Source organism: Mechercharimyces sp. CAU 1602, from assembly GCF_024753565.1.
Lineage (GTDB): Bacteria > Bacillota > Bacilli > Thermoactinomycetales > JANTPT01 > Mechercharimyces.
The window spans coordinates 1842904-1958246 of the sequence record NZ_JANTPT010000001.1 but is presented as its reverse complement, the minus strand read 5'-3'; the positions used below and the strand labels follow the sequence as shown (position 1 = coordinate 1958246).

101 protein-coding genes (2 of these 101 only partly in view) are annotated in these 115343 nt (G+C 43.4%); 73 read left to right on the top strand and 28 right to left on the bottom strand.

Annotated features, from left to right (window positions below):
* The 6 genes from NXZ84_RS10030 to NXZ84_RS10005 form a co-directional block, all read left to right on the top strand.
* On the top strand, positions 1-154 hold the 3' portion of the coding sequence (locus NXZ84_RS10030) for an enoyl-CoA hydratase-related protein (RefSeq protein ID WP_258840114.1). The gene continues 620 nt to the left of window position 1, outside the view; only the last 154 of its 774 coding nucleotides appear in the window; the start codon falls outside the window, past its left edge; its stop codon occupies positions 152-154.
* Positions 155-181: 27 nt separating this feature from the next.
* Positions 182-967 carry an enoyl-CoA hydratase-related protein gene (locus NXZ84_RS10025; RefSeq protein ID WP_258840113.1) on the top strand — a complete coding sequence of 262 codons (786 nt, stop codon included), beginning with the start codon at positions 182-184 and terminating at the stop codon, positions 965-967.
* Positions 968-1038: 71 nt separating this feature from the next.
* Entirely contained in the window at positions 1039-2211 is a 1173-nt protein-coding gene (locus tag NXZ84_RS10020; protein ID WP_258840112.1) for a Leu/Phe/Val dehydrogenase, read from the top strand.
* Positions 2212-2386: 175 nt separating this feature from the next.
* Positions 2387-2719: a hypothetical protein gene (locus tag NXZ84_RS10015; protein WP_258840111.1), complete on the top strand. Its 333-nt coding sequence runs from the start codon at positions 2387-2389 to the stop codon at positions 2717-2719.
* Positions 2720-2913: 194 nt separating this feature from the next.
* Positions 2914-3729: an MBL fold metallo-hydrolase gene (locus tag NXZ84_RS10010; protein ID WP_258840110.1), complete on the top strand. Its 816-nt coding sequence runs from the start codon at positions 2914-2916 to the stop codon at positions 3727-3729.
* Entirely contained in the window at positions 3726-4139 is a 414-nt protein-coding gene (locus NXZ84_RS10005) for a VOC family protein (protein WP_258840109.1), read from the top strand. The genes NXZ84_RS10010 and NXZ84_RS10005 overlap by 4 nt, the downstream gene beginning before the upstream one ends.
* Position 4140: 1 nt before the next feature.
* Here NXZ84_RS10005 and NXZ84_RS10000 read toward each other — a convergent pair whose 3' ends face one another.
* On the bottom strand, positions 4141-4926 hold the full coding sequence (locus NXZ84_RS10000) for an undecaprenyl-diphosphate phosphatase (RefSeq protein WP_258840108.1): 786 nt from the start codon (positions 4924-4926) through the stop codon (positions 4141-4143).
* 23 nt (positions 4927-4949) lie between these two features.
* Positions 4950-5381, bottom strand: coding sequence for a TlpA family protein disulfide reductase (locus tag NXZ84_RS09995; protein ID WP_258840107.1), 432 nt, complete (start codon positions 5379-5381; stop codon positions 4950-4952).
* 244 nt (positions 5382-5625) lie between these two features.
* On the opposite strand from NXZ84_RS09995, the gene NXZ84_RS09990 reads away from it, so the two are divergent.
* From NXZ84_RS09990 to NXZ84_RS09970, 5 genes are all read left to right on the top strand, one after another.
* Entirely contained in the window at positions 5626-6312 is a 687-nt protein-coding gene (locus tag NXZ84_RS09990) for a tetratricopeptide repeat protein (RefSeq protein WP_258840106.1), read from the top strand.
* 109 nt (positions 6313-6421) lie between these two features.
* The gene (locus NXZ84_RS09985; RefSeq protein ID WP_309495755.1) at positions 6422-6784 is read left to right on the top strand and encodes a carboxymuconolactone decarboxylase family protein; all 363 of its coding nucleotides are present in this window, start codon (positions 6422-6424) and stop codon (positions 6782-6784) included.
* 41 nt (positions 6785-6825) lie between these two features.
* Positions 6826-7050 (top strand): YuzK family famiily protein, encoded by a 225-nt coding sequence (locus tag NXZ84_RS09980; RefSeq protein WP_483869638.1) that lies wholly within the window; start codon positions 6826-6828, stop codon positions 7048-7050.
* Positions 7051-7198: 148 nt separating this feature from the next.
* Positions 7199-8992 carry a M3 family oligoendopeptidase gene (locus NXZ84_RS09975; RefSeq protein ID WP_258840103.1) on the top strand — a complete coding sequence of 598 codons (1794 nt, stop codon included), beginning with the start codon at positions 7199-7201 and terminating at the stop codon, positions 8990-8992.
* A gap of 130 nt (positions 8993-9122) precedes the next feature.
* A complete protein-coding gene (locus NXZ84_RS09970) occupies positions 9123-10634 on the top strand; it encodes a glycine betaine uptake BCCT transporter (protein WP_258840102.1) in 1512 nt (503 codons plus the stop codon).
* Between the two features lie 86 nt (positions 10635-10720).
* On the opposite strand, the gene NXZ84_RS09965 is transcribed toward NXZ84_RS09970, so the two are convergent.
* On the bottom strand, positions 10721-10915 hold the full coding sequence (locus NXZ84_RS09965; protein WP_258840101.1) for a hypothetical protein: 195 nt from the start codon (positions 10913-10915) through the stop codon (positions 10721-10723).
* A 244-nt stretch (positions 10916-11159) separates the two neighbouring features.
* Between NXZ84_RS09965 and sufC the strand changes: the two genes are divergently transcribed.
* The 6 genes from sufC to NXZ84_RS09935 all read left to right on the top strand — a co-directional run bounded on the left by sufC (position 11160) and on the right by NXZ84_RS09935 (position 17007).
* Positions 11160-11948 carry a Fe-S cluster assembly ATPase SufC gene (gene sufC, locus NXZ84_RS09960; RefSeq protein ID WP_258840100.1) on the top strand — a complete coding sequence of 263 codons (789 nt, stop codon included), beginning with the start codon at positions 11160-11162 and terminating at the stop codon, positions 11946-11948.
* Positions 11863-13263, top strand: a complete 1401-nt coding sequence (gene sufD, locus NXZ84_RS09955; protein ID WP_258840099.1) for a Fe-S cluster assembly protein SufD — start codon at positions 11863-11865, stop codon at positions 13261-13263. The genes sufC and sufD overlap by 86 nt, the downstream gene beginning before the upstream one ends.
* Entirely contained in the window at positions 13260-14480 is a 1221-nt protein-coding gene (locus NXZ84_RS09950) for a cysteine desulfurase (RefSeq protein ID WP_258840098.1), read from the top strand. The genes sufD and NXZ84_RS09950 overlap by 4 nt, the downstream gene beginning before the upstream one ends.
* The gene (sufU, locus tag NXZ84_RS09945; RefSeq protein ID WP_258840097.1) at positions 14467-14904 is read left to right on the top strand and encodes a Fe-S cluster assembly sulfur transfer protein SufU; all 438 of its coding nucleotides are present in this window, start codon (positions 14467-14469) and stop codon (positions 14902-14904) included. The genes NXZ84_RS09950 and sufU overlap by 14 nt, the downstream gene beginning before the upstream one ends.
* 24 nt (positions 14905-14928) lie before the next feature.
* Entirely contained in the window at positions 14929-16353 is a 1425-nt protein-coding gene (gene sufB / locus NXZ84_RS09940; protein WP_258840096.1) for a Fe-S cluster assembly protein SufB, read from the top strand.
* Positions 16354-16425: 72 nt separating this feature from the next.
* On the top strand, positions 16426-17007 hold the full coding sequence (locus NXZ84_RS09935) for a YdeI/OmpD-associated family protein (RefSeq protein WP_258840095.1): 582 nt from the start codon (positions 16426-16428) through the stop codon (positions 17005-17007).
* A 125-nt stretch (positions 17008-17132) separates the two neighbouring features.
* Here the strand turns inward: NXZ84_RS09935 and NXZ84_RS09930 are convergent, their stop codons facing one another.
* From NXZ84_RS09930 to dapD, 5 genes are all read right to left on the bottom strand, one after another.
* Entirely contained in the window at positions 17133-19370 is a 2238-nt protein-coding gene (locus NXZ84_RS09930) for an immune inhibitor A domain-containing protein (RefSeq protein ID WP_258840094.1), read from the bottom strand.
* 247 nt (positions 19371-19617) lie between these two features.
* A complete protein-coding gene (locus tag NXZ84_RS09925; protein WP_258840093.1) occupies positions 19618-21870 on the bottom strand; it encodes an immune inhibitor A in 2253 nt (750 codons plus the stop codon).
* 577 nt (positions 21871-22447) lie between these two features.
* Positions 22448-23578 carry an N-acetyldiaminopimelate deacetylase gene (locus NXZ84_RS09920; protein WP_258840092.1) on the bottom strand — a complete coding sequence of 377 codons (1131 nt, stop codon included), beginning with the start codon at positions 23576-23578 and terminating at the stop codon, positions 22448-22450.
* 15 nt (positions 23579-23593) lie between these two features.
* A complete protein-coding gene (locus NXZ84_RS09915; RefSeq protein WP_258840091.1) occupies positions 23594-24805 on the bottom strand; it encodes an aspartate aminotransferase family protein in 1212 nt (403 codons plus the stop codon).
* Positions 24806-24874: 69 nt separating this feature from the next.
* Complete coding sequence (gene dapD / locus NXZ84_RS09910; RefSeq protein ID WP_258840090.1) at positions 24875-25585, bottom strand: 2,3,4,5-tetrahydropyridine-2,6-dicarboxylate N-acetyltransferase; 711 nt, start codon at positions 25583-25585, stop codon at positions 24875-24877.
* 207 nt (positions 25586-25792) lie between these two features.
* Here dapD and NXZ84_RS09905 point away from each other — a divergent pair, with 207 nt between their 5' ends.
* From NXZ84_RS09905 to NXZ84_RS09885, 5 genes are all read left to right on the top strand, one after another.
* Complete coding sequence (locus tag NXZ84_RS09905) at positions 25793-26380, top strand: SDR family NAD(P)-dependent oxidoreductase (RefSeq protein ID WP_258840089.1); 588 nt, start codon at positions 25793-25795, stop codon at positions 26378-26380.
* Positions 26362-26529 carry a hypothetical protein gene (locus NXZ84_RS09900; RefSeq protein WP_258840087.1) on the top strand — a complete coding sequence of 56 codons (168 nt, stop codon included), beginning with the start codon at positions 26362-26364 and terminating at the stop codon, positions 26527-26529. The genes NXZ84_RS09905 and NXZ84_RS09900 overlap by 19 nt, the downstream gene beginning before the upstream one ends.
* 59 nt (positions 26530-26588) lie before the next feature.
* A complete protein-coding gene (locus tag NXZ84_RS09895; RefSeq protein ID WP_258840085.1) occupies positions 26589-27803 on the top strand; it encodes an MFS transporter in 1215 nt (404 codons plus the stop codon).
* Positions 27804-27896: 93 nt separating this feature from the next.
* Positions 27897-28247 (top strand): deaminase domain-containing protein, encoded by a 351-nt coding sequence (locus tag NXZ84_RS09890; protein WP_258840084.1) that lies wholly within the window; start codon positions 27897-27899, stop codon positions 28245-28247.
* Positions 28248-28249: 2 nt separating this feature from the next.
* Positions 28250-28675, top strand: coding sequence for a hypothetical protein (locus tag NXZ84_RS09885; RefSeq protein WP_258840083.1), 426 nt, complete (start codon positions 28250-28252; stop codon positions 28673-28675).
* Positions 28676-28727: 52 nt separating this feature from the next.
* On the opposite strand, the gene NXZ84_RS09880 is transcribed toward NXZ84_RS09885, so the two are convergent.
* Entirely contained in the window at positions 28728-29201 is a 474-nt protein-coding gene (locus NXZ84_RS09880) for a hypothetical protein (protein WP_258840082.1), read from the bottom strand.
* 178 nt (positions 29202-29379) lie between these two features.
* On the opposite strand from NXZ84_RS09880, the gene NXZ84_RS09875 reads away from it, so the two are divergent.
* The 3 genes from NXZ84_RS09875 (at position 29380) to NXZ84_RS09865 (ending at position 38628) form a co-directional block, all read left to right on the top strand.
* Positions 29380-37497 carry a DNRLRE domain-containing protein gene (locus NXZ84_RS09875; RefSeq protein ID WP_258840081.1) on the top strand — a complete coding sequence of 2706 codons (8118 nt, stop codon included), beginning with the start codon at positions 29380-29382 and terminating at the stop codon, positions 37495-37497.
* An 86-nt stretch (positions 37498-37583) separates the two neighbouring features.
* The gene (locus NXZ84_RS09870) at positions 37584-38063 is read left to right on the top strand and encodes a hypothetical protein (protein ID WP_258840080.1); all 480 of its coding nucleotides are present in this window, start codon (positions 37584-37586) and stop codon (positions 38061-38063) included.
* A gap of 64 nt (positions 38064-38127) precedes the next feature.
* Positions 38128-38628, top strand: a complete 501-nt coding sequence (locus NXZ84_RS09865; RefSeq protein WP_258840079.1) for a hypothetical protein — start codon at positions 38128-38130, stop codon at positions 38626-38628.
* 281 nt (positions 38629-38909) lie between these two features.
* Here the strand turns inward: NXZ84_RS09865 and NXZ84_RS09860 are convergent, their stop codons facing one another.
* A complete protein-coding gene (locus NXZ84_RS09860) occupies positions 38910-40214 on the bottom strand; it encodes a DUF2254 domain-containing protein (protein ID WP_258840078.1) in 1305 nt (434 codons plus the stop codon).
* Positions 40215-40386: 172 nt separating this feature from the next.
* Between NXZ84_RS09860 and NXZ84_RS09855 the strand changes: the two genes are divergently transcribed.
* The 3 genes from NXZ84_RS09855 (at position 40387) to NXZ84_RS09845 (ending at position 44886) form a co-directional block, all read left to right on the top strand.
* Complete coding sequence (locus NXZ84_RS09855) at positions 40387-40716, top strand: antibiotic biosynthesis monooxygenase family protein (RefSeq protein ID WP_258840077.1); 330 nt, start codon at positions 40387-40389, stop codon at positions 40714-40716.
* Positions 40717-40935: 219 nt separating this feature from the next.
* Positions 40936-41778 (top strand): MBL fold metallo-hydrolase, encoded by an 843-nt coding sequence (locus NXZ84_RS09850; protein WP_258840076.1) that lies wholly within the window; start codon positions 40936-40938, stop codon positions 41776-41778.
* 90 nt (positions 41779-41868) lie between these two features.
* Positions 41869-44886, top strand: coding sequence for an efflux RND transporter permease subunit (locus NXZ84_RS09845; RefSeq protein WP_258840075.1), 3018 nt, complete (start codon positions 41869-41871; stop codon positions 44884-44886).
* 105 nt (positions 44887-44991) lie between these two features.
* On the opposite strand, the gene NXZ84_RS09840 is transcribed toward NXZ84_RS09845, so the two are convergent.
* Together NXZ84_RS09840 and cshA are read right to left on the bottom strand one after the other, a co-directional pair.
* Positions 44992-45315: a hypothetical protein gene (locus tag NXZ84_RS09840; RefSeq protein WP_258840074.1), complete on the bottom strand. Its 324-nt coding sequence runs from the start codon at positions 45313-45315 to the stop codon at positions 44992-44994.
* A 148-nt stretch (positions 45316-45463) separates the two neighbouring features.
* Entirely contained in the window at positions 45464-46939 is a 1476-nt protein-coding gene (gene cshA / locus NXZ84_RS09835; RefSeq protein ID WP_258840073.1) for a degradosome RNA helicase CshA, read from the bottom strand.
* Between the two features lie 551 nt (positions 46940-47490).
* On the opposite strand from cshA, the gene NXZ84_RS09830 reads away from it, so the two are divergent.
* The 4 genes from NXZ84_RS09830 to NXZ84_RS09815 all read left to right on the top strand — a co-directional run bounded on the left by NXZ84_RS09830 (position 47491) and on the right by NXZ84_RS09815 (position 52118).
* Positions 47491-48486 carry a DUF4349 domain-containing protein gene (locus NXZ84_RS09830; RefSeq protein WP_258840072.1) on the top strand — a complete coding sequence of 332 codons (996 nt, stop codon included), beginning with the start codon at positions 47491-47493 and terminating at the stop codon, positions 48484-48486.
* A 194-nt stretch (positions 48487-48680) separates the two neighbouring features.
* Positions 48681-49727 (top strand): flavin-containing monooxygenase, encoded by a 1047-nt coding sequence (locus tag NXZ84_RS09825; protein ID WP_258840071.1) that lies wholly within the window; start codon positions 48681-48683, stop codon positions 49725-49727.
* Positions 49728-49780: 53 nt separating this feature from the next.
* On the top strand, positions 49781-51421 hold the full coding sequence (locus NXZ84_RS09820; protein WP_258840070.1) for a GAF domain-containing sensor histidine kinase: 1641 nt from the start codon (positions 49781-49783) through the stop codon (positions 51419-51421).
* 58 nt (positions 51422-51479) lie between these two features.
* Complete coding sequence (locus NXZ84_RS09815; protein ID WP_258840069.1) at positions 51480-52118, top strand: response regulator; 639 nt, start codon at positions 51480-51482, stop codon at positions 52116-52118.
* Positions 52119-52332: 214 nt separating this feature from the next.
* Here the strand turns inward: NXZ84_RS09815 and NXZ84_RS09810 are convergent, their stop codons facing one another.
* Positions 52333-52659, bottom strand: a complete 327-nt coding sequence (locus tag NXZ84_RS09810) for a four-helix bundle copper-binding protein (RefSeq protein WP_258840068.1) — start codon at positions 52657-52659, stop codon at positions 52333-52335.
* 125 nt (positions 52660-52784) lie between these two features.
* Here NXZ84_RS09810 and NXZ84_RS09805 point away from each other — a divergent pair, with 125 nt between their 5' ends.
* Positions 52785-53321, top strand: coding sequence for an NADPH-dependent FMN reductase (locus NXZ84_RS09805; protein ID WP_258840067.1), 537 nt, complete (start codon positions 52785-52787; stop codon positions 53319-53321).
* An 82-nt stretch (positions 53322-53403) separates the two neighbouring features.
* Here the strand turns inward: NXZ84_RS09805 and NXZ84_RS09800 are convergent, their stop codons facing one another.
* Entirely contained in the window at positions 53404-54969 is a 1566-nt protein-coding gene (locus NXZ84_RS09800; RefSeq protein ID WP_258840066.1) for a Na+/H+ antiporter NhaC family protein, read from the bottom strand.
* Positions 54970-55149: 180 nt separating this feature from the next.
* On the opposite strand from NXZ84_RS09800, the gene NXZ84_RS09795 reads away from it, so the two are divergent.
* The 4 genes from NXZ84_RS09795 to NXZ84_RS09780 all read left to right on the top strand — a co-directional run bounded on the left by NXZ84_RS09795 (position 55150) and on the right by NXZ84_RS09780 (position 60451).
* Positions 55150-56265, top strand: coding sequence for a M24 family metallopeptidase (locus NXZ84_RS09795; protein ID WP_258840388.1), 1116 nt, complete (start codon positions 55150-55152; stop codon positions 56263-56265).
* A gap of 410 nt (positions 56266-56675) precedes the next feature.
* Entirely contained in the window at positions 56676-58235 is a 1560-nt protein-coding gene (gene aceB, locus NXZ84_RS09790; RefSeq protein ID WP_258840387.1) for a malate synthase A, read from the top strand.
* A 42-nt stretch (positions 58236-58277) separates the two neighbouring features.
* Positions 58278-59567: an isocitrate lyase gene (gene aceA / locus NXZ84_RS09785; RefSeq protein ID WP_258840064.1), complete on the top strand. Its 1290-nt coding sequence runs from the start codon at positions 58278-58280 to the stop codon at positions 59565-59567.
* Positions 59568-59689: 122 nt separating this feature from the next.
* Positions 59690-60451 (top strand): MerR family transcriptional regulator, encoded by a 762-nt coding sequence (locus NXZ84_RS09780; protein WP_258840063.1) that lies wholly within the window; start codon positions 59690-59692, stop codon positions 60449-60451.
* 105 nt (positions 60452-60556) lie between these two features.
* Here the strand turns inward: NXZ84_RS09780 and NXZ84_RS09775 are convergent, their stop codons facing one another.
* The 3 genes from NXZ84_RS09775 to NXZ84_RS09765 form a co-directional block, all read right to left on the bottom strand.
* Entirely contained in the window at positions 60557-61330 is a 774-nt protein-coding gene (locus NXZ84_RS09775; RefSeq protein WP_258840062.1) for a YheC/YheD family protein, read from the bottom strand.
* Positions 61331-61454: 124 nt separating this feature from the next.
* Entirely contained in the window at positions 61455-62153 is a 699-nt protein-coding gene (locus tag NXZ84_RS09770; RefSeq protein WP_258840061.1) for a YheC/YheD family protein, read from the bottom strand.
* 176 nt (positions 62154-62329) lie between these two features.
* Positions 62330-63076 (bottom strand): YheC/YheD family protein, encoded by a 747-nt coding sequence (locus NXZ84_RS09765; protein WP_258840060.1) that lies wholly within the window; start codon positions 63074-63076, stop codon positions 62330-62332.
* A 154-nt stretch (positions 63077-63230) separates the two neighbouring features.
* Here NXZ84_RS09765 and cobT point away from each other — a divergent pair, with 154 nt between their 5' ends.
* The 6 genes from cobT to cbiB are packed head-to-tail and all read left to right on the top strand — an operon-like array spanning position 63231 to position 69033.
* A complete protein-coding gene (cobT, locus tag NXZ84_RS09760; protein ID WP_258840059.1) occupies positions 63231-64301 on the top strand; it encodes a nicotinate-nucleotide--dimethylbenzimidazole phosphoribosyltransferase in 1071 nt (356 codons plus the stop codon).
* Complete coding sequence (gene cobD, locus NXZ84_RS09755) at positions 64302-65387, top strand: threonine-phosphate decarboxylase CobD (RefSeq protein WP_258840058.1); 1086 nt, start codon at positions 64302-64304, stop codon at positions 65385-65387.
* Positions 65388-65414: 27 nt separating this feature from the next.
* Complete coding sequence (gene cobU / locus NXZ84_RS09750; RefSeq protein ID WP_258840057.1) at positions 65415-66725, top strand: bifunctional adenosylcobinamide kinase/adenosylcobinamide-phosphate guanylyltransferase; 1311 nt, start codon at positions 65415-65417, stop codon at positions 66723-66725.
* A gap of 3 nt (positions 66726-66728) precedes the next feature.
* Positions 66729-67358 (top strand): histidine phosphatase family protein, encoded by a 630-nt coding sequence (locus tag NXZ84_RS09745; RefSeq protein ID WP_258840056.1) that lies wholly within the window; start codon positions 66729-66731, stop codon positions 67356-67358.
* A gap of 2 nt (positions 67359-67360) precedes the next feature.
* Positions 67361-68062: an adenosylcobinamide amidohydrolase gene (locus NXZ84_RS09740; protein WP_258840386.1), complete on the top strand. Its 702-nt coding sequence runs from the start codon at positions 67361-67363 to the stop codon at positions 68060-68062.
* Complete coding sequence (cbiB, locus tag NXZ84_RS09735; protein WP_258840055.1) at positions 68059-69033, top strand: adenosylcobinamide-phosphate synthase CbiB; 975 nt, start codon at positions 68059-68061, stop codon at positions 69031-69033. The genes NXZ84_RS09740 and cbiB overlap by 4 nt, the downstream gene beginning before the upstream one ends.
* Before the next feature lie 45 nt (positions 69034-69078).
* On the opposite strand, the gene NXZ84_RS09730 is transcribed toward cbiB, so the two are convergent.
* Together NXZ84_RS09730 and NXZ84_RS09725 are read right to left on the bottom strand one after the other, a co-directional pair.
* On the bottom strand, positions 69079-69285 hold the full coding sequence (locus NXZ84_RS09730) for a cold-shock protein (protein ID WP_258840054.1): 207 nt from the start codon (positions 69283-69285) through the stop codon (positions 69079-69081).
* Between the two features lie 402 nt (positions 69286-69687).
* On the bottom strand, positions 69688-70257 hold the full coding sequence (locus NXZ84_RS09725; RefSeq protein WP_258840053.1) for a PadR family transcriptional regulator: 570 nt from the start codon (positions 70255-70257) through the stop codon (positions 69688-69690).
* A gap of 161 nt (positions 70258-70418) precedes the next feature.
* On the opposite strand from NXZ84_RS09725, the gene NXZ84_RS09720 reads away from it, so the two are divergent.
* Together NXZ84_RS09720 and NXZ84_RS09715 are read left to right on the top strand one after the other, a co-directional pair.
* Positions 70419-73478, top strand: a complete 3060-nt coding sequence (locus NXZ84_RS09720) for an efflux RND transporter permease subunit (RefSeq protein WP_258840052.1) — start codon at positions 70419-70421, stop codon at positions 73476-73478.
* Positions 73479-73732: 254 nt separating this feature from the next.
* Positions 73733-74644 carry an endonuclease/exonuclease/phosphatase family protein gene (locus tag NXZ84_RS09715; protein WP_258840051.1) on the top strand — a complete coding sequence of 304 codons (912 nt, stop codon included), beginning with the start codon at positions 73733-73735 and terminating at the stop codon, positions 74642-74644.
* Between the two features lie 132 nt (positions 74645-74776).
* Here the strand turns inward: NXZ84_RS09715 and NXZ84_RS09710 are convergent, their stop codons facing one another.
* On the bottom strand, positions 74777-75691 hold the full coding sequence (locus NXZ84_RS09710) for an NAD(P)/FAD-dependent oxidoreductase (RefSeq protein WP_258840385.1): 915 nt from the start codon (positions 75689-75691) through the stop codon (positions 74777-74779).
* 259 nt (positions 75692-75950) lie between these two features.
* Here NXZ84_RS09710 and NXZ84_RS09705 point away from each other — a divergent pair, with 259 nt between their 5' ends.
* The 6 genes from NXZ84_RS09705 (at position 75951) to NXZ84_RS09680 (ending at position 82922) form a co-directional block, all read left to right on the top strand.
* On the top strand, positions 75951-76778 hold the full coding sequence (locus NXZ84_RS09705) for a sulfurtransferase (RefSeq protein WP_258840050.1): 828 nt from the start codon (positions 75951-75953) through the stop codon (positions 76776-76778).
* An 87-nt stretch (positions 76779-76865) separates the two neighbouring features.
* Complete coding sequence (locus tag NXZ84_RS09700) at positions 76866-78746, top strand: terpene cyclase/mutase family protein (protein WP_258840049.1); 1881 nt, start codon at positions 76866-76868, stop codon at positions 78744-78746.
* Entirely contained in the window at positions 78746-79219 is a 474-nt protein-coding gene (gene rraA / locus NXZ84_RS09695; protein WP_258840384.1) for a ribonuclease E activity regulator RraA, read from the top strand. The genes NXZ84_RS09700 and rraA overlap by 1 nt, the downstream gene beginning before the upstream one ends.
* 369 nt (positions 79220-79588) lie before the next feature.
* Positions 79589-81349, top strand: a complete 1761-nt coding sequence (locus NXZ84_RS09690) for an aromatic amino acid hydroxylase (protein ID WP_258840048.1) — start codon at positions 79589-79591, stop codon at positions 81347-81349.
* A gap of 128 nt (positions 81350-81477) precedes the next feature.
* A complete protein-coding gene (locus tag NXZ84_RS09685; protein WP_258840047.1) occupies positions 81478-82365 on the top strand; it encodes a GNAT family N-acetyltransferase in 888 nt (295 codons plus the stop codon).
* 11 nt (positions 82366-82376) lie between these two features.
* Complete coding sequence (locus NXZ84_RS09680; RefSeq protein ID WP_258840046.1) at positions 82377-82922, top strand: histidine phosphatase family protein; 546 nt, start codon at positions 82377-82379, stop codon at positions 82920-82922.
* A gap of 58 nt (positions 82923-82980) precedes the next feature.
* Here the strand turns inward: NXZ84_RS09680 and NXZ84_RS09675 are convergent, their stop codons facing one another.
* The 3 genes from NXZ84_RS09675 to NXZ84_RS09665 are packed head-to-tail and all read right to left on the bottom strand — an operon-like array spanning position 82981 to position 85439.
* Positions 82981-83706, bottom strand: coding sequence for a type 1 glutamine amidotransferase (locus NXZ84_RS09675; RefSeq protein ID WP_258840045.1), 726 nt, complete (start codon positions 83704-83706; stop codon positions 82981-82983).
* The gene (locus NXZ84_RS09670; RefSeq protein ID WP_258840044.1) at positions 83703-84455 is read right to left on the bottom strand and encodes a YggS family pyridoxal phosphate-dependent enzyme; all 753 of its coding nucleotides are present in this window, start codon (positions 84453-84455) and stop codon (positions 83703-83705) included. The genes NXZ84_RS09675 and NXZ84_RS09670 overlap by 4 nt, the downstream gene beginning before the upstream one ends.
* 39 nt (positions 84456-84494) lie before the next feature.
* On the bottom strand, positions 84495-85439 hold the full coding sequence (locus NXZ84_RS09665) for a diiron oxygenase (RefSeq protein WP_258840043.1): 945 nt from the start codon (positions 85437-85439) through the stop codon (positions 84495-84497).
* 345 nt (positions 85440-85784) lie between these two features.
* Here NXZ84_RS09665 and NXZ84_RS09660 point away from each other — a divergent pair, with 345 nt between their 5' ends.
* The 10 genes from NXZ84_RS09660 to NXZ84_RS09615 all read left to right on the top strand — a co-directional run bounded on the left by NXZ84_RS09660 (position 85785) and on the right by NXZ84_RS09615 (position 97696).
* Positions 85785-86471 carry a sulfotransferase family protein gene (locus NXZ84_RS09660; protein ID WP_258840042.1) on the top strand — a complete coding sequence of 229 codons (687 nt, stop codon included), beginning with the start codon at positions 85785-85787 and terminating at the stop codon, positions 86469-86471.
* A gap of 142 nt (positions 86472-86613) precedes the next feature.
* The gene (locus NXZ84_RS09655; protein ID WP_258840383.1) at positions 86614-87471 is read left to right on the top strand and encodes a DUF72 domain-containing protein; all 858 of its coding nucleotides are present in this window, start codon (positions 86614-86616) and stop codon (positions 87469-87471) included.
* 93 nt (positions 87472-87564) lie between these two features.
* A complete protein-coding gene (locus tag NXZ84_RS09650) occupies positions 87565-88386 on the top strand; it encodes a sulfite exporter TauE/SafE family protein (RefSeq protein ID WP_258840041.1) in 822 nt (273 codons plus the stop codon).
* A gap of 22 nt (positions 88387-88408) precedes the next feature.
* Complete coding sequence (locus tag NXZ84_RS09645) at positions 88409-89851, top strand: bifunctional metallophosphatase/5'-nucleotidase (RefSeq protein WP_258840040.1); 1443 nt, start codon at positions 88409-88411, stop codon at positions 89849-89851.
* Positions 89852-89869: 18 nt separating this feature from the next.
* Complete coding sequence (locus NXZ84_RS09640; RefSeq protein WP_258840039.1) at positions 89870-90124, top strand: DUF6154 family protein; 255 nt, start codon at positions 89870-89872, stop codon at positions 90122-90124.
* Positions 90125-90208: 84 nt separating this feature from the next.
* Complete coding sequence (locus NXZ84_RS09635) at positions 90209-91030, top strand: undecaprenyl-diphosphate phosphatase (RefSeq protein WP_258840038.1); 822 nt, start codon at positions 90209-90211, stop codon at positions 91028-91030.
* Positions 91031-91099: 69 nt separating this feature from the next.
* Positions 91100-91405, top strand: coding sequence for a YunC family protein (locus tag NXZ84_RS09630; protein ID WP_258840037.1), 306 nt, complete (start codon positions 91100-91102; stop codon positions 91403-91405).
* A gap of 405 nt (positions 91406-91810) precedes the next feature.
* Complete coding sequence (locus NXZ84_RS09625; protein WP_258840036.1) at positions 91811-94372, top strand: transglycosylase domain-containing protein; 2562 nt, start codon at positions 91811-91813, stop codon at positions 94370-94372.
* A gap of 149 nt (positions 94373-94521) precedes the next feature.
* Positions 94522-96108: a cation:proton antiporter gene (locus NXZ84_RS09620; protein WP_258840035.1), complete on the top strand. Its 1587-nt coding sequence runs from the start codon at positions 94522-94524 to the stop codon at positions 96106-96108.
* A 292-nt stretch (positions 96109-96400) separates the two neighbouring features.
* Positions 96401-97696, top strand: a complete 1296-nt coding sequence (locus NXZ84_RS09615; RefSeq protein WP_258840034.1) for a CDP-glycerol glycerophosphotransferase family protein — start codon at positions 96401-96403, stop codon at positions 97694-97696.
* A gap of 47 nt (positions 97697-97743) precedes the next feature.
* On the opposite strand, the gene NXZ84_RS09610 is transcribed toward NXZ84_RS09615, so the two are convergent.
* The 4 genes from NXZ84_RS09610 to pdaA form a co-directional block, all read right to left on the bottom strand.
* Positions 97744-98763: an alcohol dehydrogenase catalytic domain-containing protein gene (locus tag NXZ84_RS09610; protein ID WP_258840033.1), complete on the bottom strand. Its 1020-nt coding sequence runs from the start codon at positions 98761-98763 to the stop codon at positions 97744-97746.
* Complete coding sequence (locus NXZ84_RS09605) at positions 98760-99473, bottom strand: IspD/TarI family cytidylyltransferase (RefSeq protein WP_258840032.1); 714 nt, start codon at positions 99471-99473, stop codon at positions 98760-98762. Before NXZ84_RS09605 ends, NXZ84_RS09610 begins: the two co-directional genes overlap by 4 nt.
* Positions 99474-99686: 213 nt before the next feature.
* Positions 99687-100142, bottom strand: a complete 456-nt coding sequence (locus tag NXZ84_RS09600) for a DUF2621 domain-containing protein (RefSeq protein WP_258840031.1) — start codon at positions 100140-100142, stop codon at positions 99687-99689.
* Between the two features lie 52 nt (positions 100143-100194).
* A complete protein-coding gene (pdaA, locus tag NXZ84_RS09595) occupies positions 100195-101019 on the bottom strand; it encodes a delta-lactam-biosynthetic de-N-acetylase (RefSeq protein ID WP_258840030.1) in 825 nt (274 codons plus the stop codon).
* A gap of 242 nt (positions 101020-101261) precedes the next feature.
* Between pdaA and fumC the strand changes: the two genes are divergently transcribed.
* Both fumC and yfkAB read left to right on the top strand, forming a co-directional pair.
* The gene (gene fumC / locus NXZ84_RS09590; protein WP_258840029.1) at positions 101262-102650 is read left to right on the top strand and encodes a class II fumarate hydratase; all 1389 of its coding nucleotides are present in this window, start codon (positions 101262-101264) and stop codon (positions 102648-102650) included.
* Positions 102651-102773: 123 nt separating this feature from the next.
* On the top strand, positions 102774-103898 hold the full coding sequence (gene yfkAB / locus NXZ84_RS09585; RefSeq protein ID WP_258840028.1) for a radical SAM/CxCxxxxC motif protein YfkAB: 1125 nt from the start codon (positions 102774-102776) through the stop codon (positions 103896-103898).
* A 65-nt stretch (positions 103899-103963) separates the two neighbouring features.
* Here yfkAB and NXZ84_RS09580 read toward each other — a convergent pair whose 3' ends face one another.
* Positions 103964-105043 (bottom strand): AI-2E family transporter, encoded by a 1080-nt coding sequence (locus NXZ84_RS09580; RefSeq protein ID WP_258840027.1) that lies wholly within the window; start codon positions 105041-105043, stop codon positions 103964-103966.
* 262 nt (positions 105044-105305) lie between these two features.
* Between NXZ84_RS09580 and NXZ84_RS09575 the strand changes: the two genes are divergently transcribed.
* From NXZ84_RS09575 to NXZ84_RS09530, 10 genes are all read left to right on the top strand, one after another.
* Positions 105306-107591, top strand: a complete 2286-nt coding sequence (locus tag NXZ84_RS09575; protein WP_258840026.1) for a DUF7408 domain-containing protein — start codon at positions 105306-105308, stop codon at positions 107589-107591.
* On the top strand, positions 107588-108523 hold the full coding sequence (locus tag NXZ84_RS09570; protein WP_258840025.1) for an ABC transporter ATP-binding protein: 936 nt from the start codon (positions 107588-107590) through the stop codon (positions 108521-108523). Before NXZ84_RS09575 ends, NXZ84_RS09570 begins: the two co-directional genes overlap by 4 nt.
* Entirely contained in the window at positions 108520-109389 is an 870-nt protein-coding gene (locus NXZ84_RS09565; RefSeq protein WP_258840024.1) for an ABC transporter permease, read from the top strand. Before NXZ84_RS09570 ends, NXZ84_RS09565 begins: the two co-directional genes overlap by 4 nt.
* A gap of 163 nt (positions 109390-109552) precedes the next feature.
* A complete protein-coding gene (locus NXZ84_RS09560) occupies positions 109553-110260 on the top strand; it encodes a DUF3891 family protein (RefSeq protein ID WP_258840023.1) in 708 nt (235 codons plus the stop codon).
* A 125-nt stretch (positions 110261-110385) separates the two neighbouring features.
* On the top strand, positions 110386-110772 hold the full coding sequence (locus NXZ84_RS09555) for a VOC family protein (protein ID WP_258840382.1): 387 nt from the start codon (positions 110386-110388) through the stop codon (positions 110770-110772).
* An 80-nt stretch (positions 110773-110852) separates the two neighbouring features.
* On the top strand, positions 110853-111758 hold the full coding sequence (locus NXZ84_RS09550) for a TIGR01777 family oxidoreductase (protein ID WP_258840022.1): 906 nt from the start codon (positions 110853-110855) through the stop codon (positions 111756-111758).
* A 43-nt stretch (positions 111759-111801) separates the two neighbouring features.
* A complete protein-coding gene (locus NXZ84_RS09545) occupies positions 111802-112782 on the top strand; it encodes a YbgA family protein (RefSeq protein WP_258840021.1) in 981 nt (326 codons plus the stop codon).
* A gap of 58 nt (positions 112783-112840) precedes the next feature.
* Positions 112841-113656, top strand: coding sequence for an inositol monophosphatase family protein (locus NXZ84_RS09540; protein WP_258840020.1), 816 nt, complete (start codon positions 112841-112843; stop codon positions 113654-113656).
* 263 nt (positions 113657-113919) lie between these two features.
* A complete protein-coding gene (locus tag NXZ84_RS09535) occupies positions 113920-114768 on the top strand; it encodes a hypothetical protein (RefSeq protein ID WP_258840019.1) in 849 nt (282 codons plus the stop codon).
* A 154-nt stretch (positions 114769-114922) separates the two neighbouring features.
* Positions 114923-115343: the 5' portion of a GNAT family N-acetyltransferase gene (locus tag NXZ84_RS09530; RefSeq protein ID WP_258840018.1), read on the top strand. 143 nt of this gene lie beyond the right edge of the window; the window shows 421 of its 564 coding nt (coding positions 1-421); it begins with the start codon at positions 114923-114925; its stop codon lies off the right edge, out of view.

The following is a 115343-nucleotide window of genomic DNA, read 5'->3' as shown; positions in this document are numbered from 1 at the left end:
GAAAGAATCTATTCTAAAATCGATGGAAAGCACATTGGCAGAGGGATTGGATTTTGAACAAAAATGCTTTTACTTATTATTTGCTACAGAGGATCAGAAAGAGGGAATGCGGGCGTTTGTAGAAAAGAGGCGACCACATTTTCACGGGAAATAAAGTATAGAGATAAAAGGGGAGTTCGATATGGGAAGTGCAGTTCTTTTTAAAAAAGAAGAAGGTGTAGGTATTGTCACACTTAATCGTCCAGAGAAATATAATGCCCTTAACTTAGAGCTGAAAAAAGAATTGTTGCAAGTTTTACAATCAGCAGGCCAAGATCCCGAAGTGCGCGCAGTGATGTTGACGGGTGTTGGGAAGGCATTTTGTTCTGGACAAGATTTAACGGATCATACTGATCCCAATATTGCTGAATTGGCTTTTGGCAAAAGCGTGCGTGAGCAATATAATCCGATTGTGATGGCGATTGCACAGATGGAAAAACCGGTAATTGCAGTTGTTAATGGTGTTGCTGCAGGAGCTGGTGCCAGTTTGGCGCTCGCATGTGATATGCGAATCATTTCGGATCAATCTCGTTTTGTCATAGCCTTTAATCGGATTGGTTTAGTACCGGACACAGGTGCGAGCTACTTTTTGCCACGTTTAGTAGGAATGGGACGGGCAATGGAGTTGGCTATGACTGCACGTGATGTCGAAGCCGAGGAGGCAATTCAGATTGGTTTGGCTAATAAAATCGTGCCACAAGAACAGCTAGAGACGGAAGCATTCGCATGGTTAAAGAAATTGGCGGCTGGACCGACCAAGAGTACGGGGATGACAAAGAAAGCCCTCTACAAAGCGATGGAGCAGTCATTAGAGGAAGCGTTGGAGTTAGAGGCACAACTACAGCAACAAGCAGGGTGTTCGCAAGATTTTCTGGAGGGTGTCTCCTCTTTTGTAGAAAAACGAGCCCCCAAATTTAAAGGGAATTAAGAAGAGATTAAGCTAGACCTGTTGTTCGACACTAGTACAAAACATCGACAAAGAAACGGATGGATGCTTAGATGAAGATGTTACAGGATCAAGAGGCTGAACATTTGAAGGAGCATGCGGAACAAAGTCCTGATTTCTTACAGTCTGAAATGATGAAAGATGTTTTTGCTGAAATGGAGCGAATGGGTCATGAACAAGTGATATTCTGCCGACATCAATCCTCAGGGTTAAAAGCGATTATAGCAATTCACAATACTACTATGGGTCCTGCTCTAGGGGGATGTCGTATGCTCCCTTACGCCAACACGGATGAAGCTCTCGATGATGTTTTGCGCCTTTCGCGCGGAATGACGTATAAAAATGGGCTGGCGGACGTTGATTTTGGTGGTGGTAAAGCTGTGATTATCGCTGATCCCGAAACGGAAAAAACGCCTGAGCTGTTTCGTTCACTTGGGCGTTTTGTCGGTGGGTTAAATGGACGATTTTTTACGGGTACGGATATGGGAACCAACCCAGAGGATTTTGTGCATGCTGCTCGGGAAAGTGAATCATTTGTTGGATTACCCCAAAGTCATGGTGGGAGTGGAGATACTTCCGTGCCAACGGCTATAGGAGTATTGCAGAGCTTGCGAGCAACAGCAACTCATCTATGGGGTGATGCAAGCCTTGCCGGACGCACGGTTGCTGTTCAAGGAATAGGAAAAGTTGGTTATAAGTTGGTTGAGTTTCTGCTGGAAGAAGGAGCGAAGGTTATTATTGCAGATGTAAAACAGGATCATGTACACACCTTGAGTCATCGTTATCACGACCAGGTGGAATCAATCGGTGTAGAAGAGATTCATGCGGTTGCATGTGATATTTTTTCACCTTGTGCTCGCGGAGGTGTGATTAATGATCAGACCATGGATGAGCTAAAGTGTTCAGCTATCGTTGGCGCAGCTAATAACCAGCTGGCGGAGGAACGACATGGAGAAGAGCTCCATCGGAGGGGCATTGTATATGGACCCGATTATTTGGTTAACGCAGGCGGCCTAATTCAGGTTGCAGATGAGCTACAAGGATATCACGAGGAACGAGTAAAGGAGAAAACGGATTCCATCTATGACATGTTATTAAAAATTTATGAATTATCAAAGGAAAAAGATATTCCCACATGTCTAGCAGCAGACCAGCTGGTGTTGCAGCGTTTGCAACAGGTGGCAGATTTACGAAGAGTGTTGCTAGGTTTTTCTGACCGTCGTTAGGATGATAACCAAGTAATTCTCAGAGCGTTCCTTACTCATAGGAAACGCTCTTATTTTATAGGTTTTGGCTCAATTTCAACTTATAGTGAGATCAGACTATAACCGCTGGAGCTTATTCTGTATAAAATAGCAGGAGTGAATAGCGAGTAATAAGATGAGCGGGTGGGGGATGAGAATGAACAAAGGGAATACTATTCCTATCACAAGAAAGGTACAGGCGGTACGAAAAGCATTGGCAGAAAAGGATATAGCTAAAGTAGCGCGTGAGTTTCAAATTGCACCTGATGTATTAAGTGTATGGATTCGTCAATATATGCAAGGTGCGTTTACAGATGGAAAGCCCATTCATACACCCAAGAAAAATACGGGAAAAGAAAACAAAATTTCTGCAGGCGCTCCTATACAAACGAAGACAAATGCGGCATTTGCTGCTGAAAACCGGGTGTTAAAGCAGATTATTGGTGAAAAAGAGTTGTTGATCGCACGCCTGAAAAGACAAATACCATAAGCAATAAATACAGTTAAATGAGCGTTTAGCCCCCCTGCGATGCGTATGGGGGTATTACCATGGAGGCAGGAAGTTATTCTTTAGAGAGGTAAGCAAGAGATGGAGTGGTTTAAGAAACATCTTCCTGTAGAAAAGAGGACGTGATAAAATTAAACTGAACAGTCATTCATATTGATATTGGAAGGTGAGAACTCATGAGTGATTATATCATTCGGATGGATCATCGAGATGATGTAGTTTCGATGCGTTGTAGCTATCGATCTTTAGGCAGCTACATGAATTTTTGTACATACATGGTAGATGGATTGATGATAGATACCGGTCCTCCTCGTGGGAAGAAAGCGGTGGAAGAGTTTGTGCGTCAGGTTACACCTAAGCAAATAATGATCACACACCATCACGAGGATCACGTGGGCAATGCATCATGGTTGGTTAAGCGATTTGACGTGCCTCTATATATGACTAAGAGAACGATTGATACCATTCATGCGATGGATGTGATTCCATACTATCGTCGTACAGCGTGGGGGTCGCCACAGTGGATAACAGGGGAAGAAACCACAGGAGAGGTTGTAACTCCTCGTTATAGATTCCAAATCCTTCATACTCCTGGGCATTGTGATGATCATCACTGCTTATATGAAGAGAGTACCGGATGGCTATTTGCAGGTGATCTCTTTTTGGGCACAAGGCTGGCGACAGGAATTCGAGGAGAATCTGTGATAGAGATGATTGCTTCCATTGAAAAAATATTGGCGTATCGGATTACTACCGTTTTTTGTGGTCATGCGGGTAGAGTAGAAAACGGAGCGGAGGCTTTAAAAAAGAAGCTAGATTTTCTCTACTGGTTAGTAGATGAAACCCTAGCTCTACAAAAGAATGGATTGAGCAAAGCAGAGATGACATCGAAGTTGTTTAAGCGAAATCGGATGCTAGAGTGGTTTTCACTCGGTGATATGTCTCCTGTTCACTTGGTAGATTCAATTATTAAAGAGAGGGCGATTTCATGAAAGTTTCGTTCTCTCATTTGGATTATCAAGTTGTAGATTTAGCAAAGGCGAAACGCTTTTATGATCCCCTGATGGAGATGCTAGGGTTTCATCTTCGCCATGACGAAGAGACATGGATCTCATACGGGAACGGAGATATGAAATGGTGCCTCGTACAAGTTGAACAGCAATATAGTGAGGTTTCATTCCATCGCAAGCATCCTGGTCTCAACCATGTCGCATTTCAAGTGGAAAATCGTGAAGAGGTGGAAGAGATAGCGAATTTCTTGATGGAGCGCGGTGTTAATCTACTATACGATAGCCCCGGTCATTTTCATGATGAGTTTGATTACTATGCCCTTTATTTTGAGGATCCGTTCCGTTTGAAAATAGAGGTTGTTTTCAGTCATAAATATCAATCTATACCATAAATTAGAAATTATCACTATATTGAAGGATCAGGACAATGGCGCCTAGTGCCCACACGTAGACGGCAAAGCCTTTGAGCGACCCTTGACATAGTATGCGGATCATCCATTTTACAGCGAAATATCCACAGAGTGCAGCCGTCACGGTAGCCAACAATAAAGAGGAGAGTGGTAGGGAAAACTGAGTAGATGCGTCCGCAAGTTCCCTGCTTTGCAGGACAACGGCTCCCGTAATAGCAGGAATAGATAGGAGAAAAGAGAAGGAGGCTGCGCTCTTCTTCTCTATCTGACGTAACAAGGCAGCAGCTATCGTCAATCCTGAACGTGAGATCGCAGGCAGGATGGCCACCCCTTGAAAGGTTCCAATTATCAGCGCATCTCTTACACTAATCTGTTCCATTTCTTTGTACCCGGTTTCCTTCCACCGATCGGCAATCCAAAGTATACAGCCAGTAGCAAGAAACTCCCACCCGATCGTCTCCCCGGTCTGTGAAATGTTAGTGAAGAAGTCATTGAAAGTAAGTCCGATAAGAGCCGTGGGGATGGTTCCGATAAAGAGTAAACGAGCGAGTCGACCGAGGGGATTTTTGACGACGACCAAAAGCTCTTCCCTAAATACAATGATGACTGCTAACAAAGTTCCGAAGTGGAGCAGGGTATCTAAAAATAACCCTGCTTCATCCAAACCAAACATATGGCGACCCAAATAGAGATGTCCTGTACTACTGATGGGTAAAAATTCTGTTAAGCCTTGAATTATACCTAGTATCATCGCTTCAAACCATCCCATACATATTACACCTCACAAACATATTAAGTAGAACTTAAAAGCGTACCCAAGTCTGCGATGATATCAGAGAAAGGGACATGTTCATCATAACGACCTTGGATGATCCCTTGCCGATCGATTAAGATCGTGGTAGGAACAGAGGTTATACCATACTGATCATATACCTGCCTTCCACGATCTAAGAGGACAGGAAACGTGAAGCCGTGCTCTTCTATATAACTGGGAACTTCTGTGGGTTGGGGTTCGCGCCCACTTACATTGATTGAAAAAAACTGAATGTGCTCGGATTGCATTGAGCGATAAAAGACCTCTTTTTTGGGAAGGTCAGATTGGCAGGCAGGACACCAAGTAACCCAAAAAGTGAGTAGAATTAGCTTTCCATGGTATTCATTTAGGCAAAAGTGCTTGCCATCTTGTAGGCTGGGTAAACAAAAATTAGTGTCAGAAGTGGACATAGTAAATCCTCCCCTATGGTTTGTAAAGGTAAATAGTATAGTGGGTGTGTTAAATTATTGGTATTGTACCACGACTACAGGTGAGGAGAACTTGTCCCTGAGACAATCATATGTATCTTTTTCTCCAATGATGAACGTAAGTTATTTCCTTCTTGGTCGAGTTCACTAAACTGGAATGTTGCCCTTTATGTGCTCATGGTAAACTAGAAAACAAATGATCAATAGGTAGTGGAGGATGAGAGTCATGGATTCGTTAACTAATTTAAAAAATGAAGCAGAGTCATGGGTAGCCCATCAATTACCAAAAGGGTTCTTCGCCGACTTTCATGATATGAATAACCGGATGTTAGTGGCAGTGACCTGTATGCAACAAGGAAAACGCGAGTTAGCTTATCGGATTTTTGCTTCGCTGGCAGCAGAAGGGGCGCAGGAAAATCCAAATCGTCACTTTGCTTATGTACGCAGTTTAGTGGAGTTGGCAGAAATGGATGCAGATAAGGGCGACTATCCGTTAGCTGCACAAAGAATGGAGGAAGCATTGCCAGCTTATCCTATCTCAATGGGATATATGATGAGCCGTGTTCATCTGGAAGTATATTTGTGCTATTACTGGTTTCAAGCAGGAGAGAAAGAGAAGGCCCATCAAGAATTAAAAAAGATTATTGCGCGTGAAAAAGAGCGGTTTGATGCTCTAGCCCTAGAAGATGGCATAAATTTAGTTACCCCAGGTTTAGGGTATGCAGTGCATCAACTTGCCCTCCTTTATGCGGAAGAGAAGGATTGGAGAATGGCAGTAAACACGTTCCTCACTCTCCATCCATACGCTAAAGAAGTAGTGAAAGATGAATGGGATTTAGCGGAAGCGTTAGCGGAAAAGAATGAGTGGGAGGTCGCTTTTCAGCATTATGCGTCGGCACTTGTATACGAATAAAAATGTGAATGAAATAGGGTGAAGTCGTGCAGGATAACGTTGAATAAGAGCATTCCACATTTTCCGATGTTTTTTGGGTTTGGGGAATGGGTAAAAGGAGGTGTGTGGGTTGGAAGCTTCAATTATTCAGCAATCCTTGCACGATTATAAAGAAGGTCTGGGTCAATTTGAAAGGGAGTTACCCGAAGTAGCACGGGAGTACAGTCAGTTTACGCAAGCCTGTTTTGCTGATGGGGAAGTGTCTAAGCAAACGAAGCACCTCATTGCGCTTGCCCTAGGTGTTATGACCAATGATGAATACTGTATCATCTACCATACTAAGGGTGCGGTGGATCAAGGTGCGAGTGCTAAAATGGTGTTAGAAGCCTCAGCCGTAGCAGGAGCTTTTGGTGGTGGAGCAGCCATGGCGCAGGCGGTTACCCTAGTACAGGAAGCGTATCAAGAGTTTTCTCAGCAATCGCTGCAACATTGACCAGCATTTGATTTTTTTATTCATTTTTGTTAGTATTGATAGTGAATTCTGAAGGGAGATGCTTATTTATTTTATCCAACGAAGTCACGCAGTCGATCTCTGATGCAATGTATCGCCATCATGATGTTCCTTATGCACGGTATGTGGAGAATTTTGATGTGCGTTTGAAAGTAGAAGCGAAGCGTGAGCAAGAACATCGCATGGTTAGGAGTATGACACGTGAGGCACTGCAAGGAGCAGACCGCTTAATAGCCTCCGGAAAGTAATCCCGCAAACCGGCGATGCATCCGTTGGTAGCGTCGAATCGGGTGAGAAGACCCCCTATCTTTTGGGGGTCTTCTTTTTCAATTTCTGGTATGATGGATAATGAAGAGAGTATTTATACATACAATTTAAAAATGAGGGGATGAAATGATGGGTATGAACTACAGCTTAACGTGGGACTTGGATCGTTTCTTTGCAGGAGGAAGCACATCGCCTGAATTAAAAGCGTTTATAACAGAAATGAATGAGGTGTTGAAAGAAGTAGAAGAAAAAGTAAATGATCTCATTCCAGCAGAAACAGTGACAGCTCATACCTTATGGATTGAGATTGCTGAGGGAGTGCAGGAGGTTGGAGCACGCCTGGTTCATGGGCTCTCTTTCGTAGAATGTCTCGCTTCAGCAGATACGCGTGATGAGCAGGCTCAATTGGTACGCAGTCAACTAATGCAATTGGACGCGGCTTATCAATCCGTGTTGGTGGTATGGGAACAAAAAATGGTAGCTGTCTCAGAGGAAGATTGGAAGCATTTATTGGCAGATGCGAAGCTGGCACCTATCTCCTTTAACTTAGAGGAGATGCGCAGACAAGCGAAAGAGAAGATGCCTGCCGAACAAGAAAAAGTGGCAAACGACCTCGCTGTAGATGGATATCATGGTTGGGGAGAGCTTTATAGTAGTATTATTGGGCGTATCACGATCCCCTATGAGGAGAATGGTGAGACCACAATAATGTCAGTAGGTCAATTGGCAAATAAAGTAGAAGCGGGCGATCGCGAGGTGCGGAAACGAGCATTTACTGCTTTAAACAAGGCTTTTGAAGAGAATGCTGATCTGGCGGCAATGGCACTAAACCGATTAGGTGGATTCCGCTTGCAGCTGTATAAGCACCGTGGATGGGAATCTGCTTTGAAAGAGCCACTCTCTATAAATCGTATGCAGGAAAAAACACTTCAGACGATGTGGGAGACGATTGCGAAGAACAAGGGCATCGTGGTGAAATATTTAGAGCGGAAGAAAGAGCTGCTAGGTATTGAAAAGATGGAGTTTTACGATGTTTTTGCGCCTCTTAGTGTGGAAGAGAACAAAGTTTCTTATGATGAAGGAGCAAACTTCATCATGGAGCATTTTGAGCGTTTTGATCCTCACATGGCAGAGTTTTCTAGATTAGCGTTTAGTGACCGTTGGATTGAAGTCGAAGATCGTTCCCATAAACGCCCAGGCGGGTTTTGTATTGACTTTCCGATGGCGAAGGAATCGCGAATTTTTATGACATACTCTGGAACTGCTTCTAACGTATCTACTTTAGCGCATGAACTGGGACACGCTTATCATCAATATGTGATGAAAGAGCTTCCTTATTTTTCACAAGGCTATGCGATGAATGTGGCGGAAACAGCTTCTACCTTTGCAGAGATGATCGTGGCAGATGCTTCAGTGAAACAGGCGCAAACGGAAAAGGAGAAGTTGGCACTTCTAGAGGAAAAGCTGCAGCGCGGGGCTGCGTTCTTTATGGATATTCATGCTCGGTTCTTGTTTGAGACTCGCTTTTATGAAGAGCGTAAAGCTGGTCCAGTTAGTATTGAGCGTTTGAAGGAGCTAATGGTTGGAGCCCAAAAAGAGGGGTATAGTGGGGTGTTGGATAACGAATTTGATAACTTCTGGATTTCAAAACTTCATTTCTATATTACAGAAGTTCCTTTTTACAACTTCCCTTATACTTTTGGATATCTGTTCAGTATGGGCATTTATGCGCGTGCTTTGGAAGATGGTGAAGGGTTCGCAGAAAAGTATGTGGATCTGCTGCGCGACACCGGGCGTATGCAAGTGGAAGAGTTAGCAGAAAAGCATTTGCAGACCGACTTGACTCAACCAGATTTCTGGCAACGAGCGATTGATGTATATGCAGAAGATGTGGAGTTGTTTTTGCAGATGACAAAAAAATAAAGGTAAAAACGACGGGCTCTAGGATTATCTGGGGCTCGTCTGAGTCTCAACAAGATTTAAGTTTTATTTTGGGTCAAACAGGGAAACTAACGTTGATGTGAAGAAAACCTAAATTTCAAGGAGGGGAACGATGCAACAGCAAAAGTGGACAACGGTGTTTCTTGTGTCTGTCAGTGTTACGCTACTCCTGATCATCTGGGGCGTAGTAAATCCAGACAGCTTAAATTCCGTTACTTCTGATGTACAAGGATTTTTGCAAGTGAAGTTTGGATGGTTCTACTTACTGTCTGTCACTTCTTTTCTCGTGTTTGTTATCATTTTAATCTTTACTCGTGCGGGTAATATTCGATTAGGTAAAGATGATGAGGAACCAGAGTATAGTTATCTTTCATGGTTTGCGATGTTATTTAGTGCCGGTATGGGGATTGGCTTAGTTTTTTGGGGCGTAGCTGAGCCGATGTATCACTTTATAAGTCCCCCTGTAGGAGAGGGTGGTACCACTGAGGCTGCGCGAGTGGCGATGAAATACTCTTTCTTTCATTGGGGACTTCACCCTTGGGGCATTTACACTTTAACAGCATTAGCATTAGCTTACTTTAAATTTCGCAAGGGTGCACCGGGACTGATCAGTGCAACGTTTACACCGCTTTTGGGTGACCGGGTTAATGGTCCCATAGGGAAAACGATCGATGTGTTGGCCGTGTACGCAACTGTAATAGGGGTGGCTACTTCGCTCGGGTTGGGCGCGATGCAGATTTCCAGTGGACTCAACTTTTTAACAGGAATCCCTAATGATAGAATGACTCAGTTAATGATTATTGCTGTCGTTACTGTTCTATTTATGATCTCGGCAGGAACAGGATTGAACAAAGGAATCAAGTACTTGAGTAATACCAATATGGTATTGGCGTTAGCGTTGATGGTATTCATTTTATTCGTGGGGCCGACTAACTTTATTATCAATTTCTTCACTACAACCATAGGAACATATATACAGGAATTGCCTACGATGAGTTTGCGTGTAACCCCCTTTACTGAATCAGATTTGGCTGGCTGGATTCAGGATTGGACGATCTTTTATTGGGCATGGTGGATCTCTTGGGCGCCTTTTGTAGGTATGTTTATCGCTCGTGTTTCCCGTGGCCGTACCGTTCGAGAATTTGTTATCGGTGTATTGGCTGTACCAACATTGTTGAGTGGGATTTGGTTTGCTACCCTGGGTGGAGCAGGGATTTACTCGGAGTTATTTGGTAAAGGCGGCATCAATAATGCGATGACTGATTCAGGGACAGAGGTGGCTCTCTTTACGCTCCTGTCTCAGCTTCCTTTAAGTGGTATCACTTCAACGCTGGCTGTCTTATTGATTACTACGTTTTTTATTACCTCCGCTGACTCTGCTACTTTTGTGTTAGGTATGCAGACAACGAATGGACAGCTTAATCCTCCAAACCGAATTAAGTTTACCTGGGGGATTATTCAAGCGGCATCAGCTGCCGTGTTACTTTATGCCGGCGGACTTACTGCATTGCAGATGGCAGCCATCATCGCTGCGTTCCCATTTGCTTTTATTTTGATCGGGATGTGTATTTCTCTTGCTAAGTCATTTAAAGCTGATATAGCAGCAGAGAAAAAAAAGAAGTAGAAAGATGATATTAATAAAAACCAGGGTCTGATTACAAGATCCTGGTTTTTTTATTATGTTTAAGGGAAAAGATGATGAAGTGCACTCTATCTACTTTCTTCGTCACTTTGGGTTATCCCCTTTTTTAATGTGGGCTTAGAGGAGCGGGGCAAATACCATCCTTCACCAATATGATGATATAGAGCACGATTCTTTTTATGCAAAGGACAAAAGTTGCAACGACCACCTGGACGCTGTTTATAACACTGAATACAGCGAATAGGCTTATCTGGTTCACTCATGGTGAATCGTCCACCCTTCTTCTTGGGGAGTGGCTTATGGATCTAATTGAAAACTGTTTGCTTTCACCTTGATATACCTGTGCACATGAGATAGAATGAAATGAGAATCAGATGATAATCAATCTAAAAAGAGAAGAGGCTGTAACGCTCTTATCGTATCAAAATGTTTGCGTATAGCAAAGGATTGATCTAAGGGCGACAATCACTGTTGGGGGAAGCCCGTAGCTAAATGGAGGAATGCCAAATGTCAACTACACCAAATTTAAAAATAGAAAATTTGCATGCGACAATCGAGGAGAAGGAGATTCTCAAAGGAGTAAACCTTGAGGTAAAAGGTGGAGAGATTCATGCCATCATGGGTCCGAACGGAACAGGGAAAAGTACTCTTGCTTCCGCACTGATGGGTCATCCCAAATATGAAATCACCTCAGGTACAGTCTCTCTAGATGGAGAAGACGTTTTAGAGATGGAAGTGGATGAACGTGCTCGCAAAGGACTCTTTCTCGCTATGCAATATCCAAGCGAAGTAAGCGGCGTAACCAATTCTGACTTCTTGCGGAGCGCGATCAATGCAAAGCGTGAAGAAGGCGATGAGATTTCTATTATGAAGTTCATTAAGAAGTTGGATAAAACGATGGAAAGCCTCAATATGGATGAGTCCTTCGCATCTCGCTACCTGAATGAAGGTTTCTCCGGTGGAGAGAAAAAACGGAACGAAATTATGCAGATGATGATGTTGGATCCGCGTATCGCGGTCTTGGACGAAATTGATTCCGGTTTAGATATTGATGCCTTAAAAGTAGTGGCAGATGGGGTAAATGCGATGCGCAAACCGGAGTTAGGTGTCTTGATCATTACGCACTATCAGCGTCTGCTTAACTATATTAAACCAGACTTTGTCCATGTGATGATGCAAGGTCGCATTGTCCGCTCCGGTGGACCTGAGCTTGCAGAGAAGTTGGAAGCAGAAGGTTACGATTGGATTAAAGAAGAACTGGGTATCGAAGACGAGACTGTTGGACAACAGGCGTAAGGCGGTGGCAAAAATGACAACAGAACTAGAAAAACAAATTAACCCAGAAATCGTAACCCAACTCTCCCAAAGTCAACAAGAACCGGAATGGATGTTACAATTCCGGTTGCAGGCTTTGGAATCGGCGAAACAACTTTCACTCCCACGAGTGGAAAAGACCAATATCAACAAGTGGAACTTTAGTCAGTTTTCCTTAAAGAGTGAGCAGGAAGTAGCGGACACGAGTGCATTACCCCAAGAAGTACTCTCTTTGATGAGTGATGAAGAGAATGCAAGCCTTGTTGTTCAGAAGAACTCCAGTGTTATCTGGAAAAATGCTAGCAGAGCATTAGAGGAACAAGGAGTTATTTTTACTGACTTAGGAACGGCGGTTCGAGAGCATTCCGAGTTGGTAAAGAAGTACTTTGGCCAGGCAGTGGCGAAAGATGAACACCAACTGAGTGCGATGCACGGGGCACTTTGGAGCGGAGGGTTGTTCCTCTATGTGCCTAAAAATGTAGATGTGCAACAATCGCTACAAGCTATTTTTTATAACGAAGGAAACGGTGTGGGCATTATGCCGCATGTGCTCGTCGTTACGGAAGAGAATAGTCGCGTCAACCTGGTATGTAACTACACAGGTGACAGCGAAGCGAGTGCTGTGGTGCAAAATAGCGTAGTAGAAGTATTTGTTGGTGCAGGCAGTCATGTGAGCGTCGCTACCCTTCACAATCTAGGGGAAGATTCTGTTGATGTTGCTTATCGTCGCGCTATGGTAGGCCGTGATGGTTACATGGAATGGATCGTAGGTGAATTAAACCACGGGCGTACTCTTTCAGACAATACGACCCATCTAACTGAACCAGGTGGTCACACCGATGTACGCACTATCGCCGTAGGTTCAGGTAGTCAACGCTCTAATCTCACTTCTGCTGTCTATCATGTAGGGACGGATACCGAGAGTGACATGAACGTGCGCGGTGTGATGAAAGATAAAGCGCAGACAATCATGAACGGGATCACCAAGATTGAGAAAGGTGCCAAACGGGCAAATGGGGTGCAAGCAGAAAAAGTGCTAATGCTGGATCGCGGTGCACGTGGTGATGCTAACCCGATTTTGCTTATCGATGAGAATGATGTAAAGGCGGGACATGCTGCTAGTGTAGGACAGATTGATCCGATGCAGTTGTTTTATCTAATGTCGCGTGGGATCCCCAAGCGTGAGGCAGAAAAGCTCGTAATTTATGGGTTTTTAGGGCCAGTACTAGATGCAATTCCCTTCGAAGCGATCCGTAAACAAATGGTGAGTGTGATCGAGAGGAAGCTTAGCCAATGAGCTCGCATAAAAAAGATTTTCCCATTCTCGACCAAGAAGTGAATAGCCACCCTCTAGTATATTTAGATAGTGCGGCTACATCGCAAAAGCCACAGGTAGTGATTGATGCACTTAATTCCTATTATCAGTTGATAAATTCAAATGTGCATCGCGGTGTCCATACCTTGGGTACGAGGGCGACTGATGGATATGAAGGGGCGCGTGCCAAAGTGCGCCGCTTCATCCATGCTAACTCGAGTAAAGAGATTATCTTTACGCGTGGGACAACGACCGCACTTAATCTGGTTGCAGCGAGCTATGCACGGGCAAACTTATCGGCAGGGGATGAAATACTCTTGTCGCTAGCCGAACATCACAGTAATCTAATTCCCTGGCAGCAAGTGGCGAAGGCTACAGGTGCAAAGCTAACCTTCTTCCCACTAACGGAAGATGGCTGTATCGATATGGAAAAAGCGAAGGAGAAAATTACGACTCGGACCAAGTTGATCGCTGTTGCACATGTGTCCAATGTATTGGGGTCAGTTAACCCGATTAAGGAATTAGCACAATGGGTGCATGCCCAGGGCGGTGTCATCGTAGTGGATGGTGCACAAAGCGCTCCTCACATGAAAATTGATGTTCAGGAGTTAGACTGTGACTTTTTTGCCTTTTCTAGCCATAAGATGTTAGGCCCGACAGGGATAGGGGTATTATACGGCAAAGAGTCGCTACTGAATAATATGGAACCGATCGAATTTGGCGGTGAAATGATTGATCACGTGGACTTAACTACCTCGACATGGAAAGAGTTACCGTGGAAGTTTGAAGGTGGTACCCCGATTATCGCTGGAGCGATTGGTTTGGGAGCAGCGATTGATTATCTCGAATCCATCGGAATGGATCAGATCGAAGCACACGATCGCAGGTTGACAGCGTATGCTCTTCAGGCATTGGAAGAGATCCCGGGATTAACTGTCTATGGTCCGCGTAAGAACCGTATGGGTTCGGTTACGTTTAATGTCGATCAGTTGCATCCTCATGACTTGGCGACGATCTTGGATGCGAGCGGAATTGCTGTTCGTGCTGGTCATCATTGTGCGCAACCTCTTATGCGATGGTTAGAAGTTTCGGCAACGGCCCGAGCTAGCTTTTATATCTACAACTCAGAAGAAGATGTCGATCAGTTAGTGCTAGGTATACGCAAAGCGAAGGAGTTTTTTAGCAATGTCCTTGGATGATTTATACCGTCGCGTCATAATGGATCATTATCAAAACCCGCGTAATCGGGGACGGATCGAAGAGGGCGCGGTCACCGTCGACTTAAATAACCCAACATGCGGGGATCGTATATCTGTGCAAATGCAGATTGAAGATGGTACAATTAAGGATGTGAAGTTCGAAGGAGAAGGTTGCTCAATCAGTCTCGCTTCAGCTTCGATGATGACACAAGCTGTTAAAGGGTTAACTTTAGACGATGCCTTGGCATTGGTTGATATATTTTCGCGAATGATGCAAGGGGAAGAAATTGATGTAGAACAGTTTCCAATCGAAGATATTGAGGCTTTGAGCGGAGTATCTCGTTTCCCCGCCCGGATCAAATGTGCTACGTTAGCATGGAAGGCATTGGAGCAAGCATCAGCGGATAAGAAGAAAGAATCGTAAAGATCCTTTAAGGAGGGATTGAGCATGGCAAAACAAATGCCGGATATTTCCGATTATCAATATGGTTTTCGTGATAAAGACGTGTCGGTGTTTCGTTCGAAGCGCGGTTTGAATCGCCAGATCGTAGAAGAGATTTCACGCATGAAAGAAGAACCTGAGTGGATGTTAGATATTCGTCTCAAAGCATTGGAGCAGTTTTATAAAATGCCAATGCCGAGTGCGGAGAACAGTAAATGGTTTTCCTTGTTACCAGGAGACTTAAGCGAGCTTGATTTCGATAACATCACCTACTATGTAAAACCTTCGGAGCGTCAAGGAAAAACATGGGAAGAAGTACCAGAGGAAATCAAGTATACGTTTGATCGTTTAGGTATTCCAGAAGCAGAACAGAAATTTTTGGCAGGTGTTTCGGCTCAGTATGAGTCTGAAGTGGTATATCACAGTATGCAGAAAGAGCTTGAAGAGCAGGGTGTTATCTTCTGTGACACTGATACCGCAGTGAAAGAGTACCCTGAACTTGTAAAAGAATACTTTGGTAAAGTGATTCCGACTACCGATAATAAATTTGCCGCCTTAAATACGGCTGTGTGGAGCGGTGGTAGTTTCATCTATGTACCAAAAGGTGTAAAGTGTGAAGTGCCATTGCAAGCGTACTTCCGTATTAACTCCGAAAACATGGGGCAATTTGAGCGTACCTTAATCATTGCGGATGAGGAAAGTTTTGTTCACTATGTGGAAGGTTGTACCGCACCGATCTACAGCACCGATTCACTTCATAGTGCGGTGGTAGAAATTGTGGTAAAAGATCATGCTCGTTGTCGATACACGACCATTCAAAACTGGGCACCTAATATTTACAATCTCGTAACCAAACGAGCGGTGGCTGAAAAAGGTGCTCATATGGAATGGGTGGACGGTAATATTGGAAGTAAGTTGACGATGAAATATCCGGCTGTTGTGATGAAGGGTGAAGGAGCAAAGGCAGACGTTCTTTCCATCGCAGTTGCAGGTAAAGGGCAGCATCAAGATGCAGGTGCTAAAGTAACCGCATTAGCGCCTAACTGTACTTCTACCATTGTCTCAAAGTCGATTAGTAAGCATGGTGGGAAGGTAACGTATCGAGGTCTGTCTAGCTTTGGACCTAACTCACAAGGCTCCAAATCGAAGGTAGAGTGCGATACCTTGATTCTAGATGATATCTCCACCTCGGACACGATCCCGTACAATGAGATCAAAAACGAAGATATCACCCTTGAACACGAAGCGACTGTAAGTAAGGTGAGTGAAGAACAACTTTTCTATCTTATGAGCCGTGGTCTCAGCGAAGAAGAAGCAACTCAGATGATCGTGATGGGCTTTATTGAACCCTTCACGAAAGAGCTCCCGATGGAGTACGCAGTGGAAATGAACCGCCTCATCAAGCTAGAGATGGAAGGTTCGATTGGATAAATGTAAAATGCAATCACCCTTGGTATAGCACATATGCCAAGGGTGATTTTTTGGATGAGAGGATGATCTTTGATGACAAATAAGAATCGTAAGGTTGATGGATTTTTAAGACAAGTTAAAGAGTGGAATGAAGAATATGTGGAGTTACGAAATATCGTTCTTGCCTGTGGGCTTACTGAAGAATTTAAGTGGATGCATCCGTGTTATACGTTTGGCGGAAAAAACATAGTCTTAATACATGGATTTAAAGAATATTGTGCGCTACTCTTTCATAAAGGTGTCTTGTTACAAGATACTCACGAGATTCTCATTCAGCAAACGGAGAATGTACAGGCTGCGCGTCAGATTAGATTTTCGAATGTTCAAGAAATATTTGAAATGGAACACGTATTGAAATCCTATATTTATGAAGCGATTGAAGTTGAAAAAACCGGTTTGAAAGTGAAAAGAGATACAGAAATCACAATTTCAGAAGAGCTTCAGAATAAATTCGATGAAATTCCTGCCTTGAAAACTGCTTTCGAAGCCTTGACTCCTGGACGGCAAAGAGCATATATTCTTTATTTTTCTCAAGCAAAACAAATGAAGACTCGCCAGTTAAGGGTTGAAAAATATGTAGAGCACATCCTAAATGGAAAGGGAATGAATGATTAGTTACATAATTTAGGATGATAAGGGGGTGGCTCGTAGGAGCTATTCCCCTATTATTTTGACGGGAAGTGGTAAGAATTAAAACAAATAAAGAACAGCCCTGCTCATGAGCAGGGCTGCTTGTACAGTTACTTATCGCGAGATACTTTGATTATTACCGATTTATTGAAGTCCTCTAAGACTTTGATCTTTACGCCATGACGAGGGAGGATTTTGCCCACCTCTTCTGCACCTGGTAGGGTGTAATCACGATAGTCATAGAAGCTGGAGACTCCTCTTAAACCTTCATAATTGAGATCCCCAAAGGTTCGGAAGTTTTCAAGATGAATACCGCTGGTTTTGTTTTTACCGAAGGCGGCATCTACTAATTGGTATCGCTCTCCTGCGGGGGTACTGGTATCATCGTTCCAGTAGTGTACACGCTGGTGAGCGTCAACAACTCCGATGAAGCCTTCACCAGGGTGATTACTGGTTCTATTATCTTCTCCAAAACGTCCATCATAGTACCAGACCAAAAGTCCAGGGTCATAACTCATGAAGTTATCCCCACGGCGGATTTTACCTAAGCCTTGATCCATACCGTGATGGGTGCGGTATTCGACTAGATAGTAGTTGGGCTGTGGAACGCCGGCGCCATCAAATTTCTCAAAGCCGTTTAGTGTAAATACAGTTTTGTCATCAGCGTTGTCTTCCAGAAGTGTTTCTCCATCGGCAGTTAACTTGATGTTATCGATGTAAAAAGCTTCGAGAGCTAAGCCACCATCAGTAACATAGTTAAACTGAATTTGAACTTTTTTATTAGTAAATGCAGATAAATCTAGTTCTTCTGTGACCCAGTTACCTTCTGTGGTGTCATCGTAAACTTTTACTTGGGTGACTTCATTTGATGCTTGATCAATAACATTTACATACAGATAATCATAGGCAGTTTCGATTTCGCGCCAGTTGTCGAAGCTAAGTTTCACGTCTGTTTTCCCACTTAGATCGATAACGGGAGAGGTCAACTTGGTATTGAGGTTATCTCCTTTAGTGGAGAAATACGATTCGCCCTCTTTAGGCTGGGTAGGCGGATCGAGATAGAGATCAGGCAAATTGATTTTTAAAAGCTTGTTGTTTGCTTTGGTCGAATTAGCTTCACGTAGCCAGTAATATTTGCTATTAAATATACCACGACCAAGATCATTCAGATTAATTTCTGTTGGTTCTACCCAGTTGCCCCCAAAGGTAACTTGCATGTAGAGACGAGACCAGGCATCCATACCAGAAGGTTGTCCACCACCAATTTCACCAGCCCAGCTACCAGCAGACATAAGAGACCAGTATCCGACCGGGGAACCCAGTCCACTGGTATCATATAAATCGGGTAGTCCAAGGTTGTGAGCATATTCGTGTGCAAAGACCCCAGGAGCCCCATCTTCTGGCTGGATCATGTAGTCGAAAGCGAGCAAGGAAGTTCCAGGAATCGCCGTAGGTTGCTGTAACCCCCAGCGATGTGACCAGATCGCATCTTCACCTAGTTCACCACCGCCTGCTTCTTCCCCTACACCAGAGTGAACGATCATCAAGTTATCGAGCATGCCATCTGGTTCCATGATATTGCCATCCCCATCGATGTCATAAGGATCTCGCTGATCGTATTTTGCTTCGTTACCTTTAATCATTTGCCCTACAGATTCAAGGGTTTCTACGACGAGCTCACGAGGATTCTTATCGCCGTATTCGTTATTGCCACCATAATATTCAGCATTATGATTGGCTTCCACCCATTCAGTCGCTTCTCCATCAATCTTCCAAGATCCGCCCGATTGCTCTTGGTAAAATTGATTGACCGAGAAGACCCCAGTACCTTCCGGAGTGGTGTAACCGTCTTTGTTAAACATCATTTTCTCATAGTGACTAGAGTTGAAATCCTTAGTGTACATATAGCCAGGATCTTCTTGCAAGCGGTTGTGCTTATAGTCTGGAAATTCAATCAATGCGAGCACGATATTATCCGTGTAGGCGGATTGATTGTTCTTACCACCATCAAACAAATTTTTGTCTATCTTTTCTTTCCCTTTTTCTTGTATTCGCTGTAAGCCAGCAGCAGCTTTTTGTCCTGCTTTCGTAGAGGTGTCAATCCCTTGAGGGATTTTACGGTCTCCCACGTATTCTTTAATCGCTTTTTCAATCTCTTTTTGCGATGCATTTTTCTTTAACAAGCCTCGTTCTTGTAATGAATCGGCTAGTCGCTCTTCGTTTACAATACCCCAGTCAATTTTGGGCATTGCATTACTGGTGGCTTCCGCGGAGGCAGGTGCCGCAGGTGCACCCATGGCAGTGAGTACAAGTGCAGATGATACTAAGGCCGTTAATGTTTTCTTCAAAGCTAGCGTCATCCTCTCTTTAGTAGTAAGTAGGTTGGGAGAATAGATCGTGGACAAAAATTAAGAATGTCCTGAATAAATCCCACTAATGTATTTCGACTCTTAGGAAAAGGATTCCTGCTTCATTGTATAGAAGGGTCATTTCGTGATTTTTATACTAAATATAACAATCTCTTTTTACGCTATCGATACAAGAACAAGAAAAACCCCGTTCAACACGAACGGGGTTTTTCTATCTTATTTACTCTTACTTTTCGCGCGAGATCTTGATCATCGCGGATGAATCGAAGTCTGCGAGGACTTTGATTTTAAGACCATGACGTGGGAGGATTTTCCCAGCGTCTTCTGCACCTTTGAGGCTGTAATCACGGTAGTCATAGAAGGATGACGTTCCTTTAAGACCATCGTATTTTAGATCGCCCAAGGTACCGAAGTTGGTTAGGTCAACACCTTTGGTCTTCTCTTTACCGAATGCAGCATCGATCATTTGGTAACGGCTATCGGCTGGTGTGCTTTTATCATTGTTCCAGTAGTGAACGCGTTGATGAGCGTCAACCACTCCGATAAAGCCTTCACCTGGGTGATCGCTGGTACGGTTATCTTCACCGTAACGGCCATCATAGTACCAGACAAGTAGACCTGGGTCATAGCTCATCAGGTTATCACCACGACGGATTTCACCAAGACCTTGGTCGGTACCATTGTGGGTGCGGTATTCAATGAGGTAGTAGTTTGGATATGGGATACCATCACCATTAAACTTTTCAAACCCATCTAATGTGAATACTGCTTTGTCATCTGCGTTATCTTCAAGGACGGTGCTACCATCAGCAGTTACTACGATGTTATCTAGATAGAATGCTTCAAGAGCGAGCCCACCATCAGTAACGTAGTTAAACTCGATTTGAACACTCTTACCAGCGAAGGCAGACAGATCGATTTCTTCTTTTACCCATTTTCCTTCGGTGCTATCATCGTATACTTTGACTTCGGTTTTTTCACCGGTTGCTTTGTCGATCACGTTGATGTAGAGATAGTCATAATCTGTTTCAATTTCGCGCCAGCTGTCAAAGCTGAGTTTTACTTCCGTCTTACCGGAGAGATCGATTACCGGAGAGGTCAACTTGGTGTTGAGGTTATCTCCTTTGGTGGAGAAATACGATTCTCCTTCTTTCGGTTGGGTTGGCGGAGCCAACGTACGGTCAGGCAAGTTTACTTTGACCATCTTGTTTGTTGCGTTGGTGGAAGAAGCTTCACGCAGCCAGTAGTACTTGCTGTCAAATACTCCCCGACCTAGATCTTCAAGATCTATTTCGATTGGATCTACCCAGTCACCACCAAAGGTAACTTGCATGTATAGACGGGACCAAGCATCCATACCTGTCGGACGTGCGCCAGCAATTTCACCAGCCCAGCTACCGCCAGACATGAGAGACCAGTATCCTACTGGAGAACCAAGACCACCATAAGCGGTATCGTACATATCTGGAAGACCGAGGTTATGTGCATATTCATGAGCGAATACACCTGGAGCTCCATCTTCAGGTTGAATCATGTAGTCAAAAGCTTTAAGGGAGGTACCTGGAATATCAGTAGGTTGCTTTAGGGACCAACGGTGGGACCAGATTGCATCGTCGCCCAAATCGCCACCACCTGCTTCTTCACCCACACCGGAGTGAACGAGCATCAAGTTATCCAGTAAACCGTCTGCTTCCATGATTTCGCCATCGCCATCGATATCATACGGATCGCGCTGATCGTACTTGGCTTCATTACCTTTGATCATGTTCCCTACAGATTCAAGGGTTTCTGTAACAAGAGCACGAGGGTCTTTATCGTTGTCGGACTCGTTGTTACCACCATAGTAATCGGCGTTATTTTTTGCTTTGATCCAATCCGTTGCTTCACCGTCGATTGCCCAGGTTCCACCGGATTGCTCATCATAAAATTGGCTTACAGTGGTCATTTCAAGACCTTCTGGGGTGGAGTAACCTTCATTTGCAAACATCATTTTCTCATAGTGCTCGGGAGTGAAGTCCTTCGTATACATGGAACCTTCTTCTTGCTTCAAGGTGTTGTGAGCATAGTCAGGAAATTCTACCAAAGCGAGAGCGATGTTATCGGTATAAACATCTTTCTTCTTTGTTTTACCCCAGTCGAAGAGGTTGCTATTGATCAGCTTTTCAGCTCGATCTTGCACCTTCTTCAGCCCATCTGCAGCTTTGCGACCTGCTTTGGTCGAAGTATCAACGCCATCTGGAATTTTGCGGTCACCCACATATTCCGTGATCGCTTTTTCTACTTGTGCTTGCGAAGCGTCCTTTTTTACTAGGCCGCGTTCTTTCAATACATTTGCCAAACGATCATCGTTTACGATCGACCAATCGATCTTTGGCTGAGAGTCTCCATTTAATTTTCCTTCGGCAGATACCGACGGAACGCTCAGGGCTGTAGTTAGCACGAGAGCAGAAGACAATAAGGCAGTTAGGGTCTTCTTCAAAAATGTTCATCCTTTCCTTAATAAGAGATAACGGGGTATAAGACCGGGTAACGATACAATTAGCCCGAATAACATTCCCACTCTTATTCATTCGTCGTATCTCTTAGATTTCCTCCCTCTTTTTAAGAGATTATATAAAAAAATCTATGAAATTAGTAGTTCTTCTACCAGATTATATGTAATTTTATACGAATGTGCGATAAATCATGTATATTGAAGCTATTATTTATAAGGTAAACTTATTATTTGGAAGTAGATGAAAAGAAGAGAAATCGATGTAATTACTATAATGGGGTAGGAATTATTTGATGATAGTTTTAACGATGTTGATAGATTGTGCTTATATCTGACTGTTAGGGTGAAGTGATTTGTATAAAGAGAGAGAATAACATCAGATGATACAATATATAGAATATTAATACTATAATTTAATAGTGATACTCTTGTTGTGTAATATAATTAGATGGTAAATGAGGAGCGAGCCAATATGAAAGGCGAGATTGTAACAAAAGCAAAATAGGAAAAAGCATGGGGAGTGGGTCAGCCCATGCTTTTTTGCCCCGAGTGGATAGGATATTTACTCGCCCAGTGAAGTGAGATAGCTAGTCATGAGATGGATTGCGATACCGATCGCATCCTCATCAGGTTGAAGCTTGGCGTGATGTAAGCCGTATGGGGTGTCAACGCCAAGCCAAAACATGAATCCAGGAATCTCACGTACAAAGTAACCAAAGTCCTCCCCAGTCATCGCAGGGGGAGAGTGAACTACATGGACAAGCTGGGATGCTTGGGCCCACTCCATAAAGGAACGGGTGAGGTGTTCGTCATTATATACTTGACAGTAGTTAGAGCCCCAATCGATAGTCGCTTCACATTGATAGGCGAGCTCTATTCCACTTACAAGCTCACGGATACGACTCTTTACTCTTTTCATGGTATCCATCTGGAGGGCGCGAATGGTGCCTTCTAGTCTAGCGCTACCAGCAATAATATTTTGCTTTGTGCCTGCTTCCATTTTCCCGATGGTAAGAACGGCTGCCTCTTGTGGATCTACATTACGAGAAATAATACTTTGCAGTTGGAGAGCTAGTTGGGAGCTAGCTATGACCATATCATTGGCTTGGTGAGGGCGAGCAGCATGACCGCTCGTTCCAACGAGATCGATAAAGAGCTCTGATGTATTGGCGAAAAACGTACCGGGACAAGTAGCGATACTTCCCACGGGAAGTTCAGGTGCAATATGGAGGGCGAAAATGAGATCAGGTTTCCATGTTTGCCATTCTTTGCTGGCGAGCATTGGTTCTGCGCCACCCGGTCCTTCTTCCGCTGGCTGAAAGATAAAAAGTAGGTCATCTGCGATGGGATGATGGGTGAAGTAAGTTAAAATCCCGAGACTAATCGCCATATGCATATCGTGTCCACAAGCATGCATATAACCAGGGTGCTGCGAAGTGAATGAGTAATCTGTTTCCTCTGCGATCGGGAGCCCATCCATATCAGCGCGATAAGCGAGACAACGAGTAGGTGCCGTGCCGTGTACGCGTACTAATATCCCTGTGCGCCAGGTTTTTACTTCGATTCGTTCCTGTGGAAGTGTAGCCAGATAGCGCAGGAGATACGTTTGTGTTTTTACCTCTTTGAAACCACCTTCTGGGATTTGATGGAGATCCCGTCGAATTTGAATAAAAGGATCGGGTGAGAGATTCATATATTTCCCCTCCTATCATGAGTCACTTACTCGATGGTTTATATAATGATCCAGTGTAAAGATGAAGTGATCGATCTCATCGTGTTGCAAGGTGAGAGGAGGAAGCAAGCGAATCACTGTTTGTGCGGCTACATTAACCAATATTCCTGCATGATAGAGGTCGCGTTGGAGCTGTTGGGCTTGCTCAGGGGTACACGATGTGCGAATGCCGAGCATCATTCCGAGACCACGCACCTCTTTGATGATGTGAGGATGCTTTCTCTGCAGTTCTATTAGCTTTTGCCATAGATATGCTGCGGCTTTTTTTCCCATCTCCAACTGTTCTTGCTCCAACAATATATCAAGTACTGCATTTCCTAAAGCGGAGCTTAATGGAGAAGGGGCAAAAGTGGTTCCATGATCCCCAGGTTGGAAGAGATCACATGTGTTTGCGTTTGCGATGATCCCTCCCAGTGGAAGGCCGCCACCAACTCCTTTAGCAAACAAAATCACGTCGGGTGAAATATCGCTGTGTTGATAGGCAAACAGTTTGCCGGTGCGGCCCATGCCGGTCTGAATTTCATCTATGCAAAGAAGCATGGAGTGTTGATCTGCAATTCTTCGGGCGCCTTGTAGGTAAGAAGGCGATAAGGGATATACGCCGCCTGCCCCTAAAACGGGTTCTAGTAAAATGGCTGCAGGCTGATGTTGATGACAGATCGCTTCTAAAGAGGATAAATCTTCACCCTCTACCTCATATACAGGTAGATCGATTTCTGGATAATCTTGATATACTCCGGGTTGACGGGTGAGGCGAATAGCTCCCATCGTGCGACCATGGAAGCTATTCTTCATGACTACAACCCCTCGCTTTTCATTTTGCTCACGGGTGCACCACTTATGAATCAGTTTGATTGTTGCTTCGGTCGCTTCTGCTCCGGAGTTGGCAAAGTAAACCTTGCCCCTGACGAGGGAATGGGAGAGCAACCGTTTGGCAAGCCGAATCGCGGGTGGATTTAAAAAGAGATTAGAGATATGTAAAAAACGATTTCCTTGCTCTGTAAGCGCTTTGAGTACGGTTGGATGCGAATGACCAACGACATTGACCCCTAATCCCGTTACCAAATCGAGGTAAGCTTTTCCTTCGGTATCGTATAAATAGTTGCCCGTCGCTTTTTCGATCGCGATCGGTAGGCGATTGACGGTAGACATGATATAGGCTTGATCTTGATGTGACCACGATTCCATCTTTTTCCCTCCTTTTTTAGAAAAATCAGGGCCTGTGTGTAGACAGGCCCTGACCGTGGTAAAAGTGATTTACAGCTGACGCAATTCTTGTTTAATCTCTGTTTTGGAACGAGTCTGCTCGTCAATTTCTTTAATTACGCGAGCAGGTGTACCTGCCACAACGGTGTTAGCTGGTACATCTTCAATTACGACCGCACCTGCGGCTACAACAGCACCTTTTCCGACGCGCACACCTTCTAAGATAACAGCATTTGCGCCGATGACTACATCATCTTCAATGATGACTGGGGTAGCTGAGGGGGGTTCGATCACCCCGGCAATGACACTGCCTGCTCCAATGTGGCAGTTTTTCCCGATTGTCCCCCGTCCGCCGATAACCACATTCATATCGATCATGGTACCTTCTCCGACTACGGCGCCAATATTGATAGCAGCCCCCATCATGATAACGGCACCCTTGCCGATTGTTACTTGCTCACGGATGATCGCACCAGGTTCAATGCGTGCCTCAATTCCTTTCATATCGAGGAGAGGAATGGCAGAATTGCGACGATCTTGTTCCAACACATAGTCCTCAATCAGCTCTTGATGTTGAGTGAGGATCGGCTCAATCTGCTTCCAGTCACCAAACAAAACACCAACATTTTCATTAATAAAGGAGTGTATTTCAGTGCCGAAGTTGATTCCGGCTAACTTTCCTTTAATATGTACTTTCACAGGTGTCTTCTTTTCACTGTTTTGGATATACGAGATAATTTGATTTGCGTCCATCATGTCCATGTTTTCCAATCCTTTCTCTTATAAAACGTGCCTAAGAGCTATCTGTGCAAAGTATATCATAAATGAAGGAAGGTGTTGAATGATTGATTTTCTGGGACGAAAGGAGGAGGGGAGTTATAGACCATCGGACGAGTAAAGTTGGTCCTCTCGATCCATGTGTGAAAAGTCTATTTTCACATAGAGTGAAAGCAAAGGAGGAGAGAAGCAATGGTGATAAAGGATGCAAAACACGCTTTGGTTGTAGGGGGAACAGGCATGTTACGGGGGGCTGTGCTTGCATTGGCGGAATCGGGATGGAGTGTCACGGTGATGGCACGTTCCCAGAGACGCTTACATCAGTTAGTAGAGGAGGTACAGCAACGTGGGTATAAAGGAGCGATTCACCCTGTTGTGACTGACTACACCTTGGAAAAAGAATGGTTAGAAGATTGTGAGAGGGCGAAAGAAGCATATGGCCTCTTTCAGTGTGTAATCGCATGGATTCATGGACCGGCCGTACATGCTCCCTTGCAGTTAGCGAGGTGGCTAGAGCAGAGTGAATCGCCTTCTCAATTCTATCATGTGATCGGTAGTAGTGGGGCTGATCCTACGGTTGATCAGGTGGGACGTCGTGCGCCTTTTCAAAAGCTACAACGGGTGAGCTACCATGAAGTTGTGCTTGGATTTATAGATGAAGGAAGCTATTCACGCTGGCTTACACATGAAGAGATTAGTAGTGGAGTGTTGCATGCCCTTGAGACATCGGAAAAACAAGTCATTGTAGGAAGCGTACGTCCATGGACGAAAAGACCATAACAGGGGTGATTGATTATTCATGGTTATTTCGCATCTGGAAATTTGCTCTGCCCCTTGCAGAGCGTTTTTTTATCATGGATGCGCAATCTACTATCAGCAGTAAGCTACGGCGAACTAACAATAAATTCAACTATTTTATTACTCGATAAAAAGATTATTTCGGAGCTCTGTGGTAAGTAGGTAGATGAGGGGGAGGGGGAGTATGCTCGTGAAATCGAACAGTCGTGCCTCTCTCTATAAACGTAATCATAGATTTCGGTTGCTATGGATGGGACAGGCAGGGAGTGTGGTGGGTGATTGGCTTCATACGGTCGCGCTGATGCAGGTAGTAATGGATATAACGGCGTCTTCCTTGTCTGTAGGTGTGGTGTTGATGTGCCGTTCAGTTTCTAGTATTGTATTGGGGCCGTTTCTTGGTCCTCTAGTGGATCAATGGTCAAAACAGAAAATACTTATCTATACCAATCTAATGCGCGCGGTCGCGGTGCTACTTTTTATTGGTGCGTATGAGTGGGGACAGATCGTGCTCATCTATGTTGCAGCTCTGGTTGTGGGATTAGGGAGTGCTTTTTTTCAACCAGCACATCGTTCTTTGCTAACATCTATTGTTACACGCAATGATTTAGCAGAAGCTAATGCGTGGCTGACGATGACTAACAGTGTGAGTATGATGCTTGGGGCAATAGTGGGCGGGGTTGTGACGATGATCTCGCCATCATATGCTTTTTTTATCAATGCAGGTTTGTATACTGCCTCCGCCTATGCTTTTCACCAGATGGTTTTTATGACAGATAGCAGAGAACGGGATCAAGCGATATTTCACTACCTTTCATCTTTATGGGAAGGGTGGAGGGAAGTGAGGCAGAACCGCCATATTCGTGCGATCATATGGATCGGGATCTGTTGGGGACTAGCAGGGGGTGGATATTATGTATTTCTTCCGCTGTTAGGGCAGCAGGGTTCTAGCTGGGGGCTAGGTCTGCTCTACGCTGTGGATGGAATAGGCGTGCTTGTAGGCTCTTTGTTAGTGAGGTGGCGTTTGGGAAAAGAAGAGCGTATTCAGAGGATTAGTTACGGGATCTCCTACATAGGACAAGCGCTTGGTTTTGTTCTGCTCACGCAAACATCTAGCTTTTATGTAGCGATATGGTTTCTTCTGCTGATGCGTATTTTTAGTGGCATTATTATCCCGTTAGACAGTACACTATTACAAACCCATACATCCAAACAAACGATGGGGCGTGTTTTCGCTTTACATATGTCTACATACGGAGGGATGATGCAAATTTCCTACGTGTTGTTCGGCTGGGCATTTAATAAGTGGCCTATATGGTTGATTGGGGTAGGGATAGGAACAGTATCTTGTTTGAGTGGAATCATGTGGTTGATTGTGGTGTGTAGAGGAAAGCAAAGGAAGAGTTAAATCATACCAGCTGAAGAGGTATGCGTTATTTACAAGGAGTGAAGTTTAAAGCATGATAGTGTATATAGTGATTCGTCTTAGGGAGGTATACGTATGTCAGAAGAGCAAGTGCCGTTAAAACCAGCGCACCTTCGTCGCTTTAAAACGTTAAAGGTAGACGGGATGGGAAACATTAATACAGAAGAGGGATATGATCGTGCGGCAGAACCGATCCCGAAATTATTGGAACAAGTGGCAGAACAGTTGCAAGACGATGTGACGGCGAGTGGGACATTAAAAATTCGAGTAAAATTCCCTCCCTCCATCAGTTGTCAATGGGTGATGATACAATTTCATAAACAGTATCCTCATATTTCATTACAGATATTGGATTTGGAAGGGCGAGATATTTTGTTTTTTGCAGGGGATCCGATTGAAGACAACAGAGGGGAAGGGGAGAGGTAATTATGGCTACTTGGGTTCAGTTAAGTGATGAACGCTTGGGGTTGTATGAAATATGTGTCCCGAGCGAATACACAAAAAAAGTTGTGATGGATATCAGTCAAATTTTAGAACTCCCTTTTGACAAAGAGCGACTGACGCATAAATTGGATAATAATGGTGAACAGGGCGTGGGTAGTGTCTATCTTGTAGAGGATGAAAAACGGCGAGTCTTGTTGTTATTGGAATGTGCGAACACGGATTGGCTTCATACCTTGTGTGTTTTATATGATGAGTCGCTCCATCCGCCCATTTACAAGCGCATGGCGCAATGGGATCGTCTCTGTCGAGAGGAGTATCAGCAGCCACGACCGGAAGGGTATCAACTGCGTAATAAACGGATGGAGGAGAATCCTTTGTTTAAACAAATCTTTCGTAAGCACCGAAAGTGAACAACCTGTAAAAATGTTTCTCTATAAGAGAAAAGAGTGATTTAGAGGAGCTTTATTCTCCCTTCAACTCTACCTTTTTCCACTCCTCAATTTTGAGATCTTTTAGATCCCCCTCTTTTTCTGCCTCCGTAAAGGATTTATGCTTTAGAGTGTCTACCTTGATATCGCCGGCATAAATCCATTGCTCACCCCTTTTTTCCATATATATTCCCTTGAGGGAGGGACCTTTCGTCAATTCAGGAGAGAAGTAAAAATAGATTGCGCGTCGTTCCTTTTTATCTGTTTGTTTGGAAGCGATGCGTACCTCCCCAGTTGGTTCAAGAAAAGTGGGGATATGAGCGATGCTCTCCTTGCTTTTATTTCTTCCTGTAAGTTTAGAGAGGATCCCAATATCTCTATTACCCTCGGTATATAATTCCACTACATAAGTGAGTGCTTGTTGCTCAGCGTTATCCAATTGATTTTTCCCTTCGCAAGCGGTTAGCACTAATAAGATAGTGAGAGCTAGTATAAGCTTCTTGCTCATTTTACCATTCATCTCCTAGTAATCGTTAGCTGACATATTAAGATAATATAGCACTATATTTCAAAAAAATCTATTGCAGTTTTCTAGAATTTATGTAAGATAGATAAAGTGCTCATAAAGATTTATAGTCAAAAAGTTAGTCTATATGAGTTCCAATTTTGATATTAGGAGAATGAATATGAAGTATGTGTATGAGCGAAGATATCGCTCTGTGCGAAGAGTGGTATCTGTTTTTTTAATGCTCGCATTAGTGGTTACTTTAATCCCTGTCCAATCGGAACCTGTATTGGCAACAGAAGAAACTAGTGTATCGGAACCAAAAGAGAAAGAACTTATCGAAGAAAGAACGGAAGATTCAAAGGTTATTGATAATGGTGATGGCACCTTTACAAAAGAAGTTTATTTTGAACCTATCCACACTAAAGAAGGATCTAAATGGGAAGAGATTTCTACTGAATTAGTTAAAAAGGAAGATGAAATCAAACCTGAAAATACATCTATCGATGTTACTTTTGCTGCGGAAATTGAAAATGGGGAGTATGCAAGGGTTGTTTCTGGAGATCATCACCTTTCTTATTCCTTTATAGGGGCAGATGGAGAAGAGATCGTTGATGAGAAAGAAGAAAGTAAGGAAGGAGATAAAGAAGAAAATCAGGATAAGCAAAGTAATCCTGCTGAATCACGTTCAGATAAAACATCTCAAGTGGAATCGCAAAAAGAAGCAGAAAGATCTGCTTTGGAAATTGAGGATGCCAAAGCTTCTTATGATGAAAATGAAGTTACATATGAGAATGTTCTTCCAAATGTTGCTTTGCGCAATAAAGTGTTTAATACGAAGATTAAGGAAGATATTATCCTTCAGAAAGAGACTGGCCTGGATACCTTCTATTTTTCACTAGATACCGATTTAAGCGCTGAAAAAAAGAAAGATGGTACGGTCACCTTCGAAGATAAAGAAGGAAACGTTGTTTTTACACTGACTAAGCCGTATATGTATGATTCAAATATAGATCCGAAATCAGACGAGCCTGCACAATCTGATCAGGTGGATTATGTGCTAACGAAAGAAGAGGGAAAGCTCATACTTGCGATCAAAGCGGATCGGGAATGGCTGAGCGATCCAAAGAGAAAGTACCCCATTTATGTAGATCCCTCAACGACGAAATCGACCGCGGGCGATACGTATGTTTCAAGTAAATATACGACGACGAACTATGGGTCTAGCGATCAATTAAAAGTGGGTTACTATGATGGGACTACCGGTCGCAATCATTCTTATTTGAAACAGGATGTAAGTGGCTTAAAGGGAATGATTATCGAGTCTGCCACCCTTAACGTGCATGTGTTTCATAGCTACTTCTTCGCTCCTACGAAGACAGGGCTATGGCTTGATGAAGTAAAGGGTGATTGGACTGAATCCGGTCTAACATGGAAAGTACAACAAGATAAGAAGATCACATCGACCAACATTGGAATGAAAAACGTTGCCCGTGGGGATAAGGTTTCGTTTAATGTGACGCAAACTGTTCAAGCATGGGTAAGTGGAACAAGAAAGAATAATGGTTTCAAGTTTCATACCAACGGCAATGATCAAGAGTACTGGAAAAAGATAATATCATCTGAAGGTTCGGGTAGTAAACCATACCTTTCGATTAAATACCAATCACCGCAACCAGGAAAACCAAAGGGGTTAGCCTACTCCAATTGGGAAGGAAGTGGGAGTGGCTTTATTGATTTGAAATGGGATCCAGTTCAATATGCAACAGGCTACTATCTCTGGATTTTTAATGGTAAGGAATATCAGAAGATTGACGTAGGGAATACCACTCATTTTACGACGAACAACAAAAAGATTTGGCCGACAGAAGAAGAAATTAAGGCGGGAAGATATCAGCTCCACATGGATGCTAACGGGAAGTTGGATGGAAAAGGAGCTGATTTAGCGAAAGATCCCACCCCTGTATATAAAAATTCAGGTGGTACGTACAAGGATTATTATTATTTCCGCGTCAGTGCAAAAACCCCTGCGGGAGAATCGGAGCGCTCTGATTATCTCAAGATTTTGATCCCTAATCGAATAGCGGACCTCGGAACGGAAGAGTTTTGGGCATTTGGTGAGATTCCCGGGGGTGATATCAATGCCGTTACAGGTAACATGATTATCACCGAAGTGGACTTGGAATTGCCTGGGCGTGAACTCGACATGGAAGTAATTCGTACCTATAATAGTCATGCAAGCAAAGTGGGGATATTTGGTCGAGGTTGGTCTTTTAACTATGAAATGTCATTGCAAGCAGATGAGAAAGGGAATGCTCTTCTCAATGATATGGATGGTGGGAAACACTACTTCCAACAAAAAGATGATGGCTCATACGCCCGTCCTCTCGGTGTACACCTGAAGTTAGAGGGATCACAAAAAGACGGGTGGACGTTAACGGATAAGGATCAGACGATCTACTCCTTCAGTAGTGAAGGCAAACTAACTTCTATTGAAGATATGAATAACAACCGTTTATCGTTAACGTATAATGATAAAAAACAATTGACCAAACTAACTGATCCTAGTGGTCGTTCGTTTCACCTTACTTACGAGGGAGAACAGGTGAGCAAAGTAACAGGTCCCGAGGGACGGGACTGGGTGTATACGTATAACGATAAACGAGACTTGATCTCTGTTACGGATGAAACAGGATCAAAGACTCAGTACGGTTATTTTGCTAATGGGACAATGGGTATTGTGATTGATCCCGATGGGGGTAAGACGTGGTATACGTATAATATCTTTAAGCAATTAACTGAGATTATTGATCCAGAAGAAGCGTATACGGACATTGAGTATAACCCTGAGGAAGGGAAAACGATCGTATATGACGCTAATACCAATACGACGGAGTACTATTACAACGATGCGGGGAATTTGATTAAGGAAGTTGAAGATCCCTTCGGCTTAAATTTAATCACAACGTATAAGTACGATCGTAATAACCTGATCGAGGTTTGTGACCCGGAAGCGAACCGGGAAGGTTGTAACGAGCCAACAGAATCGTATCAATATGATGCAGAGGGAAATTTGACGCGAGCGGAAGATGCTGCTGGTGGTGAATCCTTTAAATATGATAAGGATAACAATTTGGTAGAGTATCAAGATGCTGAAGGGGACACCTTTGAGTATATCTATGACGATAAAGGGAACGAAGTAGCAGAAATTGATCCTGATCAAGTAAGTGAAGCCCAGGTGTTAGATGATAAAGGTAATATTGTTGAAGCGACGGATGAGATGGGTACTTCTGAAAACCTGATCCTTAATCCGGGGCTGGAACGTGTGGACTTAGGAGAACCAGATGGTTGGCATACGATTCGTTCGCAAGACGATGGCTTGGTTACGGTAGATGTAGGTGAGAAAAAGAGTGGGCGATATTCACTTCGTCTTACACCGAAGACAGATACCGACAGTTTTGGTTATCTCGCTTCTACCCAAGAGTTAGACGTTGTACCAGGGAAGGAGTATATGTTATCTGCTAACTTAAAAGCGAAATCTTTAAACGGGGCAAACGCTTTTCTTAATGTTGTCCAGCTCAACGATCAGGGAGAAACCATTTCGGGCACATGGCAGGATACTCGAGCTGACGAAATAAATGGCACAACAGAATGGACTAAACACACGTTAAGCGTGAAGTCTCATGCAGATGCAAAGAAAATTAGAGTCTATTTAGAAGTAGATCATCGCAGCAAGGAAGCATCAGGTAGCGTGTGGTTTGATGAGGTTACTTTTCAAACCGATGAAAGTTTTAAAGTACCATTAAACTGGGTACCTGCTGTTTCACAGGATGGTGGCGCCATCGATCTTGATAATGAAGTTATGTATGAAGGAAACCCTTCTATTCGAGTTGATTCAAAGGCTCGTAATGATTTCTTTGGCTATATTGCAGGTGTACAAGAGCGGCCCGTACAGCCTTCTAGTCAATATACACTCTCAGCAATGGTAAAAACAAAAGAGATTAGCGAAGCAAATGCTTTCCTTCATATTGTTCAAGTGAACAAAGATGGTGAAGAGCTATTGGGAAGTCGCTTAGATACGCGTTTGAAGCCAGCGCAAGGGACAAGCGAGTGGAGTAAAAGAGAAATCACGATTCCTACGCGAGCGGATGCTGCGAAGGTGAAGATTTATCTGCAAGTAGATCATACCAATGAAAAAGGTTCAGGGACGGCTTGGTTTAGTGATGTCCAACTTAAACATGATCCTTCACTACTAAAAAATAGTGGGTTTGAAGGAGGGCTTGTTCCTACAAACTGGGTTGCAAAAACATATTATGATGATGGTTTTGCTGAAATGGATGCTGTTACAAAGTATAGTGGCAACCATGCGCTCAAAGTAGTTACTCGCTCTACCTCAGAGAAGCTAGGATATGCAGGAGCGACTCAAGAGTTATATGTAGCGCCTAATACCACCTATACATTTTCGGCGATGATTAAAACGAAGGATCTAATAAAAGCAAATGCTTTCTTAAATGTGAAGCAGATGACGTCTACTGGGAAGACGGCATCGGCAGGTTGGAGTGATAATCGCTATAGTGAGTTGAGTGGAACTCAAGATTGGACAAGAAGGCAATTTACCTTCCATACCGGTCCAGACACTGAGAAAATTTTGATGTATCTCGAAGTTGATCATACTGATTCTGCAGGGAATGGAATGGCATGGTTTGATGAGATTCAATTAGAAGAGGGGGATTACTCCACCAGTTATAACCCGATTGAAAACAGTAGTTTTGAAGACGGGCTAGGAAACTGGATACGCTCAGCTGGTACTGGGAAAATTGACTCAACCGTATCGTTTGAAGGTAGTCAGTCTCTGAAGATGGAGCGGAAATCAACTACTGATGGAAGTGTACAATATCTGCAGTATATTCCTCTAAATCAAAAGGAAGCGACTCCAATTACAGTTACCGGGTTAAGTCGTGCTGTGAATGTAGTAAACAAAGAGGCAAACGAAGCAAATAAGGATTACTCTATCTATGTGGATGCGATCCAAGATGAGGGTAATGGTAAGACGAGCTATAACACGGATCAAGCGAAGTTTGCTCTTGGCAGTCATGGCTGGCAACGAGCAGCCGTTACGATCACACCGGACAAACCACTCAAAGAAGTTCGTGTGTATGTTCTCTTTCGTGGTAAAAACACTGGAACAGTATGGTTTGACAACATTCGTGTAAAAGAAGGAAGCGCGATTGAAAAGTACGAGTATGATCAGACCGGCAATTACATTACAAAAGTAACCGATCCAACAGGTGAGACAGAATCCATTCAATACGATGCGTTTGGTAACGAAACTGCGATTACGGATGCACGTGGTTTAAAGACAGAGTATACGTATGATGATTCTAACCAGTTGAAAACCGTCACCTTACCAGATAAAAAGTTGAAGGTCGTTTATTCTCATGATGAAAATGGGAACGTGATTGAGAAGAAGGTAATGAGCGGCGATGAGAATACTTTGTATAACAAGGTTACGTATACCTATGAAAATGACCTACTCGTTGCGACAACAGATGAGTTAGGCAGGACGACTAGATATCAGCACGATGGTGAAGGCGATGTTACATCTACCACTCATCCGAATGGAAAAACGGTAACACATATCGCAGGTGAAGAAGGGTCCAGTCTGGATGTCGCCTACGATGGAGAAGAGCGTTATCGCATTCACTACGATGTAAACGGTAATGAAGTGAAAATTGAAGACCTGGCTTTGCAGATTGCGAAAGAGAATACCTTTGATGAAAGTGATCGTCTCACTCAAATTACCCAAGGAAAAGGTAGCATTGGCTGGGAGTATAATGATAGCGATGAATTAATTAAGACGCGGTTCGCCCACGGCGATCAGCAAGCTGTAACTCAGTATGGTTACAATGAATCAGAACAAAATACGGAGATTAAAGATGGCAAAGGAAATGTTTATCGTTTTGATTATGATGAGACCGGAAATGTACGTACTGCTATCTATCCTAATGGTGTTGGATTGTCTGCTAGTTATGACGACAATATAAATGTAACTGAGGTAGCAATCGGTAAGAGTAATGGTGATGCGATCGCTCAGTATCAGTATGAATACGATGCTAACGGCAACACCACACGTATTCAAGAAGAAGTAGCAGGATTGGATTTGCCGTATACGTATGATGGACTGGATCAACTGATTTCCGAGATGGATCCGGCTACGGGAAATACAATTTCCTATGCGTACGATCCAGTAGGCAATCGTACGGAGAAAGTGGTAAAAGATAAGGATGGGCAAGTGGTTAGTCATGTCAAGTATAATCACAACACGGGTAATCAGCTCATTCAAGTAGACGATATTGATTATAAATATGATGAAAACGGAAATCGGATTGAAGATGGCCAGTATCTCTACAGTTGGGATGCAGGTAATCGTCTAGTAGAAGTGAAAGAGAAGAAAACAGATAAGCGTGTGGCAACGTATGATTACGACGAAGATGGGCGTCGTGTCCGCTCTACCATCAATGGTGAAGTAACCAACTATCATTATGATGGTGCTGGAATCGAAGTTCTTTATGAAACCGATGCTAGCGACGAACTGACTCGTTACTATACGTATAGTGAAGAAGGTCAGCTTCTCAGTATGACGAAAAGAAGTGGTAAAACCTACTTCTATCAGGTGAATGCGCACGGCGATGTAATAGCAATTACAGATGAAGAGGAAAAGATCGTCGCTTCTTACACCTATGATGCTTGGGGCAATATTGTCTCGCAATGGGGTGAGATGGCGAGCGAAAATCCTTTTCGATATGCAGGCTATCGGTATGACAACGAGACCGGTATGTATTATCTGATGGCTCGTTACTACCAACCGGAAGAAGGTGTCTTTCTTTCCGCAGATCCTGATCCAGGAGATGAAGATGATCCACAGTCCCAAAACGTGTACCTTTATGCGAACAATAACCCGATTAAATACATCGATCCGGACGGGCATTGGTTAAATGTTGCGATCGGTGTGGTGTCAGGTGCCTATAAAGGTTACAAGACTTATAAAAAGACAGGTAGCTTGAAAAAAGCTGCTTGGGCTGGATCGAAACAAGCTTTGATGGATGCCATTCCGGTTGGGCGAATCTTTAAAGCTGGTAAGTATCTTTATAAGGGTGGTAAGAAAGCATACAAGTATGCGAAGAAATATAACAAGAGGGTAAAGAAGAAGCCTTCGAAAAAGAAAGTAAAGAAATACAGCTCGACAAAGAAAGTAAAGAAGAGCAGTCAACGACGATATAGTTCAGGAAAGAAGTATAAGTCAAAGACGAAGTCTAGAGTGAAACGTAAATACTCTCGCAAGCAAAGCAAGTACTCTGGAAAACGGACGAGCCGCTCTACTAAATACTCCAACTCACGCGGCAGCCGTAAAATGAAAAAAGGCGAGAAGAGAGCGTATAACAAGCAAGTAATGAATCGAAAAGCGCCGAAAGCGGATCGAACGAAACGGGAGTTGGAAAGAAAGAGAAGGATTGAACGAATCCTTGAATGTCAAGCAGAAATGAATGCTATCTCGGCAAAAACACAATCGGTAAGCGTTAGAAGTGCGGGGAGAAAAGATTGTGATAAAGATGAGGACCAAGATGACTTAGACGAAGAAGAGTTCGATACGTTAGAGGAGCTTTTAGAATTAGATGATGATGATGTACATGAACTTCCTCGTGCATATAAAGATGGGAAAAATGATGAGTGGTATCAAAGTATGTCAGACTATGTTGTTGAGCTAAGATCTGAATTAGGTAGCAACCATTACCGAGACGGAAATATTGCGATATTAAGTGGTGAAATTAATGGAACGCCTATTGAAATGAAAGCTCATTCAAAAAAGAAAGCGGATCGAGCACGAGGTTGGGAAATCGATTACAAGCAATACCCTGATAAGAAAACGCACTTCCAAGTTAGGGAGTGTAAGAAGAAGACAGGTACTTGTAAAGAGGCTGGATCTAGAAGTGAAGATGAAAGAGACGAATATGAAGATCGGGGACGTGATTCTGAAGTAAAGATATTTGAACGTTTAGCTCGTGATCTGAATATGGAAGTCGGAAAGCGAGATGAGACGGTGAAGGGTACTCTAAAGATATTTACTGAACGAAAACCGTGCGATAGCTGTAACTTTGTAATGACACAATTTAAATGGCATTATCCGGGTATAGAGATCGAGGTTGTCTCTAACGAGGAGACAGGTGGGTACGGTTCAGGTCTTATGGAAGTAAATAGAGTAGATGATGTGGATAAATTGAAAGAGAAAAAAAAGAAATGAAGTCAATGCAGCAATTGCATGGTACTAAGTACTGTGCAATTGCTGCCCAATATACAGAATATAAGCTAGGAAGAGGTGTTATTTAGATGACTTATGATCAATACAGTATACGCATCGATGATGCGGAAACAGAAATGACGGTTGCTTTGATCTTTAGATTTTTACAAATACCTTACAATCATGAGGTTATAAATGAGAATCGAGAGCTTTTTTATTTGCGTAAGGATCCACGTGATCTAAACACTTTTGTCATAGTAGAGCGCTATGACTTAGGGACTACAATTGTGATTCGGTGTTCGCACTCAGAAAGTGCCGAATTGCGTGCATTGCTAGATGCAATTGGGAGAGGTATAAGGAGTTTGTATGAAGAGTACCGTGGACCAAGTCTTACAAATGAACGAGGAACAAGTTCAGATTATGTAGAGAAGTACATTCATCGGGGATTGATTACGAATAAAGAAATATTAGACCCTACGAAAGATGAAGTTGTTGGATGGGTGGATAATAGAGCAGCACGCATTATTCGGTTGGATGAGGTTGAGAAGAAGCGATATGATAAGCGATGAAGAGAAGGATAATCTAGATAATTTTATTGCAAAGTATGCGGATTAAAAATAGGAGGTATTCAATTTGAAGATGTACCAGTATGAGATGCTAGTGATGGGTAGTGTGGTTCCTATTATCATTGCTGATTTATCTCATTTATTAAATTTAAAGATAAGAGATAAGGAAATATACCTTGCATCTGTAAGTGAAAACGATTCAGTAGAAAGTGTTGTTGGACTATACAGAGCTGGTGATGTATCCAGAATGATTATTGAATATGATGAAAATGATTCTTACTTCTCATGGCTGATCATTCAATGTTCTGAACAATTTCGAGAGGAAGTAAAGTCGCGAATGGAGTCATGGATTCCCTATTATAACGATGAGATGGAGTTATGGTGTTCTGACTTTGATGTGGAAACAATTAAAGGTGAGCGCCCGTATCCCGACGATCATAAATTAGAAAACGTCTATGATAAAGAGGATAACGCATTAAAGCGCATCTTAAAAAAGCATAACACTGATTTGGAGAGTATTTTACTTAAGACAGAGCCGTATCTAGAGCGGGGAGGTGTTGAAAAGTAGTTAAGAAACGTCAGGGAGTATTTTTGCTTTGACGGGTTTGAAATTCAACAGTGGATAGACCAAAGTATATTAGACGAAAAATCATTACGAGATCCACATATGTTAGAACTAGAAGTATATCCAGAGAATATTGATATAGATGAGGAAGATTGAGAGGTGGGAGCATGCCTAAAAGAGGGCGTGCTCCCTTTATTATATTTTAGTATTGAAGTCATGAATCGTTGATGATTGGCAGTAGGATAAGTTTAGTTGGCTACAAGAGAATAGTCTCTTGTCCTCACTTACTTTACACTTTTGCCACAAGCCTCCGCTACTTGTCTCACATGTCCTTGGTAATACTCATGATCCAGCTTCGATAAACTGCCCTCGTCTACGGCTTCCATTATATAGCGGGCAAAGCTCCATATCTCTTTTTTGAGCGGTGCACTTTGGATGAGCGCAATTTTGTATAAAGCCTCTAAGATACCACATACGACGGAGATATCGTGTTTGCCGTAAATGCGGATTTGGTAAAAAGCTTTATAGAGGTAATCTTTGTATTGGCGGGGTTTTATGATGAGACGTAACTGATGGTTACTATCGGCAAAGTAACATAGGGGTCGATATACTATTGCCAGTTCAAAGAGTAATGAGCCGATGCGATTGATACAGTTTACGGCAGTATGAGGATCATTGATACTAGGAGAGATTGCTTTAACTGCTACTTCGACTAATTTCTGAATCGAAAACTCGATATCTTGATCATCGGTGCGCTCATTGCCAATCAAGATATAGTGGGTGCAAGCGGTTAAGTCCTTATTCGTTCCATCTGTTTCCTGCCAATAGGTGAAGAGCGGGAGCCCTTTTTGAATATAATCGCCAACACGGAAGTGAGCTTCTAGCAGGAGGTTATTTTGCTGAGCCCAGCGTAAGAGCGGTTGAAATTGAATACGTTGGATGTAGCCAGAGTGGGGAGCAGCAATGGTACGGCCCACGGACGTTTGTAGAGATTTAATATCATGTAGATCCCAATCTTCTTCTACATGATATTTTTCATCAGAAAAAGTGGTTTGAATTACTTGTGACGCACTGCTCCGGATTTGTCCGATCAGGTTATTTACTTGCACAAAGCGAGCGGAATGGTGAATAAAGAGAATGAAAAAGGCAAGGCAAACCACAGCGACAAGGACGGTAAGTGTAGGACTGATCAGTCCACTTTGATCTCCGCCCAATAGGAGCAAGTGTAAGAGTGAAAAGACGAATCCGAACGAGTAGACACCCAATACATGCTGAGTGACACGACTGCCCATAAAGTCCTGCAATGTACGAGGAGAGAATTGGGTCGTATAAGTCGTTAGTACAACCATGATGGTAGAAAAACTGATAGTGGTCATTGTTAAGATTGAGGTAATTAAGGAACTATATAAATCCTGTGCTACACTTTTTTCCGTCAATAATAATGAGGGCAGTAAGTCTTTTAACTTGGGGACTACCCACACATCGAGCGCACTGGTTGCAAGCACTGCCCCGAACGAGATGAGACTATATAACGCGGGTAAAAACCAGAAGCTATCTCTAACCTTTACCCATAATTTTTCGCTATTCATTTTCTCTGCCCCTCTGCTATGTAAGTCCTTCTTGTATGCTTCCCTGTGAGGTTGAAAATGAAACGATGATCTAAAGTAATGTTGGTGCACAATTGTCATAGATTGAAAGATTAAAAGAAGATATGATGATGATGTGAAACTTCAATTGGTCCATATGGGGGAGGTTTTTTTGATGGTTAACAGAGAACAAGCATACTATGCGGTGATATTTACATCTACTCGTAAGCAAGAGGATCAAGGGTATGACCAAATGGCAGTAAGAATGGATAAATTAGCAGCCCAGCAACCAGGGTATATCGGGGTAGAAAGTGTGCGTGATGAAGGGGGAAACGGGATCACGGTCTCATACTGGGAAAGCGAAGAGGCGATCCAGCAATGGAAACGTCATGCCGCTCATCAATTAGCGCAAGAAAAAGGGAAGTCGATGTGGTATGAGGATTATTATGTACGTATTTGTAAGGTGGAGCGAGAGTATGGTTTAAACAAAAAGGATAGGAAGTGAATTGTGATGAAAAGGGATGGTTTGCGCATGGGCGAGCATCCCCTTTTTCTTTCACACCGGGTTCTTGCTAACCCATTTTCATTTTCTCCGCCTTCAGTCGTAGTAAAGTTCCCACCTTCAGATGGAGGAATCTCTCCACCTCGATCCGCATGAGGAGACAGAGGATTGGGTTTATACTGGAAAAGAAAGTAACGGACCTTATGTGGGGAGAGAGTAGCGATGGGGAGCGATCACATCTGTATCACCTGCGGTACACATTATGGACGGAAGAGAATCAATTGTCTTATCTGTGAAGATGAGCGTCAATATGTGCACCGGGAAGGGCAATCTTGGACGAGTATGGAAGAGATGAGGCGGTCAGGATTCCGCACGGTATGGCGTAAGCATGAGAAGCACCTTTACGGTATTGGAGTGGAACCTCGCTTTGCCATTGGACAGCGTGCGCTCTTTATGCAAACAGAGCAGGGGAATGTGATGTGGGATTGCATTCCGTACTTAGATCAGGAAACAATTGAAAAAGTGAATGCATTAGGGGGATTGCATGCGATTCTGATTTCACATCCGCACTATTACAGTGCGATGGCGAAGTGGGCAGAGGTATTTGATTGTCCTATATATCTTCATGAAGCAGATCGTGAGTGGGTAATGCAATCGAGTCGACACATTCGGTTTTGGTCAGGGGAGGAATTGCAACTATGGGAGGGGGTAACTGTACGAAAGGTCGGAGGACATTTTGCTGGCAGCAGTGTATTGCATTGGCGTGAGGGGATGGACGGAAAGGGAGTCTTGCTTACAGGAGATTCTATCTACGTGACTGCCGACCCACAATGGGTTTCTTTTATGTACGGGTATCCCGTAATGATTCCACTACCAAAAAGCGAGGTAGAACGAATTGTAAGTATAGTTTCAGATTTACCATATGAAAGATTGTATGCTGCTTGGTTTGATAAAGTCGTCTTACATGACGCAAAAGAGCGAGTACGATTGTCCGCAGAGCGATATATGGCAGCGCTGGAAGGACGGCTTTTGGCGGAGAGGAATCTTTCTCCTCAGCATACTTAAGATTTCCCTAGTAGAGAATGCAGGTAATGATTGGTACTATTAAGATATGAGATGAAAAATCTGAAGGTAAAGGGAGAAGGAGAGCGACGAATGATAACATGGTTGACAAAATGGGCATTTAAAAATCGTGCGGCTGTGATTGTAATGGTGATCATCACGTTAGTGTTGGGAGCGATAAGTTATACATCACTTCCACGCGAGTTCCTGCCTTCGGCGGATCAGCCGTTGATAACAGTTGTTGTGTTTGGTCAAGGGGCAGATTCTGCTACAGTGGCGAGACAAGTGACAGATCCGGTCGAAGAGGCGGTAAACACTGTAAAAGGAAAGACGAGTGTTCTTTCCACTTCTTCAGATGGTTTCTCCAAAGTGGATCTCTATATTGACGCGGATGCAGATATTGATGAAGTGAGTCGCGAAGTAGAAAAAGCAGTCGGGGCACTTAACTTACCTGAAGGCTATTCAAAACCAGCGGTATCTCAACTTAATACAGATATGATTCCATTGTGGCAATTGGGAGTCTCTTTCCCAGGTGAAATTACGCGTGAAAGCATGGAAAAAGTAGAAACCGAGGTGATTCCTCGTTTCGAAAAAATTGATGGTGTTGCAAGTGTAGGTGTATATGGGAAGCAGACGACCGAGGTACTTATTGATGTAGATCAAGAGAAGATGGCACAGTACCAAGTTCCTGTGCAAGCATTGCAAACATTACTGAGTGGCAAAAATATATCTGTTGCTGTTGGTAGTGAGACGGTGGATGGAAAAACCACCAATATTAAAGTTGTAGGCGAACTAGACAGTGTGAAGTCATTGGAAAATTTACAGGTGACAGAAAAAGCAAAGCTAAAAGATGTAGCGAACGTAAAGGTTGTTTCTCAAGGAGCGGATGAGAAATTTATTACCCGCATTGATGGTAAAGAAGCAGTATCGCTTATTATGATGAAAGAAGCGAGTGCCAATGCGGTTGCTACAGGTGAAAAAGTAGTGGAGGCGATGGAGTCATTAAATGAAGAATACGCTTCCGATTTTAAAATTACGACTTTGATCAACTTCTCCGATTTTATTGTCAACTCTGTGAACAGCATGATGAAAGAGGTATTGCTGGGTGCCCTCTTCGCTACGGTGATTATTTTGCTGTTCTTGCGGAATTTCCGTATGACACTAATCTCTATTCTCTCAATTCCACTCTCCATAGGGCTAACTTTATTTCTGCTCAGTATGTCGGGGATAACGTTAAACATCCTCACACTGGGTGCGGTAGCTGTGGCGGTGGGACGTTTAGTAGATGATTCGATTGTTGTGATTGAAAACATATACCGCCGGGCGCAACATGAAGCAGTAACAAAAGAGATGGTGGTGGACGCAACAAGAGAAGTAGCTTTGGCAATTACGTCTTCAACGTTGGCGACTGTTGTGGTATTCCTACCTATCGGTTTAGTGAAATCAATGAAGGAGTTACTCCTACCCTTTTCCCTAACGATCACTTATTCGTTGATCGCTTCTCTGCTTGTTGCTTTACTCGTGGTACCACTCATGAGCAAGCGATTGTTAAAGCAAAATGGGAAGCACCGCGAAGTAAATCCGATCCGTTATAAGAAGATGCTGACGTGGAGTTTAAATCACAAATGGCTACCACTAGTGATGGCGGCTATATTGTTTATTGGTTCGCTGGCACTATTTACTCAAATTCCTCAGGGAGTGCAGGAAGCGGCAGATAACGATCTCTCCGTCATGGTAGAGTATCCTAATGCGAAAAGCTTTCAGGAAGTGAAAGAAGAATCGATTCAATTAGAGAAATTCTTGCAAACACAATCGGGGGTAGAACATATCAACTTATTGATCGGTTCTAATCCAGAAGATGCACAGTGGGGACAGGTGAAGTCACCCAATCAAGTAGAATACTTTATCACCATGAAAGACGGTGCAGATACGGAACGCATCCAACATGAATTGGAAGAGGAGACGAAGAAGTATCCGGATGGCGAATTTAACGTGCAATTACTCTCTATGACCCCAGGTGGAAATAGTACGATTGATCTTGATTTATCCGGGGGAGATTCGTCAGACCTTTTACAGGCGGCAAAATTGGTTGAAGAAAAAATGGCTACTATTGATGGTGTAGAAAAAGTATCAAGTAATATGAGTGAGCGTAAACCTACGCTAGCAGTGGAAGTAGATATAAACGAAGCGAATCCACAGGAAATCGCGACACAAGTAAGTACTTTCTTTCATCCCGTTCCTATCGGAATGATCCAGATCGAGGGCAAGGAGACGAGAGTGGCACTCGATTTGACACAAGAAATACAGAATGAAAAAGATATTGAAAAGCTACCAATTGCTACAGCTACTGGAGTAACTACCTTAGGGCAAGTGGCAGAGGTTGAAAAGTCGGATGAAGCTACTTCGATTTATCGCAAAAATGGAGAAGAGTATGTGCGGATTAGTGTAAAGGCGGAGGCCGATCGTCTCTCCACTGTCGCACAAAATATCCAGGTAGAAAAAGAGAAGATAGAGTTACCCGATGGTGTGAAGATGACCGTTGGGGGGGCGAGTGAGGAACAAGCCGAACAGTATCAGGAACTTTTCTTTGTTATGCTAATCTCGATCGCGATCGTTTATCTATTGATGGTGATGACATTCCGTACGTTACGTGCTCCGCTCGTGATTCTCTTCACCTTACCTCTGGCCTTGATCGGTGCGGTTCTGGGATTGGTGATTGCGCAAATATCGGTTGATTTAGGGGCGATGATTGGTGCGTTGATGTTAATCGGGATCGTGGTAACCAATGCGATTGTCTTTATTGACCGAGTAAAACAGAATGAAGAGAAGATGAATATTCGCGACGCCTTAATTGAAGCAGGTGCGACGCGCTTACGTCCTATTTTGATGACGGCGCTTGCCACCATTTGCGCGATGTTACCTCTTCTATTTATGGATCAAAATGTGGGAAGTTTAGTTTCCAAAGGATTGGCTGTGGTTGTGATCAGCGGACTTGCTGTCGCAACGCTGCTTACCTTGATTATTATTCCCGTAGTTTATGAACTTCTCCACTTCCGCAAAAGTAAAAAGCAGCGGATAGAAAAAGCAGAACAGGTGACGACTACAGTATAATTCAATCGTCCAGGGTTAGGAGAAACCTTAGCCCTGGACGATTCTTGTTTGTGCTAACGTTAAATGGGGTGCCCGATCTCCACTAGGTACCTGTCAAACTTTTTATTACTTCCGCTTCTCTCCTAATCCAGCACCAAGGGCAAGAAAGATATAAGGAAAAGATAACAAGATCAATTCTAAAAATCCGAAACCGTGAAAGAGCTGTGGTTCGGTTGCTTGTCCGTCGGAGTAGTAACCACCATCTGTCATATATAAGCCAACAAGGAGGTAGAGAAGAAAGGAGATCGTAAATGTGATGCCTGTGACTACATTTAACTTTATCTTGGAGAGTGTGATTGCGAGATAGACGGGGTAAAGAAGTCCTAAGATGAGTAACATAATCGGAATATAGACAGGTTCAAATATGTATAGTTCAAGACTATCAGACATGTGAGGACACACCTTTCCAAATAATAGGATAAAACGGGGTAAAGAAATAATACCCTACATCCGATAATATGTAAAGAGATAGATTAGCAATGAAAAGCACCTATTCCTTTAAGGAATAGGTGCTTTTGCTGTAGGGTTTTTCTAAGTGTTAGTCGGCGTTGCTATAACGTTTGCGGCCTTGTCCACCTTGACCACCACGTTTTTGATGAGGGCGTGAGCGATGATGGCTGTTACGCCCACGTCCACCGCCACTGTTACGTCCACCACCACTGCGGCCTTTCCCTTTGGAGAAGGAAGAGCGTTTGCTGCGAAGGGGTTCTTCCGTTAGCTGGATCGGGGTAGATTCTGGTTCTTTGGTTAACAATTTGAGCGCTGCGGCTAAGAGTACAGCTGCATCTGTTTCATCCAACAAATCTTTGGCGATGCTGTTATACGATTTGTAGTCCCCTTTGCTTACTGTGGACAGTAATTTTTCTACGGTTACTTGCTGTTGCCCTTCGATGGCGGCAGCAAATGTAGGAACTGGCTTGCGATCGATCTTACGCTTGGTGGTGCGTTCGATGAGATGCAAGTGATCCATTTCACGTGGAGTTACAAAGGTAGTAGCAAGCCCGATGTTACCCGCACGACCAGTCCGACCAATCCGGTGAACATAGCTTTCAGGATCTTGTGGGAGGTCAAAGTTGTATACATGTGTAACACCACTGATATCCAACCCACGAGCTGCAACGTCGGTAGCGATAAGGAAGTCGATGTTTCCTTCACGGAATTGACGCAGCACACGATCCCGCTTTGACTGTGTCAGATCACCGTGCGTTCCCTCTGCGGAATACCCGCGGCTGATCAACCCTTCGGTTACTTCATCTACGCGGCGTTTGGTACGAGCGAAGATAATAGCCAATTCAGGTGAATGGATATCAAGCAGACGACATAAGACATCAAACTTCTCTTTTGGACGAACTTCCATGTAATGTTGTTCGATCTTCGGCATCGTTACCTCTTTTGCCTTGACACGAATCATCTCTGGGTTGTTCATAAATTTCATAGCGAGATCTTGAATGCTTTTTGGCATCGTGGCAGAAAACAGTAAGGTTTGTCGCTCTTCTGGTACTTCGCTCAAGATAGTTTCAATATCCTCAAGGAAGCCCATGTTTAACATTTCGTCTGCCTCATCCAAGATGGCAAGCTGGATGGCATGAAGGCGAATGGTGCGACGTCTCATGTGATCCATCAAGCGACCTGGGGTACCTACAATGATTTGTGGGCGTTTCTTTAAGGATTTAATTTGTTTTCCGATCTCTTGCCCACCATAAATAGGAAGGGAGCGGATTCCGCTAAACTGACCAATACGGTTTAATTCCTCAGCTACTTGCATCGCTAGCTCACGGGTGGGAGTTAAAATGAGAGCTTGCACGTCACCGCTCTCTTTATCGATTTTTTGAATGAGGGGAATGCCAAAAGCAGCGGTTTTCCCTGTACCTGTCTGTGCTTGTCCGATCAGATCCTTGCCTTCTAAGGCAACAGGAATCGTCTGTTGTTGGATGGGGGTTGCTTCTTCAAACCCCATTTTGTTCAGTGCGCGAACAATATAGTCGTCGATATTAAAACTTGTAAATGTAGACAACGTATCGTACTCCTTTAAATGGTATTCATCAATCACACTTCTTTCCAACACCTGCTTATTTATTTATATCCATTTATACGGGTTCTCATAAAAAAGCAGGAGTGTAAAAACTCCTGTGCAGGTTGTAGAAGCTGTCTGTGAATAACCAAAAAGAAGCGCGTTGAACAAAAGATGGTATCAGTATCTTTGTCACACCTTGCGAAAGATGGGCTCATCCCATCAATCCGTCTGTTATTCACTCGTTATAGAGGGAATTCCTCGTTACCTATAGCTTCTAGAACAAACTCGTAAAGAGAAGTTGGCTTCAGCCTTTTTCATCTCTTACGTATAAGAGCCGATCAAAGTAGTGTTGATTTCTATCCATTATACCGCTTTTGTATTGAAATAGATACATGGAAATGGCGAGAGGGTGAAAATTTGTGTTGCTAAAGCTGATTTACTGCCATTTTAAAGAATGAATCAAGTGATTGTAGAAAGTTAATGTAGATATGCAACTTTCTGGTGATATGTGTAGTCTAAAGGGATGAAGAAGAAGGAGAGGAGTGGTAGGTGTGCGTACATATTGGATACTCTTACTAGGATTTATACTACTGATAAGCGGATGTAGTCGTGGTGAAGACCATAGTGAAATGCTTACGGGAGACGAGTTGGATGAACAACAAGAGATTGTTCAAGTAGATCCGATCGAAGAGCAGGAACGCGCGAAAGCGCTGACAAGTGAGGAGGAAGTAGCGCCAACCGAGGGAAAAAATGCGAAACCGGCTCCTGACAAGGTGATTTATCACGCGCAAATGGAGATGATAACGAAGGACTTTGCCGATAGCCGTAAGCAAGTAGAAGCGTTGACGGTAGCAAGTGGTGGCTACATGGTAAATAGCAGCGTGGAAGAGATTGAAAGTAGAATTACTGGAACGATGGTGTTGCGCATTCCACAAGCAAAATTTAAAGAGGTAGTGAACAAGCTGGAAGACGTAGGGGAGATAACAAGTCAGGAGGTGAACGGAAATGACATTTCTGAAGAGTATGTTGATCTTACATCCCGACTCAGTGCAAAAGAAGCACAGGAGAAGCGGCTCTTAACATTAATGGAGCAGGCAGAAGATACGAAAGCGGTTTTGCAGGTGTCAGAACAATTGGGGCGTGTGCAAGAAGAAATTGAGCAATTAAAAGGACGCAAACGCTTCTTTGACAATCAAGTGGCCTTGTCCACCATTACGATCCATTTAGTGGAGAATTCCTCCCCACAGCCGAAAAATCCGACTTCAAACTTGAGTGAAGATGTTGCAGGAGCGTGGGTGTCCTCCTTAAATAACATCGGAGCTTTTGTACGAGGACTAACGGTATTTTTTGTTGGAGCTTTGCCCATTCTTTTCTTCATCTTGGTGGTTGCTGCTCCATTCTACTGGTGGTGGAGGCGTAATCGATTCGCGTTAGGCATAGTAAAGAAGCTGGATCGTCTAGATGGGGAAGAAACCAAAGGCGAAGATGAGCAGAGTAAACGGGAGAATAAAGAAGATCCACTGGAGAGTGGACATAAAGAAGAGTAGGAAAAAGTAAAGAAGAGAGGTCATCCTTCATCATGATGAAGGATGACCTCTTCTCTAATGGTGTAGTAGGTGCAAACGTTGTGCGCTGGAGGGGAGCTATTTAATACTCTCCTTTATTCAAATATTCGCTTGAATAAAGTGGGCATATACACTATAATTATAATCAAATACATATTAGAATGAGGGGGTTAATGATGAATCATTATGATGTAATCGTGATTGGAGCAGGACAAGCGGGATTAGCGGTTGGATATTATCTACAGGAGACATCCCTCTCTTTTTGTTTATTCGAAGCACATGATCGCATCGGTTTACCCTGGCATCAGCGTTATGATTCCCTTCATTTATTCACACCAAGACGCTATAGTGCTCTTCCTGGATGTATATTTCCAGGAAAGCAGGACGAATATCCGCATAAAGAGGAAGTTGTTACTTATTTACAGCAGTATGCGAAGCAGTTTGCTCTTCCTATACAGTTTGACACAAGGGTGAGGATGGTAAGGAAGGAGAAGAATATCTTTCGACTTACCACGTCGAAGGGAGAGTATACCGCCGAGCGGCTGGTAGTGGCAACAGGTCCGTTTCAACAGCCTGCCCGGCCATCATTTGCAGATCAATTCTCTCCAGAAGTGACTCAACTTCATTCCGCGGAGTATCGTCATCCTGGGCAATTGCGGACGGGCAATGTGATTGTTATCGGGGGAGGGAATTCAGGAGCACAAATTGCCGCTGAGTGCGCTCCTCATTATGAAACGTTCATCTCTGTACGCCATCCTCTACGGTTTGTACCTGAACGGGTAGCCGGTCACAGTATATTTTGGTATTACGATAAGCTCGGCTTTCTTGACGCCGCGCTGACAACGCGGCGTGGAGCATGGTTAAAACGACAACCAGAAAAAATTTATGGAACCCAGTTGAAAGAATTGATCAAACAAAGAAGAGTAGAAGTGAAGGCGGAAGCGGTGGGAGTAAGCGAAGGACATAGGCTCACTTTCGCAGGGGGTAGCAGTATGGCCGTAGATAACGTGATTTGGGCAACGGGATATCGCTCTGATTATAGCTGGCTTCATATAGAAAAAGCGTTTGATGAGGAGGGAGAGCTGTTACATGAATGGGGAAGTAGCCCTGTTTCTAACTTGTATTTTGTTGGTTTGCGTTGGCTCAGCAGTAGAGGCTCAGCGCTTCTTGGATGGGTAAAAAAAGATGCTAAGAGAGTGGTGAAGCAGATTCGGGAATTGTAGTTGCCTGTAAAGCAAGGGGCGGGGTAATATGAGTGGGGAAGGGTAGGGTGATGATGAGTCAACACATACGTGAGACGGAATTAGTTACGTTAAAAACGATTGCGGAGACTTTAAATGCTTCTAATGATTTGGAACACATGTTATCGGCTGTTTTAAAGGAACTATTACAAGTATCTGGCCTGACGACGGGGTGGATTTTTCTAATTGATGAGGTGGGGCAGTATCAGTTTGTGACAAGTCACAATTTACCGCCGGCACTAGTATGGGAGGATTTTCGCCCGATGTGCGTTGGGGGGTGCTGGTGCTTAGACAAATACTGGGATGGACGTTTGCATCACGCTGTAAATATCATGTCATGTAAGCGACTCGAAGATGCGACAAAGAAGGATTGGGGGGATACACATGGGATTACGCACCACGCTTCTGTCCCTATTTGGGCAGGGGATGAGAAGTTTGGAATTCTCAATGTTGCGGCTCCAGGAAAGAAGCGTTTTCATGATGACGAGTTAACGTTGCTACAATCGGTTGCTTTTCAAATCGGTACTGCGGTGAAGCGAGTACAGCTTTATCACGCACAACAAAAGAGAGCGGATACATATGCGCAATTGGATCATGTAAGTCGAGTCATTTGGAATGTGTCTGATATAAAGGAGTTACCAGCACAGGTTGTCCAAAGTGTAGGGGACACTTTTTTCTGGCCCGTGGTCGCCCTCTTTTTGTATCGGGAGCAGAAGTTGTATTTAGAAACGTTATACGCTGAAGAAAAGGTGCAGTCCATTGGGGTAGGTTTAAAAGTAGACCAGTGGCAAACGGTGAGTGAAGCGTTTATTGAGCAACGTATGATTGAAAAAGAAGAGGAACCCGGACGTCTAACAGCACTGCTTCCACCATATAAATCCTCTATCTCGCTTCCGCTTGCCATTCCAGGTGTGGAGCCTTTCGGTGTACTGATGATTGCAACAACAGAACGATATGTTTTTGATAATGCGGAAAAAAAAGGGTTGCAAGCATTGGCGGATCACATCCGCCTAGCGCTACAAAATGCGAAGTTAGCGCAGAAGCAACGGGAGCTTATTGTAACGGCGGAAAGGAATCGTCTCTCGCGGGATTTGCATGACTCGGTGAATCAAAAACTATTCTCCCTATTATTGACGGCTCAGGGGGCGAAATCAATCTTACCTGCAGAAGAGCCTGAGTTAGAAGAGGCGCTAACTGATATGCAGGGGATGGCTCGAGAGGCGCTAGAGGAGATGCGTTCGCTTATTTGGGAACTACGTCCATCCTCATTAGAAGAAGATTTAGGCACTGCATTGCAAATGTATGGTGAGCATTTAGGGCTAGAAGTGAATTTAGAAGTAGCGGGAAGTAGGTGTTTGACCCGTGCAGTGGAAGAGGGGTTATGGAAAATTGGTCAAGAGGCACTTAATAACGTTGTTAAACATGCGCATGTACAACAGGTGCACATAAGGTTGGACATGTCGGGAGTGGATACTATTTGCCTTCGCATTCGTGATGGGGGAAACGGCTTTGACTATCATCCATCGTTCTCAGAAAAGGGTTCTTATGGCTTGTCCAATATGAGAGAAAGAAGCAAGCTTTTAGGTGGAACGTTAGTGATTAGTGGTAAAAAAGGAGAAGGAACGACGATCACAGTAGAAGTACCTAATCACAGTGGTGTAGCAGCAGATACGTAGAAGGGAATATATGAAGGGCAAAGGATGAGTGGGCGGGGAAACCGAGGGAGGAAATAATATGATTAAGGTATTATTAGTCGACGATCACCCGATGGTTCGAAAAGGGTTAACGTTCGTCTTAAAAGCACACGCAGATATTGAAGTGGTGGGCGAAGCAAACAATGGGGAAGAAGCGCTGCACCAAGTAGGATCTCTGCAGCCGGATGTGGTGTTGATGGATTTGATGATGCCGGTAATGGATGGAATCGAGACGACTAAACGGTTAAAAGAGTTATATCCAGAAGTGGCGGTTATTGTCCTAACTAGTTACTCTAGCCAGGAACATGTGTTACCAGCGATTCGTGCTGGGGCGGTAGGTTATCAGATTAAGGATGTAGAATCAGAGGAATTGGTGCGTGCCATCGAAGCGGCTTATCGAGGGGAGTCACTCATTCATCCCCAGGCAATGAATCAACTGCTAACACATGTGACCGATCAAAAAGGAAATGTTGAAGAAGATGTACACGAAGCGCTCACACCACGTGAAAACGAAGTGTTACAAAAAATTACGGAGGGGAAAAGCAATAAGGAGATTGCAGGGGAGCTTCACATTACAGAGAAGACAGTGAAAACGCATGTGAGCAACATCTTGAGCAAACTAGATGTTCATGATCGAACGCAAGCAGCTATCTATGCAATGAAGAAAGGGTGGTTTTAAGTCGAGAGATAAGACGAAAGTAGGACAGATGCTACTACTTCCTGCCGAGGATCTCGAACTGATGAAGCGATATGATAGAGAGAAAGGGCGGGAGGGTGTTTGTATTTTAATATATGGAAAGTGAATAGCTAGAGGGAGAATAGAGGTGATAATGTGTGAAAAGAGGAGAATCTGTAGGCCAGGTTAGGAAACTACAAGACTCTCCCACTCTATATTACTGCTGGTAGTGGGCATATTGTTGGCATTCATTGGCACATTGTTGACAGATGGCGGCACAGTGACGTGAATCAGGATCTGGATATTTCATGCATTCGGCTGCACACATCCCGCATATATAAGCACAACATTCAGCTAACTTATGTGAAAAAAAGCTTGCACGCGCTACATACTTTACCATTAAAGTGCAAATGTCAGCGCAATCTGAGACAATAAGTATTTGCGAACGACGATGAGAAATATCAGGCATATGGGCGATCATATGCGTTATATGTTCACATTTAGTGGCGCAAGCTTGTAAGGTGTGTAGGATGTTAGGCTGCATATAATGACTACCTGAGTCTTCGTTCATTTTCTCCCTCCTCACGGATGAACCAGGTTGTTGTATTGTATTCGTCCTGAGATGAAGTGATACGAAGAGAATAGAGATGAAAAAAAGGAGAGAATATAATGAATATTCTAGTGGTATGTGGAAGTCCGCGCCGGGAGGCACAAACCCGCACATTGGCGCACGCTTTTATGAAGGAATTAAGGCAGAGAGGAATCGAACCCTTATATTTTGATGTTCATCATCACCGGCTTCCCCTGTTTCAGGGTGCTGAGGTGGAAGAAGATGAGGTGAGGCACATGCGTCAAACTTTTACACAGGCGGATGGGATGATTATTTTGTCGCCTGAGTATCATTTTTCTATTAGTGGCGCCCTAAAGAATGCTCTAGACTATCTTCAGCGGGACTATTTTCGTGGTAAACCAGTGGCGATTGCAGCTGCGGCAGGTGGAGGGCGGGGAGGAATGTCAGCGCTTAATCATTTGCGATTAGTTTTGCGGGGCTTGCAAGCTTTGGTTATCTCAGAACAGGTGATCACGCAACCCAGTTGCTTTAATGCGGAAGGGGAGTGTATCAGTAGTTCCGATCGGCAACGGATGGAGGAGATGGTAGAACAGTTACTAAGGTTAACACGGGCACTAAAGAGAGAATCGTTGTGATGATGATAAAGACAAACACGACACTCCTAATAGGTGTCGTGTTTGTTACGGCTGTGTATTGATTTTTAATGTAACAGAGCCCTTAGCTCTTGGCGAGAGGGGATTGTTTTTGATTCCAAACGCGTAAGATGGCGACGAGAATTGCTAAACCAGCAAAAGTGGAGAGCAACCCGAGTAGGACACTGTTGGTTATTCCTAGAATAAGATACCCGATGGTTGCTACTATACCGGATAGTAATGCATAAGGGAGCTGTGTCGTAACGTGATCTATATGAACACAGCCTGCCCCTGTAGACGACATAATCGTAGTATCGGAGATAGGTGAACAGTGATCCCCCAGTACCGAACCACCTAATACTGCGCCGATGGCAGGGATGATGTAGAGAGGGTCGGTTGCGGCCACAATCTCACCTGCAATCGGCAACATGATGCCAAACGTACCCCAGGAGGTCCCAGTAGCAAACGCCATAATAGAAGCGAATAAAAAGAGAATGGCAGGTAACCAGAACAAAGAGAGTGATGGATCAATCCAACTGGCGAGGTAATCGCCTGTTTCTAATTTTGAGATGATGTCGGTAATCATCCAAGCGAGAAAGAGGATATATATAGCAGGTAGCATGGAACGAATTCCTGCCCATGCTCCTTTAAAAAGCCAACTTCCTGATGTTTTTTGTCTTAAATTGGCGAACAGGGCAACGACCACACCTACTATTGCACCGTAAAAGAGTGAAGCGGAAACATCCGTAAATTCCAAGATGGTAAGTAAGGTGACCTCGCCTTCAATCGCTTGGATTCCCGTCCATGCCATCGAGATGATGGTACCGATGATTAAGCCGATCAAAGGTAAGAGTAAGTTGCTTATCTTTCCGGTTTCACTGGAAGGAAGAACGCTTTCATGTCCAGGAACATCCCCGCTATTGGGATCGACGAGCACGCCTTCTTCTTGAGCGCGACGCTCATGCTTCCGCATGGGCCCGATATCCAGTTGGAAAAGGATTACGGCCAAGAGAAGTAGTAACGCGGTGATAGCATAATAATTAGCGGGAATAGCGAACAGGAATGCCTCTAGCCCAGAGTATTGTGTGATCTGTGTGCTACCTAAGATACCAGCGATTAGTGCGATAATATAGGCGCCCCAACTGGAAAGGGGCATCATGACCACGACGGGAGCAGAGGTGGAGTCAATTAAATATGCCAACTTGGCACGTGAGATGCGTTGGCGATCCGTAATTTGTCGACTCACATTACCCACAATCAAGGTATTAAAATAATCATCGAAAAAGATGAGAATTCCTAAGAAATATGGTACTAACTGTGTTTTTGTACGCGTATTTGCTTTTTTTAGAGCCCAGCGTGCAAAAGCTTCTCCACCGCCGGAGAGCGTAATCCACGCACTTAAGATCCCCATTAAGAGGACGAAGAAGATAATATACATATTCCATGTATTTAAACCGCCGTTTTCTAAATCCCAGATGATACTGATAAATACTTCCCACATAAGATATAAGCTTGCACCTATGTTCCAATCATTTAGTAAAAATGCACCTAGTACGATTCCTGCCCCGAGTGAGAGCAATACTCTTCGTGTCAGGAAAACGAGTAGTAAGGTGATGATTGGTGGTAATAGTGATAAAAATGAACTTTCCATGTAGACACCCCTTTTGTAAATAGATAGATCGCTTTGCTTCGTGGTAAAGTAGAGTGAAGAGCGAGAGGTGGATGGGCGATGACCAAACTGATTATGAATAAATATACTAACTAGTGATATCGACTCATCCGCGGCTAGGCAATAATAATATTATATATAGAAAGGAACGAGAAATAAATGATAAAAGAGAGATTGCAAAAAGTTACAAGTTGGTTGCATAAAGAAAAGCTTGATTTTGCTTTGGTTACGTCAACGGCCAATATATTTTATTTGACACAATTTTATTGTGATCCGCATGAGAGACTGTTTGGACTGCTTTTGTTTCCAGATCGAGAGCCCATACTAATCTGTCCTGCGATGGAGAAGGAATTGGCGCGTGCCGCAGGTTGGAGTAAAGATATTCTTGGTCACCATGATACGGATCAACCGTGGAAGATGGTGGCGGCGGCATTGGAACGTAACGGGGTTACGAACCCGAAGATTGCGGCTATCGAAAAAGAACATCTTTCATTTGAGCGGGCAGAACAGCTAACCAGTCTTTTTCCATCTTTATCTTTTCGTTCAATGGAAGAAAAGATGCATCATTTGCGGATGGTGAAGTCAACCGAAGAAATCTCGATTATGTTAGAAGCGGCACAGTTGGCTGATTATGGAGTGCAAGTTGGGATGGATGCACTCTATGAAGGGTGTACAGAGATGGAGATCGTGGCTACTATTGAGTACGCATTAAAAAGAAAGGGAGTTAGCCAGATGTCCTTCTCCACCCTGGTACTTTTTGGTGCAAACAGTGGCGCTCCTCATGGTAATCCAGGCTTAAATCAACTGCGACGAGGTGATCTGGTTTTATTTGATTTAGGCGTAGTATGGAAAGGATACTGTTCAGATATCACACGTACTTGTGGCTTTTATTCGCTTGACACGAAAGAGCGTCAAATGTATGAAGCTGTTCAGCAAGCTCAAGAGAGCGCGCTACAGGCATGTCGACCAGGTGTTCAATTGTCCGAACTGGATCGTATTGCTCGTACGACCATTTCCGAAGCAGGGTGGGGAGAGTATTTTCCACATCGCTTAGGTCATGGACTAGGGATCGACGTACATGAACAACCGTATGTACATGACCTAAATAGCCTTGTCTTAGAGCCTGGGATGGTGTTTACCATCGAACCAGGAGTATATGTACCTGGCGTCGGCGGAGTTCGGATCGAGGATGATGTAGTGGTGACAGAAGATGGCGCCCGCTCGTTAACTTCGTTTTCAAAAGAGCTGCTTCTTGTGGAAGCGAAAAGTGAAGAGTAGCAACATGTCTATTCCCGCTCAGGTGGAAAAGTAAACCTTGATGCATGAAGAATGAGTTTGGACGCCCTCTTCTAGAAGTGGGCTTTTCCAATCAGGTGGAGACATAGAATAGATAGCTTCCTTAAATTCAAACTGTATCATAACAGATGAAATATCTTTTATTAAAAGAAAAACCCTTGATATAAAAGGGTTTTTCTTTATGTCCATATCAACAAACAGAAAGAAAATAAAAATAAAGGAAGAAGACATGAAAAAAAGTGTTGTCAAAACAACAAGTACTGTACTATAATACAAACAAGGAAATGAGATCTGTTATTAAACAGTAAGCCAATCAGCTTTGACTCAAGGAGGAATTGGACGTGACAACGGAAACGTCTTCCTATTCAGCTCATGTACAGATCAAGGGTAAGATGCATCCTGGCTTTGCAGAAATATTAACACCGGGTGCAATTCAGTTCGTAGAAAAATTAGTGAGGGAATTTTCCGAACGACGCGAATGGTTGTTAGAAAAACGTGTCGAGCGACAATTAAAATTAGATGCAGGTGAAAAGCTTGATTTTTTAGCGGAGACCGCTTGGATTCGTGAACAGTCCTGGAACGTCGATCCGCTACCACATGATCTACAAGATCGGCGTGTAGAAATTACTGGTCCAACTGGTGATCGCAAGATGGTAATCAATGCACTAAATTCAGGTGCGAAAGCATTTATGGCTGATTTTGAGGACGCCAATTCTCCAACATGGGAAAACAGTGTTCAAGGTCAGATCAATATGCGCGATGCCATTCGGCGCACGATTGACTTTACCAGTCCACAAGGGAAGCGTTACGCATTGAAAGAAAAGGTGGCTACCTTGCTGGTACGTCCACGTGGATGGCATCTACTGGAGAAAAATTTATTAATCGATGGCCAACCTGTATCTGCTAGTCTCTTCGATTTTGGCTTGTATTTTTATCACAATGCAAAGAGACTTCTCAGTAAAGGATCGGGTCCGTATTTTTATCTTCCGAAGTTGGAAAGCCATCTAGAAGCGCGTTTATGGAATGATGTCTTTGTCTTCGCTCAAAATGAGATGAAGATTAGGCAGGGGACAATTAAGGCTACAGTTCTAATCGAAACAATACCCGCTGTTTTCGAAATGGAAGAAATTTTATATGAATTACGTCATCATTCGGCTGGCTTAAACTGTGGTCGTTGGGATTATATCTTTAGTTACATCAAGCGTTTCCATAAACAACCGGAGGTGATTCTGCCGGATCGCTCGCAAGTGACAATGACTGTTCCCTTTATGCGTGCCTATACACTGTTGACAGTGAAAACTTGTCATAAGCATAAAGCGTCTGCGATTGGAGGTATGGCTGCTCAGGTGCCGGTTAAGGGTGACCCTGTTAAGAATGAAGAAGCAGTGCAGAAGGTTCGTCAGGATAAAGAACGTGAAGCTAGCGATGGTCATGATGGTACGTGGGTAGCGCATCCGGCATTAGTTCCGGTGGCGATGGAAGTGTTTGATCAACATATGAGTTTACCAAACCAAATAACGAAGCAACGACCTGATGTAGAGGTGAGTGCGGAGGAGTTAGTGGCAGTACCTGTAGGAACGATCACTGAAGAGGGTTTACGTACTAATATAAATGTGGGTGTGCAGTATATCGAAGCATGGCTACGTGGTTACGGAGCCGTTGCCATTCATGGATTGATGGAAGACGCTGCAACTGCAGAAATTTCTCGTGCTCAAGTATGGCAATGGATTCGCCATCCGAAAGGGATCTTAGAGGATGGACGCAATATTACGCTGGCGTTATGTGAAGAAGTGTTGGCAGAAGAGTTGAATAAGATTCAAGTTGAAATCGGAGAAGAACGGTTTGCAGAAGGAGAATTTGAAGCTGCGAGTCGCTTGTTTAAAAAACTGATCACTCAAGATGAATTTGAAGAGTTTCTTACTATTCCAGGGTATAAACTGTTGGATGCGTAAAGTGAATAAAAACTGATATAAAAAAATGAGAGGATGAAGATCATGACCATTCAAAAAGAACGTGATGCACTACAATTGAAAGAAAGCTGGGAGAAAGATGCCCGTTGGAAAGGAATTGAACGCTCGTATAGCCCTGAAGATGTAATTCGTCTGCGTGGTTCCGTACACATTGAACATACATTGGCACGTCGTGGTGCAGAGCGTTTGTGGGAACTTCTTCATACTGAACATCATATTAATGCTCTCGGTGCTTTGACAGGTAACCAAGCGGTTCAGCAAGTAAAAGCGGGTTTGAAGGCGATTTATTTGAGCGGGTGGCAAGTAGCAGCAGATGCCAACCTGTCTGGACAAATGTATCCAGATCAAAGCTTGTATCCAGCAAATAGCGTACCAAGTGTAGTGAAACGGATTAATCAAGCATTGCAACGGGCAGATCAAATCCATCATGCAGAAGGGGATAACGAGATTGAATGGTTTGCTCCTATTGTAGCGGATGCGGAAGCAGGTTTTGGTGGACCGCTCAATGTGTTCGAATTAATGAAAGGCATGATTGAAGCTGGTGCAGCGGGCGTTCACTTTGAGGATCAATTGGCCTCAGAAAAGAAATGTGGTCACTTGGGCGGAAAAGTATTGATTCCGACGCAAGCGGCTGTGCGCAACTTGATCTCTGCCCGTCTTGCTGCGGATGTGATGGGAACACCTACGATTGTGGTCGCGCGTACTGATGCTAATGCGGCGCAATTGATCACGAGCGATGTGGATGAACGTGATCATGAGTTTATCACGGGTGAACGTACCCCTGAAGGGTTTTATCGCATTAAAAATGGTTTAGATACTGCGATTGCACGTGGATTGGCATATGCTCCTTATGCTGATTTAATCTGGTGTGAAACTTCGGAACCAAGTTTGGAAGAGGCGCAGCGCTTTGCTGAAGCTATTCATGCGAAATTCCCAGGGAAATTGCTTGCATACAACTGTTCACCATCATTTAACTGGAAGAAAAAACTGGATGATAAGACGATTGCTGAATTCCAACATCGCTTGGGTGAAATGGGGTATAAATTCCAATTTGTTACCTTGGCTGGTTTCCACGCTCTTAACTACGGAATGTTTGAACTGGCACGTAAGTACAAAGAGACGGGTATGGCGGCTTACTCTGAATTGCAACAAGCGGAATTTGATAGCGAAGTTCATGGATATACAGCTACTCGTCATCAGCGTGAAGTGGGTACTGGATACTTTGATGAAGTATCGCAAGTGGTATCTGGTGGTAAGTCTTCAACGACAGCTTTGTCAGGTTCAACTGAAGAAGAGCAATTTAGCGTTAAATAGGGATTATGCAAAAACCCATCAGCTACTGCTGGTGGGTTTTTTGATATGCAATTGGTGTCAAATGCCTTCTTGACTCTAACGTAGCGTTAGGATATACGATACGGATAAGAGGAGGAAATAAGATGTATCAAGTGAAAGAAGTAGCCGCAATGATCGGAGTAAGTATTCGTACATTACACCACTATGATCAAATTGGATTATTGATTCCGGCGACTACAACGGAGGCAGGGTATCGGCTCTACTCTGATGAAAACTTGGAGCGCTTACAACAGGTGTTGTTTTTTAAAGAGATGGGGATATCGCTCCAAGAGATTCAACAAATTCTGGACCATCCGGGGTTTGATCGTGAGCGAGCACTTTGCTTACATCGAGAGGCACTTCTTCAAAAGAAGAATCGCTTGGAAACAATGATTACCACGATCGATAAAACATTGGACCATATGAAAGGGGAAAAAAGGATGGAAAAAGAAGAGTTATTTAGTGGGTTGAGTAAGAAAGAGATTGAAGCACACCAACAAAAGTATAGGGCAGAAGTGAAAGAAAAGTATGCCCCGGAATTAGTAGCAGAAAGTGAACGACGGAGTGCCAGTTATTCAAGTGCACAATGGGAAAAAATTCAACAAGAAGCAGATGCGATATTTTGGCGCATTGCTAAGCGAATGGATGGTGTTGCTACGGATGAGCATGTTCAAGAAGCGGTGGCGCAGTGGCATCAGCATATTAATTCCCACTTCTACGAGTGTAAACTAGACACTTTTCGGGGGTTGGCAGATCTTTATGTAGCGGATGAACGCTTTCGTCAAAATATAGATCACATTCATGTGGGATTAGCTCAATTTATGCATGATGCGATGCACGTTTACTGTGATCAACACGATCGTTAAACAGAAAAGAACGTCCTCCGTTTGTTGAGCGGGGGACGTTATCATAGTTTAGAAGGGAAAATTTTGGGTGTAGTGTAGATGTGGGGGAGCAGGGAATGTGAGCAGTTATTTAGCCTTCATGTTTTTGGCACGGTGATGAAGACGAAGAACTCTTCTATACATTTTTTTATCGGAAGAGGTGCGAAACACACCGATGCCGGGGATGGAGTTAACCTCATAAAACCAGATATTTCTTTTGGCATCAATGCCAGCGTCGATGCCAAAAGTGCGAGGGCGGGTATACGTTCGTCCCATAACAGTGGAGGTGGCGATCGCAAAATCACGTATCCGATTAAATACTTCTTCACGCTCTTTGGAGTCATATCCTAAATGAGTGTTAAGTAATGCTCCCATGGGGGTTGCTTTGCCTCCACGATGACGATTGGTCACGATATATTCTTGAGGTGCGATTTTTCCCACTATCCCGGCGAAGATCCATCTTTGTTTGAGGCGAACGGTATGGATGCGGAGATCAAAAGGGCGTCCATCCTTTGTTAAACTTTCGATTCCTTGTTGAATAATATAAGATTGATCATTCATTTGTAAACGAAGCGTCTTTTTAAGTTCAGGTAGATCGCAACAGTGAAAAGTTTGATCGAGTGTGCGCAGAATATAGTTGGAGGGAGTTCGATCAATACGTAAGATGCCTCTACCCTGCCAACCGATTTGAGGTTTGAGATAGAGGCTTGCATACTGCTCTATCATTTCTTTTACATTCTTCCATGAATAACAGCGAGTCTCGGGAACGTAGTGTCGAGTTGTATCATGGTTGGCAAGTACATTACTTTGTAGCATTTTCCCTCCCCATTTGCGTGGGGGATTTATTATCTTTCCCTTCATCAACGCATCTCCTTGTACAGCTTATTTATCCATATGCTATTCAAGAGTATGAAGTCGTGGTATGGGAGAGTGCCAGGACTTGGAGACCATTTTATGAAGAAATGAAATTGGAAGGAACAGGTGCCTACCACTTCCGTCGTTCTAAATATAGGATCTTATAATATAATTTTTTGTTGGGTAGAGCACGGAATACGTGGATTCCAGGTGTGGTGTTTATTTCATAAAACCAGATGTGGTTTTGGGCATCGATGCCGATATCTACACCGAGTCTCTTTACCTTTGGATAAGAATGCCCAACTTGGGTAGCTGCTTCGATGGAAAGTTTTTTGATTTGACGTATCATGTTTGCACATTGCTTTGGAGAATAGCCTAAGTGTTTAGATAATAGTCTTTTTACGGAAATGCATGTAGCACCTTGATGACGATTGGTCACGATGTGATTGCGAGGTCCTACTTTTGCCATGATCCCAGCTACTATCCATCTATTTCCCATACGCAAGGTGTGGATGCGTAAGTCGAATGGGTGCCCAGTACGAGTAGTACTATTGATGCCTTGTTGTATAATATATCGTTTGTTTGATTTTAAATATCGGTGTAATGGTTGAATAGAGGAGAATGTTGCCTGTCTGTGTAATGTTTTTACATGGTATTTTCCTTGATTTGTACGCCAGACCCGAGCTATCCCATATCCTTGTCCACCACCATCGGGCTTGACATATAGAAATGGATGTTTTTGTAACATTTGTTTTAGGTTGGCGCATTTATATACTTTCCAGTCGGGCGTATGACGTCTAGTAGAAGGACGGACAGAGAGGATCCGCATCTGAAGGATTTTACTTTTTTGATAGGCTCTATATTTCTTCTTTTTTATCAATGTTTTAACCCCCCTTTACTCTTTCTACTATTCTACTCATTTATAGTAGAAAAGGTGTGGGGAAAGAGAGGGGGACAAGAAAAAAACCTCCTTAAATCGATAAAGGAGGCTCTACTATTAAAATTTTATCTGGCACGTTGCTGTAGCTTTTGAATTCGTTCATACATACTTTTTTCTTGTAAGACTTGAAATACCATAGTGCCTGGAGTCGTATTAATTTCGTAGATCCATATATGAAGGTTCTTATCAATTCCTGCATCTATGCCCATGCGCTTCCCGTTGGTATAAAGACGCCCCATTACTTTGGAGGCTTCAATCGAAAGGGATTTCATCTGTTCAAATACTGGGCGACGTTGACTCACTTCGCATTGGAGATGGGTAGTCAATATTTCTTGAATGGGTACAGGACTTCCTCCACTATGTCGGTTTGTGACTATACGGTCAGAGTTGGCTATTTTTCCCACAATTCCTCCTACGACCCACTTGTCTTGTAATCGGATGGTATGAATTCGAATGTCGAAAGGATCGCCAGTGCGAGTTAGGCTCGTAATCCCTTGTTGAATAATATACGGTCTTTCTCCGATCCGCTCGTGTAGATGTTCCATCATATTAGAAAAAGTGGAGTAAAAGCGAGTATGATTTGGGGTACGTAAGAGGAACCCTTCTTTTATTTTATCGATGCGAATAATCCCAGCCCCTTGTCCACCTCCACTAGGCTTTAAGTAGAGAAATGAGTAAGTGGAAAGCATTTGTTGTACATGCTCTTTTTGATAAGGAAGGGTAGAGGGGATATGTGGAGATATATAGGGATCTTTGGATAATAGTTCATATTGTAACAGCTTATTTCTGTAAGAAGGTTTTAACGAAGTCATGTAAGATCTACTCCTGTTCACCTGTGATGCTCTCTTGACTATTATGTTACTCTGTTGAGGCGATTTCGGTATAGGTAAGGATGGACAGCATCGTGTAGATTTTAGCCTTACTATAAATGAAGGGTATAAAAACCATGTGAGGAGCTGAAGGAGAATGAAAGAACTAGGTGCGCGACAAAATGCTGAACACGGGAGGTTTCCGCCGATTTCAAAAGAATCGACTGAGAAGATGTGTGCATATTTGAATCAATTGACGAAACCGCGAGGGAGTCTCGGAATGTTAGAAGAGATCGCTATTCGGATGGCAGGGATTACAGGCAAGCTGAATCCAACTTTGACAAATAAAATGGTGGTGGTGATGTGTGGTGATCATGGGGTTGTGGAAGAAGGTGTAAGTGCTTATCCCCAAGAGGTGACCGGTTGGATGATGAGAAATTTTGCTAGTGGTGGGGCCGCGATTAACGTATTAGCCCGGCAAATGGGGGCTGAAGTACTTGTTATTGATATGGGAACAAAAGCAGAAAAAATTCCTGGATCGGTCTTAAATCGGAAGGTGCGTGCAGGTACGTCTAATTTGGCGCGTGAAGCGGCAATGTCGAGGGATGAAGCGTGGCTTGCACTTCGGCATGGTGAGGAAGTGATAGAAGATTTGCAGAAACGGGGTATACACTTGCTGGCGGTGGGTGAAATGGGGATTGGAAATACCACTGCAGCCACAGCAATTACCTCGGTGCTGATAGGATTGCCTGTTAACCAATGTACTGGTTTTGGTACAGGGTTGACAGAAGGACAACGTCAGGTAAAGGTGAGAGTGATTGAGCAGGCGCTAAGACATAATCGACCAGACCCAAAAGACCCTATCGATATACTAGCAAAAGTAGGTGGCTTTGAAATAGCGGGTATGGTAGGAGTGATGATCGGAGCAGCAAAAGCGGGGTTGCCCATTGTATTAGATGGAGTGATCTCTTCTGCTGCGGCATTACTTGCTGTGAGGATGGAAGCGAGGGTACAAGATTTTCTCTTTGCTTCGCATCTATCGGTGGAGCCTGCCCACGCACTGATATTACAGGATCTGTCTCTGGAGCCGATGCTCGATGCTAAACTGCGTTTAGGTGAGGGAAGTGGTGCAGTACTCGCTTTTCCTCTCTTTGATGCTGCCGTCGCTATCGTGTCTGAAATGTCTACCTTTGCTGATATGGAGAAAAAAGAAGAGGGTGAATGGTGAGTGTTAGAGCGCTACGGACATGGGGGAGATATCATGACTGCCGTCTCTTTATATGGAGGGGAGGCTTCAGATTATCTCGATTTTAGTAGTAATATATATCCTTATGGCCCACCGATAAGTGTAACAAAGGCTTTATTGGAACATGTGCAAGTTGTTACACAGTATCCGGATCCGAGAGCACGCAAACTGACAGCGCGGATTGCCAATCGTCATCAGATTGATTGTGATCAAATCATAGTGGGTAATGGTGGAGCGGAGTTGATCGATTTGTGTATACAGGTGGTAAAACCTCAACGAGTGGGTGTGATCCATCCTTCTTTTAGTGAGTATGTGGTGTGTGCGCAAAAGCGAGGGATTCCTGTTTCTGCTGTGGTCGCAAAGGTGGAGGATCATTTTCAACCACAAATGGAAGAACTGGCTCGTCTGATTCAAAAAGTAGATATGCTTTTTTTAACCATCCCTAATAATCCGACAGGAGTGATGCTTCCACAAGCGGATGTAGAACAGGTTGCAGATTGGTGTGCCGAGTCAGAGACGGTTCTAATATTAGATGAAGCATTTCTGCACTTCGTTGACGGAGAAGAGGAAATGCGATGGCGATGGCAACAGCATTCTCATGTGATTTGCTTACGTTCTTTGACGAAGTTTTATGCTTTGCCAGGGTTGCGACTAGGATATGGACTTATGTCAGCAGAATGGGTGCACCGTTTCCGGAAGATGCAAATATCATGGAGTGTGAATAGTTTGGCTCAGGTTGCAGGACAGGCAGCACTTTTAGATAGGGAATTTGACGATAAGGTGCATAAGTGGATTCAATGTGAGCGTGCATGGTTAGGGAGACATCTTGCTTCGATTCCCGGCATTACACTGTTTGCAGGTAAAGCTAACTATCATCTATTACGGCTACATCATCAGAAGTGGAGTGCCCAACGATTACAGTACAACCTGGGAAAGGAGCGAATTTTAATTCGAGACTGTTCTACTTATACAGGATTGGATGAGAATTATGTACGTGTGGCGGTGAAAAAGAGAGAAGAAAACGTAGTATTGGTAGAAAAAATAAGAGAGTTGCTGGATGGATATTAGAGAGAGGAGGAGAGAACAATCATACAAATGGTAACAGGTGGAATACGCTCTGGCAAAAGTGTATTTGCAGAAAAATTGTGTTCACATAATAAGAGGAAAGTTATCTATGTAGCAACCGGTGTCATCGTAGATGAAGAGATGGAAGAGCGGATTCAACTTCATCAACAGCGCCGTCCTGCGGATTGGAAGGTGGTTGAAGAGCCTCTGTTACTAGCCGATGTGTTTAAGCAGGGAGAGGAGGGAGTCATTTATTTACTGGATTGCCTTTCTACCTGGGTAAGTAATCATTTGCTAGCTCATGGAGCAGAAGGAATGGATCGCACGGAACGAGGTTTGTGGCTTCAGTGCTTGCAAGAGGATGTGGAGGCGCTCATTACCTCTCTGAGTGGAAAGGAGGTTGTAATTGTAACGAGTGAAGTAGGTATGGGGGGAGTCTCCTCTTATGAGATGGGACGAGCTTTTCAAGATGGATTGGGGTATGTAAATCAACGTTTTACAGAGATAGCGGATGAAGTTTGGTTAATGACAGCAGGTGCACCGCTTAAATTGAAAAGGAAGGATGGAGAAGGGAGAAAGAAGAAAGAAGTTAAGAAAGAGTGGGCCTCGTTCCTGTCAGCGTGGTCATTTCTAACGCGCATCCCGCTTCCTTTTCGTCAAGAGGAAGATCGCTCTTCCTGGCAAGGGAGTATTCGCTACTATCCAGTGATCGGATTAGTAGTTGGGTTAATTGTAGCGCTATTCGATCAGTTGGTGGCAGTCTATTTTCCTCCATTGGTGCGTGCAGTGCTCGACGTAGGAGTATGGGTGTGGCTAACGGGCGGCTTGCATTTAGACGGACTGATGGATACGGCGGATGGATGGGGGGCAAATCAGGGGCGGGAAATGACACTAACCATTATGAAGGATAGCCGTGTAGGCGCTATGGGGGTATTGGCAGCTTTGTTTATATTGGCGCTTAAAGGAGCCACTTTGGCGTCATTGGGGATGACACCTGTAGTGGCACTATTGACCAGCACGATAATGGCTCGAAGTGCCGCCGTCTACGCAGTCTATTTTTGGCCATATGTACGACGAAGTGATGGGATAGCGAGCGGTCTTTCTGCAGGATTATCCAGAAAGACGATGACCGTTATAACAGTAGGAACTGGGAGTTGGTGTGCGCTATGGTTTGGTTGGTTTGGTCTACTGATGTGGGTTTTGGTCGCAGTTGTTGTATTTAGCTTTGCAGCGCTTGTGATGAAAAAGTTAGGGGGAATGACAGGGGATACATATGGTGCACTAATTGAATTAGTGGAAGTAGTTGTACTTGTTTTGCTACTTCTTCAAGTGGGAGGATAGAAGATGCGTGTGATTTGGGTACGGCATGGTCAGACAAAGGATAACGAAGAAAATCGATATGGTGGAGAGCGGGATACTGAGTTAACTCCATTGGGACAAAAAGAATCGGAACAGGTAGCAACGAAATTAGCAAAAATCGAAGTGAGTGGGTTATATTGCAGTGATTTACGGCGGGCACAAGAGACAGCCACGGCAATTCAATCACATCATCCACACCTACACTTGCGTACAACCGCTCAGTTGCGTGAGCTTTCCTTCGGTGAATGGGAAGGTTTAACTTATGATGACGTATATCGGTTGGACCGTGAATGGCTCTCATGTTGGTTGGATGATCCATGGCAGGTCTCTCCACCGCGAGGAGAGACCTTGCAGGAGATGTCAGGACGGTTGTCTCGTTGGCTCAGCAGTATCCTAACGGCACATGCACTTACAGAGACGGTAGTCGTCGTAAGTCATGGTGGTCCGATAAGATGGTTTATGGCCGATATCGTGCGCCGTCGCCCACAGTCATTTTGGGAAACTTCTATCCCTAATGGTGGCTGCTTAATCGCTGAATGGAATGGGCAGCAGTGGAAGGAAATGAAGGCGTATGAAGGTTTTGTATCATATGAGAGTGGGGAAGGGACAGGGTGACTATGGAGAATGACTCTTTCTTTCGAGAGCACGGCATGAATTTAACCATGCAGGATGATTATATTGCCGTTTGTGCAAGGCGCCCCCTATATTCTATGAGTAGCGCCTTTATAGGTGGCGGGAGTCGTTATCATACAATCTGGGTAAATCGTCAAGTAGATCCTTCCTATCATGCGGATGAGCCTGCACAGGAGATGCGAGCGTGGCTAGCAGCTAAGCAATTAGACCCACTTGAAACGTGTGGCATGATGACCGCGGCTAATGTGAGTGATGTGGCAATCCGTTTTCTTCGTGAGCAAACATTTCAGCTAGCAGTGTTGATAACAGCTGGGGTAGGAAATGCAGTACGAGCAGGAAAGGAATTGAACAGTGAGAAGTGTTCACAAACGGGTACCATCAATCTGATTCTCTTTGTTGGAGGCTCGCTCTCTCCGGCGGCTATGATTAATGCGCTGATGGTAGCAACGGAAGCAAAGACGGCAGCATTATCTACTCTTGGAGTAACAGATGATGAGGGCGAATTGGCGACAGGGACGACTACAGATTCCGTCGTCATCTCGACTACTCAGGAGAAGTGGGGTTGTCACCATGAATACGCAGGGTTAGCCACACCGCTTGGAGCAGCGATTGGGAAGGAAGTTTATCACGCGGTAACGGTGGCAGTAGAACGGGAGCGTACATCCTTAAGGAAGCAGCGTCTATGAGGGTTGCTTTACTTCTCCTACTGGCCTATGGTCTCGATCGTTGGATAGGAGATCCAAGTTGGCTCCCACATCCGGTCATAGCGATGGGGAAAATGATATCGTGGTTAGAGAGATGTTTACTAACCATAGGTCGATCGGTTTCTTTTTCACGCTGGGGAGTACGTTTATTGGGTGCTATACTCCCTCTTGTGATTGTGGGAGGGGTCTATACGTTGACCTGGTGGTTAGTGATGTGGTGCACCCGTGAGTGGAACAATAGTATCGCATTCCTATTGGAAGTAGGATTGATCGCTACTACTATTGCGACAAAAGGTTTAGCAGAAGCGGCTCAAGCAGTTCAACGAGCATTACAGCAAGGGGAAATTAAGGAGGCACGGGCACGTCTTAAGCTTATCGTAGGAAGGGATACAGATCATTTGGAAGAGGAGGAAGTGGTGCGTGCAACTGTGGAGACAGTAGCGGAAAATATTGTAGATGCAGTCTCTTCCCCGTTGTTTTACGCGTTCGTAGGTGGGGCACCTCTAGCTTTAGCATATCGTGCGGTAAATACACTAGATTCCATGGTAGGGTATAAAAATGAAAAATATCGAGACTTTGGTTGGGCGTCAGCTCGCTTAGATGATATAGCCAATTGGCTTCCGGCTCGTTTAATGGTAGGTTCATTCCTGTTAGCGATGTGGCTGTTACGGTTAGATGCCAGAGGCTGTTGGAAAATCATGTGGCGTGATGCACGTAAACATCCGAGCCCAAACAGTGGGATTCCTGAAGCTGGCATGGCGGGAGGACTAGGAATTCGATTAGGAGGAGCGAACTTGTATCAAGGCGTGCGCTCACACAGAGCATACTTAGGTGAGGAGAAAGCGAGAAAGCGAGCTCATCATATTAAGCAGGCGGTTGCGGTACTCTTTGTGAGTACTCAGATGTATACCCTTTTCTTAGCACTGATTGGAATCTTATTGTGGAGGGTATAAAAAAAGGCCATCGGCGTGATGCCGATAGCCTTTTTATAGATATAATTAGCGGCCAAGCTTGGTTACGTTAGCTGCTTGGTCACCACGGTTCCCTTGGGTGATTTCGAAGCTGACGCGCTCGCCTTCTTCTAAGGTTTTGAACCCTTCGGTGTTAATTGCAGAGTAGTGTACGAATACATCGTCACGACCTTCAACTTCGATGAATCCAAACCCTTTTTCAGAGTTAAACCATTTTACGGTACCTTCGATCATGAATGTGAAACCTCCAAAAATATAATTGTTGGGAACCATATCTTAATATAAGAACACACAGTGCAAAAGCTTATAACCGGGGACTATATTCCTTTGCACTGTGTGTGCAATATATCGCAATACGTCCAACCAAGTTCATTATAGCATGGTTTATTTTTTTTTGCAAAGCAGAAGTACAGGTGCAAAAGCCCACTAATAAGGGTGACTATATTCTTTTGCACTGTGTGTGCACTATATTTTCAATACGTCCAACCAACCTAAAAACAGTATAGCATGGATGGGTTCATATTGCAAAGATAATAAAAGGAGGAGGTTAGACTCCAGTCAGTGGAGGAATAGGTGCATACAAACAGGGAAAATAGGGCATGGCAACAAATTGGTTTTTTATGTATTTCCATACATTTACTTATCGATGTTAGGGTCACGTTGGCTTTGGATGTGATGGAGGCAGTTGATTGCCCATTCGCACCATCCCATTCGCATCTTTGCATAGCGAATACCGTATTCAGATGTAAAGTAATCGCCTATCTCCCGATGATCTGATGGTATGTGTTCTGTAAATTTTTCTTGCTGCCAGGCATGTGTCATCTCGTAAGTATATTGAGATACCATATGTTCTTCTCTCAGGATCTGTATGGCTTGCTCAAAAGGAATGAGATGTAGAATCTTGGCACGCAGGAGAAACTCATCCTTTATACTAGGGGGCGGGGAAGATTCATCGAGTAACCAATGTAAGAGTTGTTTTAAACCTTCATTAGTAAGGGAATACCTTTTTTTATTGGGATGGTTAGGTTGGGTGATGATTTCGGAATGAACGAGCTGGTCTATCTCCATTTTGCCCAATTCACGATAAATTTGTGAATGGTGAGCGTGCCAATAATATATCATTGTTTCCTTAAATTGATGGTGTAAATCGTACCCGGTAGCAGGTTCTTTTGCTAGTAATCCCATAAGTGCATAGCGCAAAGACATATTGAACTTCCTCTCTATCTTCTATTCTTTGATACTAGTTTACCGAAAATATATCGTGTGCACAAAATGTGAGGTATGTTCTTGTCAGTAGGGAAGCACGTTGATATAATAACTTTTGCACATATGTGACTTTGCACATAAATATGAAAGGGGTTGAAGAGATGAATTTTTTTACACGATTTTCTTTGAAGAACTCTGTTGCCGTTTTAATATTGGCGGCGTTGATGATCATTGCGGGGTTGTTCTCATTTCAAAACTTAAAGGTTGATTTACTACCAGACATTGAGTTCCCACAATTATCGATCGAGATCGTTTATCCAGGTGCCTCGCCTCAAGATGTGGAGGAACAGGTGACGCGCCCACTAGAATCAAAACTGGAAAACATAGACAAATTAAGTACATTGAAAAGTTCTTCTTACGAAAGTACGGCAATCATCAATCTTGAGTTCCCCTTTGCTACAAATATAGAGAGTGCGAAACAAGAGGTAGAGGGGGTTATTCAAGAAGTTGATGTTCCGGTAGAAGCAAAAATAAATGTAAATAGCTTCTCTTTTGGTTCCTTTCCTATCTATAGTATCTCCCTGTTCGCCAAAGATGGCACGGATCTTGAGAAAGTATACATAGAAGAGATTCAGCCCGCATTATCTAAAGTATCTGGAGTGGGCAGTGTCTCCGTGGGCGGAGAGACGAACGAGATCTTGATGATTACCGTTGATCGAGCAAAGGCGGCGCGGGCTGGACTAACTCTGCAACAAATACAAGAGGCGATTAAAGGAAAATTCATCTCCTTTCCTGCAGGGACAATCACAAGTGATAAGATTGAAGTTCCTGTCAGAGTGGAGGAGAAAGTAAAGTCTATTAAGGAGTTGGAATCGCTTACTTTCCCTGTACAATCGAATGGGGCAGAAAAGGATATGCCAACTTCTGAGCAAATTAAACCAGCTACGCTCACCTTAGGTGAGATTGCAAAGATAGAGGCCTCATCCGAACAAACTGAGATAACCCGTTTTAATGAGAAGAGTTCGTTGATGGTAGCCGTGACGAAAAAGCAGGACGCGAATACAGTTGAGGTTTCGGATCAAGTATTAGAAGTGTTGGATCAGTATTCTGGTCAGGTAGAGTACGCTATTGGATTTGATCAAGCATCTGGTATCAAAGAATCGGTATTTACCTTGATTCGTGAGGGGTTACTGGGCGCACTTTTTGCCTCCTTAGCTGTTTTAATATTCTTGCGTAACATTCGAGCTACCCTGATCGCGATTACTTCGATTCCTTTGTCGCTCATCATGACAGCTATTTTTTTAGATCAGCAAAATATCACGCTCAATATAATGACATTGGGTGGGATGGCAGTAGCTGTTGGACGAGTGGTCGATGATAGTATTGTGGTCATTGAAAATATCTTCCGTCGAAATCGCATGCGTGCGACTGGCGAAGACAAAAATGAGTTAATTGCTGATGCTACACGCGAAGTCTTAAAAGCGATTGTGTCTTCAACGATAACAACAGCAGTTGTTTTTTTACCGCTTGCCTTCGTGGGTGGGATTACGGGTGAGTTTTTCCGGCCGTTTGCTTATACGGTTGTCGCTGCTCTGGCGGCGTCCTTGTTAGTATCTGTAACATTGGTCCCCATTTTCGGTCGTTTCTCTTTCGCTAAAGAAGAGAAAGAAGAAAAAGATGGGCGCTTACAAGTAGGATACTTACGAATTATTCGCTCGCTGTTAAATCACAAAAAATGGGTTATTGCCGGATCACTTCTTTTGCTAATCGGTTCATTAGCACTGGTACCGACACTTGGATTTACGTTTCTTCCCAATGAGGAACAAAAAACTATTGTTGGCTCAGTGGAGTTGCCCTCATCCACCCCCTTGGAGCGAAGCAACCAGATTTCGATGGAGTTGGAATCTCTTTTTTCTGAGCGTCAGCAGATTGAATCGGTAACGACAGGGGTGGGGGCACGAGACTATACGACGGGTTTACAAAGAGAAAATACGATTGAGTATTTTATTGGATTAAAAGATGAAGCGGATATTGAAAAAGAGATTGCGGAATTAGACAGTAGGATAGAGGAGATTCTTGCTAAATTTTCAAAAGAATCGGTGGTGTCATTGCAGGAGTTAGAAGCGGGTGGGCCACCTACAAATACGAATGTAGATATTAACTTGTATTCGTCTGATTTAGACGCCTTGCAGGTAGCCGCGGCTAATGTGGAAACATACATGGAGGGGTTAGAAGAGATTGAGGATATTCAAAACAATTTACAAGACAAGCAGACACAATGGGTGGTTGAGCTGGATGCGAAGGAAACATCGCGGTTAGGGATTTCTAACGGAATGGTCCTTGGGTTAGTAGCCGATCGTACCCGCCCATCTAACTTAGAAGAGTTTACAATAGATGGCGAGGAAAAGAGACTAAGGATTCAATATAACGAGCAAGTGAAGGAAAAAGGTGAATTGGAGCAGATTATGCTCCCTTCGAGTAAAGGAATGGTTCCTTTAAAAGAAGTGGCTAAGGTGAAAGAAGTTAAGCGAGTAACCTCTATTCAAAAGCTTGATGGAAATGTGTATGCACAGGTAACAGGACAAGTGAGAGGTGACAATGTGCAACAGGTGTCACAATCTATCATCCAAAAAGTAGAGGACGAAGTAAACTTACCAGATAATGTATCTTTGGATGCGGGCAGCGGTAGTGAAGAGACGGTAAAAACGTTCCGTGAACTAGGTTTGGCCATGATTGTCGCGATCGGTTTGGTCTACTTGACGATGCTGATCACTTTTGGTGAAGCGCGGATTCCGTTTATCGTGCTCTCCTCCTTGATCTTTGTACCTGTTGGGGCAATTGGCGGATTGTTTCTTACGGGGGAGCCGCTCTCCGTTAGTGCGATGATAGGTTTGTTGATGCTGATCGGAATTGTAACCACTAATGCAATTGTGCTAGTCGATCGCATTGGACAGAATAGGGATAAGGGAATGGCGATTCGTGAAGCGCTGATGGAGGCAGGGAAGACTCGATTGCGTCCTATTTTGATGACAGCCTTTGCAACAATTGCGGCTTTATTGCCGCTAGCCTTTACTACTTCTTCGGGAACATTGATTTCTAAGAGTTTAGCGGTGGTTGTTATAGGTGGATTAACCACCTCTACGTTGTTGACACTGGTAATTATCCCTGTCATTTATGAGCTCTTTTACTTCAGACAGGTAAGAAAAGAGCAAGGGAAATAATTTTAGATAAACGCTCTCTTCTGTGCATCTGCATGGGAGAGAGTATTTTTATCTATTAAACTTTTAGCTGCAACGAGTGTGAACAGTCCCAAGAAAGGGTGCGCTTTAGTTTTTTACACAAATATTGATATTAATTTAATGTTATTTGCCTATTTTTAACTTACATTCAATCAATTATTGTTTAAAATAATGTGGAGATCATGTTATACTGGTGGAAAGCCCGTATTGAAATGGGTGAAAAAAGGAGCGAAATGATGAATAAAAATTGGATGATTTCCATTATTCTCACTATCTCTCTATGTTTTATAAGCTTGGGATCGGTGGTAGGTGCTGAAGGTGAAACCTCCTCATCCTTGGAGGATGAGGGGTCATTTACGCTACTAAATTATAATGTAGCTGGACTGTGGGCTCCGCTCTCTGGATCGAATCCCGACAAAAATACGAAAAAGATAAGTGCACTCCTTAATAACTATGATATTGTTACAGTTCAAGAAAACTTTAACTATCATGACGAGTTGGTTTCAAAAGTGGATCACCCTTATATTTCTAAACATGATAGTGTCTTGGGCTTTGGTACAGGTACAGGTGATGGGCTCACACGCCTGTCTATGTTTAAGTTTAAGGACTTTAAGCGTAAAGAGTGGAAAAACTGTCATGGCTACTTCGATCAAGGAAGTGATTGTCTTACGCCCAAAGGGTTTACTTTCGCCCGCCATGAAGTAAGCGAAGGTGTATTTGTCGATGTTTACAATGTGCATGCAGATGCTGGTCGCAACAAAGATGACCTGAAGGCGAAGGAGAAAAACTTCAAACAAGTGCTGGAAAAGGTAGAGAAATGGTCTGAAGGCAATGCAGTCATTATTGCTGGTGACTTTAACAGTACGTATAACTATAAAAAGTATAAAGATGGGTTGCGCCGTTTCCCTGATGCTGGATTTACAGACGTGTGGGCAGAGTTTGATAACAACGGAGTCATTCCAGGTATTGATGAAAAAGAAGTAGATGGTGACCGGATTGAGAAGATTTTTTACCGGAGTGGGAAGGAAGTAAAGTTATCAATAGATGATTATCAGTATGTAACAGATGTATTTGTTGATGAGAAGGGCAAAGACTTATCTGATCATCGCCCCATCTATTCGAAGTTTTCTTATCGTGTTGTGCGCTAATCAATTCCTTCTAATTAGACAGCCCTTGGAGAAAATTCCTCTGAGGGCTGTTTTGTTTTAGGCTTAAGCTGAGACGAGTTTTGATATGGTTAAATAAGGAAATAGTATCATCCTGCAGTATCTACAGCCCTTTTAGGTGAGCCAATCTTCTTCAACCAGTTCGTGATGTAGAGCAACTCCTGTTTCATATCCTTCTGCAGCTGCGCCAATCAAGCCGCTAAAAATATTTACTGCGTCGCCGGCAATGTATAGCCCGGGGATTGATGTTTTTCCATGCTCTAATGTTTCATAAGCACCACGTTTGTTAATTGTAACTCCTAGTTGATATGGGAGTAAGCAAGCTTGGTGTGGATGGGTGTCGAGGAGAAAAGCGGCTCGTCGAGAGATGGTACGACCACTTTGTAAGATAATAGCTTCTAAGAAACCGTTTTGAGAAGAGAGATGAGAGATGGGTTCCTCTATAAGGATGATTTGACGTTTTTGTAATATGTTCTTTTGCCACGAAGGAAGCGGTGCTAAACCATGAGAAAAGACCATAAGATCTTTGCTCCATTCGTAGATGAGATGAGCAAAAGAATAAAGTGAAGGGCTACTACCAAGCAGGGCGAGGGGTTGATCTCTTACCTCCCAGCCATCGCAGTAGGGGCAGGGAAAGATAGATTTTCCATACGCTTCTTTAAGACCTGGGAGAGGAGGAAGCTGATCAATCATGCCAGTGGCGAAAAGGACTTTACGTGCTTGTAGTCGTTGTTCATCAGAAAGAATTAAGATGAAGGCATTATAGTACTGTTCGATCTGCTCTGCTCTCATTGTGATGAAGTGAACGTTGGGATAGGTGGCGAGTTGCTTGCGGCTACACTCGCGAAAGGAGTGTGGTGATACCCCGTCTTGGGTGAGATAGCCGTGAGAATGTAAGGCTACCGCATTACGAGGCTTCCCCTCGTCAATGACGGCAATCATTCTACCTGTTCTCCCTAGCACCAATGCCGCACTCATACCACTTGCACCACCGCCAATGATGGCTACATCATAAGAGGTTTTTTTCATCACCAGAAAACTTCTCCTTTTGCTATAGAAATGTGGTTTATACTATATGTACGTTCAATCTAAGATAATCATTTCTCTAAACTAGGCGGATGAAGGATGTAATGTGAAAATGATACATATATAGGGGTAGTTTAGGTTTTTCGACGAAGAATTATTTACATGGCATTGTTGTGTCAAGAAGGATCGCAGTTACATTAAGGCTAATACATAGTAAAGAATGGGACCTGAAAATCGTCGATAAAGAAAGAGGGGGGTAGTTATGATTGCGCGTATTATTTCGCCGCAGACGTTATATCAAAACTTGGATCATCCTGATTGGGTTATCGTTGATTGTCGTTTCGATTTAGAAGAAGAGACTGAAGGGGAGCGAGAGTACAAACAAGCACATATTCCTAGAGCGATTTATATGAACCTAGAGCGTGATTTGTCGGGTATGGAAGGGAAGGTGGGGGGGCGTCACCCTTTGCCAGACTTGAGTACGTTTACTCAGTTACTGGGAGAGTGTGGCATAAATCATGAAAAGCATGTCGTTATTTACGACAATCATGGAGGAATGTTTGCTGTACGATTGTGGTGGATGCTCTCTTATGTAGGTCATGAAGAAGTGTCTTTGTTAGATGAAGGGTATGAAGGTTGGTGTCAGAAGGGGTATCCGATTACGGAGGAGGAACCTTATTACGAACCTACTACTTTTGTGCCTACCCTTCAGGATCACATGTTAGTGGAACGGAAAGAGGTAGAAGAGAGCATCGGCAATCAACCCATTATTGATGCGCGCGCCCCTGAAAGATTTCGAGGGGAAGAAGAATCCCTTGATCCACGAGCAGGCCACATCCCTGGTGCAATCAATCATTTTTGGAAAAATAATTTAGAAGAAGGACAAAGATGGAAGTGTGAAGAGCAGTTACAATCAGAGTATTCCTATCTTTCTTCTATGAGTGAACCGATTGTTTATTGTGGATCAGGAGTAACCGCTTGTGCCAATATCTTTGCAATGAAAAGAGCTGGGATCGAAGGTGCGCGTCTTTATGTGGGCAGTTGGAGCGAGTGGAGCCGTAATGATACCTTACCGGTGGAGAGGGAGTAAGGGTTAAACATTAGAGATTGGGTAGAAGCACTAGCCAACGCTATCATGAATAACTTATGGGAAAAGAGGTGAAAGAGGGGAGAGAGCATGTCATCCCAAGATGAACGGTTAGAGCAAGCGATTGCTTCTTTGCAGCGTCATCTATTATCACAGCAATGTGAAGATGGACGCTTTCTTTTTTGTTTTGAAGGAAGTACGATGACAGACGCTTATCGCTTATTGTTGCTTCAAACGATGGAAGAAGAGGAAAATGAACTTGATGAACAGTTGCGAACACGAATTCATACAGTTCAATCAACCGATGGGGCATGGCGGTTATATGATGACGAGAAAGAAGGAAATTTGGGGGCGACTGTCGAATCATGTGTGGGTCTGCTTTATGCAGGAGAGAGTGATGGTGCCCCTGCTATGAAACAGGCGCAGGAAGCAATTCGGATGATGGTGGAAGAAGGGCAACCTTTAGGCTCGTATACCCAGGTGATGATGACAGCGTTGGGTCATTTTAAATGGGATAGGCTACCAGCAATCCCGCTCTCTTTTTTCTTTATTCCGCCTACTTTTCCGATTAATTTTTTTGATTTTGTCTCGTATGCCCGTGCCCATATTGCCCCGATCATGTTGATGGCAAATAAGAAATTTTCTATGCACCTGCCTCGGTTTGAGCGAGTGGAGAGGTGGTTACACCAGAGTGGATTATTCTCATCTTCTCACATACGGAATGGATGGGATTGGTCAGCGTATGAACTAGAATCGGAAGGGGGAAAATGGATTCAGAAGGGGGCGCAGCGCTGGGGAGAAGAGTATTTGCTTCATCGGCTAGAGGCAGATGGGACGATGAGTAATTACTTTAGTGCTACTTTTCTTACTATCCTTACATTTTTAGCACAAGGATATGGTAAAGAGCATCCATTGATTGCACAGGCGAACGAGGGGCTAAACTCCTATCTGTATCCAATGCACGAAGGATGGCATCAGCAATTGACCGATACGGGAGTATGGGATACTGCTCTTTCCTTATACGCACTGTTGGAGAGTGGGTTAGACCCTGAGGCAGAAGAGCTCAGGCGTGGACTTTATTACCTATTGGTACGCCAACATACGCGCAAAGGAGATTGGGCACTACGCAATCCCGATGTGCGTCCAGGGGGATGGGGGTTTTCACAGGACAACACGTTTCATCCGGACGTAGATGATACTTCGTACTGCCTGCGTGTGCTCTCCCATTATGTTGATCATGATGAACAGCAAGAGTGTTGGCAAAGAGGCCATCAATGGTTAATCTCTATGCAAAATGCAGATGGGGGTTGGCCGGCCTTTGAACGGAACACGGATAAAAAATGGTTAACCTATTTACCGTACCGGGATGGGAATACCGTTTTTAGTGACCCTTCTATGTCAGACCTTACGGGACGTACCCTTCACTTCTTTGCTGAAACCATGGGTTGGGATCGTTCACATCCTTCTATTAAGAAGGGAGTAGAGTGGCTTATCCAGAACCAAGAAGTAAGTGGGTGCTGGTTTGGGCGTTGGGGAGTTTCATATGTATATGGAACATGGGCGGCATTAACAGGGTTAGTAGCCGCAGGATTAAGGTATGACGATGCCCCCATTGCCAAAGGAGTAAAGTGGTTATTGGCGCGTCAGCAGCTAGATGGCGGATGGGGGGAGTCGTGTGCGAGTGATCGCCGTCTCTATTATGTATCGCTGGCGAAGAGTACGCCATCACAAACAGCATGGGCGTTAGATGCACTGATTGCTACGCATGATCAACCGACTACTGAGATTGAGGCAGGGGTGAAATGCTTACTCCAATTGATGGAGCAAGAGAATTGGCAGACGCGCTATCCAACAGGTGCAGGATTTACGGGGCAATACTATATTCACTATCACAGTTATCGTTATGTGTGGCCCTTACTCGCTTTAGCCCACTATAAAGAGAAATATTTGAGCGGGAGTGACAACCAATGATACAGACAGCAGATCTATGTGATCAATTTGCCTCCGAGATTAGTGTGGCAGAATCGATTTTACATTTTTATGGTGCGAAACGTTCATTTCAAGGAAAAATCGCCACTGTTAAAGTGTATGAGGATAATGTGTTAGTCAAAAAAGCGGTACAAAACCTTCCTCCCAATACGGTTCTTGTTGTAGATGGTGGTGCCTCCAAGCGGTGTGCTCTACTCGGGGATCGAGTAGCTGATTTGGCACTTCAAAGTGGGTTGGCGGGAATTATTATTCATGGGTGTGTACGAGATTCAGCACAACTGGCGCAAATGGACCTCGGAATTTTGGCGCTAGGAACCTCTCCGCTCAAAAGTAAAAAAACAGGCAAAGGGGAGGATGGGGTTCCACTCTCATTCGCTGGTATTACTTGGCATCCTGGACATTATGTATATGCTGATCAGGATGGGATGATTGTAGCGAAACGGGAATTGAAGTGAGTTATAGAAAAGAGGGATTGACAGATGGTGTTATAGTGAAGTATAGTTACTTTATCACTTAAAAGCGAACACGCACACAAGCGTTTAAGCGACAAAAACAATTTGGTGCGTTTATGATAATAATCCACTAGACAACATAGAGTAGCAGGCGTGTAGGCAGCAAAAAGAGACTGGATGGGTGGTGTGAATCCAGGCTGTGCGTCGAGTGAATTACATGTTGTTAGTAGTAAGGTGGAAACCGAAGAGCGGGTGAATGTACTTCATTCACCAAGTAGGGTGGTACCGCGAAGCGAAGCTTCGTCCCTATAGGGGCGAGGTTTTTTTGTATGCTATTTAGCCTATAAACGTAAGAGATAAGGAGAGATAATAATGCCAATGACAGAGAAAAAACAAGAGGTAGCGGCTCACTTGAAACCGTACGTGGTGGAACAACATTACAATCAGTACACCCCGATTAATCAAGCTGTGTGGCGGTTTGTGATGCGTCAAAACATGAACTTTCTTGAAGGACGAGCTCATCCCGCTTTTTTGGAGGGGCTAAAGTCATCGGGAATTCAAGTGGAATCACTGCCGCGAGTAGAAGAAATGAATGCCAGTCTTCGTCCCTTTGGGTGGGGAGCGGTCACCATTGATGGATTAATACCAGGGGTAGCATTTTTTGATTTTCAAGCTCATGGTTTACTTCCGATCGCAACGGATATTCGGACTTTAGATCACATCGCTTACACCCCTACTCCAGATATTATTCATGAGGCAGCAGGTCATGCGCCTATCCTATGTGATGAAAAATATGCTGAGTACGTAAAGTTGTTTGGTGAGATTGGAGCAAAAGCATTAGCCTCTAAGGAGGAGCACGAAGCGTTTGAAGCGACGCGTCACTTATCACAATTGATGGAGAATCCTAGCTCAACAGAAGAAGAAATTGCAGAAGCTCATTTCCATCTGACACAGAAACAACAGCAAATTGATGGAGTATCAGAAGCAGAACAGATCTCACGCTTGTACTGGTGGACAGTGGAGTATGGTTTGATTGGAAAAGTGGACCAGCCATTGATCTACGGTGCAGGTTTACTCTCTTCCGTTGGTGAGAGCAAACATTGTTTATCAGAGAAGGTGACAAAGCATCCCTTTACCTTAGATGCTTGCATCAATACGGGTTTTGATGTTACTCGCCCGCAACCGCAATTATTCGTATGCCATGACTTCGATCAGTTGATTGCAGCGGTAAAAGAGTTTGCAGAACGAATGGCTTTTAAAGTGGGGGGAACAGAAAGCTTAAATAAGGCGTTACTTTCTCACAATACAGCTACTATGGAGTACAGTTCAGGTCTACAAGTGTCAGGAACATTAACCGATGTGGTGTTGGATACACAAGGGGAAGCTGTTTATATGAAAACGAGCGGCCCTACAGCATTAGCGGTAGATGGTCACGAGTTAGCCGGGCATGGAAAGAGTACTCATCAGGATGGATTTGGAGCACCTATCGGTCGTGTGATAGGGTTGAACAAACCGCTGGAGCTAGCTGATGATCAGGAGTTAAAGCAGCTAGGCGTGCAAAGTGGACAGTGGGTAACCCTTACTTTCCACAGTGGAGTCGAAGTGGAAGGTAGAGTGCTCTCTATACGTCGGGAAGCTGGAAAATTGGTGTTGATCTCATTTACTGAATGTCGGGTGCAATTTGAAGAGCAACTTTTGTTTGCACCTGAATGGGGAGATTTTGATATGGCTGTAGGAGAGCGGATTACTTCTGTTTTTGCTGGAGCAGCTGATCGGGAGCGTTTTTTTGCCAATATCGAGCGCGAAGAGATTGTGTTTCAGCCTGTGACAGACAGCAGTCAGGATCGGGAGTGGTCTAGTTTAGAAAAATTATACGATGAGGTGCGCTCGATTCGTGAAGGTCGTTCTCAAGAAGGGATGAAAGGTTTGCAAGTGATCCATGAGCGCTTACAAATAGAACATCCACAAGACTGGTTGCTACGTGTGGAAATCTTAGAACTCCTCGTACAAGCTAATGTAGCCCCACAATGGGTAGAACAGGTGGAAAAAGAATTAGATGAGCTGATTCGGGTAGATGATGAGAATGGATGGCTTATCCAGAATGGAGTAGTGCTTGCGAAAAAAGGAAGCTAACAAAAAGAGCAACGAAGGGCTGTAGAAGCCCTTCGTTGCTCTTTTTTGTTTGAAGAAAAGACTACGATAGCCGAGCCCTAAGTGTTATACTGAAAAGAGAGAGTAATCAGAGTGATTGGGGAGATAGCATGGAGATCAAACCGTTATCTGCGTTATCAGAGGAAGAGATCCTACAGGTTTGGAATGCGGGATTTCGTGGTTATGCACTCAATGTGCAGATGACGTTGGAGCAACTACGGGTTCGTATTCAAAATGAAGAGTTAAATAGCGAAAAGTCTGTTGTGGCAATTTTAGATGGACAAGCAGTTGGTTTTATTATGAATGGATTTCGTGGTTTGGGTGGAAACAAGGTGGCATGGAATGGAGGTACAGGTGTGGTTCCTTCCTACAGAGGTAAAGGTGTGGGACAGGCGCTCGTCCAGGCGACATTAGCGTTGTATGAACATGAGTTTGTGGATATTGCAACGTTGGAAGCCTTACATAATAACCAGTCAGCGATTCAGTTGTATCGACGCAATGGTTATGAAGCGGTAGATGCTCTGTTTATCCATAAGAAGAGAGGTGCGCTCCCACTGTCTGGGGAACAGAGTGATGGTTTTCAGCTGGATAGAGTAGATCCTGCTACACTAGGAGAGCTTCCTTTTTATCGACTGGAGGCCCCCTGGCAATCACATTGGCATAGCGTGCGGGATGGAGAAGCGGCTGTTGTGAAAAGAGTAGGGGAAGGTAACCCTATCGGTTATGCATTATGGAAACGGGTTCAGGAGCCTGAAACTGGTATTCATCAAGCGACTGTATTGTACCAGTGCGAAATTGAACATGGCATAAAAGGGAAAGCACGAGAAGAAGTGGTGCATTTACTTCTTACACATCTTTACGAGCCCCACAAAAAAGAACTTAATCGGAGTACTTTTAATATTCCTGCAACCAATCGTACGGTCATGAATGCCTTGCGCAACGCCGGTTTTTTACCCTTCGTACAGCAAGTGCAGATGGTGAAGAAATGGGAGCACTAAAGGAGAGTAGGGTGTATTTAATACGGCATTGTCAGGCGGAGGGGCAAGGGGAGGAGGCCGCGCTAACTAAAGTGGGAAGGAGACAAGCGAAAGAGCTGGCAAATGGGTTGCGCTCGTTTGCGATCAAGCGAGTAGTGAGCAGTCCATGGGAAAGAGCGATAGCATCGATCACCCCTTTCGTGGAGAATAGCGGGATTGAATTGGAATGTGACACCCGGTTAACAGAGTGGGTATTAAGTACTTACTCCTATTCAGACTGGCAGGATCGTTTACAAAGAGGCTTTGTAGCGATTGAAGACTCTCAGCCTGGGGGAGAACCAGCTGTTGTTGCAATGAAGCGAGGAGTAGCGGTGATATCTTCGCTTTTATCAGGGAAGGATGTGGCAAGTGCTGTAGTAACTCATGGGGGGATGCTTACTCTAATAGTAAAACATTTTTTTCCAGAGTGGGGTTATGCACAGTGGGCTAAGTTGGATAACCCCGATGTATATGAACTTACATGGAGGCAAGGGCATGTTAGTCTGAGAAAAGTGTGGGGGAACATGGCCGGTGAGTAAGCAGTAAAAAACAACGACGATTAATGCCGTTGTTTTTTTACTGCTTTTTTTAGGATCTCTATACAGTGATGCGCTGCGACATGATTCCATCTAATAATTGGTATAACCAATGCTGATTAGAGGAGAGATGGAGGTTTCCACCCTGATGAATCGCTTGTTCATCAGAGATGTATGTGCCTGAGGAATTAAGTTCATCTGCGCAGTGATTCGTCATGCTATGCAGAGATGAGGTGGTCATCTCAAAATGAAATTGAAGTCCGAAAGCATGCTTCCCATAACGAAAGATTTGATTGGGGCAGGCGGCACTGGTGGCCAGACAGGTTGCGCCTACGGGCACCGCTGCTACATCACCGTGCCAGTGGAAAACGGTCATCTCAGGAGGGAGAAGACCCACGATTGGATCACTTAATCCGGCCTTTGTCAGTGTAATAGGGTACCATCCAATCTCTTTTTGTACGCCAGGGGTGATGCGTGCTCCGAGGGTATGGGCTAATAGTTGTGCCCCCAGGCAAATACCGAGGATAAGCTTCTGCTGTTGAATGGCCTCTTTGAGCCATTCTTTTTCTTGTACTAGCCAAGGGTATTGCTCATCTTCGTAAACATTCATCGGTCCTCCCATGATGACAATCATGTCTACTGTGGACAGGGAAGGTAAGTATTCACCACTATATAGTTTGGTGCTACTAAGTGTATATTTACGAGAGGATGCCCACTGGGAGATAGCGGCTGGACCTTCAAAATCTACATGTTGAATAATATGAATACGAGTAGACCGTGGATTCATTTTTCTTCCTCCTCTTCATTCCAATAATAACTGTCGGGATAGGAGCGCGCACCAAAAATGGCGCTTCCGATGCGGATCATGGTTGCTCCCTCTTCAATCGCTGTTTCAAAATCATGGGACATTCCCATCGACAATGTCTCCATTTCTACCCGAGGTAGATTTAGTTGTTTAGCTTGTTCTCTTAGCGTAGCCAAACGCCGAAAGCAAGTGCGCACAGGCTCTGGTTGAGAGGAGAAGAGACCGATCGTCATTAAGCCTTTGATCTTTAGACAGTCCGTTTGGGACACCTGGCGAATAAATGCGAGAGTTTTATCGGGATGAAGTCCAAATTTACTTTCTTCGTATGAAGTATTTACTTGGATGAGGATATCGAGAGAGCGTCCTTGCTTTTGTAATTCCTGCTCCAATTTGCGAACGAGTGAGAGACGGTCTATCGATTGAATACAGGTTGCAAAGCGAAGTGCATGTCTTACTTTATTGGATTGAAGGTGCCCGATGAAATGGTGTTCCAATGTGGGAGCGATTTGGAGATGATCTATTTTGGAGAGCGCCTCTTGAACACGATTTTCACCAATAAGTCGCTCCCCTAGATGATGTGCCAATAAGATGTGAGTAGCAGGAACCGTTTTACATGCTAATAGTAAGCGTACATCTTGTGGTGGGCGGTGGACGCGATGACATGCTGCCTCGATGCGCTTATGAACTGTAAGCAGGTTTTGTTTTATATTGATTCGATCGTCGCTCTCCATAATTTGATCTCCTCCTAAGCTAGTGATCCGTGAGGTGGATTATGATAGGAGAAACCCTTTCTTAAAAAAGGCTTCTTGGGTATATGGTTCGTCTAATACACCATGCTTACGAAGGTGACGCACTGCTACTTTTGATGCTTTTTGTATATCCGTCTGTATACGCTCGTTCGTATAGGTTTCGCCAATGATCCACTCCCTCTCCTTTTTTGTAAATCGTTCTTGTTGTAAAGAGACGTCGACGGCAGTCAGATCGGGCTCTAAAAAACCAACGATAAATTCAGGGAGGAAGGGACCGATCTTCTGCTTGAGGGAAGAGGAGAGTTGACTCCATACATGACCGATCAATGCAGCGAAATAAGCATGATGACGCACTTCGTCCTCGGCATGGTCTTTGATGATCTCTCTTACGAGGGGAACAACCCGCTGATCTTGAGGGACGGTCATTAGGGTACCTGAGATTAAGGTTTCCGAAATTATGGTGAAAAAGAGAAGGAGCCACGAACGCGTTTCTGTTGTTTCATCTGCAAGTAGGGTGTGAAGACGGGTGAGAAATTGGGGTTGCCTTCCTTTTTGTAGTGGAACACCCGTCAAAGAAATCACTTTGGATACTAATTCAGCCGAGAATTTATAGTGATATGCTTCATCAACATATATTTTCCAAGCATCCGCAATCATAGCAGGTGGAAGAATTAACCCCGTCTTTTCTTTACCGATTTGGAAGGTGATATGGTTTACCACCTCGTGCTCTAAATGTTCAGTAAAGTTGAGGTGAGTATAGAGATGATGAATGATGAGTCTTTTGCTCGCCTGAACCCCTCGTCTTTGAACAAGTTGGTGATCACAGATGGGAACTAATTCAGGTGTGAAAAAGAATTCCCCATGTTCATTTTCTTTTGTAAACCTACTAGGCTTGGCACGTACAGCGGATTCTTCCTCCCACTTTGAAAAGGCACTTTTATACCTATTCTGCTTATGATCGATCACGATTTAGCCTCCTCTGTATCAGCACATGGTATCGGTTATAGTGATGAGGAAAGAGCAAAGTTCGGTATAGTTGGGTTAGGTAAAAAAATATGAATTAGTTCTAAATAATTTCCTCAATCAAAATATAATGGAGTTGGAAGGAAAAGTCAAGCTCTTCATATCTTTTTAATTAGTCAGGGAGTTGGCGTAAAATCCATACATGCTCTAACACCACCATCGTACATCCATAATACGATAAAAGATGAAGGTGAGATGTACTTGCCAGCGATCGTCTATTCTCAGGGTTTTGCTCATGTGGGATGGAGGCGACAAGCGGATTAATTTTTTATATAAGGGGATTAGGCTATGACTAAGCCGATTTTAATTTTTCTCCATGTCCCGAAAACGGGTGGGGTAACCATGAGGCGGATCATGGAAAAGCAATATCGTAAAAAAGAGCTTCTGCGAATCACTCCGCACTTTCCTGCTAACGGCATTAACCAACTTTCGATAAGAGAACAAAGAAAAGTGAAGGCAATGTATGGGCACTTCCCTTATGGGATCCATACTCGTTTCCACCGACCTACTACCTATATGACGTTTATTCGTCATCCCTTTCAACGTGTGGTCTCTTTATACAACTATATTTGTAGCCGCTCACAAAATCCGGCTCATATACCGGTAAAGAAAATCAGCTTTGCGGAATTTATTGATGACCCTCGGTTTCAAGTTCCTCTACAAAATCATCAGGTTCGATTAATATCCGGAGATTTAAGAAAGTTTAGTTTGGGCGAAGCGATGGATCATCTGCAGCGACACTTTTCTGTAGTGGGAATTACCGATCTATATCCAGAATCGCTGGAAGTGATGAAACAGCGTTATGGATGGAGAGATGTTAACTATACGAGGGAGAATAAAAGTGTTGAAAGGGTACGCAAACAAGATGTTCCAGATAGGTTGAGACGGCTCATTATACAGCGGAACCAGCTTGATTTGGAACTGTATCGCCACTGTAGAGAGGAATTGATCAATCAGCATCGTGTGCTAACCTGACTCTAAAGCGGAAGGACGGCAAACAATATAGTGATTGGCGGCCCTCTTCACACTCAGAGGATATGTGTGTAGGGGGCGTTTTTTATTTATGATTTGTGATAGGATAGTGGAAATTATCATAAATAGGGGAGAGATAGAAGTGTTGAATAAAGTGCAGGTAGGGGTGTGTGGATGGGGGGATCATGATGTCCTATATACACCTGGAACTCCTTCTCATGAGAAACTGGCCGCCTATGCGGGGCACTTCCCGGTGGTAGAAGTAGATAGCAGTTACCACGCAATACCCACGGCAATGCGATGTCAGCATTGGGTGGAAGAAACCCCACCATCCTTTCAGTTTGTTGTCAAAGCTTATCGGGAGATGACAGGACATGGACGACCAAAAGGTGCGCCAGAACGTGGAATGAAAGAGATATTTCATGTATTTGCGGAAGCAATTACTCCCTTTGTTGATGCGGGGAGATTAACAGCGCTACTCTTTCAGTTTCCACCATGGTTTGATTGCACGAGAGAGCATGTGCAGTACATACGTCGCTGCCGCCAAACGTATGCTAATCTTCCGCTCGCGATTGAATTTCGCCATCAAAGTTGGTATACACCTGCTTTTCGCGCACGTACGCTTGCTTTGTTAAAGCAGGAAAATCTCATCCATGTGGTGTGTGATGAACCTCAGGCAGGCGCTGGATGTGTGCCACTTGTTCCAGTGGCAACTCATCCTCACCAGGCGTTAATTCGTTTTCATGGTCGCAATCATGCTGCTTGGAATGGAAAAGGCCGCCCCGATTGGCGTGAAGTACGGTATGCGTACCGATATAGTGAAGAAGAGCTAAGAGAGTGGAAGGAGCATATCCTTGCATTACAACAGCAAGCAGAGCAAGTAACGATTCTTTTTAACAACAATTCACAAGGAGATGCCGCTCCAAATGCAAAAGAATTGATAAAAGTACTTGGAATTAAATTAGAAGGATTAGCGGCACGCCAACTATCTTTATTGGAGTAAGGGTGCAGGAAGTGAATCGCTCTCATTCCAGCATTGCGGTATAATACAAGAGATGGCTCGATAAGTATTAGTTAGAGATATCGGAGGATAACCATGTTAGAGTTAGTCGTATTACTATTAATCGGATTAATAGCGGGCACAATGGGTAGTTTGGTGGGATTAGGAGGAGGCTTTATCATTGTGCCAGGGTTGCTGATGATGGGTGCTTATTTTTCTAATTATACCTCGCTCACCCCGCAAGAGGCGGTGGGAACTTCACTCACCTTGATTGTATTGACAGCTTTATCTTCTACTTTATCGTACGTCAAGCAGAAAAAAGTAGATGTTGTGAGCGGCACCCTTTTTTTTGCAGCATGTGGACCTGGAGCTGTTTTAGGTGTTTATATCGCTAGTTTATTTGAAGCAGAGCAGTTTTCGCTCGCTTTTGCTATTTTCATGGTATTTAATATGTGTATATTTTTCTTTCGTAAGAAGTGGCAGCCCAGTCAGCATGTTGCTTGGAGCATTAATCGAAGCTATACGGATAGGGAAGGGAATATCCACTTTTATGGATACAGTAAGAAAGTCGCTCTTCCTTTCTGTTTTATTGTGGGGGTAATTTCAGGTACATTTGGAGTAGGGGGCGGTATATTATTGGTCCCGATGATGCTGATCATATTTCGTTTCCCTACACAAGTAGCAACTTCAACCTCTATGTACGTTATTCTCTTCTCTTCTCTGCTCGGTAGTTTGATTAATATCTATCAGGGGCATATTTTGTGGGAAGCTGTTCTCTTTATTGCACCAGGTGCATGGTTTGGTGGGCGCCTTGGAGCTTGGCTCTCTAAGTATCTATCTGACCGCATGATCTACAATCTCTTTGTTGCATTGGTTGTGCTGATTGTTGTCAGAATGGTATATAACGGACTACTTTAACGAAATAAGGGGGGCTGTGAGATTGACAAAAAGGATTCATCTGCTGCATACGAATGATATTCACAGTTTTTTTGCTCGCATGCCACAAGTGACAAGTTGTTTGCGCCGATTGCGCAAAGAATGGACAAGCGAGCAGGATGCTTGTATTACGGTAGATGTAGGCGATCACTTGGATCGCAGTCATGTAATTACTGAGGGAAGTGCGGGTTTAGCTAACAAAAAAGTGCTAAAGCATGCTCAGTATGAAGTGATTACACTTGGAAATAACGAGTTACTCACTCTTTCTAAGGAAGATTTATATTCCTTATATGAAAAGGTTCCTTACGATGTAGTGGGGACCAATGTGAGTGAAATGGAAGGAACACCTCGTCCATCTTGGTTGTTAAGAAGTTCTATTCAGACGCGATTGGGGGTAAAAGTAGGTTTTCTTGGTGTTACGATTCCCTATCAACCGTTTTATCACTTGTTAGGTTGGAATGTGGAAGAGCCTTTTTTGATGTTACCTGCTTATGTCAATCAATTGAGACCAGAGGTAGATGTACTAGTCCTGCTCTCCCATCTAGGTCTACCCCATGATCGGCGTATTGCGGCGGAGATCGAAGGAATTGATCTTATATTGGGCGCGCATACCCATCACCTTTTGGAGGAACCAGAGAAGTTGAATCAGACATGGATTGCTGCAGCGGGTAAGTTTGCCGAGCATATAGGGCATACCGTTATTGAAGTAGGTGCGACCACTCATACTCTTTTATCGATAACGGGGACTTGCTACGCCAGTGAGGCTGAGGAAGCAGACAAGGAAACAGTGCGCATCATCGAAGCGGAAAAAAAGAGTGCTGAGGAGAACTTGTCGTCACCTCTCGTGCAGTTAAATCAGCGTTTGACGATCGATTGGTATAACGAATCCCCCTTAGGCAACTTACTAGCTGATGGGCTACGGAGATGGATTGGAGCAGAATTGGCTTTGGTGAATGCGGGTCAAGTTTTAGATCACTTAGAGCAAGGCAAGATTACACGTAAGCGAATTCATGAAATTTGTCCGCACCCGATTAACCCGTGTATGACTGTATTGACTGGTAAGCAGATTAGGGAAACGTTAGAGGAGTCCCTTCTTCTTGAGTTTCAAGAGAAGAAAATTAAAGGCTTTGGCTTCCGAGGGAAACGATTGGGTATGTTAAATGTGTCTGGAATCGATGTTTATTATCATCCAGAGAAACCACCCTCCCAGAAAATCTCCCATATTTGCTTGGGAAATGATACATTAAAGGATGAAAAGATGTATCGAGTGGCAACAATCGATATGTTTACCTTTGGAATCGGGTATCTTAAGCTTAAAGAAGGAAAAAAAGTTGATTATGAGTTACCTGAGTTTCTGCGCGATGTCCTTAGCGATGCGTTGCAAAACCCAAAGGAAATTGAAGAGAGCTATAAGCAACGTTGGCGGGTAGTCTCAAAGGATGAATAAAATAGAAGGAGGATCTGTATGCGTTTTGTAGATGAGGTGTATTCACTCTATCGTGATGAATTGGAGGGGGATGAAGAAACAGCTGTTAATATTGTGCTCAGTATCTTAGAGGAGCAGTCTCGCGAAGATATCTTGCGTTTGATTGAAGAGATGGGTGATGATGAAGTGATGCAAATGGTGGGTGTGTATTTGGTAGAAATGCTTAAGATGAAAATGGTACAGGATGGGAAAGCTATTTTCAAAAAATCATCTACTCAGACACAAATACATTAAAAATTAAAGACTATGGTATTTTCATATTTTCATATAGAATAGAGAAGTTGCTACCATATAGATACGGATAGAGGAGAGATAGCTTTGGGCAACTTAGAAACATGGATTGAGGCAATTATTCTGGGGTTGGTTCAAGGATTAACTGAATTTTTACCCATCAGCAGTTCTGGACACTTGGTTATTGCGGAAAAGATACTGGGGGTAGATGAACCCGATCTCGCGTTTGAACTACTATTACATTTTGGTTCATTATTGGCTGTATTTATATTTTTCTGGAAGGATATTGTGCAGATTATCATTGGCTTAGTGCGTTATCCCCTTACCCGTAAGCAAGTGGATCGCACTCCATTTATGATGGGTATCTACTTGCTAATAAGTACGGTTGTTACAGGTGTGATGGTTGTTCTTTTTCAAGATATATTGGAACAGCATGCAAAATCGCTTCCTGTGATCGCTTGCTCACTATTTGTAACAGGATTGTTCTTATGGTGGTTGGATGGGAAAAGTGGATTGAAGCGTACAGGTGATTTGAAGATATCAGATGCGCTCTGGATCGGATTGGCACAAGGAGTCGCACTCATCCCCGGTATTTCTCGTTCGGGGGCAACCGTAGTGGCTGGGCTGATGCGCGGGCTAGATAAGAAAACGGCACTTAATTACTCGTTTCTATTAGCGATTCCGGTTATTGGAGGGGGAGCTTTACTTCAGCTATTGGACTACCTGGATGAGGGTGGAAGCTCTTATTTTGCAGCGGGTCCCTATGTAACAGCAGTGCTCGTCTCTTTTTTATCGGCGGTAGTAGGAATCAAATGGTTTATGAACCTGATGGATAATACACGCTTGCGTCCTTTTGCAATCTACTGTTGGTGCGTAAGTGTAGCAATTGTAATTGCACTCATGGTGTAAGATAGACGAACCTCTTCTCGCTCGCTTACATATGGTATATGGAATAGCGGATAGCAAGGGGGATCAGCCATGGTTCGAGTGACACCTTTAGAGGTTGATGGTATTCAAGTGGTAGGAGTTGAAGTGGAGCTCCCGAAGACAACACTACTGGTGATCAGCACGAAGAGAGGTTACATCATGTGTGGAGCATTAGATGTCGGATTATTAAATGAGAAACTAGCTGACCGAAATATTTTGGCGGGACGAGCTGTAGGCGTGCGCTCATTAGATGATTTATTGACAGCACCACTAGAGTCAGTGACGGGCTTTGCAGAATCAATCGGTATTAAAGTGGGTATGAGCGGTCGTGAGGCGTTAAAGCGCATGGCTGGGTGATTATGAGGGGTGGAGAGGCGATTATCCAACGGGAAGATCGTCTTCCATTCGTTAAAGCGAAGTGTGAGCTTGTAAACCTAACATGATCAATAAAAAATCATGAATAATAGAAATAAAACGAATAAATGGGTGAACAATGTCTATATTAGGATAAAATTAGTATATATAGAAAGAGTCAAGTAAAAAGCGCACGGTTATAGCGCTTTTTTTATTTCATTTGTAAAGAGTTTTGTAGAAGATGTTGAATTAGTGTGGATTTGGATATTTAAAAAGGATTTTTCAAATACATAGTAGAAAAGAAAAAGAGAAGAATTAAAGAGAGAAAAAATTAGATCGTATGTATTGCGGGGGACAGATTAGAGAAAACATCTGATGCTCACAGAGAATGAGTGGGATGGGGGTTTCATGAACATAGGGGAGAGATTAAAGACTGTCGCAAAGTGGAGATGGAGTCGCCGGAGGAAGAAAACGGACGATGATATCAGAAAGAGATGGAGCATTAAGGGGATAGCGCGTATTTCTTTAAAGTTGATAAAGGGTATCCTGTTGTTCATGACAGTGGGAGTGTTACTCGTGCTTGCTTCATTTGCATATCTCTATTTTACAACGGATGCGATTCCATTTGATAAGATGAATAATATTCAATTTGGCTCCACCATCTATGACAAAAATGATGAAGCTATCGGTGTATTGGGACCGAAACGAGAATATGTAGATATGGAGAAAGTGCCTTCGAAAGAGATGTTGATGAAAACGTTTGTGGCAGTTGAAGATCGACGCTTTTATCAACATGGTGGTATCGATTACAAAGGGATGGCCCGAGCTTTTAAGGTGAATATTCAAGAGATGAGTAAAGCAGAAGGTGCCAGCACGATAACGATGCAAGTAGCCCGCAATGTAGTGATGGGAACAAGACAGAAAACATATAAGCGTAAAGTGAAAGAATTAATTGTTTCTAAAAAGATAGAGTCACAATATAGTAAGGAAGAGATTTTGACGGCATATTTAAACTATATTCCTTTTGGTAATCAAGTGATGGGAGTTAAATTAGCATCTAAAGTTTATTTTGGTAAGGATATTACGAAAGAGGAATTAGAGCCTCACGAAATTGCATTATTAGCAGGTTTGCCTAAAGCACCTACGGATTATAACCCTTACCATGATCCAGAGCGAGCATTGGAGAGACGTAATGTTGTTCTTTTTATTATGGCAAGGGAGGGACTTATTCCACAAACGGAGTTGAAGAAATATCAAGAGAAGGATCTGGGTGTGGATAAAGCCTTCTTTGAACAGTATTTCGATGTAAACTATCAGAGCTATACGCACTATATTCTGTTAGAAGCGCAGGAGCGGTATGAACTGACAGCTGAAGAAGTAACGACTGGAGGTTACGAAATATACACCAGTCTCGACCCTCGAATTCAAGAATCGCTAGATCATGCGTTAAAAGATGATGATATTTTTGACCACAATAATGAGATTGATGCGGGAGCAACAGTTGTGGATCCAAAGTCAGGGGAGATCTTGGCGATCGGGGGTGGGCGGTACTATATGCGGCCACAACCAGAAACGAAAAATAAGAAAGAAACTGTGAAGAAGAAGGAGTCTGTTCAGCTTCCTAAAGGAACAAGTTATATGCCAAGTTTTCCATTACGCACAGTGGAAACCTACATTCAACCAGGTACGGCAATTCGACCCATTTCGGTTTATGCGCCATTGATTGAAGAGGAAAATTATGATGAATATAGCGTTGTTCGTGATCCAGCTGCGTATCAAGTGGAAGGTTGGCAACCTCACAATACGGATGGTCGAATTTATGGTGATCTCCCTTTAAAAGAGGCAGCGGCCAAATCCCTCAATATCAATTCTGCATGGACAATCGAAGATCAGCTGGGGGCAGAAACTTCTTCCACCTATGCTAAAAATTTCGGATTTGAGCTAGAGGCAGTAGAAAAATCATCAGTAGAAGCCCTAGCAATGGGACATACAAAAAAAGGGGTAAATGCGCTGGATATGGCAGAAGCGTATATTCCTTTTGCAAATCAGGGGGTAGCAGTAGAGGCAGGTGGGATTCGTAAGATTTTATATAACGGAGACGAACAACACTTGCCTAAAACAAAACCACGGCAACAGTTAGATGAGCAGACTGCATATTATATGACTCGTATTTTGCAGTATCACGTGTCCGTTGGTAAAGGTAAAGAAGCAAGGATTAAAGGACATGAAGTAGCAGGATTTACCGGTGACAACGGTGATCGCTCTGTGGGGTGGTTTATCGGCTACACCAATCAATATTTAATGTCAGTTAATGTATTTAACATGTTGAGTGGGACGAAGATTACTGGTGACAATTATCCAGCCAAACTCTTTCATACCGTGATGTCGGATATTCTAAAGGATAAACAAGGTTCAGTGTTTGTTAACCCAGGTGTTCCAGAGCCTACCTTAGTTCGTGCTCCCCAGTGGCTAACATTGAAATACGTTGCCAGCAGTCGAAGTGTAAAGTTGAATTGGGAAGATTATAGCCCAGATATAATGTATCGAGTAGAGCGGTCTACAGATGGACGCACATGGAAAAGTATTGGTGTGACAAGTGCGGGTCAGTTGACAGATACTCAAGTGGGGGCAAGACAGATTGCTTATTTCTACCGTGTCGTTGCGACTGGTCCAGAGAGCTCAACGGGATACTATTCGATGATAAAGGCAGTATCTATCCCCTCTATTATGGTGTATTTAGATGATGGTGAGTCTGAGCAATCTTCTCTAGAAGAGGAAGTAAATGCTGAGGAAAGAGCGGAAGAAGACTCTCCTGGAGAAGAAGAGATCGATCCTTCTGGAGAAGGAGAGTCTGATGGAGAAGAAGAGGAGCCAGAGGAGTCAGAGCCACCACCGACAGAAGGAGATCCGGAGCCACCACCAGATGAGGACACCATGGATGCAAGTGATGATCAACCTCTACGCGAGTAAGTAAAAGTGTGTGTGTCAGGGCAATGTATATAGAACATCTATTGCGTAAACCACGTCTTGTTCATATCAGACGTGGTTTTTAGCAAGATTTTTACCATACGTTCAGTTAAAATAATAAAGAATAAACATTGGTATGGTAGGAGGATCCTATGGAAAATCAATTTGAACTTATCTTATTGTTACTGGCGATTGCGGCAGCTGTTACTGCGATTGCGAAAAAACTAAATGTGGTTTATCCGATTGCGTTGGTTATCGTAGGTACAGTGATTGGGATACTTCCAATTCCAGCATTAGAAGAATTAAAGGATTTTGTGGCTGAGGATGAGGTTTTTCGTTTTGCAGTTATCTCTATTTTCTTACCTGCGTTGTTGGGCGAGGCGACGTTAAAACTCCCGTTTTCTCACTTATTGGAGAATAAACTTCCGATCTTATTACTTGCTGTTGGAGGTACATTAATTTCTTACATTTTGATCGGAATGCTGTCGATGGAATGGATTGGTTTATCTGTATCAGTGGCGTTTACATTTGCTGCTTTAATGGCAGCGACAGACCCGGTAAGCGTGCTATCTATTTTTAAAGGGTTGGGTGTCGATCATCGTTTATCGACAATTATGGAAGGAGAAAGTTTAGTTAATGATGGTCTTGCCGTTGTATTGTTTGCTATTTCCTCTACGAGTCTTATGCTTTATTTAGATGCAGGAGTGATGGGACTGGGAATGGGATTGTGGAAATTTATCGTGATGGCAGTGGGAGGAATGGCGGTGGGTGCTATTTTCGCATTCCTTTTCTCCCAATTGATACGCATCTATGATGATTATCCATTAGAAATTATTTTCTCTATGATTTTGTTTTATGGTGTTTTTTTCGTGGCAGAGCATTTTCATCTCTCCGGAGTGATCGCCGTTGTGACTGCAGGGCTGATCTTCGGTAATTATGGGGCTAAAAGAGGAATGACACCAACGACAAAACTAAACATCCGCATTTTTTGGGATGTATTGGCATTGCTCGCCAATTCACTCGTCTTTTTGATGGTTGGATTAGAAATTAATCGTATTGATGTAAGTGCTAAGTGGGGCATGGCTTTATTAGGGATTGTGATTGTGTTATTGGCGCGGAGCGTAGCTGTGTATACCACTATAGGCGGACTCAAAAATATGTCTTGGAAGTGGAAGCATATCGTGAATTGGGGTGGATTGAGAGGCTCTTTGTCAATTGCATTAGCTTTAAGCTTGCCGACTGATTTCGCAGGTCGTGAAGATTTGTTGGTTCTCAGTTTCAGTGTGGTCCTTTTCTCGCTAATTATTCAAGGAATGACAGTGGGTCCGCTAGCACGCTTGCTACAGTTGAAGAACACGAAAGAGCAGGAAACCAAGTATGAAGAACAAATTGCTCGAATCCAACGTTATTTAGCAGGGAAGAAGGAGTTGGCACTACTACGTCAACAAGCATTGATTTCACCACTTACTTATCAAGAGTTACTCACTCAATACGATGAGCGTTTGGAAGAAGTGCAGGAGTCGATCCGTCGTTTGTATGAAAGTAACCCTGATTTGCATGAGGAACAGAGTAAGCGAGCAATTCGTCAGGCATTATATGCTGAACATGAAGCAATTCAAGAATTAGAACAGCATCATACGATTTCTGTCGATGTGGCAGAAAAACAGCGTAAGGAGGTCATCAATTTATTGGAAGGGAGAGAGGAAGGAGACACACTTCCTGTAAGTGAAAAGAAATGAGGAATAATAAGTCAAAAACGAAGAACCTAAATGATAGGAAAGAGTTCTTCGTTTTTTCTTTGCTAGTAGAGAAATGATCGTGTAATATATTACAAAGAGATTACAAAAATGTTTCATGCAGAAATGAAAGTGAACGCATAGTTAAATAGCAGGAGAGAGCGCAAATTAAATAATTTACATTAAATGTAATACCTTAAATGGTTTATCTGTATTGACATCAACGTCGATCAGGCAATATAATGTACTATTGTGAGCCTCTGCTTTATTATTAATGATACTGAGGTGTTCCCGTATGAAAAGAATAATGAAGAAGGTTTTAAACAAAATTGTGAGAACGAAACTGGCGCAAATATTTTTACGACCCTCTTTTATGAAACAGAACACAAGATTAGGGAGATTTTGTCAGAGAGAAGTAACACCTTATCTTGCACGGCTTTTGCAAAAAGTAGTGCGTGTCAAGCAAGGAAGGATACTCTCATTAGGTTCTGGTGGGGTTAGTCCCGTTCAATATAGATTGTTGAAAAGAGAACTGAAGCAATATGATGGTCTGAAGATGTATAGATATAATAACTACTTTGGACAAAGCATAGTTACCAGACTGATCCGAATGCCATATTTGATGGCGACGAGCGAAGTGATTCTTGTGGAGGACGTTTGTCGCTTAATTAAGTACCTTGATCGAAATGATGATCAAATTATTATTCAAACATGGCATGCTCTCGGTGCGTTTAAAAAGTTTGGTCTTGCCAATGTCGATAATTTGGTACGTCTCGACAATGAGGAAAAGGATGAATTGCAGATCATTCATGTATATGATTATGTATTAGATCCTGGATATCGCTTCCGTGAAAAGTATAAAGAGTCATTTGCACAAGGGGAAATTCTTGAGGGTATATTTAATCCACGTGTGGATCTTCTTTTTGATGAAGATTATATGATGAAGAAAAAAGCAAGATTATATGAAAACTACCCTCAGTTGGAGAACAAAAAAGTTTTACTGTATACACCTACCTATAGAGGATTTTCAAGTCGGGTGGATGCAGATCATTTTATGGATTTTGATCAAGTGCTCGATCACTTTGATGATAACTATGTACTTGTTTTAAAGAAACATCCTTCTATGAAGAAATCGTCTTATCAACCTCCGAGTGAGCGAAACGCGCATAAGTTTTTAGATATTAGTAATGTGCACGTAAATAACTTAATGCTGATTGCTGATATGCTGATAAACGATTACTCTTCTACTTTTTTTGAGTTTGCTCTTCTCGGTAAGCCGGTGGTTTTCTTTGCAAAGGACTTAGATGATTATTTAGATAGTCGTGGATTTTACTTTGATTACAAGGAGTTTGTCCCAGGTTCTATTTGTAGGACGGAATTGGAGTTGCAAAGAGAGATCAGCAAACGTTTAGGTGACAACAGTCAAGTTAAGCGGTTTGTTACTGAATACTTCGGTGATGTGCCAAGTAACAATTCAGAGCGCTTGGCCAACTTTATTGTTGATTTTGTAAACCGAAGTGGTTCAGAGATTGTTCAACGGAAAGAAGAAGAAGTTATCGAATATAAATATAAAGAAGAACAAGCTGTATAAAAAGATAGAGAGCCAGAGCCGCTTATGTGCGGTTCTGGCTCTTTTTTCTAGCATAGGTCCCACTTCATTACTGTTTTAAACTGGTGTTTTCCAGCTTGATTAAACGCTTCATGGATATCTTCCACTTGTTGTACATGTTGAATGTAGGAAACACTTTTGTGTAGATTTTCCTTGACGAGTGAAGAACTTTCAATCATGTCTACTACGTCTTTGAAGTCGTCGTAGGTGGAGCGATGACTGGTAAGAATAATGATTCCTTTTTCCATCCACCCTCGCGTATTTACATTTATTTCTTGTTCGCTTACCCCTAACATTAAGATACAGCCAACGGGCTTAACAAGATCTATCGCATTGGTCATAACGGTTTGTGTGCCATACCCGCCAACAGCTTCCACGACCAAATCAAATTCATTTTTATAATCCATATCTTGATGAAGAATGGTTTCATCAACGAAAGAAAAGGCTTCTAATTTATTAGGCGAGCGTCCAATCACAGTAATATGGGCTGTTGGCATCGCTTCTCGGAGGAGAAGGGCTGTCCAAAATGCAACCGAACCAGTTCCCCAGACTGCAATCTTTTGTGGTTGGCGATTGTAGAAGCGCTTTAATCTCTTCACTGCTTGCATAGCGATCGTCGCTACCTCAATGACAGTGCCATGTTGGGGTTCGATATCATTAAATTTCACTAGATTTTCACCGGTAAGTGGAAGCAAGGTTTGCATACAACCGTCAACAGAACTGGACATAAAGGTGCTCCCGGGATAATCGTAGTTGTATTCTTCTGCTAGTGGTGAAACATGACGGGAGATGGGGACGATGGCTACATTGTCACCTTCAACGAAAGCAGGATCATCACTGTAGACAACATTGCCGACTGCTTCATGAATAAGTACGAGCGGCAATTTCTTTTTTAGGACTTCACTGGGACGGTCACCATAGTAATAGCGAAGATCCGCATTGCAGACAGATAAGTAGCTCGGTTTAACGATGATCCCTTTTTTTTTGATCTCTACCTCTTCGACACGTAATTTTTCGGGCAGATAAAGCATGACCTTTTTGCTTTTCAAAGCGCCCACTCCTTTAAATGTTGTTTTATGATAGTAGCATCTTCTGGCACGGTTACTTTATGAATGGGATGATTCGTTATATATAGGAGAATCTCATACCCAGCCGCAGCCATGAGCGAACAAGCGCATGTATAGGTGCTGTGAGTATCACCTAACTGTTCGTACGCGTTTAGATAATCGTGGGCATAAAAGGATTGTGGGGTTAGTCCTGAAAAGAGTCGATCACGATCAATAAAATCTATTTTCCCACTCTCGTCTTTGTATAACATCGTATCGTAGACACGTCTGACCGTATCTACACTTTTCCCAGGTTGGATGAGCGCAATGTTCTCATCAATTACCTCTTCAGGCAATAAAGGTCGAGCAGCATCATGGCTTACAATTTTTAATTGAGGAGCGTCAAATGTCTGCTGTGCATACAGCACCCCATTATATAGAGACTCTTGTCTTGTCTCCCCACCTGCACACACATGGATGCGCGTTTGCTCTTGGAGGGAAAAGGTTTCTTTAATCATATTATCTCCGTATTCCAGATATGGTTTAGAAAATACGATGATAATACGATCAAGGATGGAGGCTTTTAGCATGGATTGAATTGTGTAAAATAAAATTGGCTTATCATCAATAGTGAAATATTGTTTGGGTTTGTCGGATTGAAAACGATTGCCGACACCTGCAGCAAGTATTATTCCAGCGTGGATTGGAATCATCCCCTTTAAAAATGTATGAACATCACAAATATAAGCGATTATATCAAAAGCAGTGGCGTATTCTTCACCCTTTATGATTTTCTAAAATTAAGGTCTATCTTTACACACAGATAATATTAGCATGAACATAAAGTACTGACAATCAATTGTTATTTTATGGGAATATAAGAAGAAGCCCTCTTTATATCCGATGTAGAGGGCTTCTTCTATTTCTTATTGTAGTAACTGCTGATATGGTGTTAAGTCGATCTGCTTTTTTTCTAACGTTTCGATGAGCCATTTATGATCCCGTTTTGGCGTCGCCATAATATATCCACGTACGATTAAGTCTTCTCGCATTGTATTTGCATTCTCTTTATATGCTAACTCACCAATTTTGCCTGCGATGGTCTGCTTAGCGGTATCACGGAAGAGTTCAGGAACAGGCTGTACCAACTCGTTAAGCAGTGTTTTTTGCTCATCACTCCACAAGTCTTTTGTTTTATCAATATAGAAGTCTTGCCAGTCCAAATCAGATATGCCGTCTTGTCTGGGCATGGACTTGAGAAACTTTCGGAACATAAAATAGCCACCCGTTGCAAAGAACCAGAGCATAAACAGAATCCAAGGAATATAAATCCATTTTGTCCATTCAGGAAGGATAGAAGGCATCTTCGTCACCTCAATCATTTAAAACAAGTGATGCGTTCCTCTTTATATTATAGAAGGAGGAGGGACGAATTCAAGTGTTTGGCGACATGAAGAGCGGATCGAGCCTTTTTTCGAGCTCAAATTGGTCTAAACTGTGAAATTCGTACCCTTCTTTTTTTAATTCGTCAATTATGCGGGGGAGTGCCTTGGCATTATCTCTGCTTACAGAATGTAAGAGTAGAATAGCACCAGGGTGAACCTGGTTCATGATTTTATCATAAGCGTATGAGGATCCTTTCTGCTTATCCGTTTCCCAGTCGCGATAAGCAAGTGACCAAAACACATTGGTATAGCCTAGTTCATTGCTATGCGCGAGTGTGCGTTCACTAAAAACTCCACGTGGTGGTCGCAAATACTTCATTTCCTTTATACCAGTGATAGCAGTAAACTTGTCCTTTACCCGTTTCAATTCTTCCGTAATTTGTTTATTGCTAACATCCGTGAAATCGGGATGGCTCCACGAGTGATTGCCAACGATATGGCCATCACTTACCATGCGTTTCACAAGCTCTGGTTGATCCTGTAAATAATGTCCAGTGACAAAAAAAGCAGCGGGTACATGTTTGTCCTGAAGGGTATCCAATACCTCATGTGTATATCCGTTTTCATAGCCATTATCAAAAGTGAGGTAAAGCACTTTTTTTTCTGTATTGCCGATATAGATTCCATCGTACTTTTGAAGCAGTTCTTTAAATTCAGGTTCTGTTTCAGCAGGTTGGTGGTTGATGCTCTTTTTAAAGTACCAGTCATGTTGTACATTGCTGATGTCCCTATATGAAGTAGCTTCAGTTTGAGTAGGGAAGAGTAATAATAAAGAGAACAAAAGCAGTCCAAGGGATGTACAGGTCGATCTCATATTTTCACCTTATTTCTTTCGTTATAGTGGAATGTATTTGTGTTTATAGTCTCAGTCGAATTGCAGAAGTCATGCGAGGGATCACTTCCCATTAGTGGATCATTTCGGAGATTAAGGATGCGAAGAAGTATGTAAATTAGAACATCAACAACTTTGGACAAGAAAATGTCGATTGATGGTTTCTTGCGGTGCTACAAATGATAAAATACGGATGGATACATAAACATGAAGGAGGAGAAGCAATGGAATATCGCATTGAGAAAGATACCTTAGGTGAAATGAAAGTGCCTGTCGATAAATTGTGGGCCGCTCAAACGCAACGCAGCTTAGAAAACTTTAAAATTGGTGAGGAGACGATGCCGCTGGAAGTGATTCGCGCTTTTGCAGTGCTGAAGCGCAGTGCGGCGATCAGTAACCAAAAGCTAGGGAAGTTACCGCAAGAGAAGTCAGACGCCATTGTACAAGCGGCGGATGAAGTTATTGCCGGTAAATTAAATGATCATTTTCCCCTGGTGGTGTGGCAAACGGGAAGCGGAACGCAGTCCAACATGAATACAAATGAAGTGATCGCTCATCGTGGCAATCAGATTTTAGCGGAACAGGGGAGTAACTTACGCCTTCATCCTAATGATGATGTGAATATGTCGCAAAGCTCGAATGATACATTTCCGACTGCGCTCCATGTAGCAGCTTTAATTGTGATTGAAGACAACGTACTGCCCGCACTGGTCTTGCTGAAAGATACCTTGGCAGAAAAGATGGAAGAATTTAGGGATATTATAAAGATCGGACGTACCCATCTACAGGATGCAACCCCACTTACTTTAGGACAAGAAATCAGCGGGTGGCATCGCATGCTGGAAAAAAGTGAACAGATGATTATGGAAAGTAGTCGCTATCTAAAAGAGCTTGCAATAGGTGGTACCGCTGTTGGTACAGGTATTAATGCTCATCCTCGATTTGGTGAGTTGGTGGCAAGTGAAATTAGTCAACTGACCGGCAAAGAGTTTGTTTCTGCACCTAATAAATTTCATGCACTAACGAGTCATGATGAAGTGGTGTATACACACGGTGCTCTTAAGGCATTGGCGGCGGACTTGATGAAAATTGCTAACGATGTGCGATGGTTGGCAAGTGGCCCGCGTTGTGGTTTGGGTGAAATTACTATTCCTGCAAATGAACCGGGCAGCTCCATTATGCCAGGAAAAGTTAACCCGACTCAGAGTGAAGCGCTCACCATGGTTGTAGCGCAGGTAATGGGGAACGATACGGCGATCAGTTTTGCTGCGAGTCAAGGCAATTTTGAACTAAATGTCTTCAAGCCGGTCATCATATATAATTTCTTGCAATCAGCTACCCTCTTAGCAGACGGCATGCGTTCTTTCCATGATAAGTGTGCAGTTGGGATTGAACCTAACCATGAGAAGATTGCAGAGTACCTTAATAACTCTCTTATGTTGGTCACAGCACTTAACCCTCATATCGGATATGAGAATGCGGCGATGATAGCAAAGAATGCGCATCAAAAAGGGTTAACGCTGAAAGAAGCAGCATTGGCGAGTGGGCTTCTCACTGAGGAGAAATTTGATGAAGTGGTTCGTCCGGAAAACATGATCGCTCCTAAAGCTTAACGGTATAGGGATAAAGAATACGAACAGAGCGAGAGGGTGTTTTCACTGCTCATCGTTACATTCGGGAGCAGGGAAAATGACAGCCTCTCCTCTGTTTGATATGGACATTTGGGGAGGGATTCCATGACAATAACAGCGAAGAGAGAGATTTCACCTCTATGGGACCCGTGGGATCCGTGGTATAACCGTTTAGAGAGAGGGTCCTATGCGTTGACGAGTGTTGAGTTCACAGTTACTCATTTGTGTAACTTACGGTGTGAGCATTGTGCGGTAGGGGAGAGCTTAGTGGAGCGTGAAGGGATACCGATTCCGGTGGATAAGCTGATTCGTCGTTTAGACGAGATTGATACTTTGGAAACGTTAAGTTTAACCGGGGGAGAGCCGATCATCAATCCACGTGTGGTTAAAGAGACGATTCAACCGCTCTTAACATATGCGAAGGAACGTGGCATTTATACACAATTAAATTCTAATTTGACTTTACCACTATCTCGGTATGAGGATTGGATAGAAGATCTAGATGTGTTACATATCTCTTACAACTATCGGGATGTTAACGATTTTCACCGTATCGTCTTTGCTCATGCCTCACGAGAAGCGAGTCTGAGTCAAGCTGAGAAATTATATAATCGAATGATTGAAAACGCGCAGATATTGACCAAGAACGGTGTCTTCGTATCGGCCGAATCGTTGTTAAGCCCATACACGGCCTCGTATATGGAACAGATGCATCGCACTGTGGTAGAGATGGGTTGTCAGCGACATGAAGTTCACCCTCTATATCCTAGTGATTTCGCTAGTGGGATGGAAACATTAACACTAGATCAATTTAGAGAGACGATTGAAACATTGTTGGAAATTCGCAACCCTGATACATGGGTGTTGCTAGGCACATTGCCTTTTTATCCCTGCAGCGAAAAAGAAGCGGATCGAGTGTTGTGGCAGAAGTTGCACCATACCTCTAACGTGACTGTACGCCACGATCCTGATGGTCGCAATCGCTTGAATGCGAATATTTTTAGTGGGGATATTTACGTTACAGATTTCGCTGATGTCTCAGCACTGGGGAACATTCATACAGATACGCTTACATCGGTTTTTGAGCAGTGGTTACAGCATCCACTCGCCCAAAAACACCATTGTTTTTGTCCAAAGGCGCGTTGTAGTGGCCCAAACATTTTGGTAGCGGATACTTATTATGATGACTGGGATTTCATGGAGCGAGCAGCGAAGGTAACGGTATTTTAGAAAGATGAAAAAGCGCCTCTGATGTTCAGGGGCGCTTTTAGTATGGTTTGGTGGTTTTAGGTGATTTAGTCGCTGTGTAGGCGGAGGCGCCATAATTGATACACATGGCTGACGACTACTTTGGAAACAGCATAGGTAGGAACGGCTAATAATAATCCGAGGAAACCAGCTAAACTACCTGAGACCAATAAAACAACAATGATGGTAAGAGGGTGAACGTTAAGCGTTTTTCCCATCACTAATGGTGAAATTAAATTCCCTTCTAGCTGTTGGGCAATGACGGCCACGATGAGAACATAGAGTGCCATGATGGGTCGATCGATAAAGCCGACAATGAGAGCGGGAACGGTACCGATGAAGGGACCGATATAGGGAATGACGTTGGTAAACATCATTACTAAGGCGAGCAAGAGTGCGTAGTCCAAACCAATGATCCAATAACCGATCAAGGCAAGTGTACCGACAAAGAAGCTAACGGTGACCTGTCCTTGAATAAATGAACTAATCGCACGATCCATATCACTAAGGATAGAACGCCCTGCTTGTCTACGATTTGTAGGTAGAAGTTTGAGTACTTGTTCAGGCGCTTTTTCCCCTTCTTTTAACATATAAAAGAGGATAAAGGGTACTGTGACAAAGGCTAGTACAATATTGGTGATCACTCCGATAAGTGAAGCGACATTGGTGCCAATGGTAGAGAGTCCATCACTAATATATTGTGAAGCTTGTTGTGTATACTCTTCTAAATTGATTTGTTTCATTATGTCGATCACCCAAGGGTTTTTTTGTAGGTGATTTATCTGTTTTTCAATATCAAAAATAAGCTCAGGAGTGCGCTCAATCAGGCTGGTAAACTGCGCTTGTAACACGGGTCCAATTAAGAGTACAGCTAGAGTTACTACTCCTATGAAGGCCAGGTAGATCAGGAGGATAGATAATGCTTTGGGAATGCGATATTGATGTAGAAGAACAACGATGGGACGAAAGAGATAAAAGAGTAATCCCGCAATTAAAAAGGGGAAGAAAAGTGTTTGGAATGTAACAACTATCGGTAAAAAGATAAAATCGATCTTTGTACCGAGATAGATAAGTAAGGCAAGGAGAATGAGCGCATATAAAGTGTGGAAAAATTTTGTTTGTGGCATGTTTTCACCCTGTTCATTTATTGATACTCCTATTATATTCGTTAGTGTTTCCGGAGGCTAGTAGCAATAAACGTGTGAAAAGTTTCTCTACACTGAAATACTACATCCCAGTTCTTAAGAATTTCTTCAGATTTTTTCTCCTTTATTCCATAGAATTACTATGTAAGATGGAGAAGAGTGTAAGATGGTATCCACTCAACTTTTTAATGCGATAGGTGCTAGCTTAAAAGCATACATAAAAATAAAAAAAGGAGAGTGTAGGGTGAAAACATGGATTCGTAAAATGTCGGTTATCATGGTGATGGTCGCTTTACTCTTCACCCCCCTTGCTAATAGTGAGGCAAGTGGGGACGAACAGCTTGAACTAAAAGTGGAAGAAGGGTTTGATGGTAAGTACAAGGAAGGTTGGGTTCCAGTAAAGGTCTCAATCACAAACAATAGTAAAAAAGATTTAGCTGGTCTCCTGCGATTGACCAGTAAGTCGCAAGAGACCTCACTTAAGTATGTTCCTGAAATCAGCCACTCGGTTGAATTGGCCGCAGATAGGACAAAAGCAGTTTCGTTTGTGATACCTTCTAGACTTTTTAATGAAGAAGAACCTAGCGTTCAGTTTATAGTGGGAAAAGAGGTGATAAAAGAAGTAGACCTTATTGCTTCTTCATTAGGTAGTGAAGATCGACTTGTAGGGATAATTAGCGATCAACCAGAGACAAAAAGGATGATCAAGCAGATAGAAAGTGATCAGTCACCAGCTGTCATAGTAGAATTAACACCATCGCAGATACCTGACAAATCACGGGCCCTTGCCAGTTTGGATGTGATTATGATTAATCGCAGTCCTGAGATGATGGAAAAGAAGAAACGGAAAGCGATCGAGGGCTGGGTGCGTAATGGTGGAACACTTGTAGTGGCAGGTGGTCAGGGTAAGGCGGCTTATAAAGATTGGGAAGACGTATTGCCAGTTACGGTAGCCGGAGTGAGTGAAGCTGAGGGAATGAGTGAGGGCTTGGAGAAATGGGGAGAAGCTCCCGCATTAGATCAATGGAAAATTACAAAAGCAACTGTAAAAGAGGAAGGAGAAATAGTAGCAAAAACAAAAACACTGCCGCTCGTGGCGGTACGATCTTTAGGTGAAGGCAAAGTATTTTTTGCTGCATATGATCTCTCTCTTGAGCCACTCGTCGACTGGCGAGGCAATGCAGAGTTATGGGCAACTCTGCTTCAGGACAGTAAGATATATACAGTTGAGGATGATACCCTTTTGTTTGAGGGTAACTCTTGGCTTTTAAATGAGGCTCTGTATAAAATGCCACATTTAAAACTACCGAGTCTTAAAGTGATGGCGCTTATTTTTCTGCTTTATGTGGCGACCGTAGGGCCTCTAATTTATTGGGTATTATCACGCTTTAAAAAACAAGTGTGGATGTGGGGCATGATTCCTCTCATCGGACTAGTAGTTACGTGTGGCATTTACGGATATGTGGAGAAAATTCGCGGGAGTGATGCGTTGGTGCATCAGTTGGGCTATGCCGAGATCGATGAAGACGGAGTAGCTAGCGTAAATGGTGTTGCGGGAGTAGTAGTGCCCAAGAGTGGTGATTATACCATGTCAGGAAAAGAGCACGCATTTTTATGGCCCTTTGAGTTGGAGCATGAGGTGTTACGTGCAGGAATGGTACGCCCCTCAACTGATCGAGGAGATAGCGTAACCTATTCTGACGTTGGTCATTGGGCGGTTGTTCGTTCTTATATTCATACGGAAGTGGATGTTAGAGGGCCGATTCAAGTTGAATTGCGGATGAAAGGTAGCGATCTAGTAGGGAAGGTACGGAATAACTCGAAGATTGCATTAGAAGATGCTGTACTACGGATTGGGAAACTGGAGAAACAGGTGGGTGGTTTGGAGGCGGGTGAGGAAAAGGATGTGAAGATCGAGCTGGATCAGCTGAAGCCGAATCCATTCTTCCTCTCTTCTCCTTCATCTCCATCGCCCAATATGACGAGAAAAGAGATATTGCTTCAAGCATATATGATCCACATAGCGCAGTCGGATATGAAACTGTATGGGTGGACGAAAGATTCTCTTTATGAGCTGGAGGTAGAGGAAGGAAATGAATCTGTGAATCAGAAAGTGGAGTATCTAACTCTGATATCAGCACCCATTACCATTTCACCTGAGGAGAACGGGGAGATTTTTTGGCCTTTGGGCTCAATTCAACCAAAAGTGATCCAAGGGAAGCTCATGTTAGAGCATGATGGAATCTTTTGGGGAAGAAGTGATGTTGCGGTGCTCGCTTATGATCTCCCTGTGCAAGAACAGCTTTCAGTGAAAGAATTGCAGGTGAAGACGGACATGTTAGGGCTGGATATTGAGATTTTCAATGTGAAAGAGAAGAAATGGGTGAAGGTAGAATCAGGGACAAGCGAGATTAAAAAGCCTGCAAACTATGTTTCCCCACTGCGACGCATCCAGATTAGGATCAGTGGTTTCCGAGATAACGGTGGCCAATTACCGTCGATTCAAGTGAAAGGAGAAGTGAGCCGATGATTCGAACAGAAAACTTGAGTAAAGCTTATGGTAAAACGAATGCATTGATAGATCTAAATCTAGATGTAGAAAAGGGTAGTGTGTTTGGCTTTATCGGTCCTAATGGAGCGGGAAAATCAACAACGATGCAAATATTAGCTACATTACTCGCCCCAACAGGCGGAAGAGCTTGGATCGACGGATTGGATGTTGTGAAACAAGCGCAGGAAGTCCGGCATATTATCGGCTATATGCCTGATTTTTTTGGAGTTTACGACCGCTTGACAGCATTAGAATATATTTGTTTTTATGCTGCTGCTTATGGAATAGAGCTGGAACAGAGACGGAAAATGGCGAATGAACTGCTAGAACTAGTCAATTTGAGTGATAAGCGTGATGCATACGTAGATAATCTTTCGCGCGGAATGAAACAGCGATTAGGGTTAGCGCGTGCATTGGTTCATGATCCTGAACTTCTCATTTTAGATGAACCGGCATCAGGGTTAGATCCACGTGCACGCATTGAGTTTAGAAATGTATTACACGAGTTGAGAAACATGGGTAAGACAATTATGATTAGTTCGCATATCTTACCCGAGTTAGTACATTTGTGTGATCAGATTGGTGTGATGGAAGAGGGCAAGTTGAAAGCCAGTGATCGTGTTGATAATATAGGTGCGCAACTGAACGGGGGACATGGAGTGGAGATTAGCGTGCTGTCTAACGGAGAGAAAGCACGCCAGTTGTTACAAAATTATCCCCAAGTAGTCTCTGTTTATCATGTAGGTGAGACATTGAAGGTGCACCTTCACGGTGGTGAACAAGAACAAGTAGAAGTATTACAAGCATTAATAAGAGATGAAATTCCGGTTCTGGACTTTAAAAAGGTTACGACTGATTTGGAAGATTTGTTTTTGCAAATTACAGCTAAGGAAGAGGAGGAGCAAGCATGAAGTGGTGGAATCGATTTCTCCGTAACCCCGTCATCGAAAAAGAGTTTCGCCAACGGATGCGGCGTAGGAGAACGCCTTGGCTGGTGGCGCTCTATTTACTCATTACTGGTGTCATTTCATTCGCATTCGCCTATTTGTCTACACCGGATGGACAATTTTTGCGTCCTGACGAAAGTCAGATGCTCTTTTTGGTACTAGCTGTGGTTCAGTTGGTCATGATGGCTTTTGTCATACCGGGACTTACAGCTGGTTTGATTAGCGGAGAAAGAGAAAGGCAGACGCTTCCAGTGTTGCTTACTACTCCACTTAGTTCAACCAGTATTGTAATGAGTAAATTAATATCGTCCCTCAGTTTTATGGTGATTTTGCTCATCGCTACAGTTCCGCTTTATGCGATCATGTTCCTTTTCGGAGGTACATCTGTTTTTCAGTTAATTCGCGTCATCGCTCATCTGATCGTTTCAATTTTTTTCATGGGCTGTTTAGGTATTTTTTTCTCTAGCTTGATTAAACGGTCTGCCATAGCTACCGTTGTTACTTATATATCAGTAGCGGTTATTGGGGTAGGAGGATTTATCGCTCATCGCTTCGTTACGATGTGGATGGATCGGAGTCGGATGAATGAGGGGAAGATACAAGAGCATTCACTAATTTTAGAATGGTTGGAAGGGTTAAACCCGATAATGTCCCTCATTGAAACATATTTTAATACCTCTATGTTCTATGTATTTCAAGGGGAAGATCAGTTGAGTGGATTTTTTATTTTTACCAGTACCTACTCGTTACTGGGTGTGGTGCTCTTACTATTTAGCATCTATTTCCTTTCTCCATTGCGTTGGCAAAGGTGGGGCAATAGCGGGGGATAACCCCGCTTCTTTGATTTAACTAAGCTTATATAAGAACCATCGACTCGCGCTGATTATAGTTCCTTAACAGTGTAGGAAGGTGGACAGAGGTTTAAGCAACTGAATAGGAGTGGAATATATATACTAACAATAAGATCCGAAGCAGGGTTGGGAGGCAGTGTGATTGATTGTAAGAGAACAGGGAGATGAATATCTGCTGATTACTCAGCATGATCACGGATTGCTGGCAGGTGAATTCGCAGTTAATTGGAGATTCCAACTGGATCAAATGACATCCACCTTGTTTGCTATTGCTTATCACGATGTGGCATGGAGGGAGCTGGATAAGGAGATTTGTTGGAATGAGGATTCAGGGGCGCCTTATTCATTTATTGATTTCCCATTGGTACCTAAACTACCGGCATATAAGCGAGGGATTGACCGTATACAAGCGGAAGATGCATATGCAGGTGCCTTATGTAGTCTTCACTTCGCTTCTTTTTTTTCTACAGCCGTTGAAGAGGAAGCGATCCGCTTTTATCGAAGTGAACAAGAGCGTCAACAACAACTTCGTACTTGTTTAGGTGAGTGCGTGTGGCAGACAGTGGCTGCTAATTATAAACTACTTCAGTTTTGTGACGATCTCTCCCTGTTCATCTGCTTAAATGAACCAGGGGTTAATCACTTCCCCTGGTATAAGGAAGGCATATTATATCAGGGAGAGACATGGTTACCGCAGTGGGAGGGGAAATATTCTATTCGACTCCAGCCTAACCCATTTCGTCAAAGCTTTACCCTTACTATTCCATATCAGCGTGTTAACAAGAAGAGAGAGTGGTTGAACAGGGGAAGTTACCAGGTTGTGATACTGGGGAATGATACGGAATCATGAGTGAAAAGCAGCTTATTGTGGGGAGATTCTCATATAAAAAAGGGGAGAGCGAAAGAGCTGCGCCTCCTTTTTTATTGTTAACGGACGAGCGGGAACCGAGGATGTTTAAGAAAGGGTGAAAAAATATAGAGATAACAGGAGTGAACCATATTACAATCCGTGTTTCCTGCTTAGAGCGGGCTCTTGTTTTTTATGAGGGAGTGCTGGGTATGAAACGAATTCATCTAGGAAATAGTGATGCCTACCTGGAGTGGGGCGGAGTGTGGATTTGCTTGTTAGAACGTGTATTTTCTCAACCAACAGAGGGTTATGGTGTTGATCATATTGCTTTTTCGATGAGAGAGGATCATTTTTCAGGAGCAGTACACACCTTGCAAGAAAATAAAGTAAGAATTATTCGGGGTCCAACAGAAAGAGGAGGAGGGCAGGTGGTCAATTTTCTCGATCCCGACGGGACGGAATTAGAACTATACACAGGAAATTTAAATCAACGGATGCAGTTATGGAGATAAAATCCAACGGTTTGACCATCGGAACTCCATTAAAACATAGAAGAAGATAAGCGGTTACATAACGAAGGGAGTTATAAAAGATGAGAATCGCCATTACCGGTTCGACAGGGATGGTTGGGAATCGATTGGTAAATCATTTTCGGCAGGAGGGACATCATGTTACACGTCTTGTGCGCGGTGAAAGCGGAAGCGAGTATGATGAACCTGCTATTTATTGGAATCCGACTAAGGGAGAAATCAGCAAGGAAGGGTTGGAGGGACAAGATGTAGTGATTCATCTGGCGGGAGCTAACATTGCTGCAAGAAAATGGACGAGAGAGCGTAAATATGAGATTTTAAAGAGTCGGCAACTGGGAACTTCTCTGCTGGCACAAGCCCTAACTGAGTTATCGCGACCACCAGCACTTCTCTTATCTGCTTCAGGTGGAGAATATGCGGATACGTCAGGAAGGACACCAGTAGATGAATCGTGCCCACTGGGGAAAGGTTTTCTCGCATCGGTAGAAAAAGAGTGGGAGAAGGAGACAGAAGTTGCGGCGCAAGCTGGAATTCGGGTTGTTAATATGCGTTTAGGGGTGGTAATGAGCAGAAAAGGTGGTGCGCTTGCTAAGATGTTGCCGCTCTTCCGTGTGGGACTGGGAGGAAGAATGGGAAGTGGGAAGCAGATTACGAGTTGGATTTTACTTGATGAAATTCCTTACATCATCCATCACTTGATTCAGCATGAGGAAGTGATTGGCCCGGTTAATATGGTTAGTCCTAACCCCGTTACTAATGCGGAGTTCTCACGTATATTAGCAAAAGTATTAGGACGTCCAGCGTTATTTCCCAAACCTGCAGGATTAATTAAGCTATTACTGGGGGAAATGGGGGAAGAAGTGCTCTTAACAGGTAGTCGTATTGAACCTGGAAAGTTGAAATCATCCGGGTATCAATTCCGTTATCCAGAGCTAGAGTCTGCGTTAAAACATGAACTGCAAGGCTAATTAAGTAAAGCAAGGCTAATAAGTAAAAAGAGGAGATACAGCAATGATTCCACGTCCCCCGATGGTAAAGATAGCTATCAGTAGCTGTTTACTGGGAGAGAAAGTTCGTTATGATGGACGGGACAAATATAATCCCAGGATTGTGGAGAATTTAGCCCCCCTTTTTTCCTTTATACCTGTCTGTCCTGAAATGAAGATGGGTTTAGGAGCGCCGCGTGAACCGATGAATCTGGTTCGACCGCGGGATGGCAGAGTGGAGCTGGTTACTGTTAAGAGTAAGCGGAACCTCACTACACTTATGCAAGCAGTATGTGAACAGACGATGCCCGAGCTGGCACGAGCGTGTGTAAGTGGTTATATATTTAAAAAAGGATCTCCTTCCTGTGGGATTGAAGGGGTTCCGTTATATAATGAGGAAGGGGAGAAAGTAGATGAAGGAAGTGGATTGTTTGTTCATGCGCTACGGTCTTTTTTTCCTAATATGCCCATAGTTGAGGAAAGCGATCTTGGCTCTATAGAGGTATTAATTTCGTTTGCTGAACAGGTGGTCGCTTATGAAGAGTGGGCGGCAATTTATGCCGACGGGTTCACCCCCACCCGTTGGGGTTCTTTTCACAGTCGTTATAAAATGAAACTGCTTGCACACAGTCGTCCCCACCTAACAAAGATGGGTAAGTTAGTCGCTCAAGGTGGTGGAGTCGGATTTGAAGATCGATTACAGGAGTACGGACAAGTGCTATTTGCTGGACTACAAGTTCCAGCGACGCGAAAAAAGCATACGGATGTTCTTTATCACTTTTACGGGCATATCAAAAGTATAGCCTCAACAGAAGAAAGGACAGCAATCTTGTCATCGATTGAAGCATATCGACAGGAACAAGAATCGCTACGATCACCCTGGTTAGCGTTAAAGGAAGTGCTACAAAAATATCAGGTTTCGTGGGCATTAAAGCAAAGCTACCTTTCTCCTGGACCTGCTGCCTTATGGTTTTCAAAGGAGGGAAGGGGGATCGTGGATAGATAGTTTCAGGGGTATATAATCTTATTAGTTATTTTTTATTAAGGAAGGGGCCATATTGTAAGTGGAAGCGATATTGGAGAAAGCACGAAAAGTAGCCATGGTGGCTGCTACTGAGGCAGGAAAGATCGCAAAGGAGAGGTTTGTAGGTTCATTCTCTATAGTGGAAAAGGGTGAGGACGGCGATGTAGTAACTGAGGTAGATCTTTTAGCTGAAGAAGTGATTCTTCACTATCTTCGCCAATATTTCCCGACTCATCAAATCGAAAGTGAAGAAGCTGGCATGATCGGAGAGGAAGGGGAATGGCTATGGCAGGTGGATCCATTGGATGGGACGAATAACTTTGCGATCGGCTTGCCCCTGTATGGAGTTTGTATCGCCCTGTTGCATCATGATGAGCCTGTTATGAGCGTAATTTATGATTCTCATCGTGCACAGCTATACTGGGCTGTACGGAATCAGGGGGCATTTTGTGATGGAGTGCAACTGCGAATTCCTACACATCCACCTGTTCCGTTTCATCGGCAAACAATAAGTTGGATTCAAGGTCATATGGTGCAAAACGATCCAGAAGCAGCTCAGTTGAGGCGTCACTTGGAGAATGATTTTAAACGCGTATTGCGTCTGTGGGCACCTGCAATTGCATGGAGCATGTTAGCCCGAGGAGATTTAGGTGGGGTTATTTTGTATAATTCAGAAGGAACCGATTTGTATGCGGGTTTGTTATTAGCAAAAGAAGCAGGAATTGTGATTACGGATTATGATGGACAGCCTTTGTCGACTTTACATAAGGTGTCCGAACCATATCTGACCGCTTGCCATCCGATGCATCTAGACAAATGGGTAGATTGGTTGGATCAAGTGAGAGGTAGAGAGTAGAGAACAGGGAATTTTTCTCTGTTCTTTAATATTGTAATCCCCTTTTTTAGCTGGAGCCAGGAGGTTTATAAAACGAAAATATCGAATAATTCCAACTACAAGATGTATTCTTCTCTGCTATAGATAACGGTCGACTTATAACTTCTTGATCATATTTTACAATAATATACCAATATATGCATATGTTTTGGATGTACCGTCATAATCATGTAACACACAAAATTGAATCACAACGAAGTACCTTGATTAAAGGAGCGGGAAAGTTGAAACAGACGATAGTAGTAATCTTGTTGCTTACGATAAGTTTTTTGGGATACGGCTGTGGGTCTGTTGAGAATGATACTGCAAAGGAAACGGGAAAAGAGGTAGAAGAGAGAAGAGAGGGTAATGAAGCAGGAATGGATGAGGGGGATAGTGGATTAGGAGCAGAGGTGGAAAAGGGTAGTCAGGAGGCGTTTAGCTATGACTTAAAGGAGCAGAAGTACAAACAGGGGGATATTTCGATTGTTTATCCTGAGATTATTAATCCAGCTGCGCCTCACTCCCTTTTAGAAGGAGAAGAGTTGATTGATAAATTGGATAAGGTAAACCTATTAATCAAAGATGAGGCTCTGCAGATCATCCAATTCTACTCTTATCTAGATGAAGATGTAAAGATCGATGTGAGATATCAAGCTTCTTTTGCTAGTGGTAATTCACTTAGCATTCTGTATACGGGTGTAGCCTATGTGAAAGGAGCAGCCTACCCAACTAATCTTCTATACTCGAGCAATATAGATCTAGTGGTAGATCGTAAGGTGCGCTTAGCTGACTATATTACAGTTAATGATGCGTTTATTAAAGCATTAAAAAGTGGTGCAGGGTTAAAAGGGGATCCAGCAGTTTTAGACGAGTATGATGAGGAGGAGTTGAAGAGACTTCTGCAAAGTGCTGATATGATTGAGAATGAAGAGGGTTCTGTTTATTCCTATCTGACCCAGAATAGGCTTGGGCTAAGTTTTCCCGTTAATCACGCCCGTGGAGACCATATGGAGGTAGAGGTTAATTATAGTGATATTAGGGAGTTTGTGAATAAAGAACATGGGTTTAAATATGCTATTTTAGGTTATTAGGGGGAGTGAACAGGGTTTCCTTACGCTGATCATGGATACTTCTCTATAGAATGGGCCCTGAAGAAAAAGGAAGATAGTCTATCTTCTTTTTTCTCTTTTTTGTATAATGGGAGAAATATAGAGGTTATGTGGGGTTTAAGGAGTGTGGAGTATCATGTTATTTCAATTTGATATTGGACAAAATACGTATTTGAGATTACTAGAGGCAAGGCATGCAGAAGCATTATTCCACCTGGTCGATCAAAATCGTGAGCACCTGCGCAAGTATATGCCGTGGGAGAGGACGACACTAGAAGTAAAGGATACGCGAGGCTTTATTAACTATTCATTAGCAGAGTTTGCAAGAGGGGGCTCGTTACAGCTTGGAATATGGGTAGATGGTGAAATCGCCGGTACAATTGGTATTAATAGATTTGATCATCTAGAGAATTCTGGCGAGATCGGATATTGGCTCTCCAAAGAGCATTGTGGCAGAGGGATTATCACACGTGCGGTACAAGCATTACTCGACGAGTGCTTTTATGAGCGGGGGCTTCATCGGGTAAGCATCGGTTGTGCGAAATGTAATAAACCGA

Coding starts and splice junctions, on each gene's coding strand:
- sufB (WP_258840096.1), top strand. CDS start 14,929: ATGGCAAAACAAATGCCGGATATTTCCGATTATCAATATGGTTTTCGT.
- NXZ84_RS09810 (WP_258840068.1), bottom strand. CDS start 52,659: ATGCAGCCTAACATCCTACACACCTTACAAGCTTGCGCCACTAAATGT.
- NXZ84_RS09765 (WP_258840060.1), bottom strand. CDS start 63,076: ATGACTTCGTTAAAACCTTCTTACAGAAATAAGCTGTTACAATATGAA.
- NXZ84_RS09805 (WP_258840067.1), top strand. CDS start 52,785: ATGAATATTCTAGTGGTATGTGGAAGTCCGCGCCGGGAGGCACAAACC.
- NXZ84_RS09640 (WP_258840039.1), top strand. CDS start 89,870: ATGCGTTTTGTAGATGAGGTGTATTCACTCTATCGTGATGAATTGGAG.
- NXZ84_RS10010 (WP_258840110.1), top strand. CDS start 2,914: ATGAGTGATTATATCATTCGGATGGATCATCGAGATGATGTAGTTTCG.
- NXZ84_RS09740 (WP_258840386.1), top strand. CDS start 67,361: ATGGAGAATGACTCTTTCTTTCGAGAGCACGGCATGAATTTAACCATG.
- NXZ84_RS09875 (WP_258840081.1), top strand. CDS start 29,380: ATGAAGTATGTGTATGAGCGAAGATATCGCTCTGTGCGAAGAGTGGTA.
- NXZ84_RS09570 (WP_258840025.1), top strand. CDS start 107,588: ATGATTCGAACAGAAAACTTGAGTAAAGCTTATGGTAAAACGAATGCA.
- NXZ84_RS09720 (WP_258840052.1), top strand. CDS start 70,419: ATGAATTTTTTTACACGATTTTCTTTGAAGAACTCTGTTGCCGTTTTA.
- NXZ84_RS09920 (WP_258840092.1), bottom strand. CDS start 23,578: ATGAATCTCTCACCCGATCCTTTTATTCAAATTCGACGGGATCTCCAT.
- NXZ84_RS09900 (WP_258840087.1), top strand. CDS start 26,362: ATGGACGAAAAGACCATAACAGGGGTGATTGATTATTCATGGTTATTT.
- NXZ84_RS09710 (WP_258840385.1), bottom strand. CDS start 75,691: ATGAAAAAAACCTCTTATGATGTAGCCATCATTGGCGGTGGTGCAAGT.
- NXZ84_RS09715 (WP_258840051.1), top strand. CDS start 73,733: ATGAATAAAAATTGGATGATTTCCATTATTCTCACTATCTCTCTATGT.
- NXZ84_RS09965 (WP_258840101.1), bottom strand. CDS start 10,915: ATGAGTGAACCAGATAAGCCTATTCGCTGTATTCAGTGTTATAAACAG.
- pdaA (WP_258840030.1), bottom strand. CDS start 101,019: ATGAGATCGACCTGTACATCCCTTGGACTGCTTTTGTTCTCTTTATTA.
- NXZ84_RS09685 (WP_258840047.1), top strand. CDS start 81,478: ATGGAGATCAAACCGTTATCTGCGTTATCAGAGGAAGAGATCCTACAG.
- aceB (WP_258840387.1), top strand. CDS start 56,676: ATGCATCCTGGCTTTGCAGAAATATTAACACCGGGTGCAATTCAGTTC.
- aceA (WP_258840064.1), top strand. CDS start 58,278: ATGACCATTCAAAAAGAACGTGATGCACTACAATTGAAAGAAAGCTGG.
- NXZ84_RS09970 (WP_258840102.1), top strand. CDS start 9,123: ATGCAACAGCAAAAGTGGACAACGGTGTTTCTTGTGTCTGTCAGTGTT.
- NXZ84_RS09975 (WP_258840103.1), top strand. CDS start 7,199: ATGGGTATGAACTACAGCTTAACGTGGGACTTGGATCGTTTCTTTGCA.
- NXZ84_RS09950 (WP_258840098.1), top strand. CDS start 13,260: ATGAGCTCGCATAAAAAAGATTTTCCCATTCTCGACCAAGAAGTGAAT.
- NXZ84_RS09550 (WP_258840022.1), top strand. CDS start 110,853: ATGAGAATCGCCATTACCGGTTCGACAGGGATGGTTGGGAATCGATTG.
- NXZ84_RS09855 (WP_258840077.1), top strand. CDS start 40,387: ATGGTTAACAGAGAACAAGCATACTATGCGGTGATATTTACATCTACT.
- NXZ84_RS09845 (WP_258840075.1), top strand. CDS start 41,869: ATGATAACATGGTTGACAAAATGGGCATTTAAAAATCGTGCGGCTGTG.
- NXZ84_RS09915 (WP_258840091.1), bottom strand. CDS start 24,805: ATGGAATCGTGGTCACATCAAGATCAAGCCTATATCATGTCTACCGTC.
- NXZ84_RS10000 (WP_258840108.1), bottom strand. CDS start 4,926: ATGGGATGGTTTGAAGCGATGATACTAGGTATAATTCAAGGCTTAACA.
- dapD (WP_258840090.1), bottom strand. CDS start 25,585: ATGGACATGATGGACGCAAATCAAATTATCTCGTATATCCAAAACAGT.
- NXZ84_RS09660 (WP_258840042.1), top strand. CDS start 85,785: ATGACTAAGCCGATTTTAATTTTTCTCCATGTCCCGAAAACGGGTGGG.
- NXZ84_RS09625 (WP_258840036.1), top strand. CDS start 91,811: ATGAACATAGGGGAGAGATTAAAGACTGTCGCAAAGTGGAGATGGAGT.
- NXZ84_RS09870 (WP_258840080.1), top strand. CDS start 37,584: ATGACTTATGATCAATACAGTATACGCATCGATGATGCGGAAACAGAA.
- NXZ84_RS09990 (WP_258840106.1), top strand. CDS start 5,626: ATGGATTCGTTAACTAATTTAAAAAATGAAGCAGAGTCATGGGTAGCC.
- fumC (WP_258840029.1), top strand. CDS start 101,262: ATGGAATATCGCATTGAGAAAGATACCTTAGGTGAAATGAAAGTGCCT.
- NXZ84_RS09745 (WP_258840056.1), top strand. CDS start 66,729: ATGCGTGTGATTTGGGTACGGCATGGTCAGACAAAGGATAACGAAGAA.
- NXZ84_RS09860 (WP_258840078.1), bottom strand. CDS start 40,214: ATGAATAGCGAAAAATTATGGGTAAAGGTTAGAGATAGCTTCTGGTTT.
- NXZ84_RS10005 (WP_258840109.1), top strand. CDS start 3,726: ATGAAAGTTTCGTTCTCTCATTTGGATTATCAAGTTGTAGATTTAGCA.
- NXZ84_RS09650 (WP_258840041.1), top strand. CDS start 87,565: ATGTTAGAGTTAGTCGTATTACTATTAATCGGATTAATAGCGGGCACA.
- NXZ84_RS09885 (WP_258840083.1), top strand. CDS start 28,250: ATGGCTACTTGGGTTCAGTTAAGTGATGAACGCTTGGGGTTGTATGAA.
- sufU (WP_258840097.1), top strand. CDS start 14,467: ATGTCCTTGGATGATTTATACCGTCGCGTCATAATGGATCATTATCAA.
- cobT (WP_258840059.1), top strand. CDS start 63,231: ATGAAAGAACTAGGTGCGCGACAAAATGCTGAACACGGGAGGTTTCCG.
- NXZ84_RS09705 (WP_258840050.1), top strand. CDS start 75,951: ATGATTGCGCGTATTATTTCGCCGCAGACGTTATATCAAAACTTGGAT.
- NXZ84_RS09800 (WP_258840066.1), bottom strand. CDS start 54,969: ATGGAAAGTTCATTTTTATCACTATTACCACCAATCATCACCTTACTA.
- NXZ84_RS09850 (WP_258840076.1), top strand. CDS start 40,936: ATGGGGAGCGATCACATCTGTATCACCTGCGGTACACATTATGGACGG.
- NXZ84_RS09545 (WP_258840021.1), top strand. CDS start 111,802: ATGATTCCACGTCCCCCGATGGTAAAGATAGCTATCAGTAGCTGTTTA.
- NXZ84_RS10025 (WP_258840113.1), top strand. CDS start 182: ATGGGAAGTGCAGTTCTTTTTAAAAAAGAAGAAGGTGTAGGTATTGTC.
- yfkAB (WP_258840028.1), top strand. CDS start 102,774: ATGACAATAACAGCGAAGAGAGAGATTTCACCTCTATGGGACCCGTGG.
- NXZ84_RS09730 (WP_258840054.1), bottom strand. CDS start 69,285: ATGATCGAAGGTACCGTAAAATGGTTTAACTCTGAAAAAGGGTTTGGA.
- NXZ84_RS09580 (WP_258840027.1), bottom strand. CDS start 105,043: ATGCCACAAACAAAATTTTTCCACACTTTATATGCGCTCATTCTCCTT.
- NXZ84_RS09890 (WP_258840084.1), top strand. CDS start 27,897: ATGTCAGAAGAGCAAGTGCCGTTAAAACCAGCGCACCTTCGTCGCTTT.
- NXZ84_RS09780 (WP_258840063.1), top strand. CDS start 59,690: ATGTATCAAGTGAAAGAAGTAGCCGCAATGATCGGAGTAAGTATTCGT.
- NXZ84_RS09565 (WP_258840024.1), top strand. CDS start 108,520: ATGAAGTGGTGGAATCGATTTCTCCGTAACCCCGTCATCGAAAAAGAG.
- NXZ84_RS09880 (WP_258840082.1), bottom strand. CDS start 29,201: ATGAGCAAGAAGCTTATACTAGCTCTCACTATCTTATTAGTGCTAACC.
- NXZ84_RS09725 (WP_258840053.1), bottom strand. CDS start 70,257: ATGTCTTTGCGCTATGCACTTATGGGATTACTAGCAAAAGAACCTGCT.
- NXZ84_RS09605 (WP_258840032.1), bottom strand. CDS start 99,473: ATGATTCCAATCCACGCTGGAATAATACTTGCTGCAGGTGTCGGCAAT.
- NXZ84_RS09825 (WP_258840071.1), top strand. CDS start 48,681: ATGAATCATTATGATGTAATCGTGATTGGAGCAGGACAAGCGGGATTA.
- cobU (WP_258840057.1), top strand. CDS start 65,415: ATGGTAACAGGTGGAATACGCTCTGGCAAAAGTGTATTTGCAGAAAAA.
- NXZ84_RS09935 (WP_258840095.1), top strand. CDS start 16,426: ATGACAAATAAGAATCGTAAGGTTGATGGATTTTTAAGACAAGTTAAA.
- NXZ84_RS09770 (WP_258840061.1), bottom strand. CDS start 62,153: ATGCGGATCCTCTCTGTCCGTCCTTCTACTAGACGTCATACGCCCGAC.
- NXZ84_RS09620 (WP_258840035.1), top strand. CDS start 94,522: ATGGAAAATCAATTTGAACTTATCTTATTGTTACTGGCGATTGCGGCA.
- NXZ84_RS10020 (WP_258840112.1), top strand. CDS start 1,039: ATGAAGATGTTACAGGATCAAGAGGCTGAACATTTGAAGGAGCATGCG.
- NXZ84_RS09600 (WP_258840031.1), bottom strand. CDS start 100,142: ATGATTGAGGTGACGAAGATGCCTTCTATCCTTCCTGAATGGACAAAA.
- sufC (WP_258840100.1), top strand. CDS start 11,160: ATGTCAACTACACCAAATTTAAAAATAGAAAATTTGCATGCGACAATC.
- NXZ84_RS09775 (WP_258840062.1), bottom strand. CDS start 61,330: ATGAAGGGAAAGATAATAAATCCCCCACGCAAATGGGGAGGGAAAATG.
- NXZ84_RS09840 (WP_258840074.1), bottom strand. CDS start 45,315: ATGTCTGATAGTCTTGAACTATACATATTTGAACCTGTCTATATTCCG.
- NXZ84_RS09815 (WP_258840069.1), top strand. CDS start 51,480: ATGATTAAGGTATTATTAGTCGACGATCACCCGATGGTTCGAAAAGGG.
- cbiB (WP_258840055.1), top strand. CDS start 68,059: ATGAGGGTTGCTTTACTTCTCCTACTGGCCTATGGTCTCGATCGTTGG.
- NXZ84_RS09630 (WP_258840037.1), top strand. CDS start 91,100: ATGGTTCGAGTGACACCTTTAGAGGTTGATGGTATTCAAGTGGTAGGA.
- NXZ84_RS09670 (WP_258840044.1), bottom strand. CDS start 84,455: ATGGAGAGCGACGATCGAATCAATATAAAACAAAACCTGCTTACAGTT.
- NXZ84_RS09905 (WP_258840089.1), top strand. CDS start 25,793: ATGGTGATAAAGGATGCAAAACACGCTTTGGTTGTAGGGGGAACAGGC.
- NXZ84_RS09690 (WP_258840048.1), top strand. CDS start 79,589: ATGCCAATGACAGAGAAAAAACAAGAGGTAGCGGCTCACTTGAAACCG.
- NXZ84_RS09700 (WP_258840049.1), top strand. CDS start 76,866: ATGTCATCCCAAGATGAACGGTTAGAGCAAGCGATTGCTTCTTTGCAG.
- NXZ84_RS09995 (WP_258840107.1), bottom strand. CDS start 5,381: ATGTCCACTTCTGACACTAATTTTTGTTTACCCAGCCTACAAGATGGC.
- NXZ84_RS09675 (WP_258840045.1), bottom strand. CDS start 83,706: ATGAATCCACGGTCTACTCGTATTCATATTATTCAACATGTAGATTTT.
- NXZ84_RS09820 (WP_258840070.1), top strand. CDS start 49,781: ATGAGTCAACACATACGTGAGACGGAATTAGTTACGTTAAAAACGATT.
- NXZ84_RS09615 (WP_258840034.1), top strand. CDS start 96,401: ATGAAAAGAATAATGAAGAAGGTTTTAAACAAAATTGTGAGAACGAAA.
- NXZ84_RS10015 (WP_258840111.1), top strand. CDS start 2,387: ATGAACAAAGGGAATACTATTCCTATCACAAGAAAGGTACAGGCGGTA.